Annotated in this window: 85 protein-coding genes; 33 read left to right on the top strand and 52 right to left on the bottom strand. The window is 43.3% G+C overall.

From position 1 onward, the window contains the following. The coding region (locus AO382_RS02555; RefSeq protein WP_154806248.1) for a filamentous hemagglutinin N-terminal domain-containing protein at positions 1 to 3,866 on the bottom strand (3,866 nt) is incomplete at its 3' end. Positions 3,867 to 4,248: 382 nt separating this feature from the next. On the opposite strand from AO382_RS02555, the gene AO382_RS02550 reads away from it, so the two are divergent. The 4 genes from AO382_RS02550 (at position 4,249) to AO382_RS02535 (ending at position 6,620) form a co-directional block, all read left to right on the top strand. Then, positions 4,249 to 4,506 carry a hypothetical protein gene (locus AO382_RS02550; protein ID WP_064617869.1) on the top strand — a complete coding sequence of 86 codons (258 nt, stop codon included), beginning with the start codon at positions 4,249 to 4,251 and terminating at the stop codon, positions 4,504 to 4,506. Next, positions 4,404 to 4,835 (top strand): ShlB/FhaC/HecB family hemolysin secretion/activation protein, encoded by a 432-nt coding sequence (locus AO382_RS02545; RefSeq protein WP_162270568.1) that lies wholly within the window; start codon positions 4,404 to 4,406, stop codon positions 4,833 to 4,835. Before AO382_RS02550 ends, AO382_RS02545 begins: the two co-directional genes overlap by 103 nt. A 249-nt stretch (positions 4,836 to 5,084) precedes the next feature. Beyond that, on the top strand, positions 5,085 to 6,098 hold the full coding sequence (locus AO382_RS02540) for an AAA family ATPase (RefSeq protein WP_064617865.1): 1,014 nt from the start codon (positions 5,085 to 5,087) through the stop codon (positions 6,096 to 6,098). Positions 6,099 to 6,110: 12 nt separating this feature from the next. Beyond that, positions 6,111 to 6,620, top strand: a complete 510-nt coding sequence (locus tag AO382_RS02535) for a hypothetical protein (protein ID WP_064617862.1) — start codon at positions 6,111 to 6,113, stop codon at positions 6,618 to 6,620. An 81-nt stretch (positions 6,621 to 6,701) separates the two neighbouring features. Here the strand turns inward: AO382_RS02535 and AO382_RS02530 are convergent, their stop codons facing one another. The 7 genes from AO382_RS02530 to hrpA form a co-directional block, all read right to left on the bottom strand. Next, the gene (locus AO382_RS02530) at positions 6,702 to 7,139 is read right to left on the bottom strand and encodes a hypothetical protein (RefSeq protein ID WP_081261338.1); all 438 of its coding nucleotides are present in this window, start codon (positions 7,137 to 7,139) and stop codon (positions 6,702 to 6,704) included. Beyond that, the gene (locus tag AO382_RS02525; RefSeq protein ID WP_115346501.1) at positions 7,139 to 8,359 is read right to left on the bottom strand and encodes a hypothetical protein; all 1,221 of its coding nucleotides are present in this window, start codon (positions 8,357 to 8,359) and stop codon (positions 7,139 to 7,141) included. Before AO382_RS02525 ends, AO382_RS02530 begins: the two co-directional genes overlap by 1 nt. After that, entirely contained in the window at positions 8,323 to 9,492 is a 1,170-nt protein-coding gene (locus AO382_RS02520) for a hypothetical protein (RefSeq protein WP_064617856.1), read from the bottom strand. The genes AO382_RS02525 and AO382_RS02520 overlap by 37 nt, the downstream gene beginning before the upstream one ends. After that, positions 9,479 to 10,999: a site-specific integrase gene (locus AO382_RS02515; RefSeq protein ID WP_064617854.1), complete on the bottom strand. Its 1,521-nt coding sequence runs from the start codon at positions 10,997 to 10,999 to the stop codon at positions 9,479 to 9,481. Before AO382_RS02515 ends, AO382_RS02520 begins: the two co-directional genes overlap by 14 nt. Further along, complete coding sequence (locus AO382_RS02510; RefSeq protein ID WP_147286443.1) at positions 11,000 to 11,344, bottom strand: hypothetical protein; 345 nt, start codon at positions 11,342 to 11,344, stop codon at positions 11,000 to 11,002. Between the two features lie 56 nt (positions 11,345 to 11,400). Beyond that, complete coding sequence (locus tag AO382_RS02505) at positions 11,401 to 12,294, bottom strand: site-specific integrase (RefSeq protein ID WP_064617850.1); 894 nt, start codon at positions 12,292 to 12,294, stop codon at positions 11,401 to 11,403. 257 nt (positions 12,295 to 12,551) lie between these two features. Next, on the bottom strand, positions 12,552 to 16,724 hold the full coding sequence (gene hrpA / locus AO382_RS02500) for an ATP-dependent RNA helicase HrpA (RefSeq protein ID WP_064617848.1): 4,173 nt from the start codon (positions 16,722 to 16,724) through the stop codon (positions 12,552 to 12,554). A gap of 274 nt (positions 16,725 to 16,998) precedes the next feature. Here hrpA and AO382_RS02495 point away from each other — a divergent pair, with 274 nt between their 5' ends. From AO382_RS02495 to AO382_RS02475, 5 genes are read left to right on the top strand one after another with little or no spacing between them, the layout of a single operon-like run. After that, positions 16,999 to 17,682, top strand: coding sequence for a MotA/TolQ/ExbB proton channel family protein (locus AO382_RS02495; RefSeq protein ID WP_064617846.1), 684 nt, complete (start codon positions 16,999 to 17,001; stop codon positions 17,680 to 17,682). Between the two features lie 8 nt (positions 17,683 to 17,690). Beyond that, positions 17,691 to 18,125 (top strand): protein TolR, encoded by a 435-nt coding sequence (gene tolR, locus AO382_RS02490; RefSeq protein WP_064617844.1) that lies wholly within the window; start codon positions 17,691 to 17,693, stop codon positions 18,123 to 18,125. Between the two features lie 30 nt (positions 18,126 to 18,155). Beyond that, positions 18,156 to 18,938, top strand: coding sequence for a TonB C-terminal domain-containing protein (locus AO382_RS02485; protein WP_064617931.1), 783 nt, complete (start codon positions 18,156 to 18,158; stop codon positions 18,936 to 18,938). A gap of 26 nt (positions 18,939 to 18,964) precedes the next feature. Further along, positions 18,965 to 20,227 (top strand): PD40 domain-containing protein, encoded by a 1,263-nt coding sequence (locus AO382_RS02480; RefSeq protein ID WP_064617842.1) that lies wholly within the window; start codon positions 18,965 to 18,967, stop codon positions 20,225 to 20,227. Between the two features lie 13 nt (positions 20,228 to 20,240). Then, on the top strand, positions 20,241 to 20,498 hold the full coding sequence (locus tag AO382_RS02475) for a hypothetical protein (RefSeq protein ID WP_227513604.1): 258 nt from the start codon (positions 20,241 to 20,243) through the stop codon (positions 20,496 to 20,498). Here AO382_RS02475 and mfd read toward each other — a convergent pair. From mfd to AO382_RS02450, 5 genes are all read right to left on the bottom strand, one after another. Beyond that, positions 20,495 to 24,049 carry a transcription-repair coupling factor gene (gene mfd, locus AO382_RS02470; protein WP_064617927.1) on the bottom strand — a complete coding sequence of 1,185 codons (3,555 nt, stop codon included), beginning with the start codon at positions 24,047 to 24,049 and terminating at the stop codon, positions 20,495 to 20,497. The genes AO382_RS02475 and mfd overlap by 4 nt on opposite strands. A 4-nt stretch (positions 24,050 to 24,053) precedes the next feature. Next, positions 24,054 to 24,716 carry a thiamine phosphate synthase gene (locus AO382_RS02465; RefSeq protein WP_064617840.1) on the bottom strand — a complete coding sequence of 221 codons (663 nt, stop codon included), beginning with the start codon at positions 24,714 to 24,716 and terminating at the stop codon, positions 24,054 to 24,056. Between the two features lie 231 nt (positions 24,717 to 24,947). Then, entirely contained in the window at positions 24,948 to 25,385 is a 438-nt protein-coding gene (locus AO382_RS02460) for an HIT domain-containing protein (protein ID WP_064610791.1), read from the bottom strand. 115 nt (positions 25,386 to 25,500) lie between these two features. Beyond that, the gene (locus tag AO382_RS02455; RefSeq protein WP_064617838.1) at positions 25,501 to 25,842 is read right to left on the bottom strand and encodes a 5-carboxymethyl-2-hydroxymuconate Delta-isomerase; all 342 of its coding nucleotides are present in this window, start codon (positions 25,840 to 25,842) and stop codon (positions 25,501 to 25,503) included. A gap of 45 nt (positions 25,843 to 25,887) precedes the next feature. Further along, positions 25,888 to 26,433 (bottom strand): tRNA (cytidine(34)-2'-O)-methyltransferase, encoded by a 546-nt coding sequence (locus AO382_RS02450; protein ID WP_064610793.1) that lies wholly within the window; start codon positions 26,431 to 26,433, stop codon positions 25,888 to 25,890. Between the two features lie 246 nt (positions 26,434 to 26,679). Between AO382_RS02450 and AO382_RS02445 the strand changes: the two genes are divergently transcribed. Further along, positions 26,680 to 26,820, top strand: a complete 141-nt coding sequence (locus tag AO382_RS02445; protein WP_064604619.1) for an entericidin A/B family lipoprotein — start codon at positions 26,680 to 26,682, stop codon at positions 26,818 to 26,820. An 81-nt stretch (positions 26,821 to 26,901) separates the two neighbouring features. On the opposite strand, the gene hemW is transcribed toward AO382_RS02445, so the two are convergent. The 3 genes from hemW to AO382_RS02430 are packed head-to-tail and all read right to left on the bottom strand — an operon-like array spanning position 26,902 to position 29,725. Further along, positions 26,902 to 28,077 carry a radical SAM family heme chaperone HemW gene (gene hemW / locus AO382_RS02440; RefSeq protein WP_064617836.1) on the bottom strand — a complete coding sequence of 392 codons (1,176 nt, stop codon included), beginning with the start codon at positions 28,075 to 28,077 and terminating at the stop codon, positions 26,902 to 26,904. Positions 28,078 to 28,090: 13 nt separating this feature from the next. Further along, positions 28,091 to 29,266: a DEAD/DEAH box helicase gene (locus AO382_RS02435; RefSeq protein WP_064617834.1), complete on the bottom strand. Its 1,176-nt coding sequence runs from the start codon at positions 29,264 to 29,266 to the stop codon at positions 28,091 to 28,093. 30 nt (positions 29,267 to 29,296) lie between these two features. Further along, positions 29,297 to 29,725: a hypothetical protein gene (locus AO382_RS02430; protein WP_227512523.1), complete on the bottom strand. Its 429-nt coding sequence runs from the start codon at positions 29,723 to 29,725 to the stop codon at positions 29,297 to 29,299. A gap of 337 nt (positions 29,726 to 30,062) precedes the next feature. Between AO382_RS02430 and cysT the strand changes: the two genes are divergently transcribed. The 3 genes from cysT (at position 30,063) to AO382_RS02415 (ending at position 32,624) form a co-directional block, all read left to right on the top strand. After that, on the top strand, positions 30,063 to 30,941 hold the full coding sequence (cysT, locus tag AO382_RS02425) for a sulfate ABC transporter permease subunit CysT (RefSeq protein WP_064617832.1): 879 nt from the start codon (positions 30,063 to 30,065) through the stop codon (positions 30,939 to 30,941). A 51-nt stretch (positions 30,942 to 30,992) separates the two neighbouring features. After that, on the top strand, positions 30,993 to 31,832 hold the full coding sequence (cysW, locus tag AO382_RS02420) for a sulfate ABC transporter permease subunit CysW (RefSeq protein ID WP_064617830.1): 840 nt from the start codon (positions 30,993 to 30,995) through the stop codon (positions 31,830 to 31,832). A 72-nt stretch (positions 31,833 to 31,904) separates the two neighbouring features. Next, complete coding sequence (locus AO382_RS02415) at positions 31,905 to 32,624, top strand: sulfate/molybdate ABC transporter ATP-binding protein (protein WP_064610798.1); 720 nt, start codon at positions 31,905 to 31,907, stop codon at positions 32,622 to 32,624. Between the two features lie 47 nt (positions 32,625 to 32,671). On the opposite strand, the gene radA is transcribed toward AO382_RS02415, so the two are convergent. Further along, complete coding sequence (radA, locus tag AO382_RS02410; RefSeq protein ID WP_064617828.1) at positions 32,672 to 34,093, bottom strand: DNA repair protein RadA; 1,422 nt, start codon at positions 34,091 to 34,093, stop codon at positions 32,672 to 32,674. A gap of 318 nt (positions 34,094 to 34,411) precedes the next feature. On the opposite strand from radA, the gene AO382_RS02405 reads away from it, so the two are divergent. Next, on the top strand, positions 34,412 to 36,244 hold the full coding sequence (locus AO382_RS02405) for a phosphoenolpyruvate carboxykinase (GTP) (protein WP_064617826.1): 1,833 nt from the start codon (positions 34,412 to 34,414) through the stop codon (positions 36,242 to 36,244). A gap of 158 nt (positions 36,245 to 36,402) precedes the next feature. On the opposite strand, the gene AO382_RS02400 is transcribed toward AO382_RS02405, so the two are convergent. The 3 genes from AO382_RS02400 to AO382_RS02390 all read right to left on the bottom strand — a co-directional run bounded on the left by AO382_RS02400 (position 36,403) and on the right by AO382_RS02390 (position 41,111). Then, entirely contained in the window at positions 36,403 to 39,210 is a 2,808-nt protein-coding gene (locus AO382_RS02400; RefSeq protein ID WP_064617824.1) for a LysM peptidoglycan-binding domain-containing protein, read from the bottom strand. A 197-nt stretch (positions 39,211 to 39,407) separates the two neighbouring features. After that, the gene (locus tag AO382_RS02395) at positions 39,408 to 39,965 is read right to left on the bottom strand and encodes a DUF4440 domain-containing protein (RefSeq protein ID WP_064611913.1); all 558 of its coding nucleotides are present in this window, start codon (positions 39,963 to 39,965) and stop codon (positions 39,408 to 39,410) included. Between the two features lie 153 nt (positions 39,966 to 40,118). Beyond that, on the bottom strand, positions 40,119 to 41,111 hold the full coding sequence (locus AO382_RS02390; RefSeq protein WP_064617925.1) for a CNNM domain-containing protein: 993 nt from the start codon (positions 41,109 to 41,111) through the stop codon (positions 40,119 to 40,121). A 488-nt stretch (positions 41,112 to 41,599) separates the two neighbouring features. Here AO382_RS02390 and yajC point away from each other — a divergent pair, with 488 nt between their 5' ends. The 3 genes from yajC to secF all read left to right on the top strand — a co-directional run bounded on the left by yajC (position 41,600) and on the right by secF (position 45,073). Continuing rightward, complete coding sequence (gene yajC, locus AO382_RS02385) at positions 41,600 to 41,935, top strand: preprotein translocase subunit YajC (RefSeq protein WP_064617822.1); 336 nt, start codon at positions 41,600 to 41,602, stop codon at positions 41,933 to 41,935. A gap of 114 nt (positions 41,936 to 42,049) precedes the next feature. Next, entirely contained in the window at positions 42,050 to 43,927 is a 1,878-nt protein-coding gene (gene secD, locus AO382_RS02380; protein WP_064611911.1) for a protein translocase subunit SecD, read from the top strand. A gap of 9 nt (positions 43,928 to 43,936) precedes the next feature. Beyond that, entirely contained in the window at positions 43,937 to 45,073 is a 1,137-nt protein-coding gene (gene secF, locus AO382_RS02375) for a protein translocase subunit SecF (protein ID WP_064617820.1), read from the top strand. Positions 45,074 to 45,226: 153 nt separating this feature from the next. Here the strand turns inward: secF and AO382_RS02370 are convergent, their stop codons facing one another. Next, entirely contained in the window at positions 45,227 to 46,348 is a 1,122-nt protein-coding gene (locus tag AO382_RS02370; protein ID WP_064617818.1) for a D-alanyl-D-alanine carboxypeptidase family protein, read from the bottom strand. A 363-nt stretch (positions 46,349 to 46,711) separates the two neighbouring features. Then, positions 46,712 to 47,791 (bottom strand): 4-hydroxyphenylpyruvate dioxygenase, encoded by a 1,080-nt coding sequence (gene hppD, locus AO382_RS02365; protein ID WP_064617816.1) that lies wholly within the window; start codon positions 47,789 to 47,791, stop codon positions 46,712 to 46,714. A 110-nt stretch (positions 47,792 to 47,901) separates the two neighbouring features. Between hppD and AO382_RS02360 the strand changes: the two genes are divergently transcribed. Further along, positions 47,902 to 48,807, top strand: a complete 906-nt coding sequence (locus tag AO382_RS02360) for a LysR family transcriptional regulator (protein ID WP_064617814.1) — start codon at positions 47,902 to 47,904, stop codon at positions 48,805 to 48,807. A gap of 46 nt (positions 48,808 to 48,853) precedes the next feature. On the opposite strand, the gene AO382_RS02355 is transcribed toward AO382_RS02360, so the two are convergent. From AO382_RS02355 to lysS, 5 genes are all read right to left on the bottom strand, one after another. Then, positions 48,854 to 50,638, bottom strand: a complete 1,785-nt coding sequence (locus AO382_RS02355) for a hypothetical protein (RefSeq protein ID WP_064617812.1) — start codon at positions 50,636 to 50,638, stop codon at positions 48,854 to 48,856. A gap of 18 nt (positions 50,639 to 50,656) precedes the next feature. Then, positions 50,657 to 53,068 (bottom strand): hypothetical protein, encoded by a 2,412-nt coding sequence (locus tag AO382_RS02350; RefSeq protein ID WP_064617810.1) that lies wholly within the window; start codon positions 53,066 to 53,068, stop codon positions 50,657 to 50,659. A gap of 191 nt (positions 53,069 to 53,259) precedes the next feature. After that, a complete protein-coding gene (locus tag AO382_RS02345) occupies positions 53,260 to 54,129 on the bottom strand; it encodes a LysR family transcriptional regulator (RefSeq protein ID WP_064617808.1) in 870 nt (289 codons plus the stop codon). A gap of 428 nt (positions 54,130 to 54,557) precedes the next feature. Next, complete coding sequence (gene dnaX, locus AO382_RS02340) at positions 54,558 to 56,804, bottom strand: DNA polymerase III subunit gamma/tau (RefSeq protein WP_064617806.1); 2,247 nt, start codon at positions 56,802 to 56,804, stop codon at positions 54,558 to 54,560. A 12-nt stretch (positions 56,805 to 56,816) separates the two neighbouring features. Continuing rightward, positions 56,817 to 58,340, bottom strand: coding sequence for a lysine--tRNA ligase (lysS, locus tag AO382_RS02335; RefSeq protein WP_064617804.1), 1,524 nt, complete (start codon positions 58,338 to 58,340; stop codon positions 56,817 to 56,819). A gap of 235 nt (positions 58,341 to 58,575) precedes the next feature. Here lysS and AO382_RS02330 point away from each other — a divergent pair, with 235 nt between their 5' ends. Beyond that, a complete protein-coding gene (locus AO382_RS02330; protein WP_064617802.1) occupies positions 58,576 to 59,151 on the top strand; it encodes an isochorismatase family protein in 576 nt (191 codons plus the stop codon). 73 nt (positions 59,152 to 59,224) lie between these two features. On the opposite strand, the gene argJ is transcribed toward AO382_RS02330, so the two are convergent. Further along, positions 59,225 to 60,442: a bifunctional glutamate N-acetyltransferase/amino-acid acetyltransferase ArgJ gene (argJ, locus tag AO382_RS02325; protein WP_064617801.1), complete on the bottom strand. Its 1,218-nt coding sequence runs from the start codon at positions 60,440 to 60,442 to the stop codon at positions 59,225 to 59,227. 74 nt (positions 60,443 to 60,516) lie between these two features. Next, positions 60,517 to 61,332 (bottom strand): exodeoxyribonuclease III, encoded by an 816-nt coding sequence (gene xthA, locus AO382_RS02320; protein WP_064617799.1) that lies wholly within the window; start codon positions 61,330 to 61,332, stop codon positions 60,517 to 60,519. Between the two features lie 199 nt (positions 61,333 to 61,531). Between xthA and AO382_RS02315 the strand changes: the two genes are divergently transcribed. Genes AO382_RS02315 through AO382_RS02305 form a run of 3 tightly spaced genes read left to right on the top strand, consistent with a single transcriptional unit; the run spans position 61,532 to position 63,439 of the window. Beyond that, positions 61,532 to 61,981 carry a thioesterase family protein gene (locus AO382_RS02315; RefSeq protein WP_064617797.1) on the top strand — a complete coding sequence of 150 codons (450 nt, stop codon included), beginning with the start codon at positions 61,532 to 61,534 and terminating at the stop codon, positions 61,979 to 61,981. Between the two features lies 1 nt (position 61,982). Next, positions 61,983 to 62,672: an ATP-binding cassette domain-containing protein gene (locus AO382_RS02310; protein WP_064617795.1), complete on the top strand. Its 690-nt coding sequence runs from the start codon at positions 61,983 to 61,985 to the stop codon at positions 62,670 to 62,672. Beyond that, positions 62,669 to 63,439 (top strand): ABC transporter permease, encoded by a 771-nt coding sequence (locus tag AO382_RS02305; protein WP_064617793.1) that lies wholly within the window; start codon positions 62,669 to 62,671, stop codon positions 63,437 to 63,439. Before AO382_RS02310 ends, AO382_RS02305 begins: the two co-directional genes overlap by 4 nt. Positions 63,440 to 63,466: 27 nt before the next feature. Here AO382_RS02305 and AO382_RS02300 read toward each other — a convergent pair whose 3' ends face one another. The 5 genes from AO382_RS02300 to leuC all read right to left on the bottom strand — a co-directional run bounded on the left by AO382_RS02300 (position 63,467) and on the right by leuC (position 67,943). Next, positions 63,467 to 64,294, bottom strand: coding sequence for an RsiV family protein (locus tag AO382_RS02300; protein WP_064617791.1), 828 nt, complete (start codon positions 64,292 to 64,294; stop codon positions 63,467 to 63,469). Positions 64,295 to 64,308: 14 nt separating this feature from the next. Next, positions 64,309 to 65,379 (bottom strand): 3-isopropylmalate dehydrogenase, encoded by a 1,071-nt coding sequence (gene leuB, locus AO382_RS02295; RefSeq protein WP_064617789.1) that lies wholly within the window; start codon positions 65,377 to 65,379, stop codon positions 64,309 to 64,311. A gap of 39 nt (positions 65,380 to 65,418) precedes the next feature. Next, entirely contained in the window at positions 65,419 to 65,715 is a 297-nt protein-coding gene (locus tag AO382_RS02290; RefSeq protein WP_064617787.1) for a hypothetical protein, read from the bottom strand. 1 nt (position 65,716) lies between these two features. Beyond that, positions 65,717 to 66,367, bottom strand: coding sequence for a 3-isopropylmalate dehydratase small subunit (gene leuD, locus AO382_RS02285; protein ID WP_064617785.1), 651 nt, complete (start codon positions 66,365 to 66,367; stop codon positions 65,717 to 65,719). A 157-nt stretch (positions 66,368 to 66,524) separates the two neighbouring features. After that, positions 66,525 to 67,943 carry a 3-isopropylmalate dehydratase large subunit gene (leuC, locus tag AO382_RS02280; RefSeq protein ID WP_064617783.1) on the bottom strand — a complete coding sequence of 473 codons (1,419 nt, stop codon included), beginning with the start codon at positions 67,941 to 67,943 and terminating at the stop codon, positions 66,525 to 66,527. Positions 67,944 to 68,239: 296 nt separating this feature from the next. Between leuC and AO382_RS02275 the strand changes: the two genes are divergently transcribed. Together AO382_RS02275 and AO382_RS02270 are read left to right on the top strand one after the other, a co-directional pair. Beyond that, on the top strand, positions 68,240 to 68,545 hold the full coding sequence (locus AO382_RS02275; RefSeq protein WP_049237587.1) for a hypothetical protein: 306 nt from the start codon (positions 68,240 to 68,242) through the stop codon (positions 68,543 to 68,545). A 125-nt stretch (positions 68,546 to 68,670) separates the two neighbouring features. Next, positions 68,671 to 69,543 carry a LysR family transcriptional regulator gene (locus AO382_RS02270; protein WP_064611891.1) on the top strand — a complete coding sequence of 291 codons (873 nt, stop codon included), beginning with the start codon at positions 68,671 to 68,673 and terminating at the stop codon, positions 69,541 to 69,543. Positions 69,544 to 69,590: 47 nt separating this feature from the next. Here AO382_RS02270 and ruvA read toward each other — a convergent pair whose 3' ends face one another. From ruvA to pdxA, 7 genes are all read right to left on the bottom strand, one after another. Beyond that, a complete protein-coding gene (gene ruvA, locus AO382_RS02265; protein WP_064617781.1) occupies positions 69,591 to 70,205 on the bottom strand; it encodes a Holliday junction branch migration protein RuvA in 615 nt (204 codons plus the stop codon). Then, on the bottom strand, positions 70,202 to 71,239 hold the full coding sequence (gene fba, locus AO382_RS02260; protein ID WP_064617779.1) for a class II fructose-bisphosphate aldolase: 1,038 nt from the start codon (positions 71,237 to 71,239) through the stop codon (positions 70,202 to 70,204). Before fba ends, ruvA begins: the two co-directional genes overlap by 4 nt. Before the next feature lie 123 nt (positions 71,240 to 71,362). Next, on the bottom strand, positions 71,363 to 71,653 hold the full coding sequence (locus tag AO382_RS02255) for a lipoprotein (RefSeq protein ID WP_064617777.1): 291 nt from the start codon (positions 71,651 to 71,653) through the stop codon (positions 71,363 to 71,365). Between the two features lie 158 nt (positions 71,654 to 71,811). Then, positions 71,812 to 73,014 (bottom strand): phosphoglycerate kinase, encoded by a 1,203-nt coding sequence (locus tag AO382_RS02250; protein WP_064617775.1) that lies wholly within the window; start codon positions 73,012 to 73,014, stop codon positions 71,812 to 71,814. Positions 73,015 to 73,134: 120 nt separating this feature from the next. After that, positions 73,135 to 73,980 carry a symmetrical bis(5'-nucleosyl)-tetraphosphatase gene (locus AO382_RS02245; protein ID WP_064617773.1) on the bottom strand — a complete coding sequence of 282 codons (846 nt, stop codon included), beginning with the start codon at positions 73,978 to 73,980 and terminating at the stop codon, positions 73,135 to 73,137. Between the two features lie 16 nt (positions 73,981 to 73,996). Next, positions 73,997 to 74,851, bottom strand: a complete 855-nt coding sequence (gene rsmA, locus AO382_RS02240) for a 16S rRNA (adenine(1518)-N(6)/adenine(1519)-N(6))-dimethyltransferase RsmA (protein ID WP_064617923.1) — start codon at positions 74,849 to 74,851, stop codon at positions 73,997 to 73,999. An 89-nt stretch (positions 74,852 to 74,940) separates the two neighbouring features. Beyond that, positions 74,941 to 76,101 (bottom strand): 4-hydroxythreonine-4-phosphate dehydrogenase PdxA, encoded by a 1,161-nt coding sequence (gene pdxA, locus AO382_RS02235; protein WP_064617771.1) that lies wholly within the window; start codon positions 76,099 to 76,101, stop codon positions 74,941 to 74,943. A gap of 142 nt (positions 76,102 to 76,243) precedes the next feature. Here pdxA and dnaB point away from each other — a divergent pair, with 142 nt between their 5' ends. From dnaB to AO382_RS02220, 3 genes are read left to right on the top strand one after another with little or no spacing between them, the layout of a single operon-like run. Then, entirely contained in the window at positions 76,244 to 77,644 is a 1,401-nt protein-coding gene (gene dnaB / locus AO382_RS02230; protein WP_064617769.1) for a replicative DNA helicase, read from the top strand. A 20-nt stretch (positions 77,645 to 77,664) separates the two neighbouring features. Continuing rightward, a complete protein-coding gene (alr, locus tag AO382_RS02225; RefSeq protein ID WP_064617767.1) occupies positions 77,665 to 78,807 on the top strand; it encodes an alanine racemase in 1,143 nt (380 codons plus the stop codon). Then, on the top strand, positions 78,804 to 79,562 hold the full coding sequence (locus tag AO382_RS02220; RefSeq protein ID WP_064617766.1) for a MipA/OmpV family protein: 759 nt from the start codon (positions 78,804 to 78,806) through the stop codon (positions 79,560 to 79,562). Before alr ends, AO382_RS02220 begins: the two co-directional genes overlap by 4 nt. A gap of 100 nt (positions 79,563 to 79,662) precedes the next feature. On the opposite strand, the gene bfr (AO382_RS02215) is transcribed toward AO382_RS02220, so the two are convergent. The 3 genes from bfr (AO382_RS02215) to AO382_RS02205 all read right to left on the bottom strand — a co-directional run bounded on the left by bfr (AO382_RS02215) (position 79,663) and on the right by AO382_RS02205 (position 81,207). Next, positions 79,663 to 80,139: a bacterioferritin gene (bfr, locus tag AO382_RS02215; RefSeq protein WP_064617764.1), complete on the bottom strand. Its 477-nt coding sequence runs from the start codon at positions 80,137 to 80,139 to the stop codon at positions 79,663 to 79,665. 12 nt (positions 80,140 to 80,151) lie between these two features. Continuing rightward, positions 80,152 to 80,646 (bottom strand): bacterioferritin, encoded by a 495-nt coding sequence (gene bfr, locus AO382_RS02210; protein ID WP_064606913.1) that lies wholly within the window; start codon positions 80,644 to 80,646, stop codon positions 80,152 to 80,154. Between the two features lie 366 nt (positions 80,647 to 81,012). Beyond that, positions 81,013 to 81,207 (bottom strand): bacterioferritin-associated ferredoxin, encoded by a 195-nt coding sequence (locus AO382_RS02205; protein ID WP_042510361.1) that lies wholly within the window; start codon positions 81,205 to 81,207, stop codon positions 81,013 to 81,015. Between the two features lie 331 nt (positions 81,208 to 81,538). On the opposite strand from AO382_RS02205, the gene AO382_RS02200 reads away from it, so the two are divergent. Then, on the top strand, positions 81,539 to 82,960 hold the full coding sequence (locus AO382_RS02200) for an L-serine ammonia-lyase (RefSeq protein ID WP_064617762.1): 1,422 nt from the start codon (positions 81,539 to 81,541) through the stop codon (positions 82,958 to 82,960). Between the two features lie 57 nt (positions 82,961 to 83,017). Here AO382_RS02200 and AO382_RS02195 read toward each other — a convergent pair whose 3' ends face one another. After that, positions 83,018 to 83,422: a DUF4377 domain-containing protein gene (locus tag AO382_RS02195; RefSeq protein WP_064611878.1), complete on the bottom strand. Its 405-nt coding sequence runs from the start codon at positions 83,420 to 83,422 to the stop codon at positions 83,018 to 83,020. 440 nt (positions 83,423 to 83,862) lie between these two features. Here AO382_RS02195 and AO382_RS02190 point away from each other — a divergent pair, with 440 nt between their 5' ends. From AO382_RS02190 to AO382_RS02175, 4 genes are all read left to right on the top strand, one after another. Further along, on the top strand, positions 83,863 to 84,822 hold the full coding sequence (locus tag AO382_RS02190; protein WP_064617760.1) for a glutamate/aspartate ABC transporter substrate-binding protein: 960 nt from the start codon (positions 83,863 to 83,865) through the stop codon (positions 84,820 to 84,822). Between the two features lie 81 nt (positions 84,823 to 84,903). Beyond that, positions 84,904 to 85,653: an amino acid ABC transporter permease gene (locus AO382_RS02185; protein WP_064617758.1), complete on the top strand. Its 750-nt coding sequence runs from the start codon at positions 84,904 to 84,906 to the stop codon at positions 85,651 to 85,653. Beyond that, entirely contained in the window at positions 85,646 to 86,311 is a 666-nt protein-coding gene (locus AO382_RS02180; RefSeq protein ID WP_400260259.1) for an ABC transporter permease subunit, read from the top strand. The genes AO382_RS02185 and AO382_RS02180 overlap by 8 nt, the downstream gene beginning before the upstream one ends. 114 nt (positions 86,312 to 86,425) lie before the next feature. Continuing rightward, positions 86,426 to 87,154: an amino acid ABC transporter ATP-binding protein gene (locus AO382_RS02175; protein WP_064611915.1), complete on the top strand. Its 729-nt coding sequence runs from the start codon at positions 86,426 to 86,428 to the stop codon at positions 87,152 to 87,154. 105 nt (positions 87,155 to 87,259) lie between these two features. Here AO382_RS02175 and folD read toward each other — a convergent pair whose 3' ends face one another. The 5 genes from folD to AO382_RS02150 form a co-directional block, all read right to left on the bottom strand. Beyond that, a complete protein-coding gene (gene folD / locus AO382_RS02170; RefSeq protein WP_064617754.1) occupies positions 87,260 to 88,111 on the bottom strand; it encodes a bifunctional methylenetetrahydrofolate dehydrogenase/methenyltetrahydrofolate cyclohydrolase FolD in 852 nt (283 codons plus the stop codon). A gap of 115 nt (positions 88,112 to 88,226) precedes the next feature. After that, a complete protein-coding gene (locus AO382_RS02165; protein WP_064617751.1) occupies positions 88,227 to 90,530 on the bottom strand; it encodes an AAA family ATPase in 2,304 nt (767 codons plus the stop codon). Positions 90,531 to 90,557: 27 nt separating this feature from the next. Next, positions 90,558 to 90,923: an ATP-dependent Clp protease adaptor ClpS gene (locus AO382_RS02160; protein ID WP_064611873.1), complete on the bottom strand. Its 366-nt coding sequence runs from the start codon at positions 90,921 to 90,923 to the stop codon at positions 90,558 to 90,560. A gap of 93 nt (positions 90,924 to 91,016) precedes the next feature. Then, on the bottom strand, positions 91,017 to 91,778 hold the full coding sequence (locus tag AO382_RS02155) for a hypothetical protein (protein WP_064611872.1): 762 nt from the start codon (positions 91,776 to 91,778) through the stop codon (positions 91,017 to 91,019). A 123-nt stretch (positions 91,779 to 91,901) separates the two neighbouring features. After that, entirely contained in the window at positions 91,902 to 94,112 is a 2,211-nt protein-coding gene (locus tag AO382_RS02150; RefSeq protein ID WP_064617749.1) for a heavy metal translocating P-type ATPase, read from the bottom strand. A gap of 155 nt (positions 94,113 to 94,267) precedes the next feature. Here AO382_RS02150 and AO382_RS02145 point away from each other — a divergent pair, with 155 nt between their 5' ends. Next, on the top strand, positions 94,268 to 95,035 hold the full coding sequence (locus tag AO382_RS02145) for a Nif3-like dinuclear metal center hexameric protein (protein ID WP_064617747.1): 768 nt from the start codon (positions 94,268 to 94,270) through the stop codon (positions 95,033 to 95,035). A gap of 68 nt (positions 95,036 to 95,103) precedes the next feature. Here the strand turns inward: AO382_RS02145 and AO382_RS02140 are convergent, their stop codons facing one another. Then, positions 95,104 to 95,943: a polyphenol oxidase family protein gene (locus AO382_RS02140; RefSeq protein ID WP_064617745.1), complete on the bottom strand. Its 840-nt coding sequence runs from the start codon at positions 95,941 to 95,943 to the stop codon at positions 95,104 to 95,106. After that, on the bottom strand, positions 95,930 to 96,997 hold the full coding sequence (gene rluD, locus AO382_RS02135; protein WP_064617743.1) for a 23S rRNA pseudouridine(1911/1915/1917) synthase RluD: 1,068 nt from the start codon (positions 96,995 to 96,997) through the stop codon (positions 95,930 to 95,932). The genes AO382_RS02140 and rluD overlap by 14 nt, the downstream gene beginning before the upstream one ends. Between the last annotated feature and the right edge of the window lie 162 nt (positions 96,998 to 97,159).

Raw genomic sequence — 97,159 nt, 5'->3', positions numbered from 1 at the left:
CTGTATCTACCATCAGGGGTAAGTGTGCCTGTCGCAATGTTGGCAGATCTAAGATACAGCTTGGGTACCAGAACATCTTGGGTTTTGGTGATGCTATTGCCATCTTTGTCTTTGATGGTGTAGGTGATAGACTCTTTCACCAGCCAAACGATGTCAGTAGTAAGATTTGCCATCTGATCGGCAGTGAGTGCGTTGCCAAGCGTGTAGCCGAACTGTTTGGCTGCCGTGATGCCATTATCCATTAAGGCTTTGTAGGCTTCTTCGTTACTGTGATAATCGGTGTTGATGTGTCTGCCTGTCAGTAGATAATACTGATCTTTAATACGAGCTTGTTCACCATAGCCATCAGAGAGGCGTTTGTGGATGTGATTTGGGTCTGATTGTAATGCTTTTAGCATATAATCAGACGATAGCCACTGTTTGTAATCGGTGAACGCAGGGTCAGTTTGGATCAGTGGCAAGTTAGGGTCGTCAGCAGTGATGATGTATAAGGCTGAAGTTGGTAAGGTGATGGTGTCATCATTGACATCCTTGATGATGGTAGAGACATCATTGCCTGTCGCTGGTTTATCAATACCTGTGCTACTTGGTGTACTGTTGATGGTGGCGTTTAAGATGGGCAGCTGATACGTTGCTAGTGGCGCAAAGGATTGTGTAAATATGCCGCTAGCAATATCCACACGCTTGTGCCTGCGACCTGCACCAGATGAGACCACTGTACGACTGACATATCGACCATTTTCAGTGACTTTGGTTTTTTCACCATACAAACCATTGTCAGGTGTTTGAATGACTCTATCACCAAGCACTGCAAAGCCTAAACCTGCATTCATTTGGCTTTTATCATTAATTAAGGTGTCGCCATGAATGATAAGATTTTGTCCCGCTACCATACGAGCAGGGTCAGAAGTCAGAGTTTTGTCTTCATAGACAACAAAGTCTACCGTGATTTCATCAATCTCTTCACCAACACGATAATAGCGTCCGTTTTCTTGCTTGACATACAAAGCGCCAGTCGGTGCACCTTTTTTACTGGTTGGACCTAAATACGCTTCATCGGTGGTGTAGATGTTTAGGGCTAAATCCACATCGCTTTTATTTTTGTTAAATTGGCGGTTGTATGCTCTAAATTGCTCGCGATTGCGATAAAGTGTTTGCCTGTAAACAGATTCTGCTTCTACCTTAACCGTATGCTTTTTAAAGTCAGCATTGGTGTTTAGCAAGGTTTTGGTGTCAACTTGCATCTCCCCACCAGACTCAATGGTTGCGCCTTTATTAACAACCGTCTCTGCTTTGCCTGCAGCTTGCTGATTGTCATCTAGACTACCGCCAATGTGCAGACTACCCAAGCTTGTGATTAAAGCCTGATTGTCAAAGCCGTCATTGAATTTACCCGCTCTGTCAGGGTTGGGGTGGTTGTTTAAGTGATTCACACCAATATCCAGACGCTGTCTGGCAGCGATGACAGGGGCAGTGTGGTGAGTATCGATATCTTTGGCTTTTGCTGGTGTGTTATTGAGCGTGTCAGCTTGGATGGCAAGCTGTGTGCCATAGATACGACCACCTGACTGATTGTTGATTGTATCCTTGGCTTTAATAACCGTGGTTTCGCTGTTGATTAAACCTTGGTTTGTGATATCCGTTTGGCTAGTAATCTGTGTGTGATTGCCGCTTGTGATGATACCTGCTTGCGTGTTATCAATGTGATTGGCATTCAGTGTTAATGTTTGACCTGCGGTCAATTGGCTTTGATTAATCAGCTTACCACTTGTTGTAAACGCTAAGCGATTGGCAACAAGCTTATCTTGATCGGTATGGGTATAGTCCACTTGTTGGGTGATGGTAAGTGTATCAGCCGTGATGATGCCACCGTTTTGTAGCTCTTTGGCAGTAATGTCTGTTTGCTTTGCTGCAGTGATGCTACCACCTTGATTGATGATGTTGTCTTTGGCGACAAGTGTGATATCGGTGCCGCTTGTTAGGCTACCGCCTGTGTTGATGATGGCAGATTCACTGCCAATCACCATGCCATTTTTGGCAGTGATGCTGCCTTTGGTATTATCAAAGCTCTTTAATTGCCAGTTGATCTCATCTAAGGCGATTTTACTGTCGGTGTTGGTCAGGGTGTTGGTATTTAGGCTTTGTGCATCGATGGATGCTTGCTTGGTGTTACTGGTCTGATTAGCCGTGATGGTAATATCACCTGTGGCTGTGATGAGTGCTTGATCGTTTGTGTTGTGAATACGATTGGTAGCAATGATATGGCCACGAGCATTTGGGATGGGTTTGGTTTGTGCGTTTGCACCAGAGTCACTTAAAGCAGGTGGCTGTGGGTCTGTCCCCAAATTACCTGTACTGCCTGCCGTACTGTCTTTCGGCTGATTGCTAATACTGCCAGCACTTTGATCACTGCTTGGGGCAGAGGGTGTAGGGATACTGGTTTGTCCATACAGGCTTTGACCAATCACCGCTTTATCAATGTTGATCAGTGTATCGGTCGTGATATCAAGCTTACCTGTACCGGTTTGGATAAGCTGACCGGTGTTATTCAGCTTATCAGTATTCACTTGCAAAACACCGCCATAGACACTGCCACGGTTTTCAATCGCTTCTTTGGCTGCAATCTTGGCGGTTTGGGTGCTGTGAATGATGCCTGTGTTATTAAGACTTGCGGTATTGATGGCAATGTCTGCTTGCTTGCTTAACAGTATGCCGTTGTTTTGAGTAGTGCTGCCATGGGTGTTGATGGTGACAGCATCTTTGGCTAGGATTTTACCGGTATTGACCAGATTGCCTTGGCTGTCCAAGGTGAGCGTACCAGCACCAAGCTGTTGTCCACTACCTGTGGCTGTAATGACCCCTTGGTTATTGACCCCAAAGCCTTTGTCAGTGCCGATAAGATGGATTTTACCTGCATACATCCCACCAAGATTTGAGATGTCCAATGCCAAGGTTGGCGTAGCGCCTTGTTGCTCCTTATTGGTGGTTTGATTGGCAGATGATGTGCTTGTTTGTTTATTGATGGCAGTTAATTGTGTGAAATCGCCATCTTGAAGATGGACACTGTTTTCACCTAGAATAACATCAAGTTGTCTGCCAGCATAGATTTCATCATTAATCTGCACAGCTTTGGCAATGAGTGCGGCATAATCCGTGCCTTGTAGGTTTAATTTGCCATGGGCGGCAATATGACCTGTGCCAACCTCATAACCTGTCACTTGTCCTTGATTAACTTGGCTGTTTGCTGCTGCCAGATGCACATTAGCTGCATTGATAAACCCAGCACCATTGATGACAAGCCCTGATGGATTGGCAATGATGACATCGGCTTTTTTGCCTGCCACTTCAATAAAGCCACCCAAATGACTTGGGTTGTTGGAATTGACTTGGTTTAAGATGGTAGAAGCTTCCCCACGAGCCATATAGGGGTTAGCCGCCACAAAGCCTGCGATTTGGGTACCCACCGCTTTACGGTTGTTATTTAATACAGCACCTGTGCTACCCACATCAAACTGGCTGTAATGATTATTGGATAAGCCACGAGCATTAGGCGTGGCGATATTGACAGAAACCACACCACTTGCGGTGTTTAATACAATCGGCTGTAAGGCTTTATCAGCGGATTTATCTGCAATGATGGTGGTGGGGGTGTTGGCATGGGCAGCTAAGCCTAGGCTAAAGAGGAGTGATAATGAAAGAGTTTTTAAGCCAAAGCCTAAACCCAATTTAAGTAATGAGGTGGTAGGGAGTGTACTACCGCTTGTGCTTGGATTGTCAGATTTGCCTTGTGATGTTGTCTTTTCAGACACCACCACAAGTCTTCCCAGGCTTTTACTAAAGATCACACGATAACAAAAACGATTCATAATAAGTCCAATGACACTGTCAGAGTCTAATCTTGATCAACCAACTTATCTGCCAATGCACCAACTCTTAGCAACAAAGCAGTAATATTAGGCAGATATTAGCATAGATGTGTTTAAAAATAAAGTCTGATTGATTCAAAAGGTGGAATTTTATTTTTTATCAATATTTAAAAGATACTCTGTATAATCAGATGATTTCTGGTTTTATGATACTAATCAGCATCTATGGCTACTATGCAATTCTGTTTATAATCACAATATTTAAAAAATGATTTAATTTTTTTAAGATAAATCAAATGATGATAAAATCTAAATAAAGCATCTTGCAATCATCAAATTCATCAGTTACAATCGGGTAACTTTAAATGCTGATTGGACGATCATGACACGCTTTTTTTTAAAACCGCTGATCCTAACAACTTGGACTACTTTGGGATTAATATTACAAATCAATGCCGCACAAGCAGCTGATGATTTCTTGATTGCCAACACCACCAACCAAACCCTAATCCAAACCCAAGATGCTCGCAATCAGGCATTGCTAGAACAATTGGTACCAAATCCAAAAGTGGTGGCAGATACACCGTCAGAGGTTTTGATGGTGAGCGTTCATTATCGGCGGATAATGGTATCTTGGTAAGACAGGATATTAGCTTTTATCCAAGCTTTTTAAATCAGCAAAAAGCAAACAGCCAAAACAACATAAGAAACAGTCAAGCCAGCCATGCCATTTATCTGGGAATGGATGCAGGCTACATCACCAACCACGACAAAAGCCAAAATAAGCGACTGCTTGGACAACATTTAGCAGGTGCTTTCATTGGCATCAAAGGACACTACACACCAAATACAAGTAACCCCTACCTAAGTTTTAACTATGACATCTTCACCTCAAAAGCAATCAGTGAGCCCACAGGCTTTTCAAACAAAGATTGGGTGAGTGGTGTGAGCTTGGGGATGAGTTTTTAAAAGCAAGTTGACACAAACCGTCAGTTGAGCAAATTGGCTTGGCTGGTGGTTTTTTATTGGGTGGTTATTCAGGATAGAATACACACTTCAAATCAAGTAGCTTTTATTTCACAATTGACATACCAGATGCTCAAAACAAGAAATAAAATGCCACTTGTTTTTAGATGACGTGCTTTATCTAATAACCATGTTATAATAAAATACCAATTTATTGTATTGAGTATTAAATTTATTGTATTGAGTATTAAAATGAACCATATTAAGTCGCTCAAAATTGAAAACTTTACCATTTTACCCAATGAAACATTATATTTTTCACCTAATTTAAATGTCATTGTGGCAGAAAATGCTGCAGGCAAAAGTCATTTATTAAAAATACTCTATGCATTATTAGAGGTCACATCCGATAAAAAACAGAAAAACAGATTGTACAAAACTGATTTGCAAAAAATATTTGCAGATAAATTATTGGCGGTTTTTCGACCCGATTCCCTAGGAAGACTGGTCAAACGACAAAATAAAAGTAGTCGTGCGGAGCTAGTTTTAACCATGGGGTCGAAATCCACAACCCATCTTGATTTTTCTAATCATGCTAGCACCCAAGTGAATATTAAAAATATTCCTGATGAATATAATGACATACCTGCTTTTATTCCTACTAGGGAGCTCATCACCTTATCTCACTGGTTACCTGATGCTTATGATGATGTCGCCACACCATTTGAGGAAACCTGGGTGGATACTTGTAGATTATTACGCTTCCCAGTACTCAAAGGTCCTAGGGCAAAAACAGCTAAAAAGCTGCTCATGTCATTGGAAGAAGCCATGGGTGACAAAGTTATTATGGATAACTATAGTGGTCGATTTTATTTAGGCAGTGTGGAAGCGCCACTGGTAGCAGAAGGCATGAGAAAATTCATGATGATTGCACATTTGGTTGCGACCGGTTTATTGTTGGATAAAGGTTATTTATTTTGGGATGAGCCTGAATCTAATTTAAATCCAAAATTAATTAAAGTAGCTGCTAAAATTATTTTTGAATTATCTCAGCAAAATATTCAAGTATTTATTGCAACACATTCATTATTTTTATTGCGAGAACTAGAAATTTTGCAAAACAACCAATCTCAAGCACATTATTTCTCACTAATAAAAAATGATGGCTTGATACAAATACAGCAAGGTAAGTGTTTAGATGATTTAGATACCATTGTTGCATTGGATGAAAATTTAGCACAATCAGAACGTTATTTACAGTTATGAGTTGAGATAAATATGATTATTACTGAAGATTCTTTAAGCTTTCATTTTGAAAGCGATATTGTTGCAAGTAAATACGATGATTGGAGTCACTACAGAAACCAATTTCAAAACAAATGTAGTGCTGATAATAAAGCAGTGGATATTATTGCATATCGCAAATCAAAAGATATGGTGTGGTTATGCGAAATCAAAGATTTTCGCATAGGTACCAGAAACCCAGATAAACCGCCATTAGAACAAGAAATTGCACAAAAAGTTCGTGATTCTTTGGCAGGGTTGGTATCTGCTAAATTTTGTGCGAATGATGAAAAAGAACGCTCCTTCGCATGCAATGCTTTAGCATGTGAACAAATTCGTGTGGTTTTACATATTGAACAACCCAATGGCAAAAAGCAAATTTATAATTTATCAGATTTGAAAGATAAATTAAAACGCTTATTAAAAGCGATTGATCCTCATCCATTGGTGATAGATCAAAAACTATTGAATCAAGACAAGGTAATACCTTGGCAGATACCATAAGCCATTCAAAGCCCATCACCTCTATATCGAGCAATATTTACAATAACAGTGGCTTGGTAAAGCCCAAATTCGAAGCAACACTCATTGTTGTCTCATCTCCCTAACTAGATACCCCTCAAGTAAAGACGCCACCGAATAGTTGGTGTTTATCTGAATGTATTTAGCAATCTCAATAATTGTGGCTGAATTACGAGCAAGTCTATCTTCCAGCTCAGTAATTCTAGCTCCAAGCTCTTTATTTCTCTTAACTAGCGCAGCTTTAGAGTTGCGCCCAGCATCTGATTCAAGAGAACTGGAACTTGTTGGCTCAAACTCCATAAACTGCTTGTATTTATATCGCTCGATTAGCTCTTTTCTTCGATGTGTACTCAGGATACTTAAGCCGCTACTTTTAATCAGTCCCTTCATTTTTAATCGCGCATACAGACTTGAAGCACTAATAGGGGACTGTTCAATTCCTTCCATCAGCATTAATTGCAATTCTTTTTCAATTTCTATATCGAATGCTTTGCCTCTCATTATGATACCTCGTTAATTTTATGTTGCTCCAGGGCAAACAGTTGTGCTAATGCTTTGAATGAAGTTGTCGAATCAAGAATCTGTTCAATTTGCACAACATTCAATGACGTTAAATATTGAGACAGATTTACCTGAAGATTAGTTAAATTTTCTTTCGAATGATTCATGCGTACCAATGCTTTATCATAACCAGATGTGGTTTCTTGTAAATCTTCTAAAATTTTTATTTGGTCTTCTAGTTGACCCTGTTTTGCGGGCAGCTTTGCATATTCATCCATGCGACCTGTTAATGTAAAATGCGGGCAAAACTCACCAGACTGACACTTTAAACGATAAACACACCCCCAGTTGATCATTTGCTTTACACAAAATCCAATCGGAAGGGGGAGGGTTTGGGAGTTCTTCTGAGACACTTCTTCCAACTCCATATCTTCACCTAGTTCATCCAATGCAGCCTGACAGCCTACCAAAGTATCAGAAAGAACATCAGCACCGCTTCGCAAATACGAGACAAAATCTTTGCTACCATCAAAAGTACCTAAGTCAACCTTCAAGTTTGTATCCAAATCAAGATTTGGATTATAAGCAATGCAGCCTGTTTTTTCCACAATTTCTTGCGGTGTAATGTAGTCAATCTCGCCAGACTCTACACCATCAGTTGAAACCGCAGATACATGAACAGTTTTTGCTAACAGGTTCTCTGTTAGATGTTGATAGTGATGGTTTTGCCCAATGTCGAGGCGACCCATGAGCATAGCTTGTAAATGATCTTCAACCCCAGCAATCGCCAAAAAGGTATTAATATTATGCCTTGGAATATGGGTTTTCAATTTACTAACACTACCATCTGGTTCAACAAGATTATATTTCTGAAAAACCGAGATATTTCTGTTAGCACCCAAAAAATCATTCATGACTTTATTGGTAAATGGATTAGGTACTGTTTTAAAGATTAGCTGTCTATTCATTGATGTAGAGCCCTTAAAATGCAAAAATAAAAGCTCCTCATAGCGAACCGAATACACTTTTCCACTGTCGTTCCATTGATGCGTACAGGGATTGAATTTATTACACCCAGAAGAAATGAATTCCTCTTTAATCATACTTTCAATATCGTCTCGATGATAAAACACTTCGCCATACTTGGTCATTCTCTCTTTTCTTTCTGGGACACCTTTATTTTTTAGCACCCTGCGAATATTATCTCTGGCTGCTGCCATACCACGCGTTTCGATTGACTTGCTTTCAAAAAATAATTCAACATATCATCCCGATCCAAATACTCATCCAAAAACAAACTGGTGCTCGTAGGAATATAGCTTTGGAACTTTTGAATTCGCAAATCTATCAAAATATCACGCATCGGCTTCGTAATATGCAATACATTTTGATAAATCATTTCAACCAGCGGAACAGCAAGCGGCTCCACCCAATGGATTCTTTCCCCAGCGCCCTTGGCGCCATGGTATTTAATTCCCAAATAATAAGTAGATATACCTTTTTTTCTAAATCTTTCTTTCAGTTCAGAATCAGGTATAGATCTTTTCACCAATGAATCAAAGCGCAAATTACAAACTTCAACAGATCGAAATCCTGTAATAATAAGCAGCAAAAGAAAATTTAGAGCCAGTCGCTCTCCATCTGTACGCACACGATGCATCAGCTCTATTACATTAATAAATGTTGCAATCGAAATCAAATAATCCCCGCCCTCAATATCAAAACCACCAAAAGCTTGACGATTATCCTCCTGTCGCTGCTTGAGAGCCTTTTCAGTCATTGAGCTCATACTAAGATAAGGGCTATCTGAGACATAATCCAACTTGGATTGAGTGAAATTTAAAAAATTGACATACCGCTGCAATGCAACACATAAGCCTTTATGATCTGGTAATCCGTTTGCATTTTTAAGTTCAGCCGCACTAAGTGAGGCCATGGCATGTTCAAGGATTTTTGTCTCCAGGTAAACTGGGTGTGATTTGCCAAACGAGAGCAGGGCGGCATACCAACGCTTTAGCATAATTAATACTTTAACAGCTTGGGCAGCAGAGATGGACCCACCATTATTGCGATACCTAGCCACAAGAACGGCCTTCATAAAATCCCTATAGGATAAATCTGAAATATCCATAGGGCTATTTAATATCCCTTTTGTTTTACCAATTTTTTTAAAATTGAGTGATTGGGTGCTATTACCCTGCAACCAGCCAGTTCCCTTCCTTCCTATATGCCATATATCGTCTTTCCACGCATGGGAACAATCTTGTGCAAGATATTGATGGTAGAAACTTTCTTGTTCATTAATAAATTTTTCAAAGTTTTTAAAGCATATTGTCAAATCATTTTGAATCATTATTTTTCTCCAATGCATATACATGACAGCGATTAATAACTGACTGTATTTCAATCAGTGTCGTTTCATACGATTGCACAAGTGGATTGTTTGCACACCCGACGCTGTCAGATAGCTTAATCAGAGCATCACATTCATCTTGGGTGCTTTTTAGTAGTTTCTCATGATTGCCATCGTCAAACGGTCGAAAGTATAAACAGCCATAACAGTTGCGTACCATAGAAAAAGGGCAGTCGGTTTCATATGTACAACCGCCAATTTCAGTATGCATCTTGCCACCAATAAAATTTGCAACTCTTACCCCCGACCACGTTTTAGATTGCACAATACTTCCAGTCATCATCATTGCAATCATATTTTGCCAAACAGCATTGCCACCAAGCGCATGGTGTCTAATCATGGCAAGTTGTGGCGTTGCTTCAATATAGTTCTTTGCCGACACTAAAGATGCATGCCCTAAAATGTAGGATATTTCCTCAGCGCTAACTCCTTGCATGGCTAAACTTTGCCCAACATTATGTCTAAAATCAGACGCACAGAAACTAGGTGGGGCCACCAGACCATCTTGTACAGCCATCTGATAGCTCTCGGGGCTTAATTTGAGAATTGCCTTATTGATAGCGTGATACACCTGCATTGGAGAGGATGAATGCTTAGGAAATAGTTTGTCTTCTCCATTTAATGCTTGTTGTTGGATGTAGAATGTCAGAATTTCGGCAACCTCTATTGGTATTGCAATGAGTATTTTATCCAATCTAACTTTGGTTTGCTTGGCATAAGTGATATACAAGCTATATTTAGGCATTTTGCTGGACGCCAAATCGACACGAACATCTTTTGCTTGTAAGTTGGCAATTTGGCTTGGTCTAGCCCCCGAAATATAGCAAATAGAAAGTATGCACATAGATCTCAGTTCAGCAATTGACCGACTGGAATTACAATTAAATTTATTTGACATTAAATTTGCGTGAAATTTAATCAATCCAGTTGCGATTAAATTTTTTGTAAATACATCTATGGCGTCCATTTCTGCATTGCTATAAATGCCATCACGCCCATCAGTAGGGCGGGGTATAAATTCCAGCCCATCATAATCATTGGGCGAAAAACCCTCCATGCTTTCAAAACACAAAATTTTAATACCAAAGAGAATGGAGGCAAATGCTTTTGAATTTTTGCAATGAGACAGATAATCCTCTAATACTAAAAAGTTAAATTCACCGATATTTTCACAGTAGCTCAAACATTCTGACCAGCTGCTGCAAACAGACCTCAGACTGCTTGCCATATTAACTGATGCGTACTTATAACAAAAATATTTCAGCAACTTTGACTGCAAATAATCTTTTGGAAAATTAATATATTCTCTGCTGCCAGAATAATAAATCCTCCAGGTGTCACTTGTTGCAGCTATCCATTTATCATCAAAATATCTCGCAAATGGCAAAAGGATTTTTTCAGGGACTAGTGTTTTTTCAATAAAACATTCTTGCTGTGCGGTAAACATTTATTCAATATCCTCCAATGATAAGTTAAAGTCCCGATTTTCATGCTTTAGACGTTTCAGGTTGGCGTCATTTGCATTTTCAGCAATAAAGCGACTAGCGTATAAATCTGGCGTAGTACTCTTTTGGCTCCAACCTCCCAAATTACACAATTTTCCTTTTGCATCATCCATAATTCCTTGTATACTAAAACTAACCCCATTCATCCTAGCTTTTTTAAGATTTTGTTTTTCGGTTTCAAGATAGAAGTTTTTCAGCGTCCTATATGCCCAGGTATGACGAGTGGTATGCGGCGTAAACTTTGGCATAGAACCCAGTCGATCGCGGAGTATTGGATCGTATTCCATCTGATTTTTAATCACTTGGTCAACTTGTAAAAAAATTCCATATACAGCTCGATACGTTAGTGGTGTATCTCGTTTTTTGGCATCAGATAAAAAAGGAAATTGGAGCCACTGTCCTTATCTCGAAACCTTAGAATATATAATTGCAAGTTTCTATAATCTTCATCAGTAAGATTTAAAACTCTAATGGAATGTATATTTTTGACAGAGGGACGCTGTTTTCTAGTGTCATGCGCTCTCCCGCAGTTTATTTTAAGCATAGGGGAGGTGGTAGCCTTCTCAATTGACCCTAGCTCCAAAGATAATAATTCGCCAATTCTAAGCCCATATTTAAACATTAAATCAATTATCAGATAGTTGCGAACCTGTAAAGCCTGTGTTTTAAAAGGATTTAATGCATTTGGATTTTTGGTTGTACTAGGTCTAATAATTTGGCGCACAATCGCTTCGGCAAAATTATCCAAACTACCAAACATGAAATTGCGCGGTCTTTTTCTAACCAAGGCGCCAAAATGACGCTTAAGCTCATGCAGGTGGCTTAATTCATGAAATGATGATTTGCCACCCTTTAAAAGATTAACAATAAATTCAAAGAAGCAACATACATCTAAAACTTGCTGCGCCAATGAGGCAGCTGAAGTCTTTGACAAGGGGGCGTTGTCTATATACTGATCAACCAGATACATATGAAATATTTCAAGCTCATATGGCAAGAATGAAAAATCCTTATCAGCCTTGGAGATTGAATAGCAAAAAGTGTACCCAATTTTGTTATACCAATACTCGTAAAATCGACGAATGTGCAATAGAACATTCTGTTGCGTCGTTGGAGCTCTAGCCACCAGTTTATTTACACAATATAACATTGGATAGAGCAACGGCAGCGTAGTCTCGCAGTCAATAAGTACAAATGCACGCTTATTCAATATTTCGATCTTTTGAATAACAAACATAGGAAACCACCAGTATTTCAGATATTATGAACTTTATGAACTAAATGGAACATAAAATATGTATACCGAAAAAACTTTATAAATCAAGAAATCATGGTTCATATTATTTTTTTATATATCATATACTTACAAAATAGAATATGAAGTTATGGTGCATTTCATATTATTTAACATAATATATATTATACGAAGTATAAGCAACCAAGCCAAGAAAGCGTAATTTGCTTTCTTGGCTTGGTTGTAGGATTATTAGCGGCTCATTGAGTTGTCAGATTTGCCCAGAGCTTGTCAAGGCGCTTAGCAGATACTGGCTGTGCCGTTTTCATCGGCTGTGCAAATAAATTAATGCGATACTCTTCAACAAGCCAACGATATTCTGCAAACTTAGGATTTTTGACACACGTCGCCAACCGCTCCATGTGCGCATCTAATAGATAAACAGCATCCAAATCCGCCTCCAGATTATGCTGTAGCCTATCCAGACGAATATTTAGCGCCTGTAAATAACGGGGATACTGACGCCAATGCTGATAATCGGTCTGATACACAAAATTAGCCAACTGCAAGTCATCAAGCTGATCTTCAATGTCTTCGATATTCTCACCGAAAATCTCCTGATCTAGCATCAAAAGCTTGCCACGGGCTGTTTGCCATGCGGTATAAATCTCTTTTAAATTTCTTAAGATTTCTTGACCAACTAATAAAAAATTCTTTAGAATCAAGTCCTGACAATATTCAAACTCACGCTCATCAAGTGGCAAATGTGCGATGAGCCATTGATTATGCGCCGTTATTAGACCTGCAATTGCCGCTCTAGCATGGTCGCCATGTTTGCTGACAGGCTGACGATCAAAATCTTGTCCATGTTCATAAAGGCAAGCTTCCAAAGTCGCATGTACGACAATATTTTTTAGTTTTTCTAAATCACCAAGCGGCGCAAAAGCCAGTTTAAACGCTTTATCAATTTGGCTTGTCAGCTGCTTTTGTTTGGCACCCAAACGCCCCTTAATGAGTGTTAAAACGCCCTTTTTATGCTCAGCCAAAGCAGCATTAATCTCTGTGAATGTCGCAATAAAAACCGCACTTGAGTTAGCGTCTGCTTTGAGCGCGGAAAACTCTTGCATGACAATGCCTGATGTGTGCTTATTTTTGACAAAATTAAAATATTCGGGGAAATGATGGTGCAGCCCCTGTTCAACAGCGATGCTTTGAACACTGGTTTTGCGGTGGCGCGCCTGTAATCTAACCAGGTCGCGGCTTTTTTCGATCACACGGTTTTTATCATCCACCACACAAATCAATGGACGCAGGTAATCTTCAACCTTATCAGGCGCAAAATCTTGAACTTGTGTTTGCACACCGAGCGTCTTTAGTGCCGCCACCAGCTGATCTAATAAACCCATCTTTGAGCTTGCATCCAATTGGTGAAAAATCTTTTGGCAAGTATCTGGAATGGGGACAATCTGTCGGCGAATTTCTTTAGGCAATGTTTTTAATAATTGTAGTACTAATTCATAACGCCACCCTGAGATACCCCAAAGCAGTGCCACAGGATCAACCTGTACCAATGCCTTAATCGGCACACGCACAGTCACGCCATCGTCATCAGCAGCTGGGTCAAACACATACGACAGTGGTAGGCGCACGCCACCCAAATGCCAGCTTTCGGGAAATTCTCGGTCATCATCGACAGATTCATTAAGCACATCTTCATCACTAAAATGCAAAAAGTTGGGCGTTTTGTTTTCAGCGTCATGATAAAATTCTTCAAAACTTTTGCGGCTGGCGACATGATCAGGGATTTTGGCGTCATAAAATTGATATAAGCGTTCTTCATCGACCAATAAATCTCGGCGTCTAAGCTTATCTTCAATACGCTCAATGTCTTTGATTTTATTGGCATTATCTGCCAAAAATTTCATCTGCATCCCATATTGGTTGGCAACCAAAGCATCACGAATAAAGATTTCTCTGGCTTGCACCAAATCAATTTGTTCAAAATTCACCAATTCTTTGGCAATCACAATCAGTCCAAATAAACTGATTTGAGCATAAGCACGCACACGCCCTGCTTTTTTTGACCAATGCGGTTCAAAATAATGATATTTTAATAAATTCGGTGCTGCTTTGATGATCCATTCAGGCTCAATCTTAGCCAGTGTGCGCATATAAACTTGTGAAGTTTCCACCACCTCAAACGCCATCACCCACTGAGCACCCTTTTTGTGAAGCGTGCTGGCAGGAAAAATGCGGGCTTTTTGGCTACGAGCCATCAAATATTCGCCCACCGTATCGGTTTTATGCGCCACAAATGACAAAAGCGCACTCAAAAGCGCACGATGAATATTGGCATAATGAATGCTTGTTTTGTCATCGATGTCATGTTTTAAGGCTTTGGCACCCACGAGTGCTTGTTTGATGGATTTTTGACGAGATGCGCCAGACTTAAGCGATAATCGAGTGCCCTTTTTGGTATCAGTTTTTACACCATTTTGGTGGTTTTTTTGTTTGTTAATCTCAAAACCCATCTCCGCCATCATCTCACTAAGCTGTCTGTGAGTTTTTTGCCATTCACGGATGCGTGCGTAGCTTAGATAATGTTTTTTGGCAAAATTGCGGCGAGCATTACTGCCAAGCACTTGATTGTCATTGGTTGAGTGCTGATCAAACAGTGCTGCAAATAATTCTAAATAAAATAAAAAATCTGAATCATCTTTACGAAATAATGCGTGCTTTTGATCAGCTTGGGCTTGTTTATTGATTGGGCGTTCACGCACATCTTGAACCGCCAGCGCTGACACGATGATCAAAATGTCCGCCAAACAATCAAATGTATCACCCGCCACAAGCATTCGAGCCAAGCGTGGATCGATGGGCATTTTTGCCATTTGTTGCCCGATTTTAGTTAGACTGCTAAGCTGTGTGCGTCCCTTTTTGGCGCGTGTTTTGGTAAAACTTTTGTCATCAAGCGCCCCCAATTCTATCAAAAGCTTACGACCATCATTTACCAATCGCAAGTCGGGCGGTGTGATAAAGTCAAAGTCATTCACATCGCCAAGTTGAAGACGCTCCATCTGTAAAATTACTGATGCTAAATTGGTGCGTAGGATTTCAGGTTCGGTAAATTCTGGACGACTGTTAAAATCTTCTTCAGAATACAACCGAATACACACCCCAGACGCCACCCTACCGCACCGCCCTTTTCTTTGATTGGCGGCAGCTTGACTGATTGCCTCGATGGGCAGTCTTTGGATGCGTGATCGATAGTTATAGCGAGAGATTCTGGCAAAACCCAAATCAATCACATAGCGAATATTAGGCACTGTCAACGCAGTTTCTGCGACATTTGTGGCGATGACAATACGCCGCCCTTTGCCCGATGGCGCAAAGATTTTTTGCTGCTCACCATAGCTTTGGCGTGCAAATAATGGCAAAATCTCTGTATGGGCAGGCGCATATAACATCAGCACTTCTTGTAGCTCACGGATTTCGGCTTCTGTTGCCGCAAAAATTAAGATATCTGCCTGATCTGGATGCCCCTTAGCGCGCGCATCTTCGAAGCATTCATTAACCGCTGCTGTCAAAGCGCGTGGCAGATTGTCCTCAATATCATCAAATGCATCATCATCTTGGCTAGATACGATGGTATCAGTCAAGGGGCGATAGCGTACCTCAACAGGATAGCTGCGACCCTCAACAATATACACAGGTGCAGGTTTGCCATGTACTGTAAAATAGTCAGAAAACCTTTGGGTGTCTAAAGTGGCGGAGGTAATGATAACTTTTAGATCGGGGCGCTTGGGCAGAAGACGCTTTAAATAGCCCATGATAAAATCAATATTTAAGCTACGCTCATGTGCTTCATCAATGATGATGGTATCATAATTTGCCAAAAACTTATCAGAACCCAATTCAGCAAGTAAAATCCCATCTGTCATCAGCTTGACAATAGAATGTTTGCCGCCTTCTTCGGTAAAACGAATCTTAAAACTCACCGTCTGACCAAGCTCTTCGCCAAGCTCTTCGGCGATACGTGTCGCTACTGAGCGTGCAGCCAAGCGGCGCGGCTGCGTGTGACCGATTTGACCAGCGACACCACGACCTGCCATCATGGCAAGCTTGGGGAGCTGCGTGGTTTTGCCAGAGCCTGTCTCGCCTGCGATGATGACCACTTGATGCTCACGGATTGCTTGGATGAGCGTCTCAGCTTCGGCAGTCACGGGCAAATCATGATTAAGTTTTTCTGACAGATTTTTTGGGATGCTCTCCATGCGCTTGGCGACCTGTTCAGCGGAGCGCTCATAGACAGCGTCATAGCGTATTTTACACTTGGCTTTCAGATCGCCTGTGGTCGAATCCACTTTTTGTTTTAGTTTATATAAATAATGTCTGTCTTTGGCAAGGACTGGTAAATTATCAGTAGAATACATATTTTTAAGTTATTTTTGTCTTATTAAAGGCGTTAAAAGTATTGGTTTAAATGCATTGATGTATGGGCTTTTGGTTCATTCATGGGTCTATATGAGGGCTTGAATGTATTAATAAACCGTGTATTGTAAATAAAATCATCAAAACCTGCAATTTTCTGTTTGGGCGGCGACTTTATGGCGCTATACTGGCGGCAGCTCCAACTCATATCTTTAGCAAATCCATTAACTTATGCTATAATGCTAAGTATCTTTTTTGCCCAGTTGATTGTCAATTATGAACGAATCCATTAGCCTTATTTCACTGATCATTGAAGCAAGTATTGTTGTTAAATTGGTCATGGCGCTACTACTTTTGCTGTCTATGATCAGTTGGGTGCTGATTTTCCACTTGAGCGCTAAAATTGGTGGCGCTGCTAGGTTTGATGAGCGATTTGAGCGGTGGTTTTGGACTGACGACATCGACCGTCAGCTGTCTGTTGTGCAGTCAGAATCTGGGCGCACAGGGCTTGAGGCGATTTTTTATACAGGTTTTCATGACCCAAATCATCAAGACGCCTCGCTTAGCGATGATAAAAAAGTACAACTCGTTGAGCGCCGCTTACGCATGGCATTAGGTGGTGAGCAAGTCCGTCTTGAAAAAGGATTATCGACGCTTGCAACGATTGGTTCTGTTTCGCCTTACATCGGATTATTTGGCACGGTGTGGGGGATTATGAATGCGTTTATTGGCTTGGGTCAAGCCGAATCGGTTGGTCTTGCAACCGTTGCTCCGAGCATTGCTGAGGCATTAATTGCAACAGCACTCGGTTTATTTGCTGCCATTCCTGCGACAATGGCCTATAATCATTTTACCGCCAAATCGAATGCACTTTATGAAAATCGTAGCTTGTTTTGTGAAGGCTTAATGAGCACATTGGTTTCCAATTTGGCAAAAAAGAACACCACATTAACCCCATAGAGCGTATTATGGCAACTTCCAATCGATTCACTCGTCGCCAAAGACCGCTGAATAGTGACATGAATGTTGTGCCTTACATTGATGTGATGTTGGTGCTTTTGGTGATATTTATGGTAACTGCGCCGATGCTTGCCACAGGCGTTGAAGTATCGCTGCCAAAAGAAGACACCAAGCCCATCACACAAGCTGATGAGCTGCCCGTCATTGTCAGCCTTCAGTCAGATGGCAGCTTATATGTCAGTCATAAAAATGCCATTGATGAGCCGATCACATCCGACAGGCTGGATGCGCTGCTACGCCAGATGCATCAAGAAAATGCCAATCTCCAAGTGATGGTCAATGCCGATGCAGATAATCCTTACAGCCAAATCATGCGTATTATGGCATTGATTCAAAATGCTGGCGTCACACAAGTCAGCTTACTCAGTGAATCCGCTCAGTGATGCATGACAATGAATGAGGCAAACCGATCAATGCGTTCTGATCATGATCAAGCAGCAAATTTTGATAAATCTGCGCTAACTTTACCGATTTTAGCCAGTATCTTGGTGCACGCCGTGATCATCATCGCGGTAGCGGCGCCACTGATCACGCCGCCTAAGTCTGATACCGCCATCCAGACCGCTTTGGTCAATCAAGAGGCATTTAATAGCGCTAAGACAGCCTTGATGACTCATCACGCCAATCAAAATCCCAAGACTGCCAACGCTTCAAGCGCCATCACACCTGGCGACAAAGCGCTCATGCAAGCCCAAACTCAGCGCCGCTATCAGCCTCAGGTCTCAACTTCAGCCTCCACTGTCCAAGCTTATCATCCGCTGCCCGAATCAGCGCCGCTTGAATCAAGCCGACAAAGCGCGCAAGTTCAGCAGGCAAGCCCTAAGCCCACTGGCCAGGCAGAATATTCTCATAATGTATCAGGCTCTGAGCAGGCGACTGGTGGCGAGCCTGCACCAAGCCGAGCACAAATCAATGCTGCCATCAGCTCGGTCAAGCAGCGCATTGAGTCCATTTGGAAACGCTATCCTAAGCAGCCTAATCAAACCATCACCTTTCAGGTGAATATCGATCAACAGGGCAATGTCACCTCAATCCAATTTGGTAGCGGTCATCCTGATTTGCGTGAATCCGTGGAAGCGGCAGTGTATGCTGCTGCGCCATTTTATGAGCTTGGTGGTATTCGTGATAGTATTCGCTTGCAGTTCACCACAGAGCAGCTTATTATGGATCATAGCCAAACACCCAATGAGCCTTAATCACTGATAATCATCATGGAATTTTTATGAAATCACCTGTTACCAAAGCTTGCCTTGCTCTGACAATTAGCCTCGCTGCCGCTTTGACGCACGCTTATGCTGATGATGAGCTGATTGTCATTACCGAGCAAGTCGCCCAAAGCCGATACCCTGTGGCAGTCATGCCTTTTTCAGACGCTCATCAAGTCAGTCATCATCTAAGCTTGGCAGGTCTTGGCACCACCCACCAAAACTTACCGCAGCACACCCAAGCCAGTAGCGAGATTCTGCGCAATCTGACGACATGGCGCAACCAAGGCTTTGAATATGTCATTTTGGCACAGTCGCATCAAATTTTGGGAAATAAGCTTGCAATTAATTATGAAATTATTGATACTGCCAATGGTTCGGTGAGCGTCAAGCACACCCAAATCAGCGATAATCATCCTGCCGCTGTACAAGCTGCCTATCGCCAAATCAGTGATAAAATCTATCAAATCATCACAGGACAGCCATCGGATTTGATGGGTAAAATCGCTTATGTGGAAGAAAGCGGATCGCCACAAAATAAAATCTCATCTCTTAAATTGATTGATCCAAATGGTCAGCTTATCCGCACGCTAGATACGGTCAATGGATCGATCATGACGCCTGCGTTTTCTCCCGATGGCTTGAGCATTGCTTATAGCGTACAAACAAAAAATAATCTGCCCATCATTTATATTGTGCCTGTATCAGGTGGCACACCAAAGCTTATCACGCCATTTTGGGGTCATAATTTGGCACCAAGTTTTTCGCCAGACGGTGGGAGTATCTTATTTTCAGGTAGTCATGAGAATAATAATCCGAACATTTATCGGCTCAATTTGCACGCCAACCACTTAGACACCCTCACCACATTAGCTGGCGCTGAGAATTCGCCAAATTATTTGGCGGATGGGTCAGGATTTATTTATACCGCTGATAAAGGCACACGCCGCCAAAGCCTATATCGCTATGATTTTGGCACGACGCATAGCACCCAGATCGTCTCTCACGCCACCAACCCACGCTTAAGCTTAGACGGTTCAAAGCTTGTGTATGTATCAGGGGGACGGGTCATCATCGCTAATGCTCAAGGTCGCGCTCAGCAAAGCTTTGGTGCCTTGGGCACCGATGTGTCTGCCAGTTTTTCGCCCTCAGGCACACGGATCATCTACACATCTAATCAAGGCAACAAAAACCAGCTCATGATCCGCTCGCTATCAAGTAATGCCACACGCGCCATTCCCACCTCAGGCACGGCGCGTGATCCAATTTGGTCAAAATAATACTAATATGGATGTGTCAACCAAAATGCCGAAATACCGCGCTCAGCCACGATTATTCGTGGTGGGTATGACGGCAGGCTTGATCAGCTTGAGTGGCTGTCAGCACATTCAAGTGACAAAAAGCCCAATGCCTGTCGTCGTCCATACGCGCGAAAAATCGCCACCCAAACCTGAGGCTGCATCAGCCGACGCTCTACCCACCAAAAACCACCCAACCCCTACAACCATACAGCAGCCTAGTACGATATTTATTTTGGAAGATTGGTTTTAGGCAGTTTTGGCAGATTCAAAATATAGTAACAGCTCATTCACCTTATCAATTCTAGCTTGGGTATCCATAAGCGCTTGGCTGGTGTATCGGATAGCAGTTGCGCCATTCATGCGATAACCGTCATTGGACTGAATCAGCTTAATAATCGCCAATCCATCAATCGGTGTATCGGCACGAAACTCAATATTGATGGTGCTTTGGGTTGCATCAATCTTAGTAATCCCTAAGGCTTTGGCTCGTATGCGAATGCGATGCACCGCAAATAAATTTTGGGTTTGGGTGGGTAATGTGCCAAATCTGTCAATCATCTCAGTACGAATGTCTATGAGCTGATTGACATCATCTAAGCTACTGATTCTTTTATAAAATACCAAACGCTCATGCACATCGCCCAAATACTCATCAGGTATCAGTGCCGATGCATGAATATCAATATCACTAACCAAATCCAGCGGTGTGGCAAGACTCGGTGTCTTGCCTTGTTTGATGGCATTGGTAGCACGCTCAAGCATATCCATATATAAGCCAAAACCAATGGTTTGCATATTACCAGATTGCTCTTTACCTAAAATTTCCCCAGCACCACGAATCTCTAAATCCTCACTGGCAAGCATAAATCCTGCACCCAAAGTGTTGGCTCTGGTGATGGCATTTAGGCGTTTTTTGGCATCACTTGATAAACCTTTCAATGATGGCACCATCAGATAGCAGTATGCTTGATGATGGCTACGACCCACACGACCACGCAACTGGTGCAACTGAGCGATACCAAATTTATCCGCTCGGTGAATGATGATGGTATTGGCATTAGGCACATCGATACCTGTCTCGATGATGGTACTGGCAACCAAAACATTAAACTTTTTATGATAAAAATCATTCATCACCGCCGAAAGCTCACGCTCATTCATCTGCCCATGTGCTACCGCTACTCGTGCTTCACCGACCAATTCACGCAGTGTATCAGCTGCCGCCTCGATACTAGCAACATCATTATGTAGATAATATACCTGTCCGCCCCTGAGTATCTCCCGTAAAATTGCTTCTTTGACTGTCTCATCAGATTTGGGTAATAAAAAAGTCTTAATCGCCAAGCGTCTGGCGGGTGGTGTGGCAATGATAGAAATATCCTGCATGCCTGATAATGCCATATTCAAGGTGCGTGGAATTGGGGTGGCAGTCATTGACAAACTGTCAATATTGGTTTGTATTGCTTTAATACGCTCTTTATGCCGTACGCCAAAACGATGTTCCTCATCAATAATCATCAAACCAAGCTGTTTGAATTTAACATCATCTTGAATGAGCTTATGCGTACCAATCACAATATCCACCGTACCATCTGCCAGCCCTGCTAAAATAGCATCTTGATGTTTTTTGTTGCCAAATCGTGATAAACTTTCAATCTTAATGGGCCAATCAGCAAAGCGATTTAAAAAGCTGTCCTCATGCTGTCCTGCCAAAAGTGTGGTAGGAACAAGTACAGCAACTTGATAGCCCGCCTGAACGGCAATGAATGCCGCACGCATCGCCACTTCGGTCTTGCCAAAACCAACATCACCACAGATAAGCCTATCCATCGGCTTATTTTGCTTCATATCGTGCATCACCGCACGGATAGCTTCAGCTTGGTCAATGGTTTCTTCAAAAGCAAATTGGCTGGCAAATAGCTCATATTGAGACATATCAATATCAAAACTGATGCCTGATTTGGCATTTCTACGAGCCTGCACATTTAAAAGCTCGGCGGCAACATCATGGATTTGTTCCAAAGCTTTTAGCTTGGCTTTTTCCCATTTGCCTGAACCAATTTTAGACAGGCTGACTGTCTGCAAATCTGAGCCACTGTATCGTCCGATCAGTGCCAAATTGGTAATAGGTACATAAATACTGGCATCATCGGCATATTTTAGATGAATAAATTCTTGCTCACCTTCACCCACATCCAGCACCACCAAACCTTGATAACGCCCAATACCATGTTCAAGATGAACCACCAACGCCCCTTCGGTCAACTCAGTTACCGACTTAATCAAAAAAGCCTGTGAAACACTTGATTGACGACGACGGCGTGTTTGAAGCACCTGCCTACCAAAAATTTGTGTCTCTGAGATGATGCATAATCCGCCAGTTTCATCACGCAACCAAAGACCACGCTCAATCGGTGCAACACTCAAAGCAATACAATCGGCATTAAAATCATCTAAATTATTAATAAATTCTTGATAATTATCAACTACTTTGACAGTGACTTTATCTTTTAGTAGCTCAAGAATAATTTCACGGCGACCAGCACTTTCAGCGACCAATAAAATCGGTACTTGCCCTGATTTGATGAATGATAGCAGTTCTGATAAAGGCTCAGCAGCTTGATGATTAATCGGCAAAATCGGCGGCGGTAAACTGGCTATGGCACCAATTTTTGCCGTGTCATGGTTTGTGTTGATAACAACTCTGGGATAGGCTTTCAATGCTTGATGAAATTCATTATTCGCCAAAAATAAATAATCAGGCGGCATAATCGGCAATGATTTATCATGCGCACGCGAATGATGGCGTGCTTGGATTTGCTGATAATACTCATCATGACAAGCACTAAGATTATCATGACTAACCACCAGTGTATCATCGGGCAAATAGCTAAATAAATTGCCTGTTTTCATCCATGCGTCAAGCTCAAAAAATAACGGTGCATAAAACTCAATTCCCTGGGGCGCGATGGCTGCCATGACATCATTATAAAATTCTATCTTGCGGGCGCTGGCATTAGGAAATAGGCTCGCAAAATTTTGGCGAAACATCTCTTTGCCTTCTTCCAAGGGAAATTCTCTAGCAGGCAGCAGGCGAAATTCGGTGATTTTGGCAGATGATGGTAGCTTTTGGGCGTGATGCGTATTCATGCCTGCTTGGGCATCTTTTTTTAGCTGAGCTAAATCATTATCGGATAAAGTACGCTGACTGTCAGGATCAAAAAATTTGATTGTCTCAATGTCATCATCAAACAAATCAAGACGAAAAGGCAGGCTTTGACCAACTGCAAAAATATCGACAATACTGCCTCGAACCGCAAATTCTCCTGGTTCAAACACATTCTCCGTCTGCACATAGCCCGCTTTGGTTAATCGAAGTCGCTGTTCATTAATATCAAATTTATCACCGACAGCCAAATCAAAATGCTGCCCTATCAGCCAGCTTGGCGGTGCGATACGCTGCATTAATGTCTGAGTACTGACCAATAAGACACCAGTTGTTGGCATTCTCGTTAATAAAGCAATACGCTCTGAGATAATATCTTGATGAACAGACAGCTGATCATAAGCCAAAATCTCCCAATCTGGAAAAACATGTGCATCAATGCCAAAAAAAGACAGCTCAGTATCCAGCTGATTCAGTTCATTTTGATGATTGGCGATCATCACAATCAGTCGCTCTTCACTTTTGGCTGCCAGTGCAAGCCAAAAACTCAAATCAGCACCGCCAAGTAAGGGTAAAGTTGCCTTAAAATTTGCCTTGGTTGGCAAATTTAATTTGGGCTTAAGTGTATCAATCATCATATTACCAAGTGTTAAGTTTTTGTTGCCACGCTAAGCATTTATCTGCAATAGTATCAACCGAATGTCCCATAATATCAGCTGTCACAGCAATATAATCGATGGGTGCACCGTTTAACTCATCTCGAAGCTGATGGATATTTTCAAGGGCGATGCCACCAATCACGCATAAAGGAAAATCAAATTCGCAGGCTTTTTTCAATATGTCTTTTGAGATAATTTTGGCGCGTGGCTTAGTGATGGATGCAAATGCTGTACCCATAGCACCATAAGTTGCCCCTTCTCGCTTAGCTTCTTTAAATAAAGCAATGTCTGTATGACAGGTGCGACCAATCACCACATCATCCCCCAAAATCTCTCTGGCGACCCGCACGCTGCCATCACGCTGACCCAAATGAAGCCCTGTCCCAAAATGCGATGCAAGCTCTAGATTATCATTCATGACCACTTTAATATCATAATCATTCGCAAGACTGACGATCATTTCAGCTTCTCGATACACTGTCGCCAAATCATAAAGTTTCAAAGTAGACTTACGACGCACTTGCAGTAATGACACCGCACCTGTATCAAACACCCGTTCAAGCTTATCTAACAAAGTTGATAGCTCATCATCATTGGTAAGTAAGTATAATTTAGGTACTTTGTCAATACTTTGTAAAGTCATTTATCATCATCCTAATTGATTATTTTGTTCTAAAACCGCTAAATTAAAATCAAAAAGATATTATAGCGTAGATCAGCGACCCGTGCATAATTATCATACAATAATGAAGGGAGTTTGGATTTGGTATTTGCTATCGGGTTTTTGAAATCATAATAGTTAAAACTTAAATAGGCCGCAAAAGCAGCCTATTTAAAATAATTAACAATTCATGCTAATCAAATCAACCATGTATCAAACATCCATCTTCCAGTCAAATGGCATTTGGTGATGACCGCGTAATGCCATCATGAGTGTTTGCTGCATGTGACTGAGCACCTCTTGGGTGTAAGGCATCGCTTCATGACCCCAAACTGGATTTGGCCACGCGGCATCATTTTGATAACGTACGATGTGATGAAAATGCAGCTGTGGTACTTGATTACCCAAAGCAGCAACATTCATTTTATCTGCACCAAAAATTTTTGCCATTTGGCTAGATACCCAGCTTGACTCACGCAAAAATTGCACTTGGTCAGCTGCTGATAACTCATAGATTTCTTTGATGCCAGAAACGCGCGGCACCAAGATTAGCCAAGGAAATTGGCAATCATTCATCAGACGCACAGTCGATAAAGGAAAGTCACCCACCAAAAAGGTATCTTTGGCAAGTGTGGGATGTAATTGAAACATAGCTCGCTCATATTGTTGTTATAAATAGCGATATTGTAGCATAAATTTGGATGGCAAAAAAGATTTGCAATCCTGCACTGATCAAAGTTTGGCAGTCGCCAAAGCTTAAATAACATCAAGCTTTTTGATAATTGTCTGCCAAATCTACCACTTCCACACCATAGCTCAGGGTCGGATAATATGCCCCAAGCACATTTTTAAGCTCACTCAAAATGAATTTGGCAAGCTGCTCTTTGATGGTATCGCTGCGCCCTTTCATAATCGCTACTTTGACATAAATAAAGGCAACATCATCACGACCATCTCCAATCAAAAATGCCTTTGGGCGATAGAGCCGAGTTTTGATGTCCTGCAGGCGAAACACTCCGCTGTTATCTAAAGCTTGATTAATCGTTCCAAGAATGATCATATCATCAGCAGCTACGTTTGGTGATATCTCAATGATTACTTGTGGCATAACTGTCCCTTTTTATCCAAAATTTATCCAAATCAATAACTTACACTATCTTGATGTTGGTTTGTGATAGCCCACACTTTGCCCAACATCACCCACAAATCCAAGCTGACGCCATACTTCATAAAGGCAAATGCCAACGCTATTGGCTAAATTCAAACTGCGCGAATCCGGCAACATGGGCAGCCGCAGCCAATGATTCGCACCAATATCAGCACGCACATCTTCAGGCAGCCCATCAGTCTCCGAACCAAATACCAAGGCGACTTTATGCTGATCATTATCCAGCCCAAATTGATATTCATAAAACGGGCGGCTAAACTTAGTCGTCATCGCAACAATACGCGCCACACCCACCGATTCGAGCGCCGATCTAGCATCTTGCCAGCGATCATGAACTTTTAAGGTTGCGTATTCATGATAATCAAGCCCTGCTCGCTTTAGGCGAGTATCATCGAGCTCAAATCCTAGTGGCTTGACCAAGTGCAGCTGAGCGCCAGTGTTAGCGCATAAACGGATGATACTGCCAGTATTATTGGGAATTTTTGGGGAGAATAGCACGATATGAATGAGCGCATCTGAAGATTTTGACATGAAATTTACTTACAACTGTGACGATTCCGCCTATTGTACTCCGAAACGGCTCATTGCGCCAGATTTTGGTGAAATTCAAAGGTAAAATTTAAAAATCTTACCAAAAGTTTACAAAATGTAAAAAGTATTATCAAATCGCATCTATCGCTAGAAATTCATCAAAAACTTCGTTAAGATAGCAGGGTGAGTTTACAGATTCACATGAATTTCATACATGAATTTAATTAAATCATTAAGGAATACCTCATGAAAAAAGTATTGATTGCTTCTATCGCTGCCGTTGTTGTTTTGACTGGTTGCAACACTATAAAAGGTTTTGGTAAAGATGTCTCAAAAACTGGCGAAGCAGTATCAGACACCGCACAAAAAGTTGAAAAGAAAATCTAATTTTGGCTTAATTTCTAATTTTATCTTAAGTTAAGCTTAAAAAAGACCCGCTCAGATGAGTAGGTCTTTTTATCTATCAGTTTATATAAATTGACTGACCAAATGATTCACATATCGAAACCCAAGACGGGTCGGTGCAATGCGTAACGGATCTAAAACCATTAATCCTTGATGTTGTAAAGGCAACATTTCATTATCGATCGTGCTGATTAATAGCCCCGTGCGTGTTTCAAACATATCAGTACTTACCCCATCTTTTAATCGCAATGCATTCATCATAAATTCAAACGGCAAGTTTTCATCAGCAATGCGCTCAAAGTTGACCATTTTGGGTGCATCTTCAAATGAAAGATAATCTTTGGGCAGGCGCGATTTTTGAAAACGATAAATGCCATCTTGGTAATTTGGGTGGTTTTTCAAGGTCAACTTACCATGTGCGCCAGCACCGATTGCCAAATAATCACCAAATTGCCAATAGTTCAGATTATGCCGACATGGAGCATCATTTGGACCGCACCAAGCACTGACTTCATAATTATAAAATCCATGCTTTGTCAGTATACTTTGTCCCAAAGTTTCAATTTCTGCCATAATCTCTTCATCTGGCAAATGTGGCGGAGCACGATAAAAAGCGGTATTTGGCTCTATCGTCAGTTGATACCAAGATAGGTGAGTTGCACCAGCATCAATGGCGGTTTGAATATCATTCACCGCTTTTGATGGGTTTTGATTGGGCAAGCCATACATCAAATCTGCATTGACACGATCAAATCCTGCTATGCGTGCGGCACGAATGGCATTTGATGCTTGATCAGGATTATGAATACGCCCCAATATTTTTAGGGCGCTGTGATCAAAGCTTTGTACGCCAATGGATAAGCGATTAATGCCAATCTTGAGATACTCATCAAAAGGCGAATGCTCAAGTGTGCCAGGATTTGCCTCAAGTGTCACCTCACAGTCAGGCGAAAAATTATAAATCAGTCGCAGTTCATCAAACAGTCGCGCGAATGATTCGATGGGCAATAAAGACGGCGTGCCTCCACCGATAAATACTGTATCAATCTGACGATTTGATACCAAACTTTGTTGTGATACAGCATCGCTAAGCAGTGCTTCTATATAGCTTTCAAATGGTGCTTGGCTTGGCAAAGCGTGCGAATTAAAATCACAATAAGGGCATTTTTTGATACACCAAGGCATGTGAATGTATAGTGACAATGGAATATGAGCAGGGTCTAATAAATCAGGGTACATGTGTTCATGATTCCTATTTATGCTCATCTAAAAACTCAAATTGGCTGAGCTTGAATTTTTGATCGACATGTCGCTCAAGTGCAGGCAAGTTAAAGGCATCATTTTCACCAACAAAGCTGATGGACACACCACTCAAACCCGCTCGCCCTGTACGACCGATGCGATGCACATAGTCATCGGGCATATCAGGCAAAGTATAGTTAATCACATGCGTCACATCATCCACATGAATGCCGCGACCTGCCACATCCGTTGCTACCAGTACATTGACCTCACCGTCTTTGAAACGCTGAAGGTAGCGCTCTCGTTTTTGCTGAGCCACATCTCCAGACAGCATCGTCACCTCGCGATGTCGGCGCAGATGATCATACAGGCGCTTGACCTGATCTTTACGATTGGCAAAAACGATCGTTTTTTTCACCGAATCATCCGCCAAAATCTGCTTAAGCGCGCTCATTTTTTCACGCTCAGTGACCAAATAAAATTGTTGGTCAATTGCCTGATTGGTTTTGCTTTCAGGTGCAATCTCAACAAATGCAGGCTGATGTAGCCAGCGATAAGCCAAATTCATCACATCCTGATTAAAAGTTGCCGAAAATAATAGGCTTTGGCGTTCGGTATTGCTTGGCATATGTCTGACAATACGCTTGATATCAGGGATAAAACCCATATCCAGCATACGATCAGCTTCATCAAGCACAAATACCTCAACGCGATCCAAAAAAAGCTCGCCTTTATTAACCCAGTCAATGATGCGCCCTGGCGTACCAATCAAAATATCCAACGGTCTTTTGTGCAGCTGTTCAAGCTGCTTATCAAAATCAGCGCCACCTGTAATGCACAAATTATAAAGCTGACTAAATCGGGTCAGCTCGCGACAGTCCGCCAAAATCTGCTGCGCAAGCTCTCGGGTAGGTGCCAAAACCAGCGCTCTGGGTTCGCCAAGATAACGGACTTCATCATCAGCAAACGGACGCTTTAATAGTGACTCAATGATCGTAATCAAAAATGTCGCTGTCTTGCCTGTGCCTGTTTGTGCCTGTCCAATGGCATCTTGATTTGCCAATGTATGTGGCAAAATCTGTGCTTGAATGGGGGTTAGTTGATCAAATTTTAATGCTTGCACCGCCTTTAAAATTGGCTCGGATAGTGGTAAGTCATCAAAATTTTTAACAGTCGTTTCGGTCATAAAAATACCATCAAGCTTACAGTATTGTGATTAATTTTTGGGGGTTTTAAGCACTTGATCAAGGCAAGAATAAAAAGATGACTCGCCCACACCCATCACAAATGCTTGTTTTTCGGCATCGGTTTTTTGAACCGATTCTTGGAATATTCTATCAATGACACCTTTCCAATACTGATCAAGCATCGTAGCGGTCTCTGGGTCGATATCCCTCAGCTTAGCCATGCGCTCATCATGGTTGGTTAGTGCCTCAGATTTGGTTACACCACTTTGATGCTCGGCAGCAATATGCATCACGCCATACGCTGAAAAATCACAAAAATCTATAGCCATTTGCTCTTCTTGGGTCAAAGACTCTTTAGGCGCTTCAGGCGATTTAGGGGCAGCAGTTTTTGCATAAGTCACTGTCGGTAAGCTCAACGCCAAAATCGCCAAACCACGCATCCATTTATTTTTCATCATCACAGTCATCTCTTTATAGTTTATTTTATGATTAAGGCAAGTTATGAACGCCAATCATCCAAGTTCACGCCTGCAGCGTTTTGATTAGTTAAAACGGCACAGTATTGGTCATCTAATCATGCCAAACCTTGCTATTATCTCATGTTTGGCAAAGTTTGAAAAGCTCTATTATTATCCTTCAAAAGATATAAAATTTGGTCTAAATTTTATATCTAAATTCTATAAAGGAAAATAAAAAGTCAATTTTTACACTTAAAGTTTAGCAACCAATGCCGTAAAGTAAAGTTATCTTTTGAATTTATCGCCAAATATCCATCGTATCATTAGGATTGTTATCATGCCAAATCAGCCAATACCCCTCAAAAATCGTGCACGCCGAGTGATGCCATTTTTTGGACTAAGTATGGGTATTAGTATCTTTGCACTTGGTTTGTTGGTGATTTTACCCTTTTTGATGATGATTTTGACGACCTTGCAAATGGGTTTTGGTGACATCATGCGGACGATTCGTGAGCCACAAGTGTTTGCAGCAATTAAGCTATCTTTATCCATGGCAATGCTTGCCACCTTGACTAATCTGATTTTTGGTACGCTGGTGGCTTGGGTGTTGGTGCGTTATGAGTTTTGGGGCAAGTCCTTTTTAAATGCCTTGGTTGATCTACCATTTGCCCTACCAACAGCGGTAACTGGCATCGCCCTTGCCACACTTTATGCACCCAATGGCTTGTTTGGTCAATGGTTTACACGCCTTGGAATACTGCTGTTTGATGAGCCAATAAAAATTGCTTTTACACCGATTGGTATTTGGCTGGCTTTGGTGGTGGTCAGCTTTCCTTTTATTGTACGGGCAGTGCAGCCAGTACTTGCTGAGCTTTCAGTAGAATTTGAAGAAGCGGCAGCGGTGATGGGTGCCAGTCGCTTGACCACATTTTTCCGTGTGATTTTACCCGAGATTACCCCAGCAATGCTGATCGGTGCTGGTATGATGTTTGCTCGTGCCACAGGTGAGTATGGTTCAGTGATTTTTATCGCTGGCAATATCCCTATGCAATCGGAGATTTTGCCTTTAATCATTGTCTCAAAGCTTGAGCAATTTGATGTCGCAGGTGCAGCTTGCGTGTCGTTATTTATGCTTTTAATCTCATTGGTTGTTTTGTTTACCATAAATTTCATTCAGTGGAAGCTTTCAGCCAGACTGGGCACAAAAACCAACTGATTTATCATGATAAATATTATTTCATCATACAATAAAATCTAAGGCACAACGATGGCAAATACAAGCTCTTATTCATACCAAAAAAATCCTGCTACCCGTGATAAAACTTGGGTTAAATGGAGTTTGATTGGCATAGCGGTGGTATTTATGGGCGTCATGCTGGTTGTGCCACTCGTGTCTGTTTTTTATGAAGCACTAAAAGAAGGATGGCAGGCGTATCAAGAAGCACTGCTTGAGCCTGACGCACTTGCATCCATTAAGCTGACTTTAATAACAGCGGTGATCATCTTACCCATCAATACAATTATTGGTGTGGCGTTGGCGTATTTGATCACACGCCATCAATTTCGTGGCAAATTTGTGATCACCACATTGCTTGATTTGCCCTTTGCTGTGTCGCCTGTGGTGGCAGGCTTGATGTTTGTACTGGTCTTTGGTGCTAATACACGACTTGGTGGCTATCTTGAGAGCATGGGGATTCAGGTGATTTTTGCGACAACGGGGATTGTGCTTGCGACTTTATTTGTCACCTTTGCATTCATCGCACGAGAGCTAATTCCACTTATGCAGGCTCAAGGCGACAGTGAAGAAGAAGCCGCTTTGACGCTTGGTGCTAACGGCTGGCAGATGTTTTGGAAAGTCACTTTACCAAATATCAAATGGGCGCTACTTTATGGCATCATCCTAACCAATGCACGTGCGATGGGTGAATTTGGGGCGGTATCGGTGGTGTCTGGACATATCCGAGGCGAGACGAACACCATGCCTTTGATGATTGAAATTGCGTACAATGAATACGCGTTTACCTTGGCATTTGCGCTGTCAAGCTTGCTTGCGCTGCTTGCTTTGGTCACTTTGGCAGTTCAAGGCTTTATGAGTCGTAAAAAATAGCAGTCATACAGGTTTTATCAAACAAACATTTACATATAAACATTTATTAATATAGCTAAAAAGGTATCTTCCATGAGTATTGAAATCCAAAACATTCATAAAGCTTTCGGTGATTTTGTTGCCTTGGGCGATATCAGCATCGATATTCCAACAGGCGAGCTAACCACTTTATTGGGTCCGTCAGGCTGCGGTAAGACAACCTTACTGCGCATCATCGCAGGCCTTGAAAATGCAGACAGCGGGCGGATATATTTTGATGGCGTCGATGTGACCGACATACCAGTACAGCATCGCGGTATCGGTTTTGTATTTCAGCAATATGCGTTATTTCGACATCAAACGGTTGCCCAAAACATTGGGTTTGGCTTGACACTTCTACCGCGTCATACGCGCCCTTCGGTGGATGAAATTGATCGGCGTATCGATGAGCTGCTTGACTTGGTGCAGCTTTCACACACCAAAACCCGCTACCCGCATGAACTGTCAGGCGGACAGCGTCAGCGCATTGCTTTGGCGCGTGCATTGGCGACCAATCCTAAGCTGCTGCTGCTTGATGAGCCTTTTGGTGCGCTTGATGCCAAAGTGCGTAAAGAGCTGCGCGCTTCTCTCAAGGACATTCAGCGCGAAATTGGCATAACCAGCATCATGGTTACGCATGACCAAGAAGAAGCCCAAGCCATATCTGACAAGATTGTCATTATGAATCATGGGCAAATAGAGCAAATTGGTACGCCAAGCGAGCTGTTTGCTAAGCCAAGCAGTGACTTTGTGGTGGATTTTTTAGGCTTATAACATTTAAGAGGCTAGCCCAAAATCCAACTGACGAAAAGCGCCTTAGCTTAGCCAACGGTAATTTCAAAAGCTTGATAAATCGCTTCATCAAGCCTATCAACAGCGATGATATGAATACGGTTAAATTGTGAGTTATTGGCTGCAGGCGCATTGGCTCTGGGTACGATGGCATAGGTAAATCCATGCTTCATCGCCTCTTTGAGACGCTCTTGACCATTGGGCACAGGACGAATCTCCCCAGATAGCCCCACTTCACCGAACACACAAAGCCGATTGGGAAGCGCCTTTTCACGAATGCTAGAGGCGCACGCAAGCAATACTGCAAGATCTGATCCAGTCTCCATGACCTTAACGCCGCCAACGACGTTGACATACACATCCATACCACTGGTATGAATGCCGCCATGCCGATGCATTACCGCTAAAAGCATGGACAGTCTTTGATAATCAAGCCCTAATGCCATGCGGCGCGGCTGAGCTTGAGCGCTATCCACAAGCGCCTGGACCTCAACCAACAAAGGACGCGTACCTTCACGGCTGACCATGACGACCGACCCTGCAATGGGCTTATCATAGCGGCTCAGAAAAATTGCCGATGGATTGGCGACTTCTTTTAAGCCTGTATCGGTCATCCCAAAAATACCCAGCTCGTTCACCGCACCAAAACGGTTCTTGACCGCGCGTATCATACGAAAGCGGCTATCTGATTCACCTTCAAAATACAATACCGTATCGACCATATGCTCAAGCACTCTAGGTCCTGCCAAGGCACCCTCCTTGGTGACATGCCCCACCAAAAATAGCGCAGTGCCAGTTTGCTTGGCATAGCGAGTCAAGATGGCTGCTGATTCACGGATTTGGGCGACACCACCAGGGGCAGACTGAATCATCTCTGTAAATAATGTCTGAATCGAATCAATCACCGCAATGGCTGGTTGCTCTGCGGTCAGTGCTGCACAAATGGTATCGACATTGGTTTCGGCTAAGACGCGCAGGCGATCTGTTGGCAGACCAAGCCTTTTGGCGCGCATTGCCACCTGAGATAGGCTTTCTTCGCCAGTGATATACAAAGCAGAGCCCGATAGTGAATCACCTGCTGCCATATTAATGGCAGTTTGTAATAAAATTGTCGATTTGCCAATGCCAGGATCGCCGCCAATTAGTACCACTGACCCTGCCACCAACCCACCACCAAGAACGCGATCAAATTCACCGATCCCAGTTGGCATACGCGTCTCATGCGTAACGCCAACATGGTCTAAGGTCATCACACCGCTCACCGCTCCAGCGTAGTTGGCAGTTTTTCTAGGCGCAGCGGTGGTGGTTTTTGACTTATTATGGTGAGGTAAACTGGTGTTGGGTGCCTCAACGAGTGTATTCCACTCACCGCAATCCGTACACTGCCCTGCCCATTTTCCATAAATTGCCCCACAATTTTGGCAAATATAGCTTGATTTAGCTTTAGCCATAGATTATCCTAGTCGGTTGATCATAATTGATTAATCAAATTGTAGCATTTTTTTAGTATGCTTGCTAATTAACATCTCACGCAGCCCAAATACCCTATCAATCCTACCTGCAAAGCGCAATTTTAACCTGTTTTTAAGTATAACTTTTAAAAATACATACATTTAATTTAATTATAGTACTTATCTTTCTGCATGTTTTGTGGTTTAATACTGCTTTTCACAGCGCCACTGTATTATCTTGTTACAATTTAAAGGCTTTATAGCTCTGTCCGTACAAATAACAGTGGATCGCCAATTTTCATTAAATGAGATCCAAACATGACTGCAAAGATAACTGCTCCAGATTTTGTTCGTCACCAAGCCTTGATTCATTGGGTGGCTGAAATTGCCGCTCTGACCAAACCTGCTGCCATCGAATGGTGCGATGGCTCTGAAGAAGAAAACCAGCGCCTGATCGATCTGATGATCGAAAACGGCACCATGATCAAATTAAATGAAGACAAGCATCCAAATTCATATCTGGCGTTCTCAGATCCGACAGATGTTGCGCGTGTCGAAGATCGTACTTATATCTGCTCAAAAGAAGAAATCGACGCAGGCGCGACCAATAACTGGATCGAGCCAGGTCAAATGCGCACCAAATTAAACGAGTTGTTCGATGGTTGCATGGCAGGTCGTACCATGTATGTGGTACCTTTTAGCATGGGTCCTTTGGGCAGCCACATTGCCCACATCGGCATCGAAATCACAGATAGTCCTTATGTCGTCGTCAGTATGCGCAAAATGGCGCGTATGGGCAAAGAAGTTTATGATGTGCTTGGCACCGATGGCGAGTATGTGCCATGCGTACACACTGTGGGCGCACCACTGACCGAAGGACAAAAAGATGTGGCATGGCCATGCAACGATGACAAATACATCGTGCATTTCCCTGAGACTCGTGAAATCTGGTCATATGGATCAGGCTATGGCGGCAATGCTTTGCTTGGCAAAAAATGCCTAGCGCTACGCATCGCCTCTGCCATGGGTCGTGAACAAGGTTGGTTGGCTGAACATATGCTGATCTTGGGTGTCACCAACCCACAAGGCAAAAAGCACTACATCGCTGCAGCATTCCCATCAGCGTGCGGTAAAACAAACTTTGCCATGCTCATTCCACCAGCAGGCTATGAAGGCTGGAAAGTCGAAACCGTCGGTGATGATATCGCATGGATTAAGCCTTCTGCAGACGGCAAACTTTACGCCATCAACCCTGAAGCAGGCTTCTTTGGTGTTGCGCCAGGCACCAACACCAAAACCAACTCAAACTGCATGAGCACTTTGGTGTCTGATGTCATCTACACTAACGTCGCCGTTACCGATGATGGCGAAGCTTGGTGGGAAGGTAAAACTAAAGAAACTCCAGAAAACTTAACGAACTGGAAACGTGAGCCACATACAGGTGAAGAGCGTGCGGCACATGCCAATGCGCGATTTACCGTTTCTGCTAAACAATGCCCATCCATCGATCCACAGTGGGAGAATCCTGAAGGCGTGCCAATTTCTGCCTTCATCTTCGGCGGTCGCCGTGCAGATACTGTACCTTTGGTATCAGAAGCATTTGATTGGGTAGATGGGGTTTATAAAGCGGCAACGATGGGTTCTGAAACCACGGCTGCTGCAACTGGTCAGCAAGGTGTTGTGCGCCGCGATCCATTTGCAATGTTACCATTTGCTGGCTATAACATGGCAGACTACTTCAACCATTGGTTACAAATGGGTGAAAATGTTGGCAAAACAGCTGAAGCAGCAGGCAATCAGCTGCCAAAAATGTTCAAAGTCAACTGGTTCCGCCGTGACGAAAATGGCGACTTTGTATGGCCTGGCTTTGGTCAGAACATGCGTGTTCTACAGTGGATCATCGAGCGCTGTGAAGGTACTGCTAATGCTGTGCGCACTCCGATTGGCTTGGTGCCAAATTATGATGACATCAACTGGGATCAGTCTGATTTTAGCAAGGCGCAATTTGAGCTTGTGACCAGTCAAGATAAAGATGCTTGGATCAAAGAGCTTGAAAGCCATGCCGAGCTGTTTGATAAGCTGGGTGAGCGTATGCCAGAAGTACTCAAAGCGCATAACACCAAACTAAAAGCTGACATTGAGCAAGCATAAGCGATCCTCGACAAACAAAAAGCGGAAAATATGTTTTCCGCTTTTTTATTTAACAATAACTCATTAATAAAAGTCATTGGATGAGACCGGTACACAACAAAAAAACCAGCTCTTCATAAAGCTGGTTTTTTGTTAAATCGTTTAAACCATAGCGTAAATTATTTATTTGGAACGGTCAAAACTTGCCCGATGCGCAAATCAGCGGTCGGCTCCAAATTATTCATCTTTGCAAGCTCTTGGGTGCTAATCCCATAGCGCCGCGCCAAAGCTATCAGCCCATCACCTGCTTTGACGGTATATGTCGTGGTGAGCTTAGGCACTTTTAACGTTTGTCCGATGCGCAGATTAGCGTTGGAAGCCAAGCCATTCGCCGCTGCCAAGTCGCTGATTGGTACACCAAAACGATTTGATAATATGGTTAGGCTCTCACCAGCTTTGACGGTATAGTTTTCAGTTGCCCCAATGGTTGTATTGGTAGACACGCGCGTAGAGCTGGTTCGCGTGCTTTCTGAGCGAGATGGCGCACTGTTTTCTGACTGAGCACCGCTAGGCAATTTGAGTGTTTGACCAATTAAGACGCCATCTGTCACGCTTAAGCCATTTTCATTTGCCAGAGCATGTAAGCTGATGTTATATCTGCGAGCGATGGCGGTCAGACTTTCTCCAGCAGATACTTTGTGGGTTGCTAGATTGGTATTAGCTGCTGGTGTGCTTTGACGAGATGATGTTTGCTGAGCTGATACTGGCTGAGATTTAACTTTACCAGAGACAAGCCACAATCTTTGACCGATCAGGATATGTGCATCATTTGCCAAATTATTATAACTGGCAAGCTGACCGACAGTTAAGCCATGGGCAGCAGCCACAGATGTGAGGCTATCGCCGGCACGCACGGTGTAGCTTTCGGGTTTGTTTGCTGACGGCGAGCTTGAGGTAGTAGATGTGGTGCTGGCCGGTCTGGCACCGCTAGGCAATTTGAGTGTTTGACCAATTAAGACGCCATCTGTCACGCTTAAGCCATTTTCATTTGCCAGAGCATGTAAGCTGATGTTATATCTGCGAGCGATGGCGGTCAGACTTTCTCCAGCAGATACTTTGTGGGTTGCTAGATTGGTATTAGCTGCTGGTGTGCTTTGACGAGATGATGTTTGCTGAGCTGATACTGGCTGAGATTTAACTTTACCAGAGACAAGCCACAATCTTTGACCGATCAGGATATGTGCATCATTTGCCAAATTATTATAACTGGCAAGCTGACCGACAGTTAAGCCATGGGCAGCAGCCACAGATGTGAGGCTATCGCCGGCACGCACGGTGTAGCTTTCGGGTTTCGGCTTGGGTTTTGGTGCAGGCTCAGGACGCGGCTGAGTTGGCGGTGGAGCTACCGAGACAGGCGGCGGTGGAGGTGGTGCTACTGGTACCGAAGCTGTCACAGGCGGGAGCTGTGGTTGAGGAGCTGGTTCAGGCGCAGGGCTAGGCGCTACTGTTTGTACAGGCTGTACAGGCGGCGTTACAGCTTGAGTTTTTGGCTTATCCGAAAAACTCAACATCTTAGTCTCACCACGAGCATCCAAAACCGACTGGCTGGTTTGTACTGCATTTAGCTGGATGTTTCCATCTTGGGGACTAATTGCAGGCACTTCAGGGCTGGTTTTTTGAATTTCTGCTGCAATCAAATTTATCTCAGATTTTGATAAAGCTGGCTCTTGCACAATGGTATTATTTGGTGTGACTTGTGCGATGGTGGTTGGTAGTGTATTGGCTGCGATTAATTCTTGTTGAGAGCTGGTATTGGCTGCAGCACCAGATTTAGGCACCACATAGGTGATGCTTTGGGCGGGTGCTGTTGCGATATAATCACCACCAAATCCATAGCCTTTTAAAGAAGCCAGCTGATTATCAATTTGGTTCGGCAAACTGTCAGGAATGACGATACGATTAGGACCGATCTCATCAACGGTAAGGTTTAAAAGCGCAGGGTTTAGTAAACGAAGCTCGCTGACTGACAAACCTGTCACTGTGGCAACTTCCGATAGGCTCACCCCATAATTAACTGGCACTGTTCTAAAATGGCTGTGATTGGCGATGGCGGGTAAATTAACACCATAAGTATTTGGGGACTTGACAATTTGAGCGACTGCTAAAAATCTTGGCACATAGTTCATTGTTTCAGTTGGCAGCTTAAGCGACCAATAATCCGTTGGCAACCCTTGATCTTGGTTGGCTTTGATGGCGCGTGAAACTCGTCCAGGCCCTGCATTATAAGCGGCTAATGCCAACTCCCAAGAACCAAACTGGTTATACAAACTTGTTAAAAAGTCATAAGCTGCGCGCGTTGATTCAATCACATCACGGCGACCATCATAGGTCGCACTTTGGTTCAAGCCATAGATGCGACCTGTGCTAGGAATAAACTGCCAAAGACCAGCAGCGGCAGCATTACTGGTCACCGTCGGGTCATAGGAGCTTTCAATGATGGGTAAAAGCGCTAATTCAGAGGGAATACCGCGTCTCTCAGCTTCAGCGACAGTATGATGCAGATAGCGCGAAGCACGCGCGGTCAGGCGGTCCAAATAAGTTTGACGCGTATAAAACCATGATTTTTGAGCTTCGATTCTTGCATTAGTAACTTCATTCATGCGATAGCCGCGGCGAATTCGATCCCACAAGTTACCATAGCGCTGAATCGCCAGCTCATCGCCCTCCACCATGCTCATGTCGGTTGCTTGCAGTAGCGCTTCTAATGCGTCAAGCATCTCAACATCCAAAACACCTGTACCAGTATTACCCGACGAGATTTGAATCTGCTGATTAGGCTTAGCTTGAGGAATTGGTTTTGGGGTCTGGCTGATAGGCTTAGAAGGTGTACTGGTGCTACTACAAGCAACCAAAATACAAGATGAGATGGCAAGACTGAGCGGCTTTAAGATCTGTGTAGGAATGGGGGATTTGGAGTGTTTTGTCATTTTCATGTCCTTTGGTAGCCTAACTCAGTGATTGCTATAAAGCCAGATTGGCAAAATCAAGCCAACCAGCTGTTTCAAGCGATAATAATGCCTTATTTTGGCAAATTTGGCAACCTTTTGGACAACAAATGGGTAATAAAAACCACCGAATTGCCTTACAAAACGGTGGTGTGTTCAAATCTGCTCAGAATCTTAACTTAATCAACAGTGACTTGTGACACCGATCTTAATAATACAGCATTGTTACCCACTTGAGAAAAAGTAGCGCGCGAAGCGGTCTTGATCGTCACAGGTTTGCCATCTTGGGTCCAAGTCTCGGTGGTCACAATCTGCGCCCTGGCTTGATTGCCGGTAGCGACCACATCCGTCACATCAATGCGGTAGCGGTAGCCGCTGGATTTGGCCCAGCTTTTTTGAAGAAGCTGTAAGTAGCCTTCTTTATCCAAACTGGTCGTCTTGCCACCGCGAGACAGTGAAATGATGGCATCATCAGCGATCAATCTTGAAATTTGGGCAATATTTTGGGCGTTAGCGGCACTGCTCATGCTTGAGGCATATCGGCTGACATCTTGCTCACTGATCGCATAAGCATTGGTGGTGATCAAGCTTTGGACACCAAGTGCGCCAATAAATAAGCCAACGCTAGCACCTTTACCAAAAGATTTGCCTTTAAATTTACTTACCGATCGAATCGCGGCCGTTAGCATACTTGCGGCAGCGGCTTTTTTTAAAATAGAACGGGTGCTGTGTTTCATAAACCAACCCTTATACTTAATATACTTATAAATGAATGACTTTCCCGTGACTCATGACGGAGTGATCTTAAGCTAAAATAGCATAGTAAGCTTAAAGCATGATGGCAAATTGTTACATTTTATTTCATTTAGAAGTCATTTGGCAAAGACAGGCTATTTTTCATCAAAAGGCGCATCTTCTTCAAGTTTTGCGCCAAGTCGTGCCATGCGTCTGTCCATCAGCTGACGAGCAAGGGTTTGCATATTATCGACACGGTCAAATTCATCGACAATCTCAAGCCCAAGTAGAGTTTCAAGCACATCTTCCAAACTCACCAAGCCCTTGACTTCACCAAACTCCCCTACCGCCAAAGCAATGTGAACGTGCTCTTTGAGCATCAAATCAAACAAATCAAACAATTTCATCTTAGCAAATACAAAGTTAATATCGCGCCGAAACTGCTTGATGGGCGTATGAATCTCTTGGTTTGCCTTGGCGATCAATAAGTCAGACTTTAAGACAAACCCTGTTGCATTATCCAAATCTTCATCAAAAATCGGAAATCGTGAAAATGGCAGCTTAGGATATTGAGCAAACACATCGCCGACAGTCATATTTTCATCAAAGGCACTGACGACCGAGCGCGGCGTGACGATATCTTCGACATTGATCACACTGAGCGCCAGAGAGTTTTTGATAATTCGCGTTTCCATCTCGCTCATCTGACCTGAGCTTTCACCTTGGTTGGCAAGCGCCAAAAACTCATGACGATTAAAGCTACTTTCTTGATTACCGCGCGTCAGCATTCGTGAAATCTTTTCTGTCACCCAAATGATCGGTAATAACGCCACATTAATTGCACGCACATAATACGCCACAGGCATCGCAAAGCGTCGCCAATATGCCGTACCAATCGTTTTTGGGATAATTTCTGTGCCAATTAAGATAATCAGCGTCATCACGCCGCTAAATACCCCAAACCAAGCATTGCCAAATACAATCACCGCTTGAGCGCCTGCCCCAAGTGAGCCCAGTGTATGCGCAACGGTATTTAGCGTCAAGATTGCCGAAATTGACTTTTCAATATTATCAACTTTGACACTTTTAAGCAGTGCTGCGCCCTTAGGATCGTCCTCAGCCAGGGTGTCAATATATGAAGGCGTCATCGTCAAAAGCGCCGCCTCAGAGATTGAGCATAAAAATGACACAATCAGCGATAAAGAGATGAAGAAAATCAGTAAGGCAAGATTGGTAGGTGTACCGCCAAGCTCAAAAGCAGCGTGTGCGGTCAAGGGGATAAAAATAGCCGCCAATAATGCAGCAAAAATCAGGCGTGAAACAGATACATTTGCCAAATTTCGGGGTCGCGGTCGGGACATATACGATGTAAAATTGCAAAAATTAGCACTCATATTAAGTGAAAATTAAGCGATGTGCAAGTATTGTTTTTAGTGTATTTTATCGCACATCAGTAACAACGCCAAAAATCCATGTCAGATCCCCAAAAATATGCTATGATATGCGTTATTTTGACTTTTACTTGGGTGATTTGGCTTGATACATTCCTCAATTAAGGTTTATATTTTGGAAATGGGCGGTGGCTGTGGATAATGACTGAAATAGACCACCGTTTTTTAAGATTTAGGAGTTATTGATGTTAGATTTATTTATCACTGCCGCGCACGCAACCGCAGGCGCACCTGCAGGTCAGCAGTCATTATTTATGAACTTGCTTATTCCTGTGGCGTTTTTTGCAATTTTCTATTTTTTGATCATTCGCCCACAATCAAAGCGCAACAAGCAGCACAAAGCCATGGTTGATGGCTTGACTGTTGGTAATGAAGTTGTGTTCGCTGGCGGTCTGATCGGTCGCGTTAAGAAAGTTGAAGGCGACTATGCGGTAATTACACTGAATAACTCAACTGATGTTAAAATTCAGCGTGCAAGCGTCCTGATGGTGCTACCTGCTGGTACAATTGACAACATCTAACCCATCCTAAGCCCAAGCAATGACTTAGATAAATTAATCAATTGCCTGGGTCAGTTTTTTTTGCAAATTGATGAGATGAATTCATCATCTTGCTCTATCTAATAAGAATACCCTATGCACTACCCTGCTTGGAAATATATATTAATTGCTGTGGTGCTTTTTATCTCTGGCATCTATGCATTACCTAACCTATATCCTGATGAGCCTGCTGTGCAAATTACAGGCGCGAGCGCAGGTACACAATTAACTCAAGATGTGCTGACACAAGCTGAAGGTCTGCTGACACAAGCAGGACTAAGTCACCATAATGGCAGCTTTGAAAATAACAGCGCACTGCTTCGCTTATCAAATGCTGAAGATCAGCTTAAGGCACAAGAAGTGCTGCGCCGAGACTTAGGCGAACAGTATGTGGTCGCACTTAATTTGGCACAAACCACGCCTGAATGGCTACGCAATTTGGGCGCTGCTCCCATGAAGCTTGGTCTGGATTTGCGCGGCGGCGTGAGATTTGTGTTAGAAGTTGATATGGCAAAAGCGCTCGAACAGCGTCTCACCACTGCTAGCCAAGATGTACGCCGTACACTGCGTGGCGAGCAAATCCCTGTTCAAAGTCTGCGCATGACCGATAATGGCATGGTGCTGACTTTCATCAATACAGACGATCGTGGGCGCGCTCAGTCTGTCCTACAAAATCAAGTTGGTGCAGACTTTGCACTGCGTCCCTTTGCTGATACTGAAGGGGCCGCGCTTGAGCTGACTTATACTGATGCTAAAATTCAAGAAATTAATGAATATGCTGTCGGTCAAAACTTAACCACACTTAGAAATCGTATCAATGAGCTTGGCGTGGCTGAAGCATTGGTACAATCTCAAGGCGCTAACCGCATCGTCGTTGAGCTGCCTGGCGTGCAAGACACCGCGGAAGCCAAGCGTGTTTTGGGTCGTACTGCCAATCTTGAGTTTCGCATGGTGAGCGAACAAGACATGAATTATGCAGGCGGCATCCCACCGGCAGGCACCGAAGCCTTTCCATTTGGTTCTTTGGATGGTCAGCCTATGCTGCTTGAGCGTCAGTCCATCATCACAGGTGAGCGCGTTCAAGGGGCGCAGTCAGGTTTGGATGAGAATGGACGCCCACAGGTGAATATCACCCTGGATACAGCAGGTGGCAGACTCATGCAAAACGCCACTCGCACCGCTGTGGGCAAACAGATGGCAGTGCTATTTATTGAAAATAAACAACGGGTCAGCTTTGAAGAAGATTCTGCAACTGGCGAGCTTGTCGAGGTACGCACGCCTTATACCGAGTCACGCATCATTAACCGCGCGACAATTCAGGCGGTTTTAGGTTCTTCATTTGTGATCACAGGTTTGGATTCAGATGCAGAAGCAGGCGAGCTTGCGTTACTGTTACGCTCAGGCGCCTTGGCTGCACCGATGTACTTTGTCGAAGAGCGAACCATCGGTCCTTCTTTGGGTCAAGATAATATCGACAAAGGTTTGTTCTCTACACAGGTCGGCTATCTTTTGGTGTTCCTATGGATGATTGTGTTTTATCGTGCGTTTGGCGTGATTGCTAATATCGCCCTAGCCTTTAACGTCATTATGATGGTTGCCATCATGTCCATATTAGGCTCATCATTGACCTTGCCTGGTATTGCCGGGATTGTGTTAACCATCGGTATGGCGGTTGATGCCAACGTCTTGATCTTTGAGCGTATACGCGAAGAGCTTGCTAATGGGGCTCGTGCAAAATCCGCCATCGTGGCAGGTTTTGATCGTGCGTTTAGCTCAATTTTTGATGCCAATATCACTACACTATTGATTGCATTTATCTTATTTGCCATCGGAACAGGACCGATCAAAGGTTTTGCAATTACGCTTGCGATTGGTATTATCAGCTCTTTGTTTACTGCGATTTTAGTCACTCGTGCCATGATTCAGATTTGGTATGGTCATCGCAAAAACTTAACCAAACTTAGCATCGGTTAGGAGTTAAAAATGAATAATGAAAATAACCCTATCGACCCAAACACAGCACAGCCACCGCGCCGTCGTCGTGCGCCGCGTCGTGATGGAAAAGGCGCTAATGCCGCCACCAATCAAAACGCCCTAGCCGATCAATCACTGATTGCCGAAGCAGGCGACGAAGCTGCCGAGAAAGCCGGTGGCGTCAAGCTCATCGCCAATCAGCGCATCATTCCTTTTATGAAGCTTGAAAAGCCCATGATGGCATTTTCGGTGCTTTTTATGCTTGTAGGACTGATAGCGCTTATAGTCAAGGGTTTGAACTTTGGGCTGGACTTTACAGGCGGTGTGTCTGCCAATGTCGCTTATGAGCAGCCCGTCGAACAAGCGCAAGTCGTTCAGGCGTTGGCAGATAATGGTTTCAATGACGCAGTTGTGCAATACTTAGGAACGCGCCAAGAGCTTTTGGTACGCTTACCGCCCCAAGATGGCTCAGCCGAAAACCTAAGCACTGCTTTGGATCAGATTCTCAATTTTCCAAATAACCCATCAACCATCGATAGCATCAGCATCATCGGTAGCCAGCTGGGTAATGAAATTTACCTAAACTCCTTGCTCGCCATGTCGGTGGCACTGGGGATGATGCTGCTTTATGTTGCGACGCGCTTTCAATTCAAGCTCGCCTTGGGTGCCGTGCTGGCTTTGTTTCATGATGTGATTATCGTCGTTGGCGTGTTTGCCATCATGGGCTGGCCATTTGATCTAACTGTTTTGGCGGCTGTTTTGGCATTAATTGGTTATTCGGTGAATGATACCATCGTCGTCTATGACCGTATTCGTGAGAATTTTCGCCGAGTGCGTGGTCTGACACCTCGTCAAGTACTTGACTTATCATTGACCGAAACCCTAAGACGCACCATCATGACTGTGGGTACAGTATTTGTCGTGGTTGTAGCGATGCTATTTTTGGGCGGTGATGGTCTGTATTGGTTCTCTGTGGCATTATTTATCGGTTTGATCGCTGGTACTTATTCATCGGTCTATATCGCAAGCTCGATTCCACTCATGATGGGCTTGTCTAGAGAAGATTTTGTCGTCAAAATCAAGCCTGAATTTGAAGAAGAAGTGGTGGTATTTGCCGATCCTGAACTTCAAAATACCAAAGACTAAGCCGCTTAACGCTCACATTACCACGCTCTAATTTGGGCGTGGTTTTTTTATGGATATTTTTAATAATTGAAAACTTACCCTATCATTGACTCAATGCTTAAAATAAAAATCGCCCTAAGTCATGCTTGGGCGATTTGAGATCTTGTCAAATGCTTAACGGCGATAAGCAAGCTCGGTTAAGATTGTCTCAGCGTCACTCCAGCGGTTTGCGCTATTTGATGCACCTAATAACACGACGATTGCAGGACGATTATTAACATTAGTTTCCATGACGACGCTATAGCCAGCTTCGCGGATATAGCCTGTTTTTTGAACACCGATCGGATAAGCACCTTCTCGTACTAGGCGGTTGGTATTGTTGCCTTTGTAGATACGATCACCACTGTTATAATTTGTGATATAAAAATCATAAGTCGGCGCTGTGGAGAAGTTACGGATACTGTGATATCGAGGGTCGCTATTGACTGCTCTCATCATGATCAAAAGATCATTGGCAGATGACATATTGCGCGGATCTAAACCTGAAGAATCACTAAATTTCGTTTGATACATGCCTAGATCACGCGCTTTTTGGTTCATTGCGGCGATAAAGGCATCATAACCACCAGGATAAGTGCGCGCCAATACCTTAGCGGCTGGATTCTCAGAGCGCATGAGCGTCATCAGAGTAAATTCAGAGCGTGTCATACGGTCGCCAGCTTTTAGGCGTGTGCTTGCTTGTTTTGCACCCACCAAATCCGAAGCAATCAAAGTAATCTCTTCACGCATATCAAGCTCAGCATCCAAGATAACCATCGCCGTCATTACTTTACTGATAGATGCGATCGAACGCTGAACATCCGCATTCTTACCATAAATTGGCTTACCATCCTGCAAATCATACACCAAGACCGCCGCAGAACTCGTACTGACGGGCAGATCATAAAAACTACCAGCATAGCTGGTTTGGCTGCTATAATTGGTGGGCTGAGCGCTAGGTGCGCTGGTTGTTGCATAGGTGGTGGTGTGAGTTTGGGTTGTGGTAGAAAGCTGCGGCTGAATATCAACTCTGGTAGCAGTATAAGCTTGTGTTGCAGGTTGTACGCTGACTTGTGTTCTTGTGCTTACCTGAGCGGCAGGCTCAATATAAACGGACTGAGATGTGGTCATCTGAGCAGGTTGCACTGTCATACGCTGCTGGCTTTGATCGATTGAGAATGCATGTGCGCTGTGTGCACCAGCAGTCATCGCAAGTAAAATTGCCAAATTTTGGCTGTTTCGCTTGATGGATTTCATGGACTGTCCCCTTTTTCGGATATATCCTATTTTACCACAAAAATTGTGGGATTTTACTTACAGCAATAATTTTCATTAATTGTTACAAATTTATAATGAAATTTTTGCAGTACCGTTAAATAATATAGCTATCTGTAAGGTATCAAGCACACAATTTAACCAAATTTAACGTGGCAAAGTATAGACTGTGATAAATTTCACCCGACCAAACTCCATATTAAAAGGCGTCCAATCAATCAGGCTAACTCTTAAAACACATGCTCTCTATAGTGAAATTCAACCAAGCGGATATTTGCCATCTGATACAGCCTACCCAAACTTACAAGCAGGCGATCAGACCGCAAATACCACCTCAAACTCATTTTAGACCTGCAAGGCACCGCGGCGAATTTGGTCTCGTTCAAGTGATTCAAATAATGCTTTAAAATTCCCCTCGCCAAACCCTTCTCGATAATCCCCCTTACGCTGAATGAATTCAAAAAACACTGGACCTAACGCGGTTTCTGAAAAAATTTGTAGCAATAATCTTGGGTGGCTATTTTCTGTTGTCCCATCAAGTAAAATGCCTCGAGTTTTCAGAGAATCAACATGCTCACCATGATTGGGTAAGCGTTCATCTAGCATCTCATAATAAGTATCATTGGGTGCTGTCATCAAAGGTACGCCTGCTGCTTTTAACTGATCAATCGCATCGGTCAAATTATCAGTTAACAGTGCAATGTGCTGAATGCCCTCACCGCCAAATGCCATCAAATATTCTTCAATCTGACCGCCGCCTTGTTTAGATTCTTCATTGAGCGGGATTCGGATTAAGCCATCAGGCGCCGTCATCGCGCGACTTGTCAGCCCTGTATATTCACCTTTAATATCAAAATAGCGTATTTCTTGGAAATTAAACAGTTTTTCATAAAACCCTGCCCAATAATCCATGCGTCCACGATAAACATTATGCGTTAAATGGTCAATGACCTTAAACCCATAACCCACAGGATTAATATCAACCCCATCAATGAACTCAAAATCAATGTCATAAATCGATTTGCCTTCATCAAATCGGTCAATTAAATACAGCGGTGCACCGCCAATACCACGAATGGCAGGCAAACGAAGCTCCATTACCGAAGTTGGTATCTCAACAGGCTTAGCACCCAACTCAATGGCTCGATGATAAGCATACTGTGCATCACGCACACGAAACGCCATACCGCACGCAGATGGTCCATGTTCTTGAGCAAAATATATTGCTTCTGAATTTGGCTCACGATTGACAATAAAATTAATTCCCCCTTGGCGATATAATAAGACATCTTTTGAGCGATGCTTAGCAACCAAACTAAATCCCATTTTTTCAAATAACGGCTCAAGTAAATTTGGGGTTGGGCTTGCAAATTCCACAAATTCAAAACCACACAACCCCATTGGGTTTTCAAATAAATCTGCCATAAAATACTCCTTTTGTGGGTGATGCTACTTGTCTTTCAGTGATGACTTATCATAAAATAAGCGAAAATTACGCACAAATGGAATTTTTATTATACTTATTGGATACTCCTATGAATATTACCTTTCGCCAGCTTAGAGCTTTTGCCAGCATCGCGCGCCATCACAGCTTTAGTAAGGCAGCCGCTGAGCTGCACTTGACTCAGTCATCCCTAAGCGGGCTGATCAAAGAGATGGAAAAGCAGCTGGATATGCGACTATTTGACCGAACCACACGCCAAATCCACTTGACAGAAGCCGGTGAGCGACTGCTACCGCATGCCAATAAAGTGCTCAATGATATGCAGCTGATGAGTTATGAAGTCCATGATTTACAGGACTATCACCAAGGTAAAGTGCGTATTGCAGCACCCCAGCAACTATCCGCATTCTCGATACCAAGGTTGATTCGCTTGTTTAAAGAAGCGTATCCTGATATTCAAGTGACTTTGATTGACTGCTCAATTGAAGAGGTGGTGGATCATGTGCAGATGCTGGAGGCGGACATTGGGCTGGGACCTGATCTTTTGCATAGTAATGAGCTGATGCAGACCAGGCTGTTTCGGTCATCCTTTGGACTGGTGGTGCGTGCAGATCATCCCCTAGCAGACTCAAAGGCGCTGACATGGCAAGATCTTAATGAAGGTGATTTGATCACAGTGCAAGCACCTTTTGCCGATCATATCAATGAAAAGCTACCTTTGGATATTCGCACGCGTCTGTTTCGCAGCGATTATCAAGTCAATTTTTTATCAACGGCTTTGGGCATGGTTAAAGAAGGACTTGGGATCACCATGGCGCTTGGCTATGCCAAATCTTGGGTGGATGAACAAGGCTTGGTCATGATTCCGATTCATGAGCCGCAGATTGGCTATGAATTTTTACTGTACAAACACCGCCAACGCAGCCAAACGCCCGCCATGAAAAGCTTTGAAAATTTCCTGCTCAAAGCCTCCAAAGACTGGCTGCTGCATATTTAAAGACCTCCTTAGTTTAAAAGAGGTCTAGTATGCCAAAGCTTTATGCTCACTCAAAGGATGTGTCACCTTCTTGAGATGGGCTGACGTCATCATCGATCGATGGTGGCTCATCATAAATGCCCTCACCTACCGCACCCTCACCCGTCAGTAGCGCGATGAGCATTTGGCTGTATTTATCGTCACCTGACTTGATGCGCTCCACAAGATCACGGCTATAATCCATCACATTTACGGAGTTTTGGGCATTTGGTGTACGCATATGGGCAGGCAGACGCGCAAATTCATCGTTTTGGACTGGCGTGATGGTTGTAAACACATCAATCAGCATGGGCTGCTCTAGGCGCAGGCTTGAATTTTCTTTATTTACAAAGGGATTGGGCAGATATTGACGCTGATGTATCCAGCCAATTTTATTCCCTGTCAAGCCATAATGTGACAGCGGCTGATAAGGCGAAGGTTCAACTTCCGTCATTTGATCTCGATACTGAGCGTCGGATTGGTAGCCATAGCTAATTTTTACCAAGGTGTTTAATAACATTCTGACAAATAATCGACTGTCAATTTTGACTTCGGTGGGCAACTCTTCGTGATCTTGAGCATTATTAACATTGACAACTTCAATGACACTTTGCCCGTCTTCAATCGTGCGCTCCACATTCCCAAAGCTTGGCTCGGCAAATTCGCTATAATTATCCACGATGCTACGATACAAAGTATCGGCAAATAAATATCGAGCATAAGCTTGGTCTTGGGCATTGGGATTTAGGCGGATAATTCGCCCTGTGCCTTTGATGGTATCGACAGCTTTGGATGATAAATTATCCAAAAGATTGGGCGTCATAAGAACAGTGTCATCATTAACCATCTCAAACGCACTCACATCCAAGCTATCAAAGCTTTGTTTTTTGGCATGCCACACATACCCAATCAGATCTTTGGCAAAGTCAGGCGGCAGGCTGCCATCATTAAGGCGAATGGCTAGCCACTTATCACGCCACTTGGTGCCAAGCTGTTTATCAAGAGTTTCGCTATTGAGCATGGCAAAATTATCCGCCCATAGGTAAACAATACCTTGCCTTAGGTCAATATAAAGCGGCTGATTCAGATGCAGCGCGATATTTTTGGCATCATAACTGATGGCAGGCAGCGCGGTAAATTTTCCAAGCAGCGGCTGATAATTACCCTTGATGCTCAGGGCGCTTGGCTCAATCAAATAAGCATTGAGTAATTTGGCTTTTTTTTGTTCAAGCGTGGTATCTTCTTGATTGCGCTCGGCATTATAAACAGCTTCATTGGCAGCACGGATGGCGCTGTCGCCCAGCTCCTTTTCCTGCAGCTCGTCGTACAGTAAATCAAACTGATCAGAAGGGGCCATATTTTTGGTACTGCTCAAAAAAGCTTCAATATCAAAGCTTTCAATGCCAGCTTCTTGTAATTCGTACCGCTCATTGACGCACGCCAAATATGTCTCACGAATTTGATCAAATGCTTGGGTTTTTTCGATATCTTGCATCGCGACCTTTTGCTCAGCCATCAATGCCTTAGTCAAAGAGATATAGGCTGTGTCATGCTGAGTCTCACAGTGCTGAGCTTGATTTTGATCGCTGTGATCGGCATGAGCTGCCAATGCCTGCTCGCGAATTGCGTTAGAAACAAAAATATCCGTTTCATAACCAAAAGAGCTGCGCATTTGCGCTGTGATGGCTTCTGATAAATCTTGTTTGGCTGTGGCTGAGCTGACAGCTTTGGGTGCGACGGTAGCGGTACTTGCACAGCCTGTCAAAGCCGCCAAACATACCAGCGCCGCAATTGGGTTTAATTTAGTTTGCATAAATCACTCTCAATCTTATTATTTATCTGTTAAGGCAGCGTCACTGTCATCAAGGAGTAAGGCGGCGTCACTGTCATCAATGACGGCGTCGTAATCATCGCGAGCCTGTCTTGCCAATTCACCCAATTTGATATCTTGGCGAATGGTATGAACCCAAGCATTCCCATCTGAGCTATCTCTGGTGCCATCGATGAGCTTTGAGGCATAAGGATGAGCGATCGGCTGACTGCTAAAGCGTGTTTGGGCAATGGTCTGCGTTCGTGTATTTTGCATGTGCTGATTGATACTTTGGATGTACTGCAAACCAATAAGCTGACCACGACTGTTTAAATAATAATATATATGATCCGACGAGCTCATCGGCATGATCGACTCAAGTAGCGCCAATGCACTGCCAATATCATCTGTGTGATGACCTTGATTAATCAGCGCCCAATCATCAATGATTTGCTTAATTTTGACGGCATTGATCGGATCGTCTGAATCTTCAGAGTAACGCTCAGGATGGGCATCAACATAAGCTTTTAGATCTTTGGCGATGTATTTTAAAATAACGCCGATATGCTTGCCGACTTCTTGTTTAGATAGGCTTAATTTAATTGCTTGAGTAGCACCAAGCTTACGCGCATAAGGATCACTCGTCATCACCACTGGCGTGAATCGTTCGACATCCAATTCACCAAATCCTGCCAAATAGCCATTAACCATAGCTTCATAAATAACATCTGTGGGAATGACGCCCTCAAGCGGTTTGGGTAAATAAAATTTCACCATGCCATCTTTGGTGTCTTTGGGCAGCGGCGCATACTTGGGCAAAGCAAGCGCGCTCACAGGCAGTGCAGCTGATGCATCAACCGTTATCGATCCTTCGTCAAAGTCAATCAATATCGGCGCTTGGATGGATTGCTTGGCAGTTGGTGATTCATAATCCAAAGCCATCACCGAATTGATTTTGCGCTGAGCAGGCGCGTAGTGGCTAAGAATTGTAAAGGCGGTATTTTCATACTGATAAAAATTCTTAGCATCAAGCTGCTCTGGCGTTTTTTTCATATAATCCAGCATGGATGACATCATATTGGTATATATGCCGCCCATATCCTCAGGTAATGGTAAAGGCAGCGGCTCCATCGCGTCACTGTCTGCGCCGGTGTTGGTTGGTTTGGTTTGTTCTGACAGTTTCATGGACTTATAAGCATCAAACCACTGTCGTAACACCGGCTTTGGCTCATCTGAATCCGCCTCACCCATAAGTAGCTTATAAAACACCTGGGTATCCAGTTCGTCAGCTTCTTCCAAACTGGTCGGTCTTTGAACATCATCAATAGGTTCATCTAAGCTCATGGCAATGCAATATGAGCCATCAAAATGTGTCTGTAAAAAACTCTCTGGACTATTAGCCAGTGTTTTACCTTGGCGGCGTAGATTTTCATTGGCTGTCAGCTGAGTCTGTGAACATTCACGAATCAGCGACCTAACATCCAGCTGTTTGGCGGTCAAACCTCGATCTATATAACCTAGCGGATCCATATAAATCATCCCGTACGACACATCTTGATCACAGACCAAAAACTGATTATATGCCATCAGATAGCCATCATAAGCCTCGCCCGTCAAGGAGGGATGCTTGCGACTGGCAGACAGCACTTGGTTTAAATCTCGTTGATAACTGGTAGCGCATTGACGGATTTGAGCGATGTCGTCGATTTGATAGCTCTGTGCTTTGGATTTTTGGGCATCAAAGTCTTGATTTGCTTGAGTGATACAGCCATCGATGACTTTAAGCTGATCTTTAATTTTCCGATCTTTGACAGTGAGTGTGGGATTGTCTGAGACGATTTGATCGAGGGTATCAGCTGCGTCGGTTAAGCAGCGGTATTGATTCATATAAGCAGCCATGATGTCTGAATCAGCTGTCAAATACTGCGCATCCATTGCTGTCTCTCGGGAGATGACGTGATCAGGTACAGCGCCCTTTTTTTCGTCATCGTAGCGCAAATAAGGCAAAGACCCTTCTTCGTTTAGATAATCTTCAGTCGTACGGTAAGCATCGCTTTGGTAGCTGGTGCTATCAGCAGTGGTTTTATATTCATACGTCTTGAGCGCCGTCATCCACAGGCTGTCGCTGCCAGCGTCAATACTATCCTTGGCTAAGTGCGGCACGACTCGATATCGATAGGTCGATAGCGAATAGCGCTCACTGAGCAGATGCTGATTCATTGCTTTGATTAGGCTTTGCTTAGCTTGAGCGGATGGCGTGGACAGATTATCCGCAAAAGGTAGCGTCTGCAAAGACTGCCCCCGCAGGCTGTCTGTCTGCATGCCCACACCCTGACAGGCTTGTAACATCAGTGCCGCCACCGCCAGGTAACCAAATTTGAGCGATCGGTTCTTGGGCTTGGACAAACGAATGTCTGAGAGCTGTTTTTTCATACTAATGCGCCATGAGTAAAAGTAAGTAATGTGAATTTTTGATTAAAAATGGATTATAAGGTAACACAAATTCACTCACTTGCAAAGATATTCATGAATGGTGTGAGTATTATTTTTGTCTCGGCCTTTTTTATCATATTTTAAGCACAAAAAACCCTGCGTCATGCAGGGTTTTAGTCATTTTCATTAAATTAATTCTTAAAGTATACTTCAAGTACTTCAATACACTTTTGTGCCTTGACCGTTGTTTGCTCTTTTGAGATGGTGACAGCACTCAAAGTCAGCATGGGCAAACTGTGATTTGGTAGGATCTTAACAACTTTACCTGACTCAAGTAACGCCTTAGCATCAACAGCATTGGTCTTGGCAATGCCATAACCTTCGGCAGCCAAGTTTAATGCGATGGCATGATTGTTGGTGATCAGTCTTGAGCTTACTCGTACAGACTGCTTACCATTAGCATCTTTAAACTCGATGCTTTCGCTTGGTTTTTCGCCACAAATAATCATCGTATGCGTTGCCAATGCCTTGACATTTTCTACGACACCATGATTTTTGATATATTCTGGTGAAGCAATCAGCATTTGCTCGACAGTCTTTAGGGCGATACCTTGAGCTTGTTCACTCAATAATAAAGCCATATCAACACGATCTTCAATCATATCCAAATTGTCTCGTGAGATGATATTCAATGATAAATTATCATGCTCAACCAACCAATCAGATAAGGCAGGCAGTAAATAAGCCTTAGCAAGCTCTGGGGTGGTCGCAATACGCAGACTGCCTGAAAGCTCATCTTTTAGCTGAATCACACTGTCACGCCCTTGTTCGGCTGCTTTTACCATTTGGGTGGCTGATGAGTACAAGCTTTCGCCAGCTTCGGTTAGACTGAGCTTACGGGTCGAGCGATGTAGTAAAGAGACGCCCAAATCATTTTCCAAAGAGCGAATTTGCTGACTAACCGCACTGGTTGTAATGCCAAGCTCTTTGGCTGCACCACTAAATGAACCATGGCGAACGACACTTGCAAAGACCGCCATACCTCGTAAATTATCTAACATATTTTACCTCAAATTATTTAGTTTAATTAATTAATTAATTTATATAATCTACATTTTAAGAAAAAGCAAATCATTATAATAAAATTCTAATGTTATGTTATGAAAAATGATGACCGATCAGTCATTTTATATATAATTTTATGATCAAAAAGTCATTGTTAAGTTATGATTTGCATAGGATTGGACATATAATGCCGAACCCTTTAAATTAAAGATAATTTTACAAGACTATCAAAAATTATGGTTACTAACTATAAAGGAATTTTAATCTATTGGCAAGAGATTGTTCAGAAAAAATGTATCACATTGTAATGTTTTTTGCGTGACTTTAACTACAAAGTCTTTAGGCAATATTTGCTTAATATTTTTAATTTTTGAGGCATGTCGTATGATGATACATGCCCACATCTGCTTGATTCACCAAAATTTTAGTCAATGAGTAATTTAGATTGATTAAGCACCGAAGTGCCATCATCGACGACAAAACCACCTTGCCAAAGTGTTTGAAAAACTGGACTATCAACCAGCTGATGTTGAGCTTGTGTCTGCACTTGACTATGGCGATAAGATAAGCGAGATTTTGGCACTTCTAAAGCATCATCCGCCAGCACAGGCTCCAAAGACAGTTTAATTTGTGGATAATATTCTAAAAATTTGGCGTGCAAATTCTCAAAACTGGATTGAACTTGAGAGTTAATCTCGGCAACCAATAAACGGCTTTCGCCAGCGATATCACCTGCCATCACACTTGTACTCATCAAGGCAAGTTCATCAGGTGCAAAATGCCCTGCTTCACGCGCCAAATGTACCCAATAGTCCCATTTTTCACTTGTCCAGCCCCCCTCAAGCTCAATTGGTGTGGGCTTTAGCTGCTCAAGCATTTGGGCTTTGGTCATCGGTTGACTGGGCAGGTGTGCCAAAGGCTTTGACGGATTGATATGGTCAAAATCACTGATGGGCTGTTGATCCAAATTGTGTGAAGATGGCTGATCAACTGTTGGGTCTGTTTGATGTGGTGCTTTTTTATTACTATCAACCTTAGCCAATGCCGCTGCTGTCACTGTTGGTGCTGACTGCAAATCTTCAGTAAAATCAGCCACAGGCTCATCAGTATCACTGCTATCTGACATAACCGCAAGTGATGGTTCGGCAGCCATTTGGATGAGTGTATCATGATCACTTGGCGAATCTTCATCAGTTTGCAACTGCTCAGGTGGATCAGACTTGGGCTGTTTTACCCAGAAATCTTCCTCAGATACGGTTAAATTGATGGCCGTATTGTCAGATTGTGCTTGATCGATATGAGCAAATTTGTCAGTATCTTGAGTATCTTTTGTATTTACATCGTCATTGTCTGATTGATCTAAGATTAATTCAGTGCCTATCTGTGATGCCAAATCATTCAAATCATCTTGCTTGTCGCTATCAAAATGGCTATCGGTAGATAACGCATCAATTTCACCAGTCGTGCAGGCTTGATCTTTTAGACCGTCAACGATACCATCAGGCATGTTATTTTGGTTGTCAGCATCATCTGGCTGCTTTGCTGGCGTATCGTTTAAAACAGTCATCTGACCTTCTGACAGCGGTCGAAATGCCAACAACCTTAAGATACCCATCTCTAAAGCCTGCATCGGCGTACTTGCCAAGCGAATGCCGTCTCGGCTTTTGATTAAAATTTCATAATACAGCTGCAGAACATCTGGACTGATCAAGGATGCTAAGCGCCTCATTTGATGTGCTTGTTCATCATTCATGTCCAAAGGAAAATCAGGCAACACCTGCATGAGTGCCATTTGATGAATGCAGTCAGTGAGTTCATCAAAGATCGCAGCAGCATCGACCATTTTATCACGCATGGTGGTGATGAGTTGACCGATCGCCATTCGATCATCGTGGTAAATTGTCTCAATAATCTCAAGCATATCGGTACGATTTACCAATCCAAGCATCGATAAGACCGTATCTGTTTGAATTTGACCACCACCAAAGGCAATCGCTTGATCGGTCAGCGATAGTGCGTCACGCACCGAACCTTTTGCAGCGTTTGCTAATTGCCATAAGGCATTTTCTGCAAAAGGGATTTTTTCTGCATTTAATACTTTGGCTAAGTGATCAGACAAACAAGCCTGCGGTAGTGGACGCAGAACAAATTGCAGGCAGCGTGAAATGATCGTAATGGGAAGTTTTTGGGGGTCAGTAGTTGCAAATACAAATTTGACATAGTCTGGCGGCTCTTCTAAAGTCTTCAGTAGTGCATTAAAAGAATGCGTAGATAGCATATGCACTTCATCAATCAAATAGACTTTATAACGACCTTGTACAGGTGGATAAGGGACATTTTCAAGCAGCTCTCTGGTATCTTCAACTTTGGTACGAGAGGCTGCATCAATCTCAATCAGATCCAAAAATCGCCCTTGATCAATGCTCATGCAAGTATCGCATACACCGCAAGGCTGACTTGTCATGCCTGTTTCACAATTTAAGCACTTAGCAAGAATGCGTGCGATGGTCGTTTTGCCCACACCACGAGTTCCAGTGAACAGATATGCATGGTGCAATCTGCCTGTATCAATGGCATTTGACAGTGCTTGGGCAACATGTGATTGACCCAAAAGTTCAGAAAAGTTTTTGGGTCGATATTTTCGGGCTAAGACCTGATATTGCTTATCCATAGGGTAAAAGGCTTATTTGTGACGCATGTGTGGGAATAAAATCACATCACGAATACTGGCAGCGTCAGCAAACAACATCACAAGACGGTCAATACCAATGCCCTCACCTGCTGTTGGCGGTAAGCCATATTCAAGTGCCTCAATAAAATCGGCATCATAATGCATGGCTTCATCATCACCAGCATCTTTTTCAGCCACTTGGGCACGGAATCGCTCAGCTTGATCAATTGGATCGTTAAGCTCGCTAAAACCATTGGCAAGCTCACGACCACCAATAAACATCTCAAAGCGATCAGTTACATGTGGATTGGTGTCATTTCGGCGTGCCAAGGGGGAAGTTTCGGCAGGATATTCAGTGATAAAAGTCGGCTGACGCAGCTTGGTTTCTACCGTTTCTTCAAAAACGATGGTTTGTAATTTCCCCAAACCAAAACTTGGTTTAACTTCTTGTTTTAATTCATCTTTGACAAATTTTGCCAAAAATTCACGGTCATTGATATCATCGGCACTAAAATCAGAATTATGCTCTAAGATGGCATCAAACATCGTAATTTTCTTAAAAGGACCTTTAAAACTAAACACTTCATCGCCATAAGGCACATCGGTTGAACCTAAAATATCGGTCGCCAATTTTTCAAGCATACGCTCAGTCAATGCCATCAAATCCTTATAATCAGCATAAGCTTGATAAAACTCAATCATCGTAAATTCAGGGTTGTGGCGTGTTGAAACCCCTTCATTACGGAAGTTACGGTTAATTTCAAACACACGATCAAAGCCACCAACAACCAATCGCTTAAGATACAATTCAGGTGCAATACGCAAATAAAGCTGCATATCCAATGCATTATGATGCGTCACAAAAGGGCGTGCAGACGCACCACCTGGAATCACATGCATCATCGGTGTTTCTACTTCCATAAAGCGTTCTTGGGTCAAAAATGCACGGATACCCGCCACTACTTTGGCACGGATGGCAAATGTGTTTCGTGTCTCTTCATTGACCATCAAATCCAAATAACGCTTGCGATATTTGACTTCTGTATCGGTCAAGCCATGAAATTTATCAGGCAATGGGCGTAAAGATTTGGTCAATAACTCAAATGCTTCAAGATGCACATACAAGTCTCCCTTGCCTGAACGCCCAATATAGCCACTTGCTGCCACGATATCACCCAAATCCAATGACTTAATCAGCTCAAGCGTCTCACTTGGTAAGCCTTTACGATCCACATACAACTGGATTCGATCGGTCATGTCTTGGATCACAATGAACGAGCCACGATTGAGCATCACACGACCTGCAACCTTAGCATACACCTTATCCCCACTTTCAATGGTAGCTTTATCAACGCCATCAAACTGTGCTTGCAAATCACCACAATAGTTCTCAGGCTTAAAGGTATTAGGATAAGCACTTTTGCCTGCTTGCTTGGCTTTTTGTTGTAAGGCGTCCAGTTTTGTACGACGCTGTGCGATTAGCTCATTTTCCGAAATGGTGGCTTCGTTATGCTGTGGTTGATTTTGCGAACTCATAATATACCCGATATGCAATTTTTTAATGTGTTAATTTGATAAAAATTCAATAAAAATATGCCAAGTATTGTAACAGATTATTCAAAATCAATCATTAAGATTTTGCCAAATTTTTGGCGCCGCTTCGCAAGGATAAACATTTGGCAAGCGCCAAAAAACCTGTTATGATGACTTAAAATTATTCAAAACTTGAGCGTAGCTAAGTTTATTAGCGCAGATAAAAAAGGAGTTTGTGATGGCGACTAGGACATTTTCGGTACCGTATCGTATTCTACGTGATGATATACAAGCCTTGATGATTGATGTGCAAGAAAAACTGACACCGCACATCTTTGAGCATGAGGCAATCACTCAGAAAATGGCAGTGCTCATTCAAGGATTGCAAGCTTTGGGCGTGCCTGTTATGCTTAACGAACAGTACAAAAAAGGATTGGGTGAGACCATTGACAAGCTTTATGGCTTATTAAATGACACTAATCGCAAAAGCTTTGAGAAAAAAAGCTTCAGCGTATGTGATAATCCACCATCTTGGGCGCATATTTTGCAGCAAAATCGGCGCATTGTGCTTTTGTTTGGTATTGAAGCGCATGTGTGCGTACTTCAAACGGCACTGGATTTATTGGACAATGGCATGCAGCCTGTCATTGTCGCTGACGCTGTAGGCAGCCGAAATCCTTATGATAAAAAACAAGCCATCCGCCGTATGCGCCGTGCTGGTGCTGCAGTGACGACCACTGAGGCGATTTTATTTGAATTATTAAGATCTTCCGAAGACCCTGCCTTTAAGACCATTTCAGGGTTGGTAAAATAACTCATCAAAAAATGGCTTATCATACTGATAAGCCATTTTTATTATAAGTCAATCAAATCAGCTTGTACCGACCTTAAGAGCGGTAATCGGCATTGATTGTGACATATTCATGCGACAAATCACAGGTATAAACTGTGTCGCTCGCCTCGCCGCGTCCAAGTTCAATGTGAATGGTGATCTCAGGGCGCTGCATCACCGCCTGACCAGCTGCTTCGGTATACTCAGGTGCCAATCCGCCACGCTGGCAGATATTCACTTCATCCAGCGATACATTGACTTGGCTTTGATCAAATTCAAAGCCTGCTTTGCCAACAGCTGCCAAAATACGCCCCCAGTTTGGATCAGAAGCAAAAAACGCCGTCTTCACCAGCGGCGAATGCGCCACCGAATAAGCGACATCAGCACATTCTTGAGTATTGGCGCCGCCAGTGACCTTGATCGTGATAAACTTGGTAGCCCCCTCGCCGTCCCGAACAATCAAAGTCGCCAATCGGATGAATACCGCCTGCAAAGCTTCAAAAATGGCTTGATAGTGCGGATGGTCGGTGGTGTTAATGAGTGCGCCCGCTTTGCCTGTGGCGATCAGTGTGCAGCAGTCATTGGTCGATGTGTCGCCATCAATGGTGATGCGATTAAACGAAGTATTGGTAATTTTGATTAGCATATCATCCAACAGCTTTTGATCAATAGCAGCATCAGTTGCCACAAAAGCCAGCATGGTTGCCATATTTGGGCGAATCATGCCTGCACCTTTTGAGATGCCTGTAAAATGATAAGTCACGCCATCAATACTGATTGAACTGCTTGCCAGTTTTGGAATGGTGTCTGTTGTACAGATGGCATGCACAGCATCCAGCCAGTGATCTGGCGCCAAATCCGCCAAAGCAGTATCAAGCCCTGCGATAATCCGATCACTCGGCAGCGTCTCACCAATCACACCCGTTGAAAACGGTAAAACCGATTCAGCTGATACGCCTGTTTTTTGGGCAAGAGCTTGGCAAGTCGATAGCGCGCGCTGATACCCATCCTCACCTGTAGCAGCATTGGCATTACCTGTATTAATCAAAAGATACTCAGGCACAGTCTGCTCAAAATGCTGACGAAGCACCTGCACAGGCGCGGCACAAAACTGATTTTGGGTAGTTACCACCGACACGCAAGCACCTTTGGCGATCTCAAAGACCGTCACATCACGGCGATCAGCATAGCGCACATGCGCCTTTGCTGTACCCATTTTGACGCCGTCAATATTAAAAATCTGTGTTGGAATACTGATATCACCGACTGCCACGATCTTTCTCCTTAAGTTGATCGGTTTTATCAAGCCAATTGCGCTTAGCTTGATGTTTGTGATTTATGAGTGGGTTATAGATTAAATTTCGCCCAAATGGGTGCATGATCTGATGGCTTATCCATCGCTCGGATATCGTAGCTGATACCTGCTGCCACACAGTCATTTTTTAGGGTATCTGTACATAAAATATGGTCAATGCGCAGCCCGCGCTTAGGCGTATCCTCAAAACCGCGCGAGCGATAATCAAACCAACTAAACTCATCATGAGCCTCTGGACGAAATAAGCGATAAGTATCCGTCAAGCCTGTAGACATGAGCGTCTGATACCACACACGCTCTTCGGGCAGAAATGAACAAGTCCCTTTGGCAAGCCAGCGCTTGGCATTGGCTTCACCGATCCCCACATCAATGTCCTCTGGCGAGATATTCATATCTCCCATGATGATCAGCTCACGACCATCAGCCTTGAGCTCATCAATATAGCGATTAAGATCGGCATAAAATTCACGCTTCATAGGGAATTTGATTTCATGACTGCGGTTTTCACCTTGGGGAAAATATCCGTTTAACACATCGATACTCCGCCCATCAAAATCATAGCGTGCGTGAATCAATCGGCGTTGTGCGTCATCATGCCCAAAAGGAAAGCCTTTTTGGACAAATACTGGGGCAATCTTGGACGCCAATGCTACGCCATAATGCGCTTTTTGACCAAAAAACTCGACATGATAGCCCAAATCCTGCACCATTTTCGCTGGAAAAAGCGCATCATGCACTTTGGTTTCTTGTAAACCAATAATATCAGCACCCAAAATGTCTCTGACCGCCTCAAGCTGATGTGGTCTTGCGCGAAGTCCATTAATATTAAAACTGACAAATGTCGTCATCACTCACTCTTTTAAAATTTTTGAATCATTTTGATGATTTGGTATTGTAACAATTTTTGATGAGATTTTGTGAACTTTATCCATCCTTACAATATTAAATCCCAAGTCCAATGTTGGCAAGCGCTCATCAAACGGTGTACAATGATTGGCAGAGTGGTTGCTTTATTGAGCTCATCGTTTAGATAATTTTGGCGAGGTTATGGTAAATTTTCAAAAAACTTATAAAGTGTATATCAATCACACTGACGCTGGCGGTATCGTCTATCATGCCAATCATTTGGTATTTTTTGAAAATTGCCGACGCGACTGGCTGACGACGCTTGGTTATGATGGCTATTTTTTAAGCTTGGATGACGACGCTAATAAAGAATCACGCAAAGCGGTGCATTTTGTGGTGAGTCAGGCGGATCTGGTGTATCACACGCCTTTACTGGTTGATGATGAGCTGACGGTGACGGTCGATGAAGTGCGCATCAGACCAGCCAGCTTAGTTGTGCGCCAAAGCATTTATCGCCCCAATCAAGACAAGCCTGCCACTACGGCGATGATTACTTTGGCTTGCGTAATCAATGATAGAAAAACAATCCGCCCCCAGCGCCTGCCAGAAAATTTTGTTCATACGCTGATGAGCGCGACCAAGAGCGCTTAATATGGCTTTATTTATTTTTGATCGCCTAAATATCCATATCAGCACACCAGATCAGACTCGCACCCTACTTCATCAAGCCAAAGGCAGTATCAACGCTGGACAAAAAATCATCCTAATGGGCGCTTCAGGGTCTGGTAAGTCGTTATTTTTATCGGCTTTGGCAGGTCAGCTGCCACATGAGGGTGATGCTGTGCTGAATTTACCCAATCAAACCCTGTCTTGCTCAAGCGATCCGCTTTTGTGGCGTGAAAAAGTGGCGCTGATCACCCAAACGCCTGTCATGATCGCTGAGACGGTGATGGATAATTTGAAGCTGCCTTTGACTTTTAAGCAGCATCAGGATAAAGTGTTTGATCAAAACTGGCACATCTCTCAGCTGAGCAGATTTGGCAAGACGGCAGAGTTTTTGAATCAAAATATCCATACGCTGTCAGGCGGTGAGCGCCAAATTGTACATTTTATGCGTACTTTGCAGCTTAATCCTGCACTTTTACTATTAGATGAGCCGACCGCCGCTCTTGACGAAAATACCGCTGCCAAGCTCATAGACTGCGTCAATGACTGGGTATCTGATCAGCCCGATCGTGCGGTCATTTGGGTGAGTCATCAGCCGCATCATGCGATGGCGCTGTCTGCTATCAGTTGGTGGATAAAAGACGGTGTGCTGATCACTGAAAGGTCGAAACTGTGATACTCAGCCTAACAGATGTTGGTATCTCGGCATTACTTGTATTGATAGCCATTGGCATATCGCTTTGGCTGAAGCTTGGGCTTGCCAAGACCCTGACGATTGCAGCGGTGCGTACAGTGGTGCAGCTTAGCTTGATTGGGCTGATCTTGGCATGGATATTCGCCAAAGAAAGTTGGTATGAGGTGCTTGGTATCTTATCAATCATGACGCTGATTGCCGCCATCTCCGCCAAAAACCGCGTCAAAAGACCCTATCAAGGCTTGCTGATTGATACTTTATTATCGCTTGGCGTGGCGGCATTTGGGGTGACGCTCATCGCCATGCCGGTCATTTTACAAGTGACGCCTTGGTACTCGCCGCAGTACATCATCCCGATATTGGGGCTGATTTTGGGAAGTTCTTTGACTGCCATTTCTTTGACCACGGGACGGCTGATCGATCATCTGCATGATCATCAGGATCAAATTCGCACGCTATTGGCGCTCAGTGCGACGCCTTATGAAGCTTGCCACCGCGCCATCATCTCTGCAGTCAGCAGTGGTATGATGCCCACGATTAATTCGATGATGGTTGTGGGATTGGTGAGCTTACCTGGCATGATGACAGGGCAAATCTTGGCAGGCGCCGATCCTACCCAAGCGGTGCGATATCAGATTATGACGATGTTTTTGATATGTGCAAGCAGTGCCATATCGTGTACTTTGTCGGCATTGTTTGTGATTCGGCGATTTTTTGATCGTGAGCTTCGATTGATTTTACCCAAATAAAGACTTGTTAATACAGGTCTTTATTGATTAATCAAACGGTGGTAAATATTCTGCTCTTAGCACACCCTCAAGATCAGCAAAAGGAATAACCAGCTCAACAGGTCCCATCGCATAAGGGCTTAATACATAAGGATTGTAATACAGCACCAAACCTTGATCGTTGAAATAAAAATTATCCGTATACTCTAATGAATAAATTTCCTTATACTCCTCAGGATCGCCAATGTCAGCTCGGTGGGCGTACAAATACCGATCGTACGCCGCTTCAGTCAGCTCATACAGCCGACCCACCTCTTTGTCATAAGATTCGATCTCAAGATCATAAAGGCTTATCTGTGTACCAAGCGCCAAATCATAGATATAATAAGTGGTCGTCTGCATGCCATGTGCACCGCCCAAATACACATCATCCAAGACGGCAAACTGAGCCAGGGTGCCATGCATGCCAACAAATTGCGGTTCTACACTCTGATAATACGGCATAACACCGTTGTCATGCATAGATTGACGGGCAAAATTATCCAAATGACGGCGAAATTTGATTCGTTCAGGATTATGATCTTGAGTGATATAAAAATTAAGTGAATCTTGAATCCATTTAGGTTCCAGTGATACCAATTGTATATCAATCGATGGGCAGCCAATCACCGATTCGTACTCTGATGTCAGATCAGATGACTGAGCCTTAGTTTGTGGCTGACAGACGGACGCGACATCTTCAGGCAGAGTATAGTCTAGCTCCACCGCTTGAAAGTCTTTAATGCTCTTAGCTTCTGGATTCGCGGCTGCTATTGGCAGCTTAGAACAAGCTGCCAATATGAGACAAGCAGGTATGATTTTTATCCAATGATTCATTTGCTTATCCATAATCACAGCGCAGCCACCACCTCATCACCCATCTGTGAACAAGACACGAGCGTCGTGCCGTCTTCATAGATATCCCCTGTGCGATAGCCCTTTTCTAGCACTTTTTGCACCGCCTGCTCTATCTGTCCTGCACGCTGTTCATCGTTCAGGCTGTATCTGACGAGCATGGCAAGCGATAAAATGGTCGCCAATGGATTGGCTTTGTCCTGACCTGCAATGTCAGGGGCTGAACCGTGGCTAGGCTCATATAAACCCTTGCCAGTTTCGTTGAGACTTGCTGACGGTAGCATGCCGATAGAGCCTGTGAGCATGGACGCTTGGTCGGACAAAATATCGCCAAAGATATTGCCCGTGGCAATCACATCAAACTGCTTGGGATTTTTGACCAGTTGCATGGCGGCATTATCCACATACATGTGGCTAAGCTCAACATCAGGATACTCTTTGCCCACTTCTGTAAAAATCTCTTTCCAAAGCTCGGTAGTTTCTAGCACATTGGCTTTATCCACGCTGCACAGTTTTTTATTACGCTTTTGGGCAGCTTCAAATGACACTTTGGCGATGCGGCGAATCTCACTCTCGCTGTATTTCATGGTATTAAAGCCTTCACGCTCGCCACTGTCAAGCGTGCGAATGCCCCTAGGTTCACCAAAATAAATATCGCCTGTCAGCTCACGCACAATCAAAATATCCAAGCCTGCAACCACTTCAGGCTTTAAGGTAGAAGCATCCGCCAGCTCTTTGTACAAAATGGCAGGACGCAAATTGGCAAACAAATTCAAATCTTTGCGAATGGCTAAAAGTCCACGCTCAGGACGCACCGCACGCTCTAAATTGTCATACTGCGGAGAACCTACCGCCCCCAAAAGCACTGCATCCACCTTTTGGCAAAGCTCTTGGGTCTCACTAGGATAAGGCTTGCCATATCTGTCATATGCTGAGCCACCCAAATAGCCGTATTCATAGCTGACATCTAAGCCTTGCTCTTTTAATTTATCCAGCACTTTGACGGCTTGGGCAACAATTTCAGGGCCGATACCGTCGCCTTCTAGGATTGCAATGTGTTTTGTCATAGGGTTTTCCTTCTTTAATTCAACCATTTAATTGACTAGTTAGCCAAACGAAATGGCATATTGCAAATTGCGATTTTCTTTCTTAAATTTCTCAAACGCCTGACGATACCAGTTTGGGTCATTAGCTGGCAAGTTGTAATCTTCATAAATTTCCACGCCATAAAACTCACCATTAAACCAAGGTTCAATACCCCAAATGTTAATATTTTTTGCCTCTGCACGATTAAGCAAGATTTCAAAATCTATTTCAGAAACATAAATAATACCTGGAACATCAAAGCCATCATTTAAATTGGTCAAGCCATCAAATAAATAATTTGCAATATTAAAAGTCATATTAAGCCGTCAACTCTTTAAACATCCAAGGGCGCTCTGCCTTTGCCTTATCTTCATAAGCACGGATATCATCGGCATTCTGTAAGGTCAAACCGATATCATCCAAACCATTTAATAGGCAATGCTTACGAAATGCATCAACTTCAAAGTCATATTCTTTGCCCGATGGTGAAATTACTTTTTGATTCTCCAAATCCACTGTCAGCTGATAGCCGACGTTAGCTTCACATTCTTTAAACAACTCATCAATATCGCTTTCGGGCAAAATCACGGGGAGCATACCATTCTTAAAACAGTTATTATAAAAAATATCTGCAAAACTTGGGGCAATCACCGTACGAAAGCCAAATTCAGACAATGCCCACGGTGCGTGCTCACGGCTAGACCCGCAACCAAAATTACTGCGCGCCAGTAAAATCGTCGCTCCCTGATAGCGGTCTTGGTTTAGGACAAAGTCAGGGTTTTTTGGGCGTTTTGAGATGTCTTGACCCAAATAGCCTTCATCAAGATAACGCAGCTCATCAAACAAATTATCGCCAAAGCCTGTACGTTTGATAGACTTTAAAAACTGCTTGGGGATAATCAAATCGGTATCGACATTTGCACGGTCAAGTGGGGCAACAATGCCAATTTCGGTGGTATATTTTTCCATTATTTTTCTCCAAAAGACGGTTATATTGATACATTAATCAGCGGTATGGATGCACTGATGCGCTTATGAATGATCATACAATTGGCTTACATAAGCTCATTTTATGCCAAATGACCAATTTTTAACCCGTGATTAAGTATCCTAACTTATTTTGACACTAAAACGTCCGCACATCCACAAAATGCCCTGTAATCGCTGCTGCCGCTGCCATGGCAGGCGACACCAAGTGTGTGCGTCCACCATTACCTTGGCGACCTTCAAAATTGCGGTTAGATGTGCTGGCACAATGCTCTTGGGGTTCAAGTTTATCAGCATTCATGGCAAGACACATTGAACAGCCTGGCTCTCGCCATTCAAACCCTGCATCAAGGAAGATTTTATCCAAACCTTCACTTTCGGCTTGCTGCTTGACCAGTCCTGAACCTGGCACAATCATCGCTTGCTTGACACTGCTTGCCACCTTGTGACCTTTGACCACATCAGCAGCAGCTCGGATGTCTTCGATGCGTGAGTTGGTGCATGAACCGATGAACACACGGTCAAGCTTGATATCCGACAATGCCTGTCCTGCTGTCAGACCCATATATTCATAGGCTCGTGTCCAGTCATTACGCTGCACGTCATCTTTTGCTTGTTCAAGGGTTGGTACATTTTGGGTAACTGGAATGACCATTTCAGGCGATGTGCCCCACGAGACTTGTGGCTCAATGTCTTCGCCATTCATCACAATCACAGTATCGAAATAAGCATCTTCATCAGAATGCAAGGTATTCCAGTAGCTTACCGCCTTTTCCCAGTTGTCGCCTGTGGGGGCATAAGGTCGGTCTTTGACATAGTCAATGGTCTTATCATCCACCGCCACCAAGCCGACACGTGCACCGCCTTCGATTGCCATATTACACACGGTCATCCGCCCTTCTATGGACATGTCGCGAAACACCTGACCGCCAAATTCAATGGCATAGCCCGTACCGCCTGCTGTACCGATTTTACCGATAATGGCAAGCACTACATCTTTTGGCGTTACGCCCTTACCCAATTTGCCGTCCACACGCACAAGCATGTTTTTCATTTTTTTGGCGACCAAGCACTGTGTGGCAAGCACGTGCTCTACTTCTGATGTGCCAATGCCATGAGCCAAGCAGCCCAACGCCCCATGCGTGGCAGTGTGGCTATCGCCGCAGACCACCGTCATGCCTGGTAAGGTCAAGCCCTGCTCTGGCCCTACAACGTGCACGATACCTTGGCGAATGTCATTGATGCCAAACTCTACGATGTTAAAGGTGTTGCAATTGTCATCAAGCGTTTGCACCTGAATGCGTGAAGTTTCATCTTTGATGCCGTCAATGCCTTGCTCACGCTCTTTTTTGGAAGTGGGCACATTATGGTCAGGGGTGGCGATGTTCGCCGACAGACGCCACGGTGTACGATTTGCCAACTGTAAACCTTCAAAAGCCTGTGGTGATGTGACTTCATGCAAAAGCTGACGGTCAATATAAATCAGTGATGAGCCGTCATCACGCTGCTTGACCAAGTGATCATCCCAAAGTTTATCGTATAGGGTTTTACCTGCCATATTCTATTCTCCAAATCCACTGGCTAAAAGCCTTTGTTAATACACCTAAGTGATGCGGTCGCTTTGTAGCTGCCAATGCCACTCAGTTTAATTGATAATCAGAATTATAGCAAAAGATAATTAATAATAATAATTTATATTTTTTATAAATTTAAAAACTTTTTGGAATGGTTAATTTGACTGTCTAAGAATATTCATCACTTAGTTATTGTACATTTGGTAAATTTTTGTTAATTTAGGTAATAACGATTGATCGGTATTTTCTTAGCCTTGTGTGCTTTATTAGGAGTCAAACTGTGCTCATCTACTTTGTTTCGGCAGTGATATTTTTCTTTATTTTATCGGTCGGCTTATATATCACTCGTCGTCATGGCGTGCGTTCAGAAAAAGTCATCGTAAGACTCTGCTTGATTGGTTTTTTATGTCAGATTTTGATTAATTGGCTATTTTGGGGCGACGGCGTGATTTACAATCCATTTAGCGCCACAGGCTCAGTCGATAGAACTGGCTTGACGTTTTTGGTGTTATGTTTGATCAGCATTTTTTGCTACGCTTCTTTATTGATGCTTTTATATAAAGCCAATGATTTTTATAATGAATAATCCTTGATCGTTGAAGCCTGACAATAATCATTCCTTAAAATTTTTATTGCAAAACTTTTTGGAATATATTAAGCTATCATTAACACAGCAATATGCTGACATTTATTGATATGTTGGGTTAAGCGATGAATACCACAAATCTTGCTACTTTTGTCGCAGTTATGCAGACAGGCAGCATCTCTGGTGCTGCCGAAAAGCTTTATATCACGCAGCCTGCCGTGAGTAAGCGCATTAAAAATCTGGAAGATGAATTTGGAACGGTGTTGTTTGATACCGTTGGTCGCAGCATCATCCCAACGGCTGCTGCACATGATTTACTTCCTTTTGTACGGCGATGGCTTGACGACTACGAAGCCTGTAAGGCAAGCTTGCAACACGCCAAAGAAGTCGCTTCTGGTCGATTGGTGATTGGTACCAGTCATCATATTGGACTTCACCACCTTGCGCCGGTGCTTAAAAGATTTATTCAGACCTATCCGGCGGTTCAGCTTGAAGTTCGGTTTGTGGATTCTGAAGAGGCTCATAAGGCAGTGCTTGAAGGTGAAATTTCTTTGGCTTTTTTGACACTGCCGCCGACCTATGATCGACGCCTAAATTATCACACCCTATGGAGCGATCCTTTATATTTTGTGACAGGCACGCTTAGCCCTTTGGCTCAAAAATCCAAGGTCAGCTTACTTCAGTTGGCGCATTATCCAGCGATTTTGCCAGCTGCCAATACCTTCACCAGTCAAATCACCTTGGCTGAGTTTGCCAAGCATAATTTGCGCCCTTATGCGACCATGAGCACCAATCCGCTAGAGTCCATTCGCATGCTTGTCTCGGTCGGCTTGGGCTGGTCGGTATTACCCGAAACGCTGATTAACCAAGACTTGATCAAAATTGATATGGCAGAAAATATCGAACTTCAAAGACATCTGGGCTTGGTCACCAATCCCAATTTGACTCGATCCGCCAGCATGCAAGCTTTATTATCCATGCTATCTATCGATGATTAATAAAAAACCAGCCAAATGATACGGCTGGTTTTTTATGCTTAATAGCTCTAAAATCCCGAAAGCTGACGCAGTGCTGCTTTTAGTAGATCGGAAGTATTGTTGATCTCATCGGATTGAGCGTTTTTGATGGCTGCTTGCGCTTCTTTTTCTTTATAGCCTAAATTCATCAAAGCGCTTTCAACTTCAGCGATGATCAGCATGGAGTTATCGGCGGATTTGCCAAATAAGCCTTCTGCTGTCATTGGCTGCATTTCCCCAAACTCATTGAGCTTACCTTTCAAATCAAGCAAAATACGCTGAGCGGTTTTTTTGCCGATACCCGGTACACGCACCAAAGCTGCATCACCATCTGTTTCAACAGCGTGTTTAATCTCGGCAACGCTTAGGGTTGAAAGCATTGCTAACGCCATTTTAGCACCGACGCCGTTAATTTTGATGAGCTTTCTAAAAATATCACGATCATGACGATCCATAAAACCAAACAAATTTATGGCATCTTCTCGGACATGATGATGTACATAGACAGCGGTCTGAGTGCCAATGGTCAGCTGACAAAAGCTAGGTATGGGAAACTCGATCTCGTAACCCACACCACTTGACGTCATAATACAAGCCACAGGTGCATTTAGGTACTGCACCTGACCTGAGATCATACCGATCATTGATAATAATCAACCATTTTTTCTAAACTGATTGGACGAATCTTGCTTGCGTTACCTGCAGCACCGAAAGCTTCGTAGCGAGCAACACAAATCTCTTCCATCGCCTTCATTGACGCTGCCAAATATTTGCGCGGATCAAACTCCGCTGGATGATCATTCAAAAATTTGCGAATTGCGCCTGTGCTTGCCAAGCGTAAGTCGGTGTCGATATTGATTTTACGCACGCCATGCTTGATCGCCTCAACCAGCTGCTCAACAGGAACGCCATAAGTTTCGCCAATATTACCACCGTTTTCGTTGATAATTTTTAGCCACTCTTGAGGGACTGAGCTTGAGCCATGCATCACGATATGAGTATTGGGCAAAGCTTCGTGAATTTCTTTGATACGGTCAATCGCCAAAATATCATCTGTTGGTGGGCGAGTGAATTTGTAAGCACCATGAGAAGTACCAACCGCGATGGCAAGTGCATCCACATTTGTATCAGCGACAAATTGGCGCGCTTCTTCCACAGAAGTAAGTAGCTGACTGTGATCCAAGACACCTTCAGCGCCCACACCATCTTCCTCACCTGCCATACCAGTCTCAAGGCTACCAAGCACACCGATCTCACCTTCGACAGACACGCCACAAGCATGTGCCATCTTAACAACTTCACGCGTTACTGCGACATTGTAGTCATAATCAGCTGGTGTCTTGCCGTCTTCTCGTAATGAGCCATCCATCATCACTGAGCTAAATCCCAACTGAATGGAGCGCTGACAAACCGCAGGACTGGTTCCATGATCCTGATGCATGACCACAGGAATATGAGGCCACTCTTCAATCGCCGATAAAATCAAATGACGCAAAAAAGGTGCACCAGCGTATTTGCGCGCACCTGCAGAGGCTTGTACGATCACAGGAGAATCAGTCTTATCAGCAGCCATCATGATGGCGCGCATTTGCTCTAGGTTATTGACATTAAACGCGGGCAAACCATAGCTATGCTCGCCTGCGTGATCTAGTAATTGGCGTAGAGAAAGCAATGCCATAATAGTCTCCTAAAAATAATTAAAAATATAGCTGGATTATACCATAAGCTAAGATTTTGCACCAAGTTAATTCCAATAAAAAAGCCGACATCAAAAGTCGACTTTCAGTGAAGTTAGGACAAATTAATACTGCTGATCTTCAGGCGATCTGGCTTCGGCAGATTGATCATTAGTAGTCGCTTCATTAACGGCGGCACCAAGGTTTTTGGCAGCATTAGAAGCTGTTTCTGCAGCATTCTCAACAGCGTTACCTGTCGCTTGTGCTGCCGCTTCTGCTTCTTGGGCGACAACAGTAGCATTTGCTTTGGTATCCTCAGCGGCCGATGCTGCAGCTTGACTGGCTGAATCTTGAGTTTGTTGACTGCAGGCAGCCAATAAAATAGCAAAAACAGCGGCAGGTAGGATTTTTTTCATGTGTTATTCTCTCTTATGTGTTTTAAAATGACGAAAGTCGTCAAATATGACTAGTTTAGTCAGCCAACTTGCATTTGACAAGCCCTAAATTTAATAATACAACAAAAAATAATAGAGCTTGTAACAATGCCTTAAGTTTAAATATAATAAATTAATACTTAATCAGATGCTAACTCAAGTGCTGCGATTGCAGGCAGGGTTTTGCCTTCTACAAACTCTAAAAAAGCGCCACCACCTGTGGATAGATAACTGACATCATCTGCTACTTGGTATTTATCAATCGCTGCCAATGTATCGCCACCACCTGCAATGCTAAATCCTGACGAATCTTTGACTGCCATTGCTAGCACTTGTGTGCCTGTGCCAAATTTATCAACTTCAAAGACGCCCACAGGCCCATTCCATAAAATGGTAGCAGCCTTATGAATGTGCTTGGCAATCTCATCGGCACTTGCTTTTGAGATATCCAAAATCATGTCCGTATCATTAAGTTCATTGACAGGCTTGACCGTTGCTGCTGCCTTCTCAAGCGAACCCAAGAAGTCATCAAAATCGATCTCGTTTTTGTCAGCCACCACCACTTCAGAGGGCAACAAAATATTGGTTTTTTTCATGATTTGTTTAGCGGTATCAATCAAATCAGGCTCATATAATGATGCACCCACATTCACGCCTGTTGCCGCCAAAAAAGTATTGGCGATACCACCCCCAACGACGATACTGTCACATTTTTGAGCAAGGCTTGTCAGTACATCAAGCTTGGTTGAGACTTTGGAGCCGCCAACAATTGCAAGCACTGGTGAGGCAGGATTATCAAGTGCTCGTGACAGAGCGTTTAATTCTTCGGTTAATAAATTACCTGAACAAACCTGCTTGCCTTGCCCAATAGCAGCACGAATGACGCCTTCAGTTGATGCTTGGGCACGGTGTGCAGTACCAAAAGCATCCATCACAAAAATATCACAAAGATTGGCGTAAGCATTTGATAGTTCATCAGAATTTTTCTTCTCGCCAACATTAAAGCGTACATTTTCAAGTAAAACCAATTCGCCTACTGCCACTTCTACACCATCTAGATACTCAGCCTCAAAGCGTACGGGTGCATCTAAATGATTTGACAAATAGTCAGCAACAGGTGCCAGCGAATATTTTTGGTCAGGCTCACCCTCGGTTGGCCGACCCAAATGTGATGCGACTAATACCGCAGCACCTTTTGCTAAGGCATCTTTTAAGGTTGGTAAAGCGGCTTGTAGTCGCACATCACTGGTGATGACACCATCTTTAATGGGAACATTCAAGTCCTCACGAATCAACACACGCTTGCCTGCCAAGTCCAACGCTTTCATGGTTAAGATTGCCATAAATATCCTTTGCTTAACTTAAAATAATTTAAAAAAATAATTTAAAAAATTTAGATATAAAATCTAAAACCAACAACAAATTATAAATGAAATTTTGGGTCATTGGCAACCATCATATCATCATGGGCAGTGAGCGCCAACGGATATCACCGCACCATCACTGAGCCGATAAGCCACAAGCTTACCACCCCATACACAGCCACCATCAAGCGCTCGCACGAATTTGGTATCTACCTCGGCTTTTAAAGCCGCCCAATGTCCAAATAAAATGCGTCTTTCTCGTACCGCAAACCAAGAAAACCAAGGGCGAAAATCCATTGGCATGTCATCTTTTAGTGATTCTTTAAAAGAAAACTCCAATCGCCCTGATTGGGTGCAAAGGCGCATGCGAGTAAAGTAGTTGGCGATGGCGCGCATTCTTTGGTAGCCATTTAAGTCATCTGACCATTCTTCGCTTTTTTTGCTATAAAGATTTGGCAATAAACGATCTAGCTGTCTTAGGCTACCTGACAGCTGCTTTTCAAGCTCTTTGGCGTATCCTGCCGCCTCAGTAATGGACCAATTGGGCGGAATGCCTGCATGTGTCAGTACGGTCTTATCATCTGGAAATACCAAAAGTGGCTGCTGTCGAAGCCAGTTAAGCAGCTCATCACAGTCAGGCGCTTCAAAAATCGGTAGCGTCTTGTCTTTTGGCTTAGGGGTTAAGACACCCCGCCAAGTGGCAATTAAGGTAATGTCATGATTGCCAAGCACTGTGGTCAGCGCACCAATGTCTGATAGGCGTTTTACTTCCCTAAGAGTGGCAAGTGAATCTTCACCTCGTGCGACAATATCACCTGCAAGCCAAAGTTTATCTTGGGTTTCATCAAAATTCAAAGCACTTAATAGCTCATTAAATGCACCAAAACAGCCTTGTAAGTCGCCGATAACATAGTGATGGCGGTAGTGTTTTTGTTCTGTATTCATACTCAGCAATTAATGATTAAGATGATGACTGACGATTTTTGACGACCAAATCAGCAAGTAAAACAAACTCATGCACACGCAATGTCTCAGGGCGTGCACTTGGACTGATGCCAATTTTTTCAAAATCTGATTCATCTAAAGTTGGCAGCAGCCCATTTGCCTTAAAAATTGCTCTTAAAGTCTTACGCCGATGATTAAAGCTTTCACGAACCACCAAAGCAAATACCGACTCATCTATCGCTGTAATAGGCTTAGTTTTATAAGGCGTTAGCCGAAAAACTGCACTGGTAACTTTTGGTGGTGGGTTAAACGCCCCTTTGGGGACGGTGAGCAAATAATCCGATTGACAATAATATTGCATAATCACCGATAATCTGCCATATTCTTTTGAATTAGGCTCAGCTGTGATGCGATCAACCACTTCTTTTTGGAGCATAAAGTGCATATCTTTGATCACATCACTAAATTCAAGCAAGCGAAATAAAATCGGTGTAGAAATATTATAAGGCAAATTGCCCACCACCCGAAAAGCACCTTTACCAATCTGCTCTGCCAACGCACGATAATTGATATGCATCGCATTATCATTGATGATCGTAAAATCAGGATGACTATTGGCACCAATATTAATCTTCAGCTGGGATGCCAAATCTCGGTCAAGTTCAATCACTGTCATGCCATCAACCTCAGCAAGCAAAGGCTCGGTTAATGCCCCAAGACCTGGTCCAATCTCTAATAAATTATCCTGTCTATCTAGCCGAATGGCGGTCACAATCTGAGAGATAACATGAGTATCATGTAAAAAATTTTGACCAAAACGCTTACGGGGTGCATGCTTGGCTTGTTGCGGAGACTTTGGGATAATGTGCATAATTGATGATTGAACGCTGAATAAAATTGTGATCATCATATCATGTTTCGATGATGAGCGTGAAAATTTTCATGATGAATTTTGCAAATTTATGCAAAATCAAAGCCAGATAGTGACATTTTATTGGCATAAAAAATTGCTTGTTTTAGGCTGCTACTAGACGCCCTGCCTGTCCCTGCCAAATCCAGTGCAGTGCCATGATCTACCGATGTACGCACATAAGGCAAGCCCAAAGTGATATTGACTGTATCACCAAAACCATGCGACTTAAGTGGTGCAAGACCTTGATCGTGATACATAGCAATCACAGCATCACAGTCCGCCAAGTGCTGCGGTGTAAACAGTGTATCAGCAGGCATGGCATAAGAAATATTAATACCCTCAGCCATCAATGCTTCTAAGGCAGGATTAATAATGCAAATTTCTTCATCACCCAAATGCCCTTCTTCGCCTGCATGTGGATTAAGCCCACAAACCAAAATTTTGGGTGATGAGATACCAAACTGCGTCACCAATCCTTGATGAGTAATCCTGACGGTTTGCTTGATTTCATTGGCGGTAATGGCATAAGAAACCTCTTTGAGCGGCAAATGTGTTGTTACCAGTGCCACTTTCATCACACGATTAGCAAGCATCATCACCACTTTATGACAGTTTGATTTGTGCATAAAATATTCGGTATGGCCGCTAAACATATCTCCATTATCAAGGCAAATTCCTGCTTGAATCATCACAGATTTTTGCAGCGGAGCGGTGATGATGGCACGGATTTGCTGCGTTTTTGCTAACATATGTGCCAAATGCAGTTGTCGCTCTACCATGGCAGCGTTAGCGGTGTTTAATTGACCTGCGATAACTTCATCACAGCAAATTATATTCAAAACAATCACCAAAGGATGGTTTTTTGATTGATTTTTTAAATTAAAAGTTAACTGACTGTCCAGCCAATTTTCTGTGATATTGTCTATTTTATCGGGTACATCAATGACATAAAAATCAGGTATTTTGCTAAGCTTGCCTGCCTTAATTAGTGCTTTGGCTCGTGCAACAAATGCCGATTTATCGGCAGTAATCAGCCAAATACCTTCTGATAAATCGCCAGCATCGATCACATCTAACACAATGTCCATACCAATGCCAGCAGGCTCGCCTGTGGTGATGAGCATTGGCTTAGTAGGTGTGTGATTGAGCGGATAATTCGCCCAATTATCAAGCGATTTATTGATGATATTTTTGTCAAAATTGGGCATTTTGGAAGATTCTCGCAAGGTTTTTATGGTACAATTTAGGTTTTTTTATGGCATATTTTCCAGTCGGATTTTATCATTATTTATAGCGATTACCAAACACAAATCATATTTGTAAGACCTTTTGCATAAGCCAAGCACTGACATGACCAACACAAACGATAAAAAAGACAGCCTCCTTACGCTTCAGCCGCCCCACAGCATTGAGATGGAGCGTTCACTTTTGGCAAGCTTAATGAGTATTAATGATTCATTTGAAGACATAGAAAATATCATCAACGCCAATGATTTTTATGGTGAAAGACACAAAAAAATCTTTGATGCCATCAGTCATTTGGCGCGTGTCAATGAGCCATATGATAGCATCATGGTGCATGATTATCTAAGTCGCATAGGTCAGCTGGTATCAGCAGGCGGCGAAGAGTATCTGATTACCATCAATCAAAGTACGGCAAATTATTTTAATCTCATCAATTATGCCGAAAAAGTACGAGAAATGTCGGTGTATCGCCAGCTGATTTCATCCGCCAATCACATGCTAAATTTGGCATATCACCCAAAAAAGCAAACCATCACAGAGATTTTAGATACGATTGAGTCGGATATTTTTCGTATTGGAGAGAGCTTTGCTAAAGGTAGTAGCAAAACAGGTCCACAGCGTATCGATGATGTCATGGCAAATGTCGTCACGCAGCTTAACGACATTCGCTTACGCCCTAATGGCCTGATTGGTCTTGATACAGGGTTTATTGAACTTAATAATAAAACGCTTGGTTTTCAAAATGGCAACTTAATCATTTTGGCAGCCCGCCCAGCGATGGGTAAGACGGCTTTGGCACTAAATTTTGCACAATCGGCACTGATGTCCAATAAAGCGGTTGCCATTTTTTCGATGGAGATGCCTGCTGAATCGATTGCCATGCGTATGTTGGCAGCGTGGGGCAGTATTGATATGAAGCGCTTGATGTCAGCGAACATGAGCGAAGATGAATGGGGTCGTTTTATGAATGGCGTCACGCTACTTCAAGACAAGCATTTATATATCGATGACCGCTCAGATCTTAGCCCTTCTGAAATCAGAGCCACTTGCCGTAGAATTGCCAAAAATCACCCTGACGGTTTGGGCTTTGTTTTGATTGATTATATGCAATTGATGCGTGTGCCTGGTATGGGTGATAACAAAGTCAATGAAATGGGCGAGATTTCTCGCAGCTTAAAGGCACTGGCGCGTGAGCTTAACTGCCCTGTGGTTGCTTTATCTCAGCTTAACCGCAAAGTTGAAGACCGCCCAAACAAGCGACCATTAATTTCAGATATCCGTGAATCAGGGCAAATTGAGCAGGATGCCGACTTGATTTTATTTGTATATCGCCATCATTATTATCACCAAGACAAAGATGATATCAAGCATTTGGCAGAAATTATCATCGGTAAAAACCGTCAAGGTGAGCGTGGTAAAGTGCCGCTCAAATTCATTGGTGAATATGTCCGATTTGATGATTTAATTCCAGGCGATATGCCTGAAGATTATGATATTGATGAATAATTTTAAGAATAATGAATACGATGCGTAGCACTTCTATCACCATCCACCCTAATGCTTTGATGCACAATCTGCAAATCATCAAAAGCCAACTTGACCCAACGACCAAAGTACTCGCCATGGTCAAAGCAGACGCATACGGTCATGGCATAGATGCAACCGTCCCTGCTTTGATCCATGCTGATGGCTTTGGCGTGGCGTGTTTATCAGAAGCCATGGCGGTCAAGCAAGCACTTGATGGCATGAATCACAAAAAACCCATCGTACTGATTGAAGGTGCTTTTAGCTTAGATGAGTGGAAAGTGGCAATTGACCATGATTTTGGCTGTCTGATTCATCATGAAAATCAGCTCACTTGGGCATTGGCTCACCAGCCCAAGCAAGACCAATTTTGCCATACCATTTGGCTAAAATACAATACAGGCATGAGCCGCCTAGGATTTAATGACGATCACATCATCACCGCCGCCAAATCGTTGACCGATGCAGGCTATCGGCTAATTTTGACAAGTCATTTTGCGTGTGCAGATGACAAATCACACCCACTAAATGCACGACAAATCAGCAAATTTGATCAAGCCTTGGCGTGTATTCGATCGTTTGCACCTGATACGCTTGGCAGTTTGTGTAATTCAGCAGGGATTTTTAATTTTAAGGACCAGCATCATAATTGGGTGCGTGCTGGCATTGCCTTGTACGGCTCTAATCCCATCGCTAATCAATCAGCCAAAGCACTCAATCTCATGCCTGCCATGACGCTATCGGCACAAGTGATGGCTATCCACACCTTGGCAGCTGGCGATAGTATCGGTTATAGTGCACTGTGGGCAGCACAAAAACCACATAAGATCGCTGTTGTCAGTATTGGCTATGGCGATGGTTATCCCAGAGTGGTGATGGGTGCTAAAGTTAGCGTGACCGATACTTCGGGCAATCGCCACTTATGCGATATCATTGGCAGAGTTGCCATGGATATGTTTATGATTGATATTCATGGGCTTGATATTGCCATTAATACGCCTGTTGTGCTGTGGGGTGATTCACCGACGATAGATGAGGTGGCAATGTGTGCAGGAACAATTAGCTATGAGCTGATGTGCCGTTTGACCACACGACCAAAGCGATGTATTATGGATACATACCTACCTAAGAGGGAATTTAAATGAACATAAAAACTTTCAGCTTAGCTGTGATCTGTGGGCTAACGACCGCCGCATACGCCCAAAGTTTACCGATTGATCATGATGCCAGCCTAAGATTTGGCGTCAATGCGACTTATAATGCGACTGCTTATCATGCCAAAGATCCTGTTTTTATCATGCCCCAAGCTTTTTATGATAATAATCGTTGGTATATCGAAGGTGCTGAAGCTGGTTTTTACCCTTATAAGGATAACAAGCACCATGTTCGTATCGGCTTAACTTATGATGGTCAGAGCTTTGACCCCAATCATGCCAATACCATAGAACTTAAGCAGCTTAATAAGCGTCAATGGTCAGCACTCGCCCATGCAAGCTATCTTTATATCACCCCTTACGGTGGTCTAAAAGCAAAAGCTGCCACCGATGTGCTTGATCGGCATAATGGTCAGACCGTCACTTTATCGCACCTAAGCCGCTTTAATAAAGATGCTTGGACGGTATATCCAGAATTTGGTGCAACTTGGCACAGTAAAGATTACAATCAGTACTACTATGGCATTCTAGATGCCGAGGCCTTAAAAACCAATCATACCGCATATCAAGCCGATTCTGGTTGGTCACCCTTTGTGACAGCGACAGTCAATTACCAAGTCACACCAAAAGTCAGTGCATTTGTTAATCAGCGTATCGAATGGCTATCAAATGCCCAAAAAAACAGCCCAATGACTGACAATAAAATTGACAGCAAAACTCGGCTGGGGCTAAATTATCATTTTTAATGATTCAACCTTGGATTCACCAAAAAACCGCCCATCTGATTAGGCGGTTTTTGTGAAACTTAATGACTGATTTATTCAAATCAATTTTTATTCAAATCAATTAATCATTATCTTGAGCGTTTAATTGGATATAGTTTTGAATGCCCATATCTTCGATCAGTTCTTGTTGTGTGGTAAGCCAATCTTCGTACTCTTCATTTTCATCTTTTAGCTTCACCAAAATCTCTCGTGATACATAGTCACGATGATCTTCACAAATACCAATCGCATCCACCAAGATATCATGCTTACGCTTTTCAAGCTTTAAATCACATACCAAAATCTCAGCAACATCTTCGCCAATCAAAAGCTTGCCAAGATCTTGTAGGTTTGGTAAACCTTCTAACAGTAAAATTCGTTCGATAAGCTCATCAGACCATTTCATTTCTTGAATGGATTGCTTATAAAATACTTCATTAAGCTTATAGACACCCCAATTTTTGGTGATGCGTGCATGTAAAAAATACTGATTGATCGCAATGAGTGACTGACCCAATACCAAATTTAACGCACGGATAACTTCTTTATTACCTTTCATAATCACTCCCAATTAATGAGTATTGACCTGCTGATTGACTTCAGCAGTCACGCTTTGTAGGTAGTTTTGTAGACCCATCAAATCAATCAAACGCAACTGTTTTTCAAGCCAATGAGCGTGATCTTGCTCAGTATCTTCAAGCTGACGCACCAAAATATCTCGTGTCACATAATCTCGCTCTGTCTCACACAATGCGATGCCTTCTTTTAAATGTTCTTGGACACGATACTCCAGCTCAAGATCACTTTTTAGCATACTTGGCACATCAGAGCCGATATGAATTTCGCTCACTTGCATGTTTGGCTTTCCGCCAAGCATCAAGATACGCTGAATTAATAACTGTGCATGTCCTGTCTCATCTTGCATTTCGTGATAAATACGATCATATAATTTACCAAAACTCCACTCAGCATACATTTGTGCATGAATGAAGTACTGATCACGAGCACCAAGCTCACCGCCTAATAAAAAGTTAAGATAATCAATGACTTTTTGAGATGATTTCATGATAAAACTCCTTAGTAATATACCAAATTGATAAAACTGCTTCAAATAGTGATTGCTAACTATCTTATCACAAAATTTCAAATCGTCTATCTTTGCTTTGTAGGGATATTGAACCGCGAACGCTTTACAATCTGATAAGCATTAACAAATAAAATAAAAAATCATCTGCATAAGCTAGACAGATGATTTTTAGGATAGATATAACTTTTTGATTTTAAAGATAAAATATAATCTATAATGAGAATTGGTATAAATTATGATTGATTAACCACTCGGTTTATTGGCTGGTTTTATTCAATAGACCACCCAAAGCCGATATTGAATAAAAATCAGAAATAATTTAGAAACATTAATAATCTAAGTTTCTTAACCTGCCATCACATCAATGGCGATCACATTGGCTTGATGCTCATCAATCAAGTCCTGAACCATCGGTACGCAGCAGCCACAGCAAGTACCAACAGATAAAGACTCTTGAAGACCTTTCATGCCTGATACGCCTGATGATAACGCAGTCTTGATTTGTGTGTCTTTTACATCATGGCAAATACATACATACATCAGATAACTCCTTTCGCTTTCGATACCGATAAACTTGAGAGATTTTCATGATCAACAATGATTCATACTCTTTTACATAGGCTTATAATAACAATAATTGTTCCCATTTGCAATTCATTTTATTAATTTTTTCAAAAGTAATTATTTGAAAAATTGATTATGATTAAAAATAGATTGAATATTACACTGATCGCCATGATTAATTATTGTATTTTAGCCTTTGGTAACATTTGATAAGTCGGCAAATCATCAAAATTTATTATCAATTGCTCATAAGGCTGTAATCCATTATAATCAATTGTATAGATAATTATATTTGGAATAATGCTTTATGATCAGCGTTTTTGAACTGTTTAAAATCGGCATCGGGCCATCAAGTTCGCATACGGTCGGTCCCATGGTGGCAGCCAATCGTTTTTTGGTGTTGCTTGGCGATCGTATGGATAGCGTCCGTCAAATTACCATTGAGTTATATGGCTCGTTATCATCAACGGGCAAAGGTCATGCCACAGATACCGCTATTTTGCTTGGTTTATCAGGGCATGAGCCACCGACGATTGACACCACTCGAACCGAAGAATATCTCAAGCCCATCTACCAAGAAGGTCGGTTGATGTTGGGCGGCACGCATCAGATTGCATTTGATGCTAACGAACATCTTTTATGGGATGACACGCCATTACCTGAGCATCCCAATGGCATGAAACTAATCGCCATACTTGATGATGGTGAGCAGTTGGCACAGACTTATTATTCTGTTGGCGGTGGCTTTATCAAAGATGAGCAGCAAATTAACTTAGCGCCATCTCAAGATACTCAATCAGCCTACCCTTATGATTTTGACAGTGCAGAAGAGCTGGCGGCATTATGCCAAGCACATGATTTAAGTATCGCCGATTTGATGCTTGCCAATGAAACCGCCCTAAGAGATATTGATGATGTTAAAGCGTATTTAAACGATGTTTGGGATACTATGCAAGCTTGCGTCACTCAAGGCTGTAAAGTTGATGGGATTTTGCCTGGTGGCTTAAATGTCAAACGCCGTGCCAAAGATCTGTATGAGCAACTATCCAAAGAATATGGGTATTCAGGCAATGGAGGTCTGCTTGCCATGGATTGGGTGAATTTATATGCCTTGGCGGTCAATGAAGAAAATGCCGCTGGCGGAAAAGTCGTTACCGCACCCACCAATGGCGCTGCAGGCATCATTCCTGCTGTATTACATTATTACCGTGGATTTATTCCAGCATTTAGCTACCAAGGGGTGCGTGAATTTTTGTTGGTTGCAGGTGCGATCGGCGCACTCATTAAACAAAATGCCTCAATTTCAGGTGCAGAAGTCGGCTGTCAAGGCGAGGTCGGCTCTGCTTGTGCCATGGCAGCAGCAGGATTAGCTCATGTTTTAGGCGGTAGTGTTGCTCAATGCTTGAATGCAGCAGAAATTGGACTTGAGCATAATTTGGGCTTGACATGCGATCCAATTGCAGGACTGGTCCAAGTCCCTTGTATTGAACGAAACGCCATGGCATCGGTCAAAGCCATTAATGCTGCGCGTCTTGCACTGCGTGGTGATGGCAGCCATCATGTCTCACTTGATAAAGCGATTACCACAATGAAAGAAACTGGCATGGATATGATGGATAAATACAAAGAAACCGCCAAAGGTGGACTTGCTATCCACGCTACCAATGCCATGAAGACAGCACAGCGTATTGACGCCATTAATATCAGCTCAGGATTTAGTCAATGCTAATCTCAATCATAAAAAACCAAGCAATGAGCTTGGTTTTTTATTGAAACAAACTGATAATTATAGAATTTCAGGTGTTTTTGAGATAATTTTATTCAAAGTCCATTTTGGAACAACTTGACCAGTTGTCTCATTTAATAGACGCTCTTGTTTTAGGTCTAGTACATAGCGGAAACCTGGCTCGTACTGGAAGCCCTCGATATCACCACTTAGCACATTAAAATTACGATCAAAAGTACGGCGATATTGTAAGCATTCTGCTTGCACTGTTTCACCTAAGTTATTGGTTAGCTCGCACACAGCTTTACGAGGTGCGATCTCTACTTGGAAGCTACGCAAATCTTGAACCTGCACCTGCTTAACTTCGCCCTCAACAATCATCACGCGCTTATCATCAAGCTGAGTTGATGCGCATCCTGCCAATGCTACAGAAGCTAAAGCCACGCCTGCAAATAATTTTTTCATATCAATTATCCTTTAAATAAATCATCTAAAAAAAGAGGAGATTATAAACTATAATCACACCCCGATGACGGATCTGCCATTCTAACAAATAGGATGCGATCTATAATCATCTTGTATAAATGCTACCACAAAATTTTAATACTTTTAAGTAAAAATCTGACACAATTTGTAAATATTTTGTAAATTTATCACACCATCACCTCATACTGCCAAATTGTCAGAGCTTTGCGTAAAAATATGGGTATAGTATGTGAAAATCGTCAGATCCATGCCTTGAGATAAGTGATGAAATAATTTGTCTATAAAATTACCAAATAAACGCTTGCATTTCACCAGTTTTTACACTATTGTAATAATGCAGCACGGTTATGATCATGTTTGCTGCGGATCGTCGGTAGATACTGGCACTTTTCGTTGTTTTTTGTTAAAAAGGAATTCACATGTTTCAATTAAAACCGTTATCTTTTGGTTTGGCGATGGTCGCTGCTGTTAGTCTTACCGCTTGTAATAAGCCTGCTGAACAAGCTGCTGCAGATCCTGCCGCTGCACCTGCCACAGGCAGCAGCACTCAAGGCACCTTAGAAAAAATCAAACAATCAGGCACGATTGTTCTTGCGCACCGCGATTCATCCATTCCATTTTCTTATATCGCAGACAACCCAAATCAGCCTGTCGGTTATGCGCATGATCTTCAGCTAAAAGTTGTTGAAGCTGTCAAAGAAAAGCTGCAAATGCCTGATCTAAAAGTGCGCTATAACCTAGTCACCTCACAGACACGCATTCCTTTGGTGCAAAATGGCACAGTCGATTTAGAATGCGGCTCAACCACTAATAACGAAGAGCGTGCTCAACAAGTTGATTTTTCGGTCGGTTTCTTTGAAATTGGCACTCGTCTTTTGACTGCCACAGATTCAGGCATCAATGGTTTTGATGACCTTACTGGCAAAACTTTGGTCACCACCGCTGGCACCACCTCAGAGCGATATATCCGCCAATTCAACGATGAAAAGCAGCTAAATATCAATATTATCTCAGCAAAAGATCATGGCGAATCATTCTTAATGCTTGAAAATGGTCGTGCCCAAGCCTTTATGATGGATGATGTCCTGCTTGCAGGCGAAAAAGCCAAAGCCAAAGATCCTGCCAAATGGCAAATCGTTGGCGAGCCACAATCTTTTGAGATCTATGGCTGTATGGTGCGTAAAGGGGATAGCGAATTTAAAGCAGTCGTTGATGATGCCTTAAAAGCTGTCTACGCCTCTGGAGAAATTAACAGCATCTATGACAAATGGTTCATGCAGCCTATTCCACCAAAAAATATCAACATGCAATTTACAATGTCTGACAACCTAAAAAATCTTTTGGCAAACCCAACTGATCAACCAACACAAGCCCAATGATTTGGCTTCATGCCCTACCAAAAAAGGTCAGCATCGTGATGATGCTGACTTTGCTTAATCTGTTTTATTAAGGGGTTTATTGTGAATTATCAATGGAACTGGCGCGTACTTTGGCAATCAACTGGGATTGGCAATGAGCTGTATTGGCACTGGCTGGTCACAGGCTTTAAATGGCTGCTCATGATTGGTGGTGTAGCGTGGTTGATTGCCATGGTGATCGGAACCGTACTTGGCATCATGCGCACCCTACCCAATAAAAGCGCACAGATGCTGGCTAAGATTTATGTAGATTTTTTTCGCAATGTCCCTTTGTTAGTTCAGCTGTTTTTTTGGTTTTATGTCATGCCAAATCTGCTGACCGAAGGGTTTCGCACATTTTGGTATCAGTCGCTTGAGCCTAATACATCAGCAGCAATTTCGGCAGCGATTGGGCTTGGACTGTTTACCGCTGCGCGTATCATTGAACAAGTGCGTACAGGCATTGAGTCACTGCCAAAAGGTCAAGCCAATGCAGCGGCGGCCTTAGGTTTTAGCACCGCTCAATCTTATCGTTATGTGATTTTACCCCAGGCCTTTCGCACCATTTTACCGCCACTGAGCTCCGAGCTGACCAACTGCTTTAAAAACGCCTCCATTGCGTCTTTAGTGGGTGTTACTGAGCTTATCAGCCAAACCAAAACCATCAGCGAATACACTCAAAACAGCTTTGAAATTTATACTTATGCCACGATCATTTATTTATTGTTTAATTTAACTTTAATCTATGGCATGACCATGCTTGAAAAAAAGCTGCGTATTAAAGGTCAAATTGATGGAGATCAGCATGCTTAATGAAATCCAAACTGCTGCACCTATTCTTTTATCTGGATTGTCAATTACCTTTAAGGTGCTGTTTTTTGCTGTGCTTGGTGGTCTTTTATTAGGCACTGTGCTTGCCCTGATGCGTTTATCTGGTAAAGCGATCTTAGCGGTTCCTGCCAAACTTTATGTCAACTATTTTCGCTCAGTGCCGCTCTTATTGGTGCTGCTGTGGTTTTACTTTGCAGTGCCCATGATGTACACAATGGCGACAGGCAATTATTTGACAGTTGATGCTAAGTTTATGAGCTGTACAATTGCCTTCATCATGTTTGAGGCAGCGTATTTTGCTGAGATTGTGCGTGCCGGCATCCAATCCATCGGCAAAGGTCAAATCAATGCTGCAAAAGCCTTGGGTATGACTTACTCTCAAACCATGCGCTTGATCATTTTACCTCAAGCATTCCGTAAAATGCTGCCACTCGTACTTCAGCAGTCCATCATTCTTTTTCAAGATACGACATTGGTATTTGCGGTAGGCTTGGTTGATCTGTTCCGTGCCGCTTATGTGCGCGGCGAGCTGATGGGGCTGCTTGAATTTTATATCTTAAGCGCAGGTGCGGTGTATTTTATTATCAGTTTGATCGCATCTAAAGGCGTGGCAAGACTTCAAAAAAATCTGCGCGTATAAAGCGCAAGGCAATAAGGACAAATGATGGCAATCGTAACTCAATTGGATGAAAAATCTTATATTAATGAATTTGGCGGCTTGGTGACTGACAGCGGTCATAAATCTGATGAAATCATGATTCAGATTCATGATGTGAGTAAATGGTATGGTGATTTTCAAGTATTAACCGACTGCAGAGCTCACGTCCACAAAGGTGATGTTACTGTAGTGTGCGGCCCTTCTGGATCTGGCAAATCCACACTCATCAAAACCGTGAATGGACTTGAGCCTTTCCAAAAAGGGGAAATCTTAATCAACGGTACCAGTGTTGGGGATAAAAATACCAATTTGCCCAAACTGCGCAGCCAAGTTGGTATGGTATTTCAGCATTTTGAGCTATTCCCCCATTTGTCAATCATTGACAATTTGACCATCGCCCAACAAAAGGTGCTGGGGCGCAAAGCCGATGAATCCACCAAAAAAGCCATGGCTTATCTTGATCGCGTGGGCCTGGCAGCGCACGCCAAAAAATTTCCTGCAGAGCTTTCAGGCGGTCAACAGCAGCGTGTCGCGATTGCACGGGCGCTGTCTATGGATCCCGTCGCCATGCTATTTGACGAACCGACATCGGCGCTTGATCCCGAAATGATTCAAGAAGTACTAGAAGTCATGGTGGACTTGGCTAACGAAGGCATGACAATGATGTGTGTGACGCATGAAATGGGTTTTGCCCGTCAAGTAGCCAGCCGCATTATTTTTATGGATCAAGGTCACATTGTAGAAAACTGCAGTAAAGAAGAATTCTTCCAAAATGCCAAATCAGACCGAGCTCAAGCATTTTTGGGTAAGATTTTAAATCATTGATTTGATTTTAGTCATGTTATTAATCGAATAATCATTCTGATTTAACAAAACCCCGCTTGTATGACTTTACAAGCGGGGTTTTGTTCGGTGCTAAAACTGTGACGATTATAAGCCTGCTTCTTTTTCGGCAGCTTCGACAGTTTGACGGATGAGCGTATTGATGGTCATTGGACCGACACCGCCTGGCACTGGAGTGTAAGCAGAAGCGACAGCTTCGATACCATCCAATTCAATATCCCCACAGCCGCCTTCATCAGTTGGGTGGAACCCTGCATCCACGGCAACGGCACCTTGCTTGATCCATGATTTTTTGATCAATTCAGGTACACCAACAGCACCAACAATAATATCAGCTGAAGCGACATACTCAGCTAAGTTTTTGGTGCGTGAATGGCAGATCGTTACAGTGCAGTTGGCATTTAATAGCATCATCGCCATCGGCTTACCCAAGATGGCGCTGCGCCCCACGACAACCGCATGTTTGCCTTCAAGTTCAATACCATAATGTGTCAACAGATGCATGATGCCCTGTGGTGTGCATGAACCATAAGCAGGCTCACCCATTGACATACGCCCAAAGCCTAAGCAAGTGACGCCATCGACATCTTTATCCAAGCTGATGCGGTCAAAGCACGCTCGCTCATCAATCTGAGCTGGCACAGGATGCTGCAATAAAATGCCATGCACATCTGGGTTGGCATTTAGCTCATCAATCTTAGCAAGCAGCTCATCGGTCGTCGTGCTTTCAGGCATCTCGACACGGATACTATCCATCCCGACGCGCTGGCAAGCATTACCCTTCATGCGCACATAGGTCGCTGATGCTGGATCATCGCCCACCAAAATTGTTGCCAAAATCGGTGTTCGCCCTGTCTTTTGTTTTAATGTCTCAACACGCGCTGACAGGTCGCTTTCGATGCTTTTTGCCAATGCTTTGCCGTCTAGTACAGTTGCCATAACTTTGCCTTTATTAGTGATCATCAAGTGCTACCGTGCTTTATGGTGCGCTACCAATCAATAAGCACGCCAAGTGATTTGTTTGCTAAAGTGAATAAATCAGGATAAATTATAGTCAATTTGGCTTAATTTTACCAGTCAATTTGGCATCAATTATCTCAAAATCAACCGCACCGTCTTTCATGGTTGCAGTCACTTTCACGCCTTCTTTATCTTGCGTTAGATCGCCAAACAAGATCAGCTGTGATAGCGGTTTTTTGAGCAGCTCTTGAATAATTCTTGCCATAGGTCTTGCACCCATCAGGCGATCATAACCTTTGTCAGCCAAATACAAGCGCACCTCATCATCCACAGACAAGACGATATTTTTGTCAAGCAGCTGACCTTGCAATTCGGTGATAAACTTATCAACCACATCGCCAATCACCTCCGGCGGCAGCGGCGCAAAATTCACTGTGGCATCCAAGCGGTTACGAAACTCAGGGCTAAATGTACGCTGTATGGCGTCTTGATTATCGCTATGATGATCTTGCTGGGTAAACCCCATCGATCGGCGACTGATACTATCTGCCCCGACATTGGTTGTCATAATCAAAATCACCTGCTTAAATGACACCGAGCGTCCATTATTATCTGTCAATGTGCCATGATCCATCACTTGAAGCAGTAAATTAAAGACATCACTGTGGGCTTTTTCAAGTTCGTCCAAAAGTAGCACACAGTGCGGATTTTGCTGAATTTTTTCGGTCAATAAACCGCCTTGATCATACCCCACATATCCAGGCGGCGCACCGATCAGCCGTGATGCCGTATGTGCCTCCATGTATTCGCTCATATCAAAGCGTACCAAAGGCACACCAAGCAAATAAGCCAACTGACGGCTAATCTCTGTCTTACCGACACCAGTAGGACCTGAAAACAAAAATGAACCAATGGGCTTGTCAGGATGGGTCAATCCTGAGCGTGCAAGCAAAATTGCATCAACAAGTGTATCAACGGCTTGGTCTTGACCGAAAACCATCTGCTTTAGATTAGCATTTAAATTTTTTAAAATATTTTTATCATCACTGGTGACAGACTTGGGTGGAATGCGCGCGATTTTTGCGACCACTTGCTCTATGATATCGACATCTACCTGGATGGGTGATGGGCTATTTTGGGTGTCTGCTTGATCATCACGACAAGCTTTATCATGATGCAAGCGGACAAATGAGCCTGCCTCATCGATCACATCGATGGCTTTATCGGGCAAAAATCTTTCATGAATATGCTTGACAGATAATTTAACAGCCGCCTCAATGGCATCCTCGGTGTAAGTCACGCCATGAAAATCTTCATAATACCCTTTTAATCCTTGTAAAATGGCGATTGTATCAGGTACCGAAGGCTCTTTGATGTCTATTTTTTGAAAACGCCGAGATAGTGCATGATCTTTTTCAAAAACTTGGCGATACTCAGCAAATGTTGTAGAACCAATTGAGCGAATATGCCCCTTGGCAAGTGCAGGTTTGATGAGATTTGATACATCCATGCTACTGTCCATGGACGCACCTGCCCCAATAATCATATGAATCTCATCAATAAATAAAATTCCCTCTGGTGTATCTTTTAGCTCGTCAATCAAATCTTTCATGCGTGCCTCAAACTCACCACGAAACTTCGTACCTGCAATCAGTGCACCCATATCTAGGCTGTAAATCGTAGCATTGGCAAGCGGTTTTGGTGCCTTGCCGTTCACAATCAGCCAAGCCAAACCCTCAGCAATGGCTGTTTTACCAACACCAGGATCACCAACCAAAAGCGGGTTATTTTTGCGGCGGCGGCACAGGATTTGGACGGTGCGTTCAATTTCATCTACTCGCCCAACCAAAGGATCGGTTTTACCTTGCTTCGCTTGCTCATTAAGATTTAAAGTATAAGCATCCAGCGGATTTTGCTTGGGCTTTGTCGATTGATTGGCAAGTGACTCATCGACATCGCCATAAGCATCATGTGCAGAACGCTGATGAATCGAAATTGCACGAGTAACCGATAAAATATCCACGCCACAAGACTGGATCAACTCATTGGCATAACTGCGTTCTTCTTTAAAAATTGCGACAAGTGTATCAATGGGTTTGACCAGCTGCTGGGTTTGGCTGGCTTGGACTTGCCAAATCGCACGCTGCATCACACGATTTAGGCTTTTGGTTGGTAATGGGTCGACGCCTTCACGCTTGGGCATGAAATCTTTAAGATATTGCTTGATACTTGATAAAATAAATTCGCTGTCAGCACCACACTCCTCAAGTACTCTGACGGTAAAAGCATCTTTTAATAAACCCATCAACAAATGCTCAACGCTGATAAATTGATGTGAATGCTGTTTGGCGAACTTCAGCATAAACTCTTGAATCGTTAACAATTCAGGACTTAGCATAATAATCCTTATCATAAAATCTAAAAATTAGGCAGGCTCAATTGTCGTAAGTAACGGATAAGACTCTTGTTCTGCCAATGCTGTCACTTCATCCACCTTCATCTCAGCTAAGTCATAAGGCAACAAGGCAACCACTGCTTGCCCTGACTCATGAATCTGCATCATCAGCTGATACGCCTTATCAATATTGTGCTCAAAAATCTCAACAAGCACATAAACCACAAAATCCATGGTCGTATAATTATCATTATGCATGATCACCGCGTATAGCTTGGGCTGCTTGACTTGGGTTTTGGTTTGGGTGATGACATCGGTCTCTGACTGATGGTCAGAAGATGATTCAAAGTCTTGAACCGCTTTTATCAAAAAATCACTGCCGCACTGCTTCATCATATCGTATTACTGCTCAAAATTTCAATTTTGGTTAATATAAAACAGGCGAAAGCCACTGCCTCGCCTGTATTTGTGATAAAAAGTACCCATAAATTATTGCGTGCTTTTTTTAATTGGTCGGTGGCTTGAATTTGACATTTGTGCCAATGAAGGCGGTGCATTGTTGATGATTTTGCCAATTTGCCAGTTATACAACTGCTGAACTTTTTGATTGCCAGCGACCAGCTCAAGCTTCATTTGCTTCGGCTCAAAGCCGTCAGGCATGATAAATCGACCACGAATATTTGCCACACCACGAATATCATAGCTTGATGGCTCAAGCGGTATCTCAACCATACTGGTTTCGTTTAGTAAAGTCAATTTAGGAATCATCTTAACGGCTTTTCCAGAAATATCAAGCATGGATACATCAAAGCGATATTCAAAGGTATCATTTGGTAAAGCAATGATTTCTGATGCCATGATAGATAATGCCACACCGCCCTGCTCGGCAACTGCAGTTTTTAGTAGCTCATTGACCTGCTCAAGTTGTAAATTGGTGGTCTTTAGATTGTCATAATCTGTACGCAGATTATTTAGTGTCGATCGACTAATATCACGCTCTTGGATGGCAGTTGTCATCTCCTGCTTTAGCCGCACATTTTCAGCGGTAAGCTCGCTGACATTTGCCACCGCTTCATTATTTGTGGCAACAGCGCGCTCAACGCTATGCACACCTTGACGATAGCCAAATTTATAGCCAATCACAGCGACAATCAATGCAGAAACAGCAAGCGCAATCAAAAACAATGCCAAAATCTGATTGGTCGAACCGCGCTGCTTTTTAAAATGAGTGGAAAGGGTTGAATTCGGCATAGAAAACCTGACATTAATTGGTCAATCAAAATATCGCTATTATAACAAACATTGTACAAATAAGAATAATTATTTTTTATCAGCCAAAGACACTCAAACCTACTACCAAGAAGATACCTGAGCTTAGCTGACGGATCTGTCTGACTGAGCTTCGCGGGGCATGAGCTGTACACGCTTTAGTCGCATGGCATTTAAAAGTACCGAGATTGAACTTAGCGCCATCGCAGCGGCTGCCATCATGGGATTAAGTAGCCCGATTGCGGCTAATGGAATGCCGATACAGTTATAGACCAGTGCAAAAAAGAAATTTTGCTTGATATTGGTTAAGGTCATACGCGCAATACGATAAGCATAAAAAACATGGCTCAGCGATTCACCCAACAGTCGCGCCGATGCGGTATGCTTAGCCACATCAGTCGCGCCGCCGACCGCAAAACTGGCGTGCGCAGCTGCCATCGCTGGTGCATCATTGACACCATCACCGACCATCGCCACTGTTTTGCCTTGGCTTTTTAATGTCTCAATGGCGGACAGCTTATCTCGCGGCGACATTTGCCCAAAGGCGGCGGTAATGCCAAGCTGATTTGCAACGCCATCCACCACCGATTGGCGATCGCCGCTCATTAAATAAGTCTCGATCCCATCATGATGAATGCGGCTGATGATGCTGTGCGCGTCTGCCTTTAGTGTATCGCTCAGACCAAAGATCGCCATCGGCACATCATCGACAGCCAGTCCAACCAAGCTTGCATCCATCCAATGATCCTCTGTCTGCCATGACGCCAAGCCAATGAATTTGGGCGTGCCGACTTTTAGCCATCCGATGCCATCGATATATCCTATCAGCCCTTGGCCGGTGGTACTTTGGATATCAGATACTTCATATAAAGGTAAATTTTTATCTTTGGCAGCTTCCACTAAGGCATTTGCCAAAGGGTGACTGGCATACTGCTCTATGCTTGCTGTCAACCCAAGCGCCTGCTCTTCGCTCATCTTATCGCTTAGGCTTTGGATTTTTTGGACACTTGGACGACCCAAAGTCAGCGTGCCTGTTTTATCAAAAATGATGCTATCAATGCTACCAGCAGACTCAAGGCTGACGGCATCTTTGAACCATACGCCATGGCGTGCTGCCGTGCCCATGCCTGCCATAATCGCAGCAGGTGTTGCAAGTCCAAGTGCACAAGGGCAAGCAATCACAAGCACAGCAACTCCGCGCATTAATGCGATATCAAAATCTGCACCAAGTAGATAATTGACCAAAAAACTCACCATCGCCAATGCCACCACCACCGGCACAAAGACAGCCGCAACTTTATCGGCAAATCTGGCAATATCTGCCTTAGTGCCTTGGGCATCTTGGAGTGCTGACATCATATCGCCAAGCTGGGTTTTTGCGCCTGTTGCGGCGGCTTGATATTCTATTGAGCCATCGGATAAGACGCTGCCTGCATATACCATATCGCCGATATGCTTATCAATGAGTAAGCTTTCGCCCGTCAGATGAGATTCATTACACACACCAAAGCCGCTTTTTACCACACCATCTACGGCGATCTTATCCCCCGTATTAGCCAGTAGCACATCACCAACATTAATATGATCAATGTTGGTTTTGACCCATTGACCATCGATACGGCGATTGACTTCTGTGGGAATCAGCTGCGTCAAAAGACCTAGGCTGTTTAGGCTTTGTGTTTTGGTTCGATGCTCAAGATATTTACCAAGCCTAACAAATGCAATGACCATCACCGATGCTTCAAAATATACCATATGCATGGCGTGCAAATCGGTCAGCCATACATAACTTGAATACGCCCAAATTGCTGTTGTACCAAGTGCGACCAAGACATCCATATTAGCAAGCCCGCCCCTAATGCTCGCCCAAGCACCCAAATAAAAGCGTGCACCGAACACAACTTGCACCACACTTGCCAAGACAAACTGAATCCATACAGGCATCATGAGCGCATGTGATCCAAATATCATACCAAGCATACCCACCCAAAACGGCAATGACAGTCCCCAAAGGATTATCAAATCCCAAGGCATCTGTTGCTGCTCTTGGCGATCTGCCATCGGCACAGCCTCAAAGCCTGCCTTTGCCACCCAAGCCATCACCTCATCACGATTGGCCTGATTGGCATCATAAGAGATCTGTAATACCTCTGTTGCAAAATTGACTGTCGCTTGATGAATGGCGGACTTTTTGCTCAGTACTTTTTCGATGCGTGTGGCACACGATTGGCAAGTCATGCCACTGATGGCAAATTGCTCAGTAATTTCATGCACTTGCTCAGGGGAAAAATGACGATTTGGTGATTTATTTGACATAAGATACTCACTTTTAGCTGCTGATAGTCAATAATATAATAGGGTCAAACTGTGCTTAATACAAGCGTAAAACAGTTGGTTTCTTAAGCTATCTATACATTTGCATAATCTTTCAAAAGCGAATACAATACCCAAAACTCATCATAGGAAAAAGTATGACGACCATCAGTGCCCAAGCCTTAGCTCAGTTTTGTGACAACTATCTTAATGCTCATGAGTTCCAAGACTACTGCCCAAATGGATTGCAAGTCGATGCAGGCAGACCCATTGAACGGATTATTACTGGAGTAACTGCTTGCCAAGCCTTAATCGATCAAGCAATCCAAGCCAAAGCACAGGCGATCTTGGTGCATCATGGATATTTTTGGAAAGGTGAAGATCAGCCTTTGGTGGGCATGAAGGGCGTGCGTGTGCGTAAACTTATGCAAAATGGCATTTCATTGATTGCTTATCACCTGCCACTTGACGCCCATCCTGACATTGGCAATAATCGCACCTTGGCTGATATGCTTGATTTGACGATTACGGGCGCATTGTATCCTGACCAAAAGCACCCGATTGGTAATGTGGCAACCACAAACCCTATTTTGGCGTCCGAATTTGCCGATAAAATTACCAAAGTTTTAGGACGCACGCCCTTACATATTGCCGCCACCGATGGCGATCGTCTACTAAATAAAATCGCCCTATGCACAGGCGGCGCACAAGATATGATTGAGCAAGCGGCAACTATGGGCTGTGATGCGTTTATTTCAGGTGAAATTTCTGAACGCACAACACACATGGCGCGTGAGCTTGGTGTGGATTATTTTGCTGCAGGTCATCATGCCACAGAGCGTGGCGGTGTGATTCGACTCGGTGAGGTCATCAATCAACAATTGGGCATTGATGTGGCGTTTATTGATATTGATAATCCTGCGTGACTGACATTTTACACCAAATTCATCATACATTACCCAAATATTCCGATAAAATAGCATCATATCAACGGTTATTTTTTGATGATAAGCATCGCCATTCTGCCGATTGCGGGGCGATTGGTGTGCGTTTGCAGACGGTACGAGTAATATTTTGGCGATAAATAACTGCATGGCACGGTATCATTTAGCACTGTTATGCCGAATTTTTCAAGCTGTAACCGAGCCAAGCTCTTGATATCAAGATATGCCTTACCACAGTTATTAGAAGGTTTGATTAGCATATCAAACAGCACCTGCCTATCAAGTAAGACAAGTTTATTTGTTACCACCTCATCAATGATATGCTCAGCTAAGTGCTGATCCACTTCATACGCCGGCAGTGAGATACACGCACCGATGACAGCAAATAGCTTGGAAGAAGTTGGCATCAAAGCGACTGTTTTGGCGATTACGCCATTGGTCAGCCCTTGCCACCCTGCATGAATACAGGCGACCGCACCGCCATTTTTTTCAAATATCGCTATAGGCACACAATCTGCCGTCATAATCGCCAGTGCTGTCTTAGCACGCTGAGTGATCAAGGCATCTGCCAAGCTTAGCGACTGTGATCTTGGCTGATCAACATCAATCACAACATTACCATGGACTTGATTTAGCCAGTGGATTTGATTAGCACCTGCCTGCTCATACAGCCAAGCAAGTAGCCTTGCCCGTCGATTCAGCACCCAAGATGGCACATCATTGACATGAAGTGCCATATTAAATTTGCCATAAAGTGCCAATTGATTATCGTCATGACCTGTCAGCTGATCGGCTTTATCAGACACGCCAGTGTGAGTCTGTATAACCATCACATCATCATTTTGATAAAGAATATCCAAAGGCAGCGTCATATTTTCATTGGGCATCATCGTTTAAGATCTCAATCAGCTGCTGCATATCTTTAGGTAGCGGTGCATGAAATTTCATCGCCTCGCCAGTAATAGGATGAATAAAACCCAGCATGTATGCATGAAGCGCCTGCCTACCAAAATCCAAAATTGTGCGTCTTTGCCTGTCGGATAAACCTGCACGCGGTGATGTGCCATAGACAGGATCGCCGACCAGCGGATGACCAACATAAGACAGATGCACGCGTATTTGATGCGTTCTACCTGTTTTTAGATGAACATCCAAAAGACTGTAACGCTCATGCAAATACTTGGCATTGACAATGTGCGTTAAAGCAGGCTTGCCCGTTTGTTTCACTGCCATCTTAGTCCGATGGGTGCTATGCCGACCAATGGGCGCATCAATTTGAGCATGGCGAAGCACTTCGTGCACTGCACCCAAAGCAATACATTGATAATGACGGTAGACAGTTTTATCCTTTAGCTGATCAATCAAAGATAGCTGAGCTGATTTTGTGCGTGCAATGACAAGCAGCCCCGTTGTGTCTTTGTCAATGCGATGCACCAAGCCTGCTCGTGGCAAGTGTGCCTGATTCGGAAAGTGATACAGCAGTGCATTCACCAAAGTACCCGTACGATTACCAGCACCAGGATGCACCACCATACCCGCAGGCTTATTAATGATAATCACTGCCTCATCTTCATAAATAATATCAATATCAATATTTTCAGGCAAATCCTCTGAATGAGACTGATGGACAGCTTCTAGCTTTAAGACATCACCCACTTTGACCGCATATTTTGGCTTAACCACCTTGCCATTAACCGTCAATTGACCTTCATTGATGAATTTTTTTAAATTTGCGCGTGAAAAATTCCCAAAAATATCCGCACAAAGCTTATCAAGCCTAACGCCAATTTGCTCAGTACTGACACTATGCATCAGATGAATTTGGGTCGGTGTTTGGCTGACCGTCTCATCTGTATCAATCAGATCATCAGCATCACCATCCTCATCTATGCCGCAGTCAGGTGCCTGATCTGCCAAGTTATTCATCAATTCGTCATGATTCATAATAAAGCCTAAGAGTAAATTTAGACCACTTTAGCATATTTTATCAAATTTGATAAGATAGGCTGCTGATATATCGACGCATTTTTACTTTTATCCAAAATATCTAAATTGACTGGTCTTACTCATTATCCAAGCGATTTTTTGAATGGGTTTTGTGTGTTT

Source organism: Moraxella catarrhalis (genome assembly GCF_001656295.1).
In the GTDB taxonomy this organism is placed as follows: domain Bacteria; phylum Pseudomonadota; class Gammaproteobacteria; order Pseudomonadales; family Moraxellaceae; genus Moraxella; species Moraxella veridica.
The sequence above is the reverse complement of the archived record's forward strand: the minus strand, read 5'-3'. Positions and strand labels throughout refer to the sequence as shown.

Excerpts from the sequence above, each read along its gene's own strand:
- AO382_RS02550 (WP_064617869.1), top strand. The coding sequence starts at position 4,249 with ATGACACGCTTTTTTTTAAAACCGCTGATCCTAACAACTTGGACTACT.
- bfr (WP_064606913.1), bottom strand. The coding sequence starts at position 80,646 with ATGAAATCATCTCAAAAAGTCATTGATTATCTTAACTTTTTATTAGGC.
- hemW (WP_064617836.1), bottom strand. The coding sequence starts at position 28,077 with ATGTACCCTGATTTATTAGACCCTGCTCATATTCCATTGTCACTATAC.
- AO382_RS02450 (WP_064610793.1), bottom strand. The coding sequence starts at position 26,433 with ATGTCAAAATCTTCAGATGCGCTCATTCATATCGTGCTATTCTCCCCA.
- AO382_RS02140 (WP_064617745.1), bottom strand. The coding sequence starts at position 95,943 with ATGATGCCCAATGAAAATATGACGCTGCCTTTGGATATTCTTTATCAA.
- cysT (WP_064617832.1), top strand. The coding sequence starts at position 30,063 with ATGCCAAATCAGCCAATACCCCTCAAAAATCGTGCACGCCGAGTGATG.
- AO382_RS02255 (WP_064617777.1), bottom strand. The coding sequence starts at position 71,653 with ATGAAAAAAATCCTACCTGCCGCTGTTTTTGCTATTTTATTGGCTGCC.
- dnaX (WP_064617806.1), bottom strand. The coding sequence starts at position 56,804 with ATGGATAAGCAATATCAGGTCTTAGCCCGAAAATATCGACCCAAAAAC.
- AO382_RS02480 (WP_064617842.1), top strand. The coding sequence starts at position 18,965 with ATGAAATCACCTGTTACCAAAGCTTGCCTTGCTCTGACAATTAGCCTC.
- AO382_RS02200 (WP_064617762.1), top strand. The coding sequence starts at position 81,539 with ATGATCAGCGTTTTTGAACTGTTTAAAATCGGCATCGGGCCATCAAGT.
- AO382_RS02155 (WP_064611872.1), bottom strand. The coding sequence starts at position 91,778 with ATGCCGAATTCAACCCTTTCCACTCATTTTAAAAAGCAGCGCGGTTCG.
- dnaB (WP_064617769.1), top strand. The coding sequence starts at position 76,244 with ATGACCAACACAAACGATAAAAAAGACAGCCTCCTTACGCTTCAGCCG.
- AO382_RS02195 (WP_064611878.1), bottom strand. The coding sequence starts at position 83,422 with ATGAAAAAATTATTTGCAGGCGTGGCTTTAGCTTCTGTAGCATTGGCA.
- AO382_RS02505 (WP_064617850.1), bottom strand. The coding sequence starts at position 12,294 with ATGTTTGTTATTCAAAAGATCGAAATATTGAATAAGCGTGCATTTGTA.
- leuD (WP_064617785.1), bottom strand. The coding sequence starts at position 66,367 with ATGGAAAAATATACCACCGAAATTGGCATTGTTGCCCCACTTGACCGT.
- AO382_RS02525 (WP_115346501.1), bottom strand. The coding sequence starts at position 8,359 with ATGGCAGCAGCCAGAGATAATATTCGCAGGGTGCTAAAAAATAAAGGT.
- AO382_RS02190 (WP_064617760.1), top strand. The coding sequence starts at position 83,863 with ATGTTTCAATTAAAACCGTTATCTTTTGGTTTGGCGATGGTCGCTGCT.
- AO382_RS02445 (WP_064604619.1), top strand. The coding sequence starts at position 26,680 with ATGAAAAAAGTATTGATTGCTTCTATCGCTGCCGTTGTTGTTTTGACT.
- AO382_RS02400 (WP_064617824.1), bottom strand. The coding sequence starts at position 39,210 with ATGACAAAACACTCCAAATCCCCCATTCCTACACAGATCTTAAAGCCG.
- tolR (WP_064617844.1), top strand. The coding sequence starts at position 17,691 with ATGGCAACTTCCAATCGATTCACTCGTCGCCAAAGACCGCTGAATAGT.
- AO382_RS02355 (WP_064617812.1), bottom strand. The coding sequence starts at position 50,638 with ATGCAAACTAAATTAAACCCAATTGCGGCGCTGGTATGTTTGGCGGCT.
- AO382_RS02455 (WP_064617838.1), bottom strand. The coding sequence starts at position 25,842 with ATGCCACAAGTAATCATTGAGATATCACCAAACGTAGCTGCTGATGAT.
- AO382_RS02270 (WP_064611891.1), top strand. The coding sequence starts at position 68,671 with ATGAATACCACAAATCTTGCTACTTTTGTCGCAGTTATGCAGACAGGC.
- AO382_RS02300 (WP_064617791.1), bottom strand. The coding sequence starts at position 64,294 with ATGAATCATTGGATAAAAATCATACCTGCTTGTCTCATATTGGCAGCT.
- AO382_RS02515 (WP_064617854.1), bottom strand. The coding sequence starts at position 10,999 with ATGTTTACCGCACAGCAAGAATGTTTTATTGAAAAAACACTAGTCCCT.
- bfr (WP_064617764.1), bottom strand. The coding sequence starts at position 80,139 with ATGAAAGGTAATAAAGAAGTTATCCGTGCGTTAAATTTGGTATTGGGT.
- AO382_RS02145 (WP_064617747.1), top strand. The coding sequence starts at position 94,268 with ATGACGACCATCAGTGCCCAAGCCTTAGCTCAGTTTTGTGACAACTAT.
- AO382_RS02330 (WP_064617802.1), top strand. The coding sequence starts at position 58,576 with ATGGCGACTAGGACATTTTCGGTACCGTATCGTATTCTACGTGATGAT.
- AO382_RS02395 (WP_064611913.1), bottom strand. The coding sequence starts at position 39,965 with ATGAAACACAGCACCCGTTCTATTTTAAAAAAAGCCGCTGCCGCAAGT.
- AO382_RS02165 (WP_064617751.1), bottom strand. The coding sequence starts at position 90,530 with ATGCTAAGTCCTGAATTGTTAACGATTCAAGAGTTTATGCTGAAGTTC.
- AO382_RS02290 (WP_064617787.1), bottom strand. The coding sequence starts at position 65,715 with ATGACTTTTAATATTGCAAATTATTTATTTGATGGCTTGACCAATTTA.
- AO382_RS02310 (WP_064617795.1), top strand. The coding sequence starts at position 61,983 with ATGGCTTTATTTATTTTTGATCGCCTAAATATCCATATCAGCACACCA.
- AO382_RS02495 (WP_064617846.1), top strand. The coding sequence starts at position 16,999 with ATGAACGAATCCATTAGCCTTATTTCACTGATCATTGAAGCAAGTATT.
- AO382_RS02535 (WP_064617862.1), top strand. The coding sequence starts at position 6,111 with ATGATTATTACTGAAGATTCTTTAAGCTTTCATTTTGAAAGCGATATT.
- AO382_RS02520 (WP_064617856.1), bottom strand. The coding sequence starts at position 9,492 with ATGATTCAAAATGATTTGACAATATGCTTTAAAAACTTTGAAAAATTT.
- cysW (WP_064617830.1), top strand. The coding sequence starts at position 30,993 with ATGGCAAATACAAGCTCTTATTCATACCAAAAAAATCCTGCTACCCGT.
- AO382_RS02370 (WP_064617818.1), bottom strand. The coding sequence starts at position 46,348 with ATGAAATCCATCAAGCGAAACAGCCAAAATTTGGCAATTTTACTTGCG.
- lysS (WP_064617804.1), bottom strand. The coding sequence starts at position 58,340 with ATGAGTTCGCAAAATCAACCACAGCATAACGAAGCCACCATTTCGGAA.
- AO382_RS02435 (WP_064617834.1), bottom strand. The coding sequence starts at position 29,266 with ATGACCGAAACGACTGTTAAAAATTTTGATGACTTACCACTATCCGAG.
- AO382_RS02360 (WP_064617814.1), top strand. The coding sequence starts at position 47,902 with ATGAATATTACCTTTCGCCAGCTTAGAGCTTTTGCCAGCATCGCGCGC.
- AO382_RS02250 (WP_064617775.1), bottom strand. The coding sequence starts at position 73,014 with ATGGCAATCTTAACCATGAAAGCGTTGGACTTGGCAGGCAAGCGTGTG.
- AO382_RS02175 (WP_064611915.1), top strand. The coding sequence starts at position 86,426 with ATGATTCAGATTCATGATGTGAGTAAATGGTATGGTGATTTTCAAGTA.
- AO382_RS02465 (WP_064617840.1), bottom strand. The coding sequence starts at position 24,716 with ATGACTTTACAAAGTATTGACAAAGTACCTAAATTATACTTACTTACC.
- AO382_RS02180 (WP_400260259.1), top strand. The coding sequence starts at position 85,646 with ATGCTTAATGAAATCCAAACTGCTGCACCTATTCTTTTATCTGGATTG.
- AO382_RS02485 (WP_064617931.1), top strand. The coding sequence starts at position 18,156 with ATGCGTTCTGATCATGATCAAGCAGCAAATTTTGATAAATCTGCGCTA.
- AO382_RS02415 (WP_064610798.1), top strand. The coding sequence starts at position 31,905 with ATGAGTATTGAAATCCAAAACATTCATAAAGCTTTCGGTGATTTTGTT.
- AO382_RS02245 (WP_064617773.1), bottom strand. The coding sequence starts at position 73,980 with ATGAATACAGAACAAAAACACTACCGCCATCACTATGTTATCGGCGAC.
- AO382_RS02205 (WP_042510361.1), bottom strand. The coding sequence starts at position 81,207 with ATGTATGTATGTATTTGCCATGATGTAAAAGACACACAAATCAAGACT.
- mfd (WP_064617927.1), bottom strand. The coding sequence starts at position 24,049 with ATGATTGATACACTTAAGCCCAAATTAAATTTGCCAACCAAGGCAAAT.
- AO382_RS02430 (WP_227512523.1), bottom strand. The coding sequence starts at position 29,725 with ATGATGAAAAATAAATGGATGCGTGGTTTGGCGATTTTGGCGTTGAGC.
- AO382_RS02510 (WP_147286443.1), bottom strand. The coding sequence starts at position 11,344 with ATGGAATACGATCCAATACTCCGCGATCGACTGGGTTCTATGCCAAAG.
- pdxA (WP_064617771.1), bottom strand. The coding sequence starts at position 76,101 with ATGCCCAATTTTGACAAAAATATCATCAATAAATCGCTTGATAATTGG.
- AO382_RS02345 (WP_064617808.1), bottom strand. The coding sequence starts at position 54,129 with ATGTTAGATAATTTACGAGGTATGGCGGTCTTTGCAAGTGTCGTTCGC.
- AO382_RS02315 (WP_064617797.1), top strand. The coding sequence starts at position 61,532 with ATGGTAAATTTTCAAAAAACTTATAAAGTGTATATCAATCACACTGAC.
- secD (WP_064611911.1), top strand. The coding sequence starts at position 42,050 with ATGCACTACCCTGCTTGGAAATATATATTAATTGCTGTGGTGCTTTTT.
- AO382_RS02460 (WP_064610791.1), bottom strand. The coding sequence starts at position 25,385 with ATGTTTCAATTACATCCCACACTTGCCAAAGATACCTTTTTGGTGGGT.
- leuC (WP_064617783.1), bottom strand. The coding sequence starts at position 67,943 with ATGGCAGGTAAAACCCTATACGATAAACTTTGGGATGATCACTTGGTC.
- AO382_RS02530 (WP_081261338.1), bottom strand. The coding sequence starts at position 7,139 with ATGAGAGGCAAAGCATTCGATATAGAAATTGAAAAAGAATTGCAATTA.
- AO382_RS02160 (WP_064611873.1), bottom strand. The coding sequence starts at position 90,923 with ATGATGAAGCAGTGCGGCAGTGATTTTTTGATAAAAGCGGTTCAAGAC.
- AO382_RS02405 (WP_064617826.1), top strand. The coding sequence starts at position 34,412 with ATGACTGCAAAGATAACTGCTCCAGATTTTGTTCGTCACCAAGCCTTG.
- alr (WP_064617767.1), top strand. The coding sequence starts at position 77,665 with ATGCGTAGCACTTCTATCACCATCCACCCTAATGCTTTGATGCACAAT.
- ruvA (WP_064617781.1), bottom strand. The coding sequence starts at position 70,205 with ATGATCGGTATGATCTCAGGTCAGGTGCAGTACCTAAATGCACCTGTG.
- hppD (WP_064617816.1), bottom strand. The coding sequence starts at position 47,791 with ATGGCAGATTTATTTGAAAACCCAATGGGGTTGTGTGGTTTTGAATTT.
- secF (WP_064617820.1), top strand. The coding sequence starts at position 43,937 with ATGAATAATGAAAATAACCCTATCGACCCAAACACAGCACAGCCACCG.
- AO382_RS02150 (WP_064617749.1), bottom strand. The coding sequence starts at position 94,112 with ATGTCAAATAAATCACCAAATCGTCATTTTTCCCCTGAGCAAGTGCAT.
- folD (WP_064617754.1), bottom strand. The coding sequence starts at position 88,111 with ATGGCAACTGTACTAGACGGCAAAGCATTGGCAAAAAGCATCGAAAGC.
- AO382_RS02350 (WP_064617810.1), bottom strand. The coding sequence starts at position 53,068 with ATGAAAAAACAGCTCTCAGACATTCGTTTGTCCAAGCCCAAGAACCGA.
- AO382_RS02220 (WP_064617766.1), top strand. The coding sequence starts at position 78,804 with ATGAACATAAAAACTTTCAGCTTAGCTGTGATCTGTGGGCTAACGACC.
- yajC (WP_064617822.1), top strand. The coding sequence starts at position 41,600 with ATGTTAGATTTATTTATCACTGCCGCGCACGCAACCGCAGGCGCACCT.
- AO382_RS02540 (WP_064617865.1), top strand. The coding sequence starts at position 5,085 with ATGAACCATATTAAGTCGCTCAAAATTGAAAACTTTACCATTTTACCC.
- fba (WP_064617779.1), bottom strand. The coding sequence starts at position 71,239 with ATGGCATTGCTTTCTCTACGCCAATTACTAGATCACGCAGGCGAGCAT.
- leuB (WP_064617789.1), bottom strand. The coding sequence starts at position 65,379 with ATGACAAAACACATTGCAATCCTAGAAGGCGACGGTATCGGCCCTGAA.
- xthA (WP_064617799.1), bottom strand. The coding sequence starts at position 61,332 with ATGACGACATTTGTCAGTTTTAATATTAATGGACTTCGCGCAAGACCA.
- AO382_RS02390 (WP_064617925.1), bottom strand. The coding sequence starts at position 41,111 with ATGACGCCTTCATATATTGACACCCTGGCTGAGGACGATCCTAAGGGC.
- radA (WP_064617828.1), bottom strand. The coding sequence starts at position 34,093 with ATGGCTAAAGCTAAATCAAGCTATATTTGCCAAAATTGTGGGGCAATT.
- hrpA (WP_064617848.1), bottom strand. The coding sequence starts at position 16,724 with ATGTATTCTACTGATAATTTACCAGTCCTTGCCAAAGACAGACATTAT.
- rsmA (WP_064617923.1), bottom strand. The coding sequence starts at position 74,851 with ATGCACATTATCCCAAAGTCTCCGCAACAAGCCAAGCATGCACCCCGT.
- rluD (WP_064617743.1), bottom strand. The coding sequence starts at position 96,997 with ATGAATCATGACGAATTGATGAATAACTTGGCAGATCAGGCACCTGAC.